This is a genomic window from Arcticibacter svalbardensis MN12-7, from assembly GCF_000403135.1.
GTDB classification, from domain to species: domain Bacteria; phylum Bacteroidota; class Bacteroidia; order Sphingobacteriales; family Sphingobacteriaceae; genus Arcticibacter; species Arcticibacter svalbardensis.
In genome coordinates this window covers 1-115343 of the sequence record NZ_AQPN01000079.1, presented here as the reverse complement: position 1 = coordinate 115343, position 115343 = coordinate 1, and the positions used below count along the sequence as shown (strand labels likewise).

Below are 115343 nucleotides of genomic sequence, written 5' to 3'. Positions count from 1 at the left end.
GCTTCGTATTCGGAATATTTATGTTTTTTTAGTACTTGGAGCTTCAATGGTAACCTTGCTCGATTATCTGATTGAGCCTGTTGCTATTCAATTTGATTATTGGAGCTGGGATCCTGCTGTGATTCCTTTGCAAAACTATGTAGTCTGGTTTATTTTCTCTGCTTTGTTATTGGCTTTGTTTTATAAAATGGACTTTAAAAAGCAGAATTCGGCTGCTGTTACGTATTTCGTTGTGCAGTTTGTTTTCTTCTTTGTGTTACGTGTTTGGGGCTGAGGAAAATGAACGGGATGGGTTAGTTTAGATCTCCAGTTTTCTATTAATTGGAGTATTATTCCCTTTGTACCAGGTAGGAAACCGCTTGGGGAAATATGGGTTGCTTGTTCGTTGGTTGTTCGCTCGTGCTGGCTTGGTGCTTCGATAAAACAGCGTTTTTGTCGAACGAGCAGCGAAGTAAGAAGGAGGGAGTAGCGGTTGAGCTATAGAGCTGACTTCTACGCGGGATGCAGATCATAATATTAATTTTATATTGAGGATGCCTTTCCAAGTATCCACTCGTATTGTATATCCATTTTTCGTGTTTTTTATTTCCCATTCTGGGATATATGAAATCACTACAGGCTCATTGTTAAAATAAATTATGCATACCAAATGGTATGGGTTAGGTTTGTAGGAACACATGCTGAATACGATAAAATTGATGCAACTAGAATTTAAGCTATGAATATTAAACCAATAAAAACAGAAAAGGATTATAGCAACGCAATAGCTCGTCTTGAAATAATTTTTGACTCTATCCATGGAATTCCGGAAGGTGATGAATTGGAAATTTTAGGTGTTTTAATAGAGGCTTATGAAAATCAGCACATTAAAATCGGTTATCCTGATCCGATTGAGGCAATAAAATATAGGATGGAGCAACTAGGCTATACTCAAAATGATTTGGCTAAAGTAATTGGTCTTCAGAGCAGGGTAAGTGAGATCTTAAATAGAAAAAGAAAGCTTACTATTGAGATGATTAGAAAACTTAATGTAAGCTTAAATATACCAACAGATATATTAATTCAGGCCTATTAAATTTTTTGTCCAAGAATTAAAAAGTCTGTTTCTGCTGTGGTGTCTACCATCACTAGTGTCGCTATGATACAATAGGATGGTCTCTTTGCCTTTGTCAGCAAAAAAATCTGAGATGATTTTATAGATCGTAGAAAAGACGATTTTATCACTTCCGTTTCTTACATCATCTTCATATTTCTGTTGTCGGAAGCCGAATGCATAACCTTATTGTAATAATAAAGGATAGTGATCAACATAATCGGAATACTCATCTATTTTAAAATAGACAGTGTAAACAACATTATTCGCGGTGATGAATTGATAAAATGTGTCGGTCTCATCCTCAATTTTAAGGAATGAGTAATAACCAGTATCATTCAAACTATTTTTCCTTTTTTTGAGTGATTTGACGGACTAAAGTGATATTATCAATTTTTTTAAAAATTTCCGTTTTTTTATCCGCCATTTCATTAAAGAAAGCAATAGCCTTAGTATTGGTTGGGAATATAACAATTTTTTTAATTGACATCATTTGAAGTTTTATTACATTACCACTGATCATAACGAATATAACCATCTGTATGCAAATGAAATAATTTATTGTTATTTACATCCGAAGTGCTGAACGATCAAATGAGTAATGAGGTCAAGCAAGCAAATGGTAATTAATATATGCTTGTCAGAAAGAGTTCTCATGGTAAATCAGGTGAAAATCTCGGGGTGATATTTATAAAGCAGTCTTCAATACGATTTTGCTATACACCTTTTTCCCGTTTAGATACACTTCGATATTGTCATCATGGTTATCTTTAACAATAGTTCATTGATAATAGCCGGACTGGCAACATTAAAAGTCCTTCTTACCCAGATGTCTTTAGATTTTCAAAGTGACTTCACTTGTTTGGCATCGTCGCCTATAGGAGCTGAACATGATTTCCAGTCTCCGGCAGTATAGCTGCTAGCCATCCAGTCTCCTTGGGGAAGCGTCTCCGTGTACTTTACAGTAAAAGAAGCCTCATCGGAAGAACCAAGTACGGTTTTGTAATTTACCTCTTCTTTGCCCATGAAGCGGTAGATTTTAGCAAGTCAAACGAATAAATACCTTTTACGATTTAATTATTAAATCTTCCAACAATTTACCATCAACAAGCTAGCTGCCAAATAGAAACAATTTCTTATTTTTGTGTTTAACATATGATGAGCTACAATCTTCAGGTAACAATAGACGGAAATTCGGGATTTTGCTTTGGCGTAGTATACGCTATAGACATGGCAGAAGAAATTTTGGCCGAAGACGGCTACTTATATTGCCTGGGTGATATTGTGCATAATGATGAAGAAGTGGAAAGGTTAAAAGCCAAAGGGCTTAAGATTATTGCGCATGAAGATCTGGAAAATCTGCAAGGCGAAAAGGTGCTGATCCGTGCTCATGGTGAGGCTCCAGATACTTATCGTACTGCACTTAAAAATAATATTACCTTAATTGATGCTTCTTGTCCGGTTGTTTTAAAACTTCAAAACCGGATTAAGACTACTCATGAAGAAAAGGAACCTATATTAATTTTTGGCAAACATGGGCATGCTGAAGTGATTGGTCTTCAGGGACAAACTAATAATGAAGCACTGGTATTTCAGGATATCTCTGAACTGGATCATGTTGATCTTCCTGCAAAATTTACGTTATACAGCCAGACTACAAAGAGCACTGAGAAATTTTATCAGATAAAAGAGGAACTTATAAACCGCGGATACGATGTGAAAGCAAATGATACGATTTGCAGGCAGGTATCAAACAGAAATGAGGATTTGGAAAGTTTTGTAACCAACTTTGATAAGATCATTTTTGTATCAGGGAAAAAATCATCGAATGGGAAGGTGTTGTATGAAGTGTGTTTGAAATATAATCCGAACACTTATTTTATATCACAGGCAGAGGATCTGGATATTAATACGTTTAGTCCGGGTGATAAAATTGGCATCTGTGGTGCAACCTCCACACCGATGTGGCTGATGGAAAAGGTTAAAAGTACATTGGAAAGTTTCTAATCAGGATCAGGTTATGAAACAGGCATCTAATTATGGCATACTGGTGGCATTCATAGTGATCGCTTCCTGGTGCGTTTCATTAGTGTTTTTATTGCGATGGGATTTTTCATGGAGTAATCCTTTGGTGTACCTGATGGTACTGGTACAAATGCATTTGTATACCGGCCTCTTTATTACTGCCCACGATGCGATGCATGGAACTGTGTCTTCCTCAGGTAAATTTAATAGCATCATTGGTCAGATTTGCACCGCTCTTTACGCTGCTTTTTCATTTAACAAATTGCTCAAAAAACATCATGAGCATCATCGTTATGTGCATTCCGATCAGGACCCTGATTATCATGACGGCACATACCTGAGCTGGTATTTTAGCTTTATGAAAGAGTATATGTCTGTTATGCAAATTGTATTTATGGCCATTGCTTTTAATGTGCTAAATATCTGGATACCAGAATCTAATTTATTATTATTTTGGGTAGCACCAGCATTGTTGAGCACCCTGCAACTCTTTACTTTCGGCACCTGGATCCCTCATCATGGTGATCATGACAATGTACACCATTCCTGCTCTTTAAAAAAGAATCACTTAGTTGGTTTTTTCTCCTGTTACTTTTTTGGATACCATTATGAACATCATGAATGGCCTGCAATACCGTGGTGGAAGCTCTGGCAGATGAAATAAAAATCAGGAGAATCGCTATATTTGCTTTACAAAATTCTATGAGTAAACAAGGTGTTTTATTGGTCAATCTGGGTACTCCGGATAGCCCTTCGGTAAAAGATGTACGGCGGTATCTGGATGAGTTTTTAATGGATGAGCGGGTGATCGACATTCCCCAATTAAATCGAACATTACTGGTAAAGGGAATTATCGTTCCTTTCAGGGGACCTAAATCGGCAAAAATTTACAAGAAGGTTTGGAGCGAAAAAGGTTCCCCTTTGCTGTATTACACGAAGCTCATGACCGACCTTTTACAGGCCCAATTGGGTGAGGAGTACCAGGTAGAAATGGGGATGCGGTATCAAAATCCATCTATCCAATCGGCGCTTGATAAGTTAAAAGCTGCCGATGTAAAGAGCATTCGGGTGATTCCTTTGTTTCCGCAATATGCTTCGGCCTCTACCGGATCTGTTCATCAAAAAGTGATGGAGATTGTGAGTAAATGGCAGGCAATTCCTGATATTTCATTCCTGAATTCTTTTCATGATGAACCGGGAATGATTGATGTTTTTGCAGCCAACGCTTTAAAGTATAAACCTGAAACTTTTGACCATATCCTGTTTAGCTTTCATGGTTTACCGCAACGCCAGCTGATTAAAACGGATAATTCAAAAAGCCATTGTCTGCAATCTGCAGATTGTTGTTCCGCTCTAACCGATGTCAATAAGTTTTGTTATTCAGCGCAATGCCATCATACAGCACGCCTTCTAGCGGCTAAGCTGAATATTCCAAAAGAAAAATATACGATTTCTTTCCAGTCCAGATTGGGGAAAAATCCTTGGGTGAAACCGTACACTACAGAGGTTATTGATGAGTTGGGAAAAGCTGGAACGAAAAGTTTGTTGGTTTTTAGTCCTGCTTTTGTAGCGGATTGTTTAGAAACGCTTTATGAAATTACAGAAGAGTACGGACTTGAATTTAAGGCTCTTGGAGGGGAACGATTACAGTTAGTGGAAAGTTTAAACGACAATCCGGCATGGATTAACGTTCTGGAGAAGTTGGTAAAACAGTAAACACGTGTTCATGCATATAGGATAGAATGGCGGCAGTTGCGCCTTTTCCTTGCATGACATAGTTTTTTGCAATGATTCCGCTCTGTGCACGGTAACTGTTATCCTGAAGATCGTCCATGACCGCAAGAAGTTCATTTTCTGTGCTGATGCTAAAACCTGCCTTCTTTTCAATCAGCGTTCGGGCTTCAAGGAACTTCTGATAGTTGGGACCGAATAGTACAGGGATGCCGAAAGCAGCAGCCTCAAGTGTATTGTGGATGCCCACACCAAATCCTCCACCAATGTAGGCGATCTGACCGTACTGGTAAAGGGAGGACAACATGCCTATATTGTCGATGATCAATACCTGATCTTTTTTAGTAAAAACAGGAGATTGAGGGTTGTTTTTTAAAGTGGAGTATCTCATAAAACTCTCTGCGGGAAGAAGGCTTTCCAATGCCTTAATTTTCTCTGGCTTAATTTCATGAGGAGCAATAATAAATTTCCAGTTCGGGTACTTTTTAATGACCACTGCAAGCAGGTTTTCATCAGGAGACCAGGTGCTTCCTGCAACAAAAACAGGATTTCCGGCACAGAAATCTTTTACTAGCTGAAATTGTGCAGGATTGGTTGCATTTTCTGCTACACGGTCAAAGCGGGTGTCGCCACCAATAGTAACCTGCGTAATGCCAATCGTTTTCAAGATCGTTACGCTTGCTTGATCTTGTACGAAAAACTGGGTTACACGATGTAAAATAGAGCGGTGCAGACCTCCATACCATTTATAAAAGACCAGTTCTTTTCGGAATAAGGCGGAAATAACGAGAATGGGTATTTCTGCCTTAAACAGTTCATTATAAAAGTGATACCAATATTCATACTTGGTAAATACAGCCAGTTTAGGATTGAAAATTTCTATGAAGCGCTGTGCGTTCCTTTTGGTATCCAGAGGAAGGTAGTATACATGGTCCGCTAATGCGTAATTCTTCCGCAATTCATATCCGGAAGGAGAAAAGAAGGTCACTACTATGGGATATTCAGGAAAATCTATTTTCGTTTTTTCAAGCACTGGTCTCCCTTGTTCGAACTCGCCGAGAGAGGCAAAATGAAACCAAATATGTTGTTTTCCAGTTTTGACTTCTTCTTTCATCTTTTGAAACAAGTTTTTTCTACCTTTAAGCCAAAGTTTGGCAGTGGGGTTGAAAGCTTGTACTACACCTAGTAGGAATTTGAAAAGTTGAATGCCAATATTGTACAGGAATAACATGTGATGTTCTGAGTGTTAATTTGCTGCGAAAATACTGTTTTTATTAAAGCATATCAGTAAAACGCTCGAATTGATATCCAAGATCGAAGTATTTAGTAGAATCAATAGTTAAAAAAATAAGCATTAAAAGAAGAATGGCAAGAAAACGTATTTTAATAACCGGAGCGGCTGGATTTTTAGGTTCGCATTTATGTGACAGATTTGTTCAGGAAGATTTTCACGTGATTGCAATGGATAACCTGATTACCGGTGACCTGCGAAATATTGAACATTTGTTTAAGCTGGAGAACTTTGAGTTCTATCATCATGATGTATCCAATTATGTGCATATACCGGGACAGCTGGATTATATCCTCCATTTTGCATCACCGGCAAGCCCGATAGACTATTTGAAAATTCCTATTCAAACCCTCAAAGTTGGATCTTTAGGAACACATAACTTGCTTGGATTGGCTAAAGCAAAAAATGCGAGGATGCTGATTGCTTCTACATCGGAAGTATATGGTGACCCGAATTGTAATCCACAGCCTGAAGAGTACTGGGGAAATGTGAATCCAGTTGGTCCACGTGGGGTTTATGATGAAGCAAAACGCTTTCAAGAGGCTATAACAATGGCTTACCATACCTTCCATGGTGTTGAAACCCGTATCGTACGAATTTTCAATACATATGGCCCTCGTATGCGTCTGAATGATGGTCGGGTATTACCTGCTTTCATCGGACAGGCTATCCGTGGAGAAGATCTTACTGTATTTGGTGACGGATCACAAACCCGTTCATTCTGTTATGTAGATGATCTGATTGAAGGGATTTTTCGCTTGTTGTTTTCCGATTACTCTTACCCGGTAAATATTGGTAATCCGGATGAAATTACAATTCTTGAATTTGGTGAGGAAATTATTAAGCTGACTGGTACTACCCAAAAGTTGGTTTTGAGACCATTACCAACAGATGATCCTAGACAACGTCGCCCGGATATTACCAAAGCAAGGAAATTGTTAAACTGGGAGCCTAAGGTATCTCGTGCTGAAGGTTTGAAAATTACCTACGAATATTTTAAATCCTTGCCAACGGATGTCATTGAGAAAATAGAACATAAAGATTTCACGACGTATAATAAATAAACATGAGTAAGATATTAGTAACCGGTGGGACTGGCTATATTGGTTCGCATACGGTTGTTGCACTTCAGCAGGCTGGTTATGAAGTGATTATTGTAGATAATCTGGATAATTCAAGTATTGGAATATTAGATCAGATAACAAGCGTTTCGGGTATCAAACCTGAATTTCATGAGCTTGATCTGGGTGAAGAGCAATTGGTAAAAGATTTTATCGCTGCGCATCCTGAAATTACCGGAGTGATTCATTTTGCGGCACATAAAGCCGTTGGCGAATCGGTAAGCTTACCCCTGAAATATTACAGGAACAACTTCTTTTCGCTTTTAAATCTGTTAACCGCATTTGCAGGTAGGGATATCAATTTTGTATTTTCATCTTCTTGTACGGTTTACGGTCAGCCAGATGTGTTGCCGGTAACTGAAGATGCGCCAATAAAAAAGGCAGAGTCGCCTTATGGTAATACAAAGCAAATTGCTGAAGAGATTCTGACGGATATAGCGAAAGTAAATAAGAACTATCATATCATATCACTACGTTATTTTAATCCGGTTGGTGCTCATGCATCTGCGTTAATTGGGGAACTTCCTATAGGAGTGCCTCAGAACCTGGTTCCTTTTATCACACAGAGTGCAATTGGAAAACGTGGTGCTATTACGGTTTATGGTGATGATTATAACACAGCGGATGGTAGTTGTGTACGCGATTATATCCATGTAGTTGATTTAGCTAAAGCTCATCTAGCTGCTTTGAAATATCAGGAAGATGGGAAGATGGCAAGTGACTACGAGGTTTTCAATGTAGGCACCGGTACTGGTAGCTCCGTATTACAGGTTATAGCTGCTTTTGAAAAGAGTACAGGTGTAAAGCTTGATTATAAAATTGGTGCACGCAGAGGTGGAGATATTGAGCAAGTGTGGGGTGATGTTACGAAGGTAAATTCGGAGCTTAACTGGAAAGCGGAGCTTGATTTGGATGAGATGATGCGATCTGCTTGGGCTTGGGAAAATTATATCAAAGAGAATCCAATTAAATAAGGATTAGAAGTACTTATTAGCTGAATAAGCATTATATATTAATAAAAGCCTGGTTCTAATGAACCGGGCTTTTTATTTATTCATATCTTAATGCCTCAACGGGGTCGAGTCTTGATGCTTTAGATGCCGGGTAAATACCCGATATAATTCCTACAAAAATACAGATGGCTACACCAGTAATCATCCATAACCAAGGGATAATAAAACTTGCACCAAGTGCAAGAGCAACTACATTGCCGATTAGGATGCCAAGGATAATTCCTGCGATACCACCAATCAGACAGATAACAATAGCTTCATATAAAAATTGCTGACGAATCAGGGTAGGGTTCGCACCTATAGCTTTACGGATACCTATTTCACGGGTACGCTCAGTAACGGATACGAGCATGATGTTCATTAATCCAATAGATGCACCTGCAAGTGTGACGAAAGCGATTACAATAGCTGCCATAGTAACCCATTTAATGTTTTGAAGCAAGGTTTGAACAATAGCATCACTTTTTGTGATCTCGAAATTGTCTTCTTTTCCGGCTTTCAGTCCTCTGATCGTTCTAAATAGTGAGGTAGCCTCACCAATGGTAGTTTCGCTGCTTCTGGAGTCGTTACTCATCACCACAATGGTAAAGCTAGGCTTGCTCATAGTAGAGATCTGACGAGCTTTGGCTAAAGGCACTACGCAGATCTTATCGCCACCGAAACCTGCGCCTGATCCTTTCTTTGCAAACACCCCGATGATCTTATACTTATTGTTCCCTAGTAGGATGAATTTATCAACAGGGTTCAGATTTGGGAAGAGACGTATGTTCAGTTCTTCACCAATAATAACCACATTGGTGCCATAATCGATCTCTGCTTTAGAGAAATTACGTCCTGCAGAAAGTGAATACCCACCCGTGGTAATGTATTCTCTGTCGCCACCAATGATATTGATATTTGGATTTGTCTTTTCACTGCCGTATTTGGCTGTTGCTCCTTGTGATGCAAAGGTGTTGACGGAAACAGCGGCCGGATAATCAAACCGTTGTTTAAATGCGATAGCTTCCCGATAAGTAATACTAGGGTGATTTTTGGGCTGTTCACCAGGACCACCAAAACGGATACCACCACCCCTGTTTCGGATAGTGAATGAGTTGGCTCCCATTCTGGAGAAGGTGCTATTTAATGAACTCTTGATGGCATCTATTGATGTTAAAATTCCCACAAGGGCCATTAACCCGATCGCAATAATTGCAGCGGTTAATAGGGTACGTAATTTATTGCCTTTTACAGATTGTAATGCAACTCTTACATTTTCTTTATAGTTTTTATTTACCGGCATGCTGCGCAATGGTTAACGAATTATTAGAGTGCGGCAGGCAACGAATTGTTACAGTCCATGCCTTTGATTTCTGCACGGGTTCGTGGTAAACTGTTCGGGTAATTCTTTTCTATAAATGCAATAAGGTTCTCCCGTACGTAGCAACGCAGATCAAATGCATCGCCAGAATTGCGGGAACTCATTAATGCGCGGATCTCTATGGTCGTTTCTTTGGTATCAGTAACTTGTAGTACATCTACTTTTTTGTCCCATAATGGAGATAAAAGAAGTAAACGTGAAAGTTCTTCCCGTACTTTTTCGACAGGAACAGAATAATCCATATAAAAGAAGGCCGTACCTAAAATGTCTGAAGAGCTTCTGGTCCAATTTTGAAAGGGTTTTGTATGAAATAACTGATGGGAAGAATTAATCTCCGCTGGTCCCAGATATGAAGTACTACGTAGGTTAGGGTGATTTCTTCCACACGTCCCCATTCGCCTTCAACTACCAGCACATCGTCAATACGGATAGGCTGTGTAAAAGCAATCTGGAACCCTGCCAGGAGATTCCCCAGGGACTGTTGCGCAGCAAAACCCAAAATGGTTGCACCAATAGCGACACCACCTAAAAGTCCTGTTCCTAGTTTGCGCATATTTTCAAAGCTTAAAAGTATGGCCGCAATGGTAAGCACAACTATAATGGCCACTAAAAGCTGTCTGACGAACTGCATTTGAGTCCTTATTCTTCTGGCTTTTAGGTTGTTTTCCTGGGAAATGTCGTATATATGGTAGATGACAGATTCGAAAACTTTTATGGTGCTGATGAGCATAGCTGCAAAAGCGACCATTAGGGAAACTTCGATAATTCGATCTGTGTTTGCCAAGGGGATTTTATCCATTTTCATAAATGGAATTGCCGCATTGATGATGATCAATGGGAAAAAGAATCCGGCAGGGCGGTAAAGCCTTTTTATGATTTCAGGGAATGTATGAACTTTTGTACGCCGATAGTACAGGCGGATGCTTTTTGTAAGGATGAACCGGATTAAAAGGCCTATAAAAATCGCTATGAGAACAAGTACAATGTTCCAGATAAAGTCGGGTGTGTTTTTAAAAAAGGAAGTCCAATTTTCCATGCAGTAGTATTAAAGTTGTGATTTTAAAAGCAGTATTGCTTCTTTAGCAACGACTTGTCCTGATATAATAGCAGGAGGAACACCTGGGCCGGGAACAGTAAGCTGACCGGTATAAAAGAGATTTTTAACTTTCTTCGATTTAAGCTTTGGCTTAAGAAAGGCTGTTTGTGCTAACGTATTAGCCAGTCCGTACGCGTTACCTTTAAACGAATGATAGTCTTTCTCAAAATCGCTGATGGCATAACTTCTTTTAACAACGATGGAATCGCGGATAGATTGCCCTGTGATTTCCTCAAACCTATCCATGATCAGGTCGAAGTATTGTTCCCTGATTGCTTCTGTATCGGTTAATCCTGGTGCCACAGGAATGAGGAAGAAAAGGTTTTCACCATTTTCGGGAATGATGGTATCGTCTGTTTTAGAGGCACAGCACACATAAAATAATGGTTTTTCAGGCCATTGTGGTGTTTTATATATTTCATCGGAATGTTTGCCAAAGTCCTCATCAAAGAAAAGATTGTGGTGTTGGATATTGGTTACCTTTTGTTTACGCCAATATAAAACAGCAGGGAGGAGGGCGAAAGGACACGTGAATTCCAGTATTCGGAAGTATAACTTTGATAGGGTTTATCCAGTAAATGCTGGTCGGTAAACTGATAATCGGCACTGGAAATGATGACATCGGCTTGCTGGAAACCTTTATCTGTTTCAAGACCCTGTGCTATTCCATCTTTAACCCTAATGTGCCTTACCTCTGCATTCAACACAATCTTAACGCCGTTACTTTCTGCAATGGAAACCATGGCTTTAACGATCTCATTCATGCCACCCATGGGATACCAGGTTCCGAGGGCGAGGTCCGCATAGTTCATCAGGCTATATAAAGCGGGCGTGGTTTTAGCTGTTCCTCCTAAAAAGAGAACCGGGAACTCAAGGATCTTGACTATTTTAGGATGTTTGAAAAAAGAACCTACATGTTTGCGTAAACTGGTATAGAGTTGTAAACGAAAGCTGGCACTAATGAGTTTCAGGTCAACATATTCGAGGATGGAATGAGAGGGACGAAATACAAAGTCGCCCATTCCTGTGGTGTATTTATATTCTGCCTGATGCAAAAAGGTATCAAGGTTTGCAGAGGCACCCGGTTCTAAGGTTTCAAAAAGTGCTTTCAACTGAGGCATGCCTGCAGGAACATCAGTTAATTCCTTATTGGCCCAATAAACACGGTAGGAGGGATCTAGTCTTTTAAGAGTATAAAAGTCTGCAGCAGTCTTTCCAAATAAAGCATAGAAGTTTTCAAAGACATCGGGCATCCAATACCAGCTTGGTCCCATATCAAAGTGAAAGCCATCTTTGGACCATGTGCGTGCTCTACCGCCAGCCTGGTCATTCTTTTCATAAATAGTTACGGTGTGTCCTTCTTTTGCAAGAATAGACGCAGCTGAAAGTCCTGAAAAACCAGAGCCGATAATGGCTATTGTAGAGGTGCCCATATGAAGGTAAATGTACTCGTAAAAACAATTAAAGCAAAATTCCGTATAATTGGTAAATGATGCGCCTAATTTATGATGGAATTATATAATTACACTTGCTTTGAGTGTAGTAAGATTATTACCAAAACGTACAGTACCTCTTTTAGCTTGGGAATCAGGGCGTTTCATAAGGAACTTCATAACCCTATTTATGCTATCTATGGTTTTGTAAGATATGCTGATGAAATCGTTGATACCTTTCATGACTTTGATAAAGTACAAATGATCCGGCAATTTGGTTTAGATACGTTTGAGGCCATTGAAAGGAAAGTGAGTATAAATCCGGTACTACATGCATTTCAGCAAGTGGTAAACCAATATCATATTGACCGGAATCTGATAGAGGCTTTTCTTAAATCAATGGAAATGGATCTGGAGAAGGTTACCTATACACCACGTTTATTTAATGAATATATATATGGTTCGGCAGAAGTGGTAGGATTGATGTGCTTGAAGGTGTTTTGTAATGGACAGACGGATTTGTATAATTCGTTATTGCCTAATGCGCAAAAGCTAGGAGCAGCATTTCAGAAGATCAATTTCTTGCGGGACATTCGATCTGATTTTGAAGATAAGGGAAGGGTTTATTTCCCGGGGATAGATTTTCTTTGTTTTACCGAAGAGGATAAAAAGGATATAGAAGCGGATATTAAAAGTGATTTTGATGCTGCTTTGATCGGGATAAGGGGACTTCCACGTAAGTCAAGGGCAGGTGTTTATGTTGCTTATATATATTATCTTGATCTTTTTTATAAGATTAAGGATAATCCGGCCAAGACATTATCCAGTAAAAGAATACGTGTATCAGATAAAAGAAAATTATGGTTAATGGCCAGGGCATTGTTTACAGAGAGGGTTATCGGAATATGATCAGGTTTTGTTTACTACTTTTATTGTTGCCTTTTTCAACAATGGCATTGGATATTAAAAAGATTAGATTGGAGTTTTATGAAGCAGTGGACAATAAAGGCGTCGCTGAGAACTTCTATGCCCGGATGAAAAAGGATCAGGGAATAAGTCCGGTTTGTCTGGCTTATTATGGTTCCGCACAGACACTGATGGCTAAACATGCCTGGAATCCATATCATAAACTGGCCTATTTGAAAAGTGGCATGATTGATTTGGGTAGAGCAGTAGCTTTGAGTCCGGACAATCTGGAGATCAGGTTTCTACGGTTTAGCATAGAACATTATATTCCTGCATTTTTGGGGATGAGTAAAAATCTGCCAGAAGACAAGGCTAAAATTGTGGAGCTGATTGGTAAACAAGGGTATGGGTCTGTCGATCAGCGGCTTTTGAAAGATATGGTTGACTTTTTTGGTTACTCCAAGAGGTTTACTCCTCAGGAACTGGGCATACTAAGAGGGGCAGTTCAACATGAATGATCATTATACCTACCTGCTGATCAATTTTCTAACCGTACTATTTCCGGTGCTTTTATCCTTTGACAAAAGAGTGCATTTTTATAAGAGCTGGAAGCATATATTTCCAGGGCTTTTGTTGACTGGACTCTCGTTTTTATTATGGGATTATATTTTTACACTTTACCATGTTTGGTCTTTTAATGATCAGTATGTGATAGGGTTATATTTTCTGAACCTGCCTTTAGAAGAGATTCTGTTCTTTGTGACTGTTCCATTTTCCTGTATATTTATTTACGCATGTTTAAATGAGTATCTCAAAAAGGATCTGTTGGGTCGGTTTAGTTCATGGATTACGTTAGTATTGGTTGTCATGTCTGCGGTACTGTTGAGTATGTATTATGACCGGGTGTATACACTGATTACTTTTGGATTGCTACTCCTCATTGGTTTATACGTATATATTCGGAAACCGGTTTTTCTTGGTCGCTTTTATTTAGCCTATCTAATTTCATTAGTGCCATTTTATATTGTGAATGGTTTATTGACTTCTATTCCTGTAGTGTTGTATAATGATGCCCAAAATGTAGGTTTTCGAGTAGGGACTATTCCTTTTGAAGATCACTTTTATTCATTAACTATGTTGTTAATGAACGTCTTGTTTTTTGAGTACTTTAAGAAAAGAGCTCAGGTATTGTAATGGAAGAGGAATTGCCTTTTTATACCCGGTCACAGCTTGCATTGCGAAATGGACAAGATAAACCACAGATTTGGGTAGCTTTAAATGGCGTGATTTACGATGTTACAGAAAGCAGGTTATGGAAAAATGGTACGCATTATGAACATTGGGCCGGACAAGATCTAACAGAGGAGCTTGCTGATGCTCCACATACAGAATTGGTTTTTTTAAGGTTTAAAAAGATTGGTCAAATAAGGTAGGGTTAGAAAATATTAAAAGTTTTAGATGCTTAAAAAAAGAGAGGCTTCATCAATAGTAATAAATCAATACATGGTTTTTACTATTGATAAAGCCTCAAATGTTTAAAAAACTTTTATTAGTTAACTATGCTTCCAATACAAAGCTACTTAGGGTTACGAATTCTTTAATGCGGCTTTTAATTTCTTCCTGAGTCAGGTTTTTAATTTTTTCCGTGCCAAATTTTTCTACACAAAAGGATGCTAATGCAGATCCAAAGATGATTGCGTTTTTCATATTATTGAAATTGACTGAACCAACTTTAGCCATGTAGCCGATAAATCCACCTGCAAAGGTATCACCAGCACCAGTAGGGTCAAATACTTCAGCTAAAGGAAGCGCAGGGGCAGAAAACACGCGATCCTCATCAAACAGAAGAGCACCGTGTTCTCCTTTTTTAATGATTAGGTATTTTGGTCCCATTGCAATGATTTTTTTAGCTGCTTTAACTAAAGAGTATTCACCAGACAATTGACGGGCTTCAGCATCATTAATGGTTAGCACGTCAATCATGGTTAGCGTTTCTTTTAAGTCGCCCATTGCAACGTCCATCCAAAAGTTCATCGTATCCAATACAATTAACTTGGGACGGCTTTTCATGCGTTTGATGGTAGTCTGTTGAATTTGTGGAGTTAAATTTCCCAAAAGAAGATATTCACAATCCTGATAAGACTCCGGAATAATAGGGTCAAAATCAGCAAGGACATTCAATTCAGTGGCAAGTGTATCGCGACTGTTCATGTCATTGTGGTATTTACCTGCCCAAAAGAATGATTTTTCTCCTTCTTTTATTTGTAAACCTTCCACATCTATGCCATGGTTTTTGAATTCTTTAATATCTTCCTCGTTAAAATCGTCTCCAACAACACCAACGATTTTTACATTATCACAAAAATAGGAGGCAGCTAAACTTGCGTAAGTTGCTGCTCCTCCGACGATTTTGTCTGTTTTTCCAAAAGGAGTTTCGATTGCATCGAAAGCCACAGTACCTATAATAACTAAGCTCATAAAATATTTAAAAAAAACTTTCAGCAAATATTGCATAAATAAATTAAAATCCCGAATATTGCAATCCCAAACACAGCAATACTGTTCTTGTTAAAAAGAGTAGCAAAGACGCTGAAAAAGGGTAATACTCCTAAGTAGCTCAGCTGGTTAGAGCATCTGACTGTTAATCAGAGGGTCCCTGGTTCGAGTCCAGGCTTGGGAGCCAAACGGGCAAGCACGGTAAAACGGTCGCTTGCCCTTTTTTATTACCGTGTATTACGCTGTTAAAAATTAAGATCTAAACATAGCTACATTGAATTATAAATTCAAAATTTGGCTACTGGTACTATTGATGCCATATTGGTGATATTTTAATGATACAAGATTGGCCAAAAGTCTTTTCAAAAGGTAAGCCCGGTTTTGGGTATTATGGTTTTGATCCTCAGGTTGTCAAAAATATGCATGCTGCTTTTTATGCCTGGGGACCAGTTTTTAAAGCAGGGATTCATATTCCTTCTTTTGAGAATGTAAATGTATATCCGCTGGTAACAAATATTTTAGGCCTAAAATATAAAGAGTCAATAGATGGTAAAAAACAAGTACTGCAAAGAATTCTAAGACAGTAAATAATATTGATACAAGGTGTCTCAAGTAGAGGTGCCCTGACAACAGGTATCTGTGTATATTTTCAAATAGAGATTTCGAGCTATAGCGTATCAATGCGCGTGATACAATGTATTAATTCATTTCTTTTTAGTGTAAATCAATACCCAAAAGAATTAGGTAAAGCCTTAATTTCCTTAGTCAGATCAATTAAAAAACCATTTGATACCGCATAAACAGGTTTTTTATTCTGATCCGCTAAAATAAAGTTAGGGTATCGGCCTAAACCAATAGCCTCAGGGTTTGCAGTTGAACTATTTGTTAGGTTTAACAACCTGTTTTTAATAGGTCCTGAAGAGGATCTTTTGTCCGAAAACTTAACAAATAGATACCCTTGTTGAATAAGCACTTTTTCTTCTTCAAAGGACATATTATCCCATTCTACTTTCTTCAATACTTTGATCTTGCCTGGTAGAGAGAGTAATAAACTTGCGTCAGCTTCTTCATAGCCAAAATTATTTCCCATATCACCCAATTCCTCTAAGCTACCGCGATAGCTCAAACTCCTGTAATCAGTGTCTACAATAATGGCACGGTTAATCCCCAGGCTGGCTCTGTATTTATAGCCACCCTTAGTGATCTCTGCATTTCGAACGACAAGATCAAACACAAACCTTGTATTTTCAGGAATGGCCGCATAGTCCTCGATATCTTCATCTTCGTAGGACTTTTGAGCAATAGAATGTAATGCGCTTAGGATAATATAAAAATTCAGTTTTCGGATATACTGTTTATCCGGATCATTTGGATAACCGCCAGATTCAATCAGTACAGTTGAAATACCTTTACCCTGAAAGGTGTCGCCAAACCCTCTTGGTTCATGCGCATCACTATACTTTGCTACCTGACCAGGTGCGTACTTCTGTAAGGTACGATTCATCATTACGATCAGCTTAGTCGCATTTGTTCGCACATCATTCAAGTCTCTCGAATAATTATATGCCGGTGCAAGAAAAGAAATCGTTGCCTGATGTTTCGTATTACCAGCTGAATAAAGACTACTCTGATCATGCAGATTAAAGCCAAATTGCGGTTTGATCTTATCAGCTATTTGCGCTAAGATCTTTGCTTCCGGTGTAGTTAACGCACGAGCATCACGATTAAGATCAATATCAAGCGCATTCCTTCTTTTCCATTTTTCTGCTCCATCAGGATTAACCATGGGTACGAAATGCAATTCCAGGTTATTCAGGATAAATTTCCTGAAGTCATCATTATCATCACTGACGGACAGGAAATTGAAGATATCAAATAAGGCCATTGTTGCTGTAGATTCATCGCCATGCATTTGGGACCATAACAGCACTTTAATTTTACCCTTGCCGATGCTTAAGTGATTGATACTTCTTCCCTGAAAGGAGTTGCCTAAGATCTCAGATGTGAAAAGTTTTGAATTGACATGTTTTTGAATAAGGGGTAGTAGATCGCTATGTTTAAACATCCTGTTTTTTAGCGCAGGTTCTTTATAACGCGAATAGTTTTGCCATATAGTGGTTGTTTCTATCTCTGGACGGGAAAACTTTTTCCTCATACTCCAGCTAAGAAGCAATATTGGAATGATTAAAGCAGGTATGATGAATAGCTTTTTGTTCATAAAATAAACCGTTGATATAAAATGCAATTTAGAAAAACAAGATTTAAATAACTGATTGCCGCTTTTACTTTTATAAACAAAACTTCAAGTTGAATAATACGTTTAGTATTCGAAAGATTAAAATAGAGTATTAATAATTTAAATATCATGTTTCACTCTTTTCATAGACTTGAGAGCGATATAATTAGCTTTGAAGCTAAATGTATTGACGTCAATTGCTCACTAATTTATAAATCATTAAATATAATATAAAAATGACAGAAACTAAAGCATACGCAGCACAAACTCCTACAACTCCTTTAGCCCCATGGACCTTTGAAAGAAGAGAAGTTGGTCCTCATGACGTGCAGTTTGATATCTTATTTTGTGGGGTTTGCCACTCTGATTTGTCTCAGATTAAAAACGAATGGTTCCCTGGAATATTCCCAATGGTTCCTGGTCATGAGATTGTTGGTCGGGTAGTAAAAGTAGGTGATCATGTCAAAAATTTTAAAGTAGGCGATTTAGCAGGTACAGGTTGCATGGTAGATTCCTGTCAGGTTTGCGAAAACTGCAAACAGGATCTTGAACAATATTGCCTGGAAGGTAATACGGGAACATATAATAGCTATGAGCGGGATGGTAAAACGCCTACTTATGGTGGTTATTCCAAAACAATTGTGGTTAGAGAAGAATTTGTTCTTCACATTTCCGACAAATTAGACCTGGCTGCAGTTGCCCCTTTACTATGTGCCGGTATTACTACTTATTCTCCATTAAGACATTGGAAAGTAGGGAAGGGTCATAAATTAGCTGTTTTAGGGTTAGGCGGATTAGGACACATGGCCGTTAAATTTGGTGTTGCTTTTGGTGCCGAAGTAACCGTTTTGAGTACTTCTCCTAAAAAAGAAGAAGATGCCAAAAAATTAGGAGCACATCATTTTGTTGTCACTTCTGATGAAGCGCAAGTAAAAGCTGCACTGGGATCATTTGATTTTATCTTAGATACGGTATCAGCTGACCATGATTTCAATATGTATCTATCTTTGTTGAAAACGAACGGTACCATGATTTGTGTAGGTGTCACTTTAAAGCCTAACGAATTTTCTGCATTTAGTTTACTGGGCGGACGAAAAAGTATAGCTGGTTCAGGCATCGGTGGAATTGCTGAAACTCAGGAAATGTTAGATTACTGTGCAGAGAATAATATCGTTTCAGACATAGAAATGATTGATATAAAAGATATTCAATCTGCGTATGATCGTATGGTGAAAGGTGATGTTCGCTATCGGTTTGTTATTGACTTGGCTACATTATAATATAACGTACTTTGGAAGAAAGGAGCCTGGATCAAATACAAAGCAGGGATAAAACTTTGTTTTTTTCAGGTACCAGTGGCATCGTGTTGCCCTTTCCAAGTAAGCAATTTTACCCTCTGGAATTTCAAGATAAAAGTCGGTTGACCTATTATGGCACTTTGTTTAATAGTGTTGAAATTAACAGCTCGTTTTATAAAGTGCCTATGGCCTCTACTGTCGCTAAGTGGGCATCTGAAGTTCCAGAGGATTTTCGTTTCACATTTAAACTGTGGAAAGAAATAACGCATATCAAAGGGCTTGATTTTAACCCTGAAGATGTTGATCGTTTCATAAAGACCATCTCGCAAGTAGGACATAAAAAGGGATGTTTGCTGGTGCAATTTCCACCAGGTATCAAGATACTAAGCCTAGAAAAAGTAGACCAATTATTGAGGTGTATACAGGATGCAGATCCTGATGATACATGGAAGGTGGTATTGGAATTCCGGAATAATTCCTGGTACCAAGAGAGTACTTTTGATCTATTAAATCAATACCATGCAGGTATGGTAATTCACGATAAAACAGGTTCAGCAACACCCTTTACTGATGTAATTGGAAGCGTTGTATATGTACGATTCCATGGGCCAAATGGTAATTACAGAGAAAGTTATGCCGAGTCTTTTTTATATGAGTATGCTCAATATATTCAGGAATGGAAAGATGCCGGAAAAGTAGTTTATGTCTATTTTAACAATACCATGGGTGATGCTGTCGATAACTTGAAGACGTTAAATAGTTTTCTTTATTCAGAATGATTACCCTAAAATAGCGCTTATTTCAATTATGAAAAGGTTAAAACAGATCATTAAAGATATTAAAGACGCACAGGAAAAGGGAACAGATAGGTCTGATTTACTTTGGCAGTTGATTTGTTATCCACCTAAAATGCCAGTTCGCCTGCTTCAGCAAAATCTGCTTGATGAGGCGACTAAGTTTAGCTTAAGCGTATACGACGCGGAATTTAGTGCTACAGAACTTCGCTTTAATGTATTTAAATGGGGATCTGGAAAACATAAAGTACTTTTAACCCATGGATGGGGATCAAAAGCAATTGATTTTGCCGAGCTGATTACTACATTTAGGACAATGCCCGATATCGAGATTGTCGCATTTGATGCGCCTGGTAATGGAAGTTCTGAAGGCGATCTTTCTAATTTAGGGCTATATGTGCAAGCTGTTAATGCAATATTAAGGAATGGTTTTGTACCTAAAATCGTAATTGGGCATTCCTTAGGTGCCATGGCAAATACGCTGGCAATACATGAAACCGGAATTCTTCCATCTCTTTTAATCAGTTTAACACCTCTTATCCGGCTAAAAGAAAACTTTCAGTTCAGTATGGATAGCGTGGGTGTAACTAAAGTAGCTCAGGATAACTTTTTTGAAAAATTTGAACAGCTCTTCAAAGGTCAGGCATCTGCCTATAATTTAGTTGATTTATATCACATGAATGCTGAAGTTAAACATTGGATCGCTTATGATTCGCAAGACCTCATTTCTCCTTATGCATATATTGCCGAATTCCTTGCGCGAAATCCTGCGGTTGTAGCTGTATGTTATGAAGGCGTTGGTCATGATAAAATATTCAAATCTCCACAGGTAATCAATGATGTGGTTTTGCAGATAAACGTGGATACTTAATAATTGAGTTATAAATGAACTATCCTGTGATAATAGATTAGGATGTTAGGACTGAAATTATGACTTTTTAAGCCATATGAGGCCATTATTAAATTTTAATCGGTTAGTTATGAATACTTAACGGCTTTTTGTGTAAATATCAACGCGTAGGGCTTTCAATATTAGATATTTATGCCGAATATTGCAATCTCAAATAATGAGGGTTGCCAATGTAAATTAGCAAACCAAACATAACCAGAAATACTCCTAAGTAGCTCAGCTGGTTAGAGCATCTGACTGTTAATCAGAGGGTCACTGGTTCGAGCCCAGTCTTGGGAGCTCAGATTTTCAAGTCCGAGAATCGCAAAAAACCCCATTTCTAGCAATAGAATGGGGTTTTTGTTTGCTATTAGGAATTCTCCTAACCACTCGAACAGTTTCTCAATTGCTATTATCCGTCAAGTTTCACATCAAAAAATGTTAAACTTCTCGAAAAATCGTTACAGAAAAATCTAGTCATGTAGGGCTTCCGGTGGGTTGAGTGGAAATGATGATGCTGGGCAAATGAGTACTTGGTATGTTTTTGCGTCCTTAGGTTTCTATCCTGTTAATCCTGTGTCTAACGAATACATGATCAGCAGTCTCTTATTAAAAAATGCTGTAATAACCCTAAAAAACGGTAAAAAGGTAGGAATTAAAACGAATGGTAATAGGAAAAAGGAAAATACATTTAATCCTTAAAAGTAAATGGAAAACCTCATCCTAAAGCTTATATTACTTATCAAGAATTAATGGATGCTGCAAAATTAGAATTTTAGTTTGGGAAAAGACCTAATCCAAAGTAGGGAAATACTCCTTAGTTTTATCTTTATCGTAAGCAACAGCATAAAATATAAACATTCGTATGAATTTTAGTGTTACTAAATCAATTTAACCTATATTTATCACATCATTAATATTGAGATATTTTAGTTATCTAAATCAAATTTTCAAGCAGTTAGGGTTATTGATTTAAAGCTTTTATCTTGTTAATTTTGATTAATACATTAATAAGTCTTTTCTGGGAAGGCTAACCCAAATATAAATTAATTATGACACTTATTAAAAAAGGGAAAATACTTCCTTTATTTCTGTTTCTAATTTTTGGATCAGCCAATGCACAAAACAAAAGTAATATTTACCATAAAGGTTGGATAGATTTTAACAAGAATGGTGTGATGGATATTTTTGAAAATCCTAAATCCAATATCAACGAGCGGATAAATAATTTGCTTTCGCTGATGAATGTGAATGAAAAAACCAATCAATTGGCTACACTTTATGGTTATCACAGGGTTTTAAAAGATTCTTTACCTGTAGCCAGTTGGAAAAATGAAATCTGGAAAGATGGTATTGCCAATATAGACGAGCAAAATAACGGAGTAATAAGAGGAGGGAGTTATTATCAAAATAATTTAACTTATCCCTTTAGTAACCATGCCGATGCCATAAATAAAACACAAAAATGGTTTATTGAAGAAACCCGAATGGGAATCCCAGTTGATTTTACCAACGAAGGCATACACGGCTTAAACCATACCAAAGCTACTCCTCTGCCCGCTCCAATCGGGATTGGCAGTACTTGGAATAGAGAATTGGTCTTAAAGGCCGGTGAAATTGTAGGTAAAGAAGCTAAAGCTCTGGGTTATACCAATATTTATGCACCAATTTTAGATGTAAGCAGAGATCCACGTTGGGGACGAGTTTTAGAAACTTACGGCGAAGATCCTTATTTAATTGCTGAAATGGGTAAGCAGATGGTAAATGGTATTCAAGGGCAAGGAGTAGCAGCAACCTTAAAACATTTTGCAGTATATAGCGTCCCTAAAGGCGGTAGAGATGGCAACGCCCGTACCGACCCACATGTTGCGCCCAGAGAAATGCATGAATTATTTTTATATCCCTTTAAAAAGGTGATTCAAGAAACACATCCTATGGGTGTTATGAGTAGTTATAACGATTATGACGGTGTACCAGTAACATCAAGCTATTATTTTTTAACTAGCCTTTTACGCCAACAATTTGGTTTTACAGGTTATATAGTATCTGATAGTGAGGCTGTAGAATATGTATATTCCAAACATCATGTTGCGGATACTTATAAAGAAGCTGTACGTCAGGTAGTTGAAGCGGGTTTAAATGTTCGTACCAATTTTACTCCAGCGGCAGATTTTATTTTGCCTTTAAGGGAATTAGTAAACGAAGGCAGTATTTCCATGAAGACTTTAGATAGCCGGGTTGCGGATGTATTGCGGGTAAAGTTTGAGTTGGGCTTGTTTGATGAACCTTATGTTAAAGATACCAAAGCGGCCGATAAAATAGTAGGTGCCGATAAGCATAAAGATTTTGTATTGGATATTCAAAAGCAATCGATGGTATTGTTGAAGAACGATAATAAAACATTGCCACTTGATAAATCGAAGCTAAAAAATGTTTTCATTACTGGCCCTTTAGCCAAAGAAGACGATTATATGGTAAGTAGGTACGGACCCACTAGTTTAGATTTAATTACCGTTTACGATGGGATTAAAAACTATTTAGGAAATTCTGTTAATTTGAGTTATGCAAAAGGTTGTGATGTAATTGATGCGAATTGGCCTGATAGTGAAATTATGAACTATCCTTTAACTGATAAGGAGAAATTGGATATTGCAGAAGCGGTAAAACAAGCAGAAAAAAGCGATGTGATTATTGCCGTTTTAGGGGAAGATGACGGAAGAACAGGAGAAAGTAAGTCAAGATCGGGATTGGATTTGCCAGGCAGACAACAACAATTATTGGAAGCACTATATGCCACCGGTAAACCTGTTGTATTAGTGTTGATTAACGGGCAGCCATTAACCATTAATTGGGCCAATAAATATGTCCCAGCTATTTTAGAAGCTTGGTTTCCTGGCGCATTTGGAGGGCAAGCAATTGCCGAAACTTTATTTGGCGATTATAATCCAGGAGGTAAATTGCCCGTCACTTTCCCAAAATCGATTGGGCAAATTGAACTTAATTTTCCATTCAAACCTGCTTCACAAGCAGATCAACCTAAAACTGGCTCAAATGGTTTCGGTAAAACTAGGGTAAATGGCTCACTTTACCCTTTTGGTTATGGCTTAAGCTATAGCACATTTGCTTACAGCAATTTGAAATTAAGTGCCGATAAAATCAAAACCCAAGGCGAATTAAAAATAACTTTGGATATCAAAAATACAGGCGAACGCAAAGGAGATGAAATCGTTCAACTTTATATCAAAGATAAAGTAAGCAGTGTAATTACTTACGATAGCCAATTGAGAGGTTTTGAAAGAGTAGGCTTAAATCCTGGAGAAAGCAAAACGGTATCATTTACCCTGAAGCCCGAAGATTTAGAGCTATTGGATAAAAATATGAATTGGACAGTAGAACCAGGAGAATTTGAGTTAAGAATTGGCACTTCTTCTGAAGATATCAAATTGTCAAAGAGTTTTTGGGTAGATTGAAAATACTAAAATTAATATTTTTAGCATTTTATTAGATTGACATTTGGTTCTAATCTCAGGAAATCTAGTTGGTATTATTGATAAATTGAATGCATTTCACGATGAAAATTTCATATTCTTTAATCATATTCTTGTTTACTTCTGTATTTGCCTTTAGTCAAGATAAGAGTAATCTGAAAAACTTGGTGTATTCGTCCAATCAGTTTGTTCAAGAAAACCCTGCAGAAAAAATCTATCTACATACAAACCAATCAGATTACAATCTAAATGATACCTTGTGGTTTAAGGCGTATATATTGAATGCCAATTATTTAACTCCTAGTATAAAAAGTGGGATATTATACGTAGAAATAGCTAACGATAGTAATTTTGTAATGAAAAGATGGATGCTGCCAGTAGCGAATGGGATTAGTTTTGGGCAGTTTTTTTTAGATGGGAATGAATATCCAACAGGAAGATATATTCTTAGGGCTTACACCAATTGGATGAGGAATTTTGGTGAAGCCACTTTATTTCAAAAGACTTTTAATATCAATAACCAAGACTGGCTTGTCGCTTATAATAGTAAGTTAGAAGATAGTACTGGTAATAAATATTCTGTTGATTTAAATATCAAAAAATTTGGAAGCGATGGAATAATCTTAAATGATTTAGAACTGAGTCTAAGAGATGATAAGAGAAGATTGCAAAAGAATAAATTGAGAACAGATGTTACTGGGAATGTAAATTTTACAGCTAACATTCCTGATAAGGTTAACAAACAGAAATTGGTTCTAAGTATTAAAAGTCTTAAAAAAGGCGATGAGAACAAAATTTCTAATTTTCCTTTGCTATTAAATAGCAACTTGGATATCGATTTACAATTTATGCCCGAAAGTGGGGAATTGGTAAACGGTATTAAATCTAAAATTGCGTTTAAAGCAATCAATTCTTTAGGACTGAGCACCTCGGTAGCAGGAGAATTATACGAAGAAGGAAATTCTAAAAAAATCTTAGATTTTTCCTCTAGTCATAATGGCATAGGATACTTTTATTTACAACCTAGTAGCGGTAAAAAATATTATGTCTTACTAAAACCCAGTAACGGTGCGCCATCCAAAGAGATATTTTCCTTGCCCGAAATTAAAGACGAAGGATGTGTTTTACAAGTGGACAATTCCTTAGATTCTGATAGCTTGTTGGTCAGAATTAGTAAAAGTAAAAATTCACCGGATTATTGTTTTTTGGCAAAAGCAAGGGATATTATTTGTTATGCCTCTATGCCTAGTATAGCTGGCAAGCAGTTGGACTTTAAAATAAGCAAAAGCTTATTTCCAACAGGCATTACTGCATTATTGCTTGTTAACCAACAAAAACAAATCGTAATCCAAAGATTGGTATATATTGATCATCAGGATAATTTGAAAATTGAAGTATCAAATGATAAAAATATTTATTATCAAAGAGATAGTGTAGGTTTAACTATAAAAGTTTCGGATAAGCACGGGAAACCTGTGTCTGGAAGTTTCTCTTTAGCAGTAACCGATGATTTTTTTGCAGGAAACGACAGCCTAAACTACCAGGCAATTACTACTTATATGAATTTATCCTCGCATTTAAAGGGCGAGATTGAAAATATTAATTATTATTCTGATGTGACTAATAATAAGATAAAGTGGCAAAATTTAGATAATTTGCTACTTAGCCAAGGCTGGGTAAATTATGCGATGGACAAAACTTTTGCAGTCAAAAGAAAACTAAATTTTGAAGCCGAAAAAGAATTTGAGATTAAAGGAAAAGTCAGTAATGCCTTTAATAAACCTATAGCAAATTCAGATATTGTTTTGCTCTCAAAAAAGCCATTTGAAATTTTAGAAACCACTTCCGACTCTTTAGGCAGGTTTGTTTACAAAAATATCTTCCCAAGAGATTCCGCTATATTTTTTATTCAGGCAAAAAACAAACATAATAAAAGCTTTAATGTGGGCATAGAAGTAGAGGAGTTTAATCCACCGGTATTCACAAAAGAATTTCCAGCAGAAATTCCGTGGAATGTATATATCAATAAGAATGAATTTTTAAATGGTAAAGATCAGTTAGCATTAAATAATAACAGAAATCTTCTATTGAAGGGTAATATGCTGAAAGAGGTATCAGTTACCGCAAAAAAAATGGTTAAAGACTCTAAAAACTTAAATGGTCCCGGCGAAGCAGATTTAGTTTTAGACGAAAAAGTTATTCAAAAGGAAGGAAAGGCTACATTGGGGGATTTAATCAGAAAAAAAATACCCGAAATTACTCTTAGATATAACAAAACTGGTCATGGTTCTTACAGTATAAATTCTCAAAAATTACATTTAATTATAGATGGAGTTGATGTTGAGTTTTTTAAACCTGAAGGGGTTGATTTATCCACTTATTTTAATGATTATTTTAATTACTACGACGCGGAAGATATAAAAGGAATTGAGTTGATGAAAAGCCCAGGCTATGTTGTGAAATATGTTATCGAGTACCGTAATCCCTTAGATTATCCAATTGAACATGCTTTTTTGGAAGTTACTACACGAGGTGGAGTAGGGCCTTTTTTAAAGAAAGCTGTTGGTACCTATCTATTTAAACCTATGGCTTTTTCTTTGCCAAAACAATTCTATTCGCCTAAATATCAATTAAGCACTAAAGTAAGTATAGCAGATTTGCGTTCTACAATATTTTGGGAACCTAATTTTATAACTGATAAAGATGGAATAGCTAAGCTAAGTTTTTTCACTTCGGACCATGTGGGTAATTATTCCATTCACATTGAAGGGGATGATTTGCAAGGCTATTTGGGATCCGGTAAATCTCATATATTAGTTAAAAAAGATTAACATCACCAGTGTACTATTCAAATAATAGAATTGGTTTATTGAGACATTAATTATAAACAAGATGGGAAAAAAATATTTGTTGGCATTAAGCCTTTTAGCGGGTGTTGCTTTTATTGTAAATGCAAAGCCGTTTACTGAAGATGTTGGTGGGTTAAACAGTAGTAAGGTAAAAAGGTTTAAATCTCAAAATATTTCAGATTCACTTATCGTTTCGAGCATTAAAGAACTTGCTAGTGTTGCCGCTAATTCTAATCAGAAGGTGAAAATGCTTCCTGGAGTTTATAAAATGGAAGATTATTTAACCCAAAAAGTAATAAATAATACAACAGCCGATGTGATAAACAGAGCAGCTATGATTACTTTCAGCGGAAACAATAATACTTATGATTTTACAGGGGTAACCATAGAGGTGAATACAAAATTGTTAAATGTTTTCGGGAAATATGTGATCGAATTTTATGTTACAGGAAATAAAAATTCACTAAATGGTTTAACTATTACAGATATTGGAGATAAGTTCCCTGCCAAAGGAGGAAATTCTTTTACAGTAGAAGGTACAGATGTGAAAATAGAAAATGTAACCTTAAATGTAAAAGGTTCTTATCCTTATGGTTATGGCGATTTACTTGGAAAAGGTGGAGGGAGCATAAGTAGCTTAAAAAAACACAGTGGAATGTTAATTAGCGGTACTAATGTTCTTATTGATAGGTGTACGGTAATATCTAAATCTTTTGGGCATTTATTTTTTGTACAAGGTGGTAGAAATGTGCTTTTTAAAGATTGTTATGCCGAAGCCTTTACAAGAACTACTGATGAAATGCTTGCCGAAAAATCGGGTCCTGCTTTTGACTTAAATTTTGAATCGGTATATAAAAACTACGAAGGAAAAAATGCAATTACACCCGGTTATACAAAATCATTAAGCGAATGTGGTTTCCGTACCTATGGCGGAGGTGGGGTTAATAAACGAAGTACTGGAGCAGTAAGTGCAATTAGTTGTAAGGCCAAGAATACACGTATTGGCTTTGCTTTTACAAAAGTTGAAGAAGAAATGGTAATTAAAGATTCTGAGGCAACTGGATGCGAATCTGGCTTTAATATTACTGGAGTAAATGTAGAGAATAGCAGGGGAGATGCAGTTAATGGGCCATTGCTTTACATTAATGATGGCGCAACATCTAAAGCAGAGCTTTATTTAATTCCCAACGTAGCCATTACAAAACTGCATGCAGTTGCTTGTATTGCTGGCGATAATCATGTAATAACCATTAGAAACTGGGAAAACAAACCACAAAAGCAAAGTTATCCAATTATTTTGGGTGCTACCAGATCATCTGGGTCTAATCCTTTTTCACCAATAGGAAGTGGAGCGTCAACTCATCTTGTTTTAAATAATTATACAGGATTACCGGTAGAAATTAGACCTAAGGTAAATTCAAGTAGCATTAAAACAAACGGAGCGATAATTGGGAACAGTGCTGGAAATACAATTATAAAGATCAAATAAATAGTTTGTTAAATAACACGATTTTGGCGAGCGACCAGTTAATTATGCTGATGTTTTTATAGATGAATCAGAAAGAAATAGGGCCGATCTGCAAATATAAATTTGCCACATTCCTTTAAATTTTATAGGTGATATAAATTGTACTGTTGCTATAAAAGAAATGCATTCCATCAACAAAAAGAAAACAAACTTATTCATTTTGCTAAATCAATTTATTTTTTCTACCTTCAACTTAAAATAACCAAATAATTACCAATAACCAATGATGAAATATAATTGGTTATAATTAATACATCATGAGCAACAAATTATTTAAACTCTTTTCTATCTGTTTTTTATTTTTAAGTACAAACTTGTTTTCTCAAACCATAGATACCAAAACTAATGGTGAAAAATTTGAGCCTCTTTGGAGCAAAGGTGTAGGGGCGGGTAGGGCAAACGAAGGTTTGAGAGCTGGATGGTTAGACCAACTACAAACGGTAAAAACCAATTGTGGTTTTGAGTATGTGCGTTTTCACGGCTTATTTCACGATGATATGTTTCCATATTTTGAGAAAAATGATGGTAAAGCTGTTTATAATTGGCAATATATTGATGAGCTTTTTGATAGGATGCTGGATATGGGTGTAAAACCTTTTGTGGAGTTGGCTTTCTTTCCAACAGGAATTGCCAGAACTGATAGTAAAACTCAGTTTTGGTGGAAAGCCAATATTTCTCCCGATACCAGTAAATTTAATAAATGGCACGATTTAGTAAAAGCATTTACACAACACATTACTGAGCGTTATGGAGAAAAAGAAATTTTAACATGGTATTTTGAAGTTTGGAACGAACCAAATTTAAGTATTGGTTTTTTTGATGGAGACAAAAGTGCTTATTTCAGATTATACAAGGAATCAGCTTTGGCTGTAAAATCGGTTAATAAAAACTATAAAATTGGAGGGCCAGCTACCAGTAACTTTATTGCTGATAACCGCTATGAAGGTGAGCGTTACGATAATAAAAAATCAATTTTTTGGAACAAGGATCTCATCAATACCAAAGAGTGGAAATCGCCATGGATGGAAGAATTTTTGGCTTATTGCACAAAAGAGAAATTACCTGTCGATTTCGTTTCTACCCACCCATACCCAACAGATTACGCATTTGATGTAGAAACAGGGAGAGGCAAAGGAGCTGCCCGTTATGTAAACTCTACTAACGACGATTTGAAGTGGTTAAAGAAAACGGTTGCCAATAGCAATTATCCTAATGCAGAAATCCATTTAACTGAATGGAGCACTAGCCCTAGCAGTCGCGATCATATTCATGATGTTTTACCTGCTGCTGCTTTTATTATCAAAGCAAATTTAGACTGCATTGGTTTAGCCAACTCTTTAATGTACTGGACATTTACTGATATTTTTGAAGAAAAAGGTGGAGGAGAAAATATTTTTCATGGCGGTTTTGGGATGATAAATTTTCAAGGCATTGTAAAACCTTCTTATCACGCTTACCGAATGTTACATCAATTAGGTGATGAAAAATTATCCTATACTAATAATTTATTTGTAAGCAGAAATAGCCAAACACAAAAGATTACCGCCTTAGCTTATAATTATCCAAAGGAATTTGAAAGTAAAGTGCCTGAAAGTAGTGATGCAGGCTTATACATGAAAGCATCGTCAAGAGAATTGAATTTTACTTTAAAAAATCTAGAACCCAATGCATTTTTTGAATTGGAGATACTGGATAATAACGATGGAAATGTAATGACTGCCTATAAAGAGATGGGCTCTCCACATTCGCCAACCAGAGCAGAAACACAATTTTTAAAGGACAAAGCCAATCAAACGTTAAAAATAACGGCTAGAGCAAATGCCGATGGAGTGTTGAATATTAAAAGGACATTAACACCTTGGGAATGCGTTTTAATTAGAGAGCTATAAATCAACACAATGAAAGTTATATCTATTTTAAGTCTGCTCACTGTTTTTTTGTTTCAAACTTCATTTTCTCAAAATAAAAATGATGATAAAGAGGTTTTAAGTCAATTTAAATACACGGAAAACATTGTTTACAAAACTGTAAATGGTAAGCAATTAAAACTGACCATCTTTTTTCCTAAGGAAAGGAAATTTAAGAAAACACCGATTATGCTTTATACCCATGGCGGTGGTTGGGCAGGTGGAAATATGTATGCGATACTTAAATCTAATTTCTTAGAAACGCTTAAAATTTTAACCGAAAAAGGCATTGCTTGTGCGACGGTTGAGTATCGTATGTTGCGACCGGGTGTTTCATCGGTTGCCGATTGTGTGATTGATTGCAAAGATGCGGCCAGATTTTTGGTTAAGAATGCCGACAAATATGGTTTCGACATTGAGAAAATGGGGCTTTGGGGCGGCTCTGCCGGTGGACATTTAAGCTTATTGACCGCTTTGGCAAATAATGAAGATTTTTTAGGTGATGAAAGTTTGAAAAGTGTTGTTCCGAAATTTCAATGTATTGCTTCGTATTATCCTTTAACCACATTTTTTGAACCAGAAAAATTATTGAAAGGGTCCAAATTTACAGAGCCTGAATTTTATGAAAGAATGCTAGGAGGGACTTTGGAAGAGAAAAAAGATTACGCTCATTTATTAAGTCCTGTAGAATATGTAACAAAAAAATCTCCACCAATTTTATTACTACATGGAGATAAGGATATAACATTACCGATTATGCAATCAGAATATTTTTTATCAGTTGCCAAAGAAAAAGGTGCAAATGTAGAATTGTTTACAGTTAAAGATGCTGGACATAGTTTTAGCGGAAAACAAATCTCCCCATCAATGTCAGAAATTAATCAAAAGGCCGCGGATTTTATTTTGAAGCATTTAAGTAAATAGGAATCTGCTTAGGTATATGAAATTGTATGAAAAAAATTAGCGTTTTAACAGCTTTCATATTAGCTTGCTTTAATCATGCTTGTGCCCAAAAAAAATATAGGTAAACCCAATATTGTACTGATATTGATTGATGATGAAGGTTATGGCGATGTAGGTACTTATGGAGCAACAGGTTTTAAAACTCCAAATTTGGTTGGGAAGGAGGACAAAGGGTGCCATTTATTATCCAATGGCCGGGTCAAACACCGGAGGGGACAGTTTGTGATAAACTGGCATGTGCCATAGATATATTACCTACGGTAGCAAAAATCATTAATGGGAAACTTTCTGATAATAAGATTGATGGGGTTGATATTACTGATCTTTGGAAAGGGGGATTTTAAGAAAGAGCCTCGAGAAACCATACTTTACTATTTCGGAGTAAACAATTTGAATGGGGTGCGTAAAGGAAATTGGAAATTGGTTTTGCCCCATAAATGGGGATCCTATAACACTCAACCTGGCAACGATGGGGATATGGGAAAGAAAATTTCAATGGCTGTAGAAAAAGCACAGTTATATGATATGTCACGTGACCCTGGGGAACGTTATAATGTGTCTGATACTTATCCTGATAAAGTGAAAGAGCTAATGTTGGTGGTAGACAAGGCCCGTGAAGAAATGGGAGACTTAAATGTAGGTTTTGCTAAGTGTAGCGGTAGCAGAGACAGCGGTAAAGTAAAAAAATAGATACTTAATTTACCGCTTTTTAATTAAATTTGGTAAAAAATGCTTACTGCTCTATCATAGATATAACCTAGTTTTTTGGTGTCCAATGTTTTCCTTATCGCCTACCGGATTGAATAATGTGAATTGCCCGGGTCATATTATAGACCATATTTATCAATGTGATTTTTGCAGTGGCATGGTCTATACCAATGGTCATCACCTTTAATTCATGACCCTGACGGTGCATCCAGGCAAACACATGTTCCAACTGGCCCTTACTTTTGACTTCTCTCTTTTCTGCAGCTTTTGCTCCTGGCTCAGTGGCGTATGGCGGTAAGCTCGTTCATGGATCTCGCTTTTAATTCCCAGTTCCTTCTGAATGGCTTCATGTTTATCGCTCCGGTAGGCAAGTCAGCATATAAAGGTTTTCCCCGATCTTCTTCAGTAAGCAGATTCTGCAGTACCTCACTATCATAGATACTTGCAGAACTGGTCTCAAATCCGGTGATCAGTTTAGAGCCAATATCGACGTTTACATGGTTCTTATGCAAGCGTTCGCTGTTTATTGATTTCTCTTCAAATTTAGACAGCGACGTGAACATATTAAAAATTAAACGGCCCTGGGTGGTAGTGGTATTGATTTGATCCTGAAGGCTAAGAAATTCAATACCTGATGTTTTGAAATCCGATACTAACGTAAGCGGATGTTTCAGGGATCTGGCCAATCGGTCAAGCTTCCATACGACAACTGCGTCCTCTTTTCGTAGATTAGATATCATTTCTAATAATTTTTTGGGGGGGGCTCAAGTGAAGCACTTAATTGTTCTTGATAAATCTTTTCGCAACCCGCTTTTTTTAAGAGCATCGAGCTGTAAGTCTAGATTCTAGTCATGGGTTGAAACTTGGGCATAACCAATCATCATAAGTTTAATAAAACGGTTTATTAGTATATTCATTAAATATACTAATGCTTTATACTTATAGGAAATGCAGATTGTATGAAATTTTGCCTTACTGATGCGTTTTACTTGAAATCAGAGATCTTGGTTATAGTTATATTTTAACGACCGTTTAAGTTACATCTAATAAAGGGATTGGGGAGAAATGCTTAGCGATACATTTCGTCTAAATACTATTGGAACCCCTATATTGGTTCATTTTTATTAATAAAATAATATGTGGAACAAGAATCAATTAAAGATTTGGTTAATTAGTTCTATGATCTTATTAATTAAATTGTCGAAAACAAAATTTGTAGTTTAACCAAAATTAAGTTTGAGTCATAAAATAGCTTAAAATATTTGCCAAAATGGTTTATTTACTATAAATTTATTTTGCTAATTAATACTAACCAAATAATAATATTTTAATTAAGCTTTTTGTTATGATGACAAATCGATTTAGTTTAAAAACATTTGAACCAATTTGAACCAATTATAAATAAAGTTTTATGAAAAAACAATTCATCTTTCATTGTCGTAGTTATGTCCTATTTTTCTTTCTAATGAATCTTTTTGTAGCGGTTTATGCTCAAAAAAATATAACTGGCAAAGTTGTGGATGCATCCACAAACGAGCCCATTATTGGTGCATCTGTAAAAATTAAAAACACACAACAAGGAGCTGTTACTAACGTTAATGGCGTTTTTACAATACCGAATGCTCCAAATAACTCGGTTATTGTAGTGAGTTATTTGGGGTATGTAACACAAGAGGTCTCATCAAACTCTCCACAGCCTTTTACTATAAAACTAGCAGCAGATGCACAAAACTTAAGCGAAGTAGTTGTGGTGGGTTATGGTGAAAGAAAGAAAGAATCTTTAACCGGAGCTATTGAGCAGATTAAGTCTGATGTTTTTGAAGATCGGGCTGTTACAAATGTGGCTTTGGCATTACAAGGTCAAACTCCCGGATTAGTAGTTAGCAGAAGCTCTGCAAGACCAGGTAATGAAGGTATTGCACTACAAATTAGAGGCGCAACTTCTGTTAATGGAGGAAGCCCATTAATTGTAATAGATGGTGCTCCTGCATTTGATACGAATGAGTTTTATCAGATGAACCCTGATGATATCGAATCTATCAGTGTGCTTAAAGATGGTGCCGCTTCTATTTATGGATCTAGGGCAGCGAATGGGGTAATTCTCGTTTCAACTAAAAAAGGAAAAGGAAAATTGAAAGTTGAATATAATACTAATTTTAGACGTAATTCACTTGGTCTTAAACCCCCAATTACTACCTATGAGCAATACGGACAAATGTGGTTAGATGCAGCTAAAGAGGATGGTAATGGTGATTATTGGAATCTGGGTGAAACCGCAATGAGGGCTATCGCTAATGGTCAATCTGGATATTATCAAACCGCTGTTCCTTCATGGGGGAAAAATGGATTGTTGTATATAGGTCCGGCAGATCGTTACGATGAGTTGTATGGAGCCAATACGGGAAACCAACACAGTTTAAGTTTCTCGGGAAGTTCTGCCACAGCAAGATATAGATTATCGATGGGTACGGCTGAATCGGAAGGAGCTCTAAAGACGGCTTATGATGGTATTAAGCAGTATACAGCGCGATTAAATACTGATTTTGATGTTACTGATAAGTTTACCATTGGAGCTAATATCTCCATACAAAAAAATATTTCTTCTAGTCCTTCATCACAATTAGGAGGAAGCCTTGCAGTACAAGATCCTCCTATATTTCCCTCAAAAAATTCACTTGGGCAATGGTATGCTAACTTTGGTACAGGTGGTGGTGGTACCAACTCAATTGCCGGAACAACTGCAGGTGGTAAAGATAATAAAGACGAAAATATTACTAAAATTACTTTAAATGCTAATTATGATTTAGGCTATGGGTTTAGCGTAAACGCCAATGCAACCTATAATTCCATAAATAGCAGGAGAGATTTAACTTTTTTAAATGTTAAAGTATACGATTGGGACGGTACACCTGCAAGCCAAGGTATAAATACTACTTCCAGTATTGAAGCAGAAGCAATTACCAAATCATATCAAACTTATGGTGCTTTTTAAACTATAAATATAGCTTAAGTAAGCATAATATACAGCTTATGGCAGGCTTAACTGCTGAAAAGAATAAATTCGCAGCTCTTTATGCAAAAAGAACTAATATAATAGATGAGGGAGTGTATGATATAAATGTTGCTACTGGAACTCAAACTAATGGTGGAGTGAATAGTAATCATTTAAGAGGTCAAGATCATGATGGACTTTATTCAGGTTTAGCTAGGGTCAATTATGATTATAATGAAAAATATTTATTAGAAGTGGTAGTGAGAAGGGATGGATCTTCTCGATTTGCTCCTGGATTTAAATTTAAAAACTATGGTAGCATATCAGCGGGATGGAATATTTATAAAGAAAGATTTCTTGAAAATTTTAAAGCCCTAAGCAATTTAAAACTAAGAGCAAGTATTGGAACAAGCGGAAATCAGGTGGGTATTGGCAATTACGATTACGTGTCTACCATAACTCAAGGAACAACCGTTTTTGGTGATTTACCAGCATTAAATGCAACATCTTATGTAGATGGAATAACAACCACTTCACGAACTTGGGAAAATGTTGAAATGAAGAATATAGGGGTTGACTTTGCCTTTTTTAATAACAGACTTTCCGGAACATTTGAAAAATACATAAAAAACAATAATGGTATGCTTATAGCAATAACCTATCCAGAAGTGTTAGGCGATACTCCACCAAAAACCAATAGTGGAGACTTAAGAACTCAAGGTTGGGAAGCAATGCTTAGTTGGAAAGATAAAATAGGCAATTTATCTTATAACATTGGTCTAAACATGAGCGATAATACTAACAAACTAGTTAAACTAGCAGGGCCAGCTTCTATTCAAGAAGGATTAATCAATACCGCTGAGGGTTACCCTTTAAACTCATATTTCGCATGGCAAACGGATGGCTTATTCCAAACTCAAGCAGAGGTTGATGCCTATTATGCAAAATACAATGGAGGAGACCTCCTTGCACAGAATGGTGCATCTGGTTTACGTATAGGAGATGTTAAAAAATTAGATTTCGATGGAAATGGTCAAATTAATGATGTTTCAAGTGCTGGTGGTGATGTTAAATTTGTAGGAGATGCACAATTGCATTATGTATTTGGTATTAATTTAGGTGTACAATACAAAGGCTTTGATTTTACTACCTTTTTTCAAGGCGCTTTACAACAAGTAGTATTTAGAGGCGGTTATTTAGATTATCCTTTTGCAAGGCGGTTTTCGAACTTACCTAATAGTTATATTGGTCAAACTTGGACTGCAGAGAGCACTGGAGCTATATATCCAAGATTAACCTCTAATGCAGGTCGCTCAGCTTGGAATTGGAGAAATAATGATATTATACAGCAAAACAATAGATATATCCGTCTTAAAACAATTGTAGTTGGATATACATTGCCGTCTTCTTTTACAAATAAACTAAACATCAATAAAGTTCGAGTTTATTTTTCAGGTAATGACTTATTTGAATTTAGTAGTGTTAAGGATGGATATGATCCTGAATCGGGAAGTGCTCCAACGGAAACTGCGGATATTAGCAGAGCCATCTATCCATTTCAAAGAACAATTGCCTTAGGATTGAATATAGCATTTTAAATATTATGAAAAAGCATTTAATAGTTAATAAAAACTATAAACACATGAAAAAATTAGTGATTTTATTTTGCACATTTTTATTTTCACTGGTAAGCTGTCAGAAAACATTTTTAGACTTAGATGACTTGGATAGTGTAACAGAAGTTGTCTATTTTGATACACCTCAAGATTTCATAGATGCTTCAAACTATTTTTACAGAGGTCTGCATTCCCATCAAACCGTAGACGGTTCAGGATTTGATATGATTTCAGATTTTGGAACTGAGTTAAGTGCATATGTACAAGATTATGGGCAAGGTACCAATACTATTTCTAATGCCGATATTTATTGGAGAAATGGATATAATTACCTTAGAAAAATTAATCTTTTACTAGACAAAGCAAAAGAATATCCTGGTGATCCAGCTGGAATAAAGGAATCGGTGGCTACAGCCAATTTCTTTAGAGCTTATGAATATTTTAAATTACTGCAACGTTTTGGTGGTGTACCTATTGTAACTGAAACAACATATGTCGATTCAGAAATTCTTCTTGCCCAAAGAAATAGTAGATACGAAGTTGTAGCTCAAATTCTTACAGATTTGGATTTAGCGATAGCCAGTTTACCTACAACCGCAACTGGAGCCAATACGGGTAAGATTAGCAAATATGCTGCAATAGCTTTTAAATCACGAGTATTATTATATGAAGGTACCTGGGAAAAATATGTGGGTACTACTACGGATTTTGAGGGGTCTGGAACCGGAAATAATTCAGCAGCTTATATTGCTGAAGCTGTTACAAGTGCTAAATTAGTAATAGATAATGGGGGTTATGAAATTTGGAACAAAAATGCGCAACTCAATAATTTAAGCTATCGTTGGCTATTTGTTTTGGAAGATGCTAAATCAAACCCAGGAGGATTTACCAAAGCTACAAACAAGGAATTTATTATTCAATCTGTGTTCGATTTTGCACTGAAACCAGCTGGTGGTAATTTTGTGCAAATAACATTTGGCAGAAATTCGCCTACTCAAAAAGCATTAGATATGTTTTCGACTTTAGACGGGTTACCAATAAATAAATCGAGTCAATTTCAAGGGTATGTTAAACAATCTGATCAATTTAAAAATAGAGATTATAGAATGGTCTCTGATTTTGGAGAACAAGTACTTGCAAATGGTTCTCAACCAATAACTGCACTTGGAGGAGCTTCATTAACTAATTTGTCGTCACAAAAATTTAAAACTTATAATAATTACAGAGCTACCGGAACTGAAGGTTTTAATTACCCAACCTTAAGATATGCAGAAGTATTGCTAACATTCGCAGAGGCTTTATATGAGAAGGATAATACAATCTCTGACGCAAACTTAAATATTTCAGTTAATCTTGTGAGAGCTAGAGCTGGTATAGCTCCACTAACAAATGCATTAGTAACGGCAAATGGCTTAAACATGTTAGACGAAATTAGAAGAGAACGCACCGTAGAATTGTACATGGAAAATAATAATCACTGGAATGACTTAAAACGATGGGGAACGGCAGAAAAAGAACTTGCTGATGACTTAATTGGATATGTAATTGGTGGCACAGAATATGAAACCAATCCTGCGCTTTTCAATACAACGTTTGCAAAATTTGGATTTAAAAATGATTACCCATCTGGAAAAGGTCCTGTAAAGGCAATGATTATTGATCCTAAAAGTGCTCGACAATTTAGTCGTAAAAATTATTTATGGCCAATACCATCAGGTCAACGTTTATTAAATCCTAATTTAAAGCAAAATCCTGGATGGAATTAAGTCAGTTTAAATTCATATCAACTCTATTATGACTACCTCTTCATAAAATGTTTTGCACATCATTATAATTGTGTAATGTTAATTTTGGCCACCAGTATGAATAAACTGGTGGTTTTTAATAAGATTTACTAAATCATTTTAGTCATCTTTAAGCCTATCCGCTATCGATAAAAATATTAAACCAACTCAAATGTTGTATTACAATTAAACCAATGATAAAAATTAAGACCATATTATTTTGCATATTAGGAGCTACTATTCTAAATAGTTGCAAAACTAGCCAACCTCTAAATAATAAAGAAGCTTTAGATTATTCTGTAGCCCAAGTTAGAAGAAGTGCAGAAAGCCTTACCCAAGCCGATAGTATTCCGCGTAATATTCCTGATGGACAAAAAACGTGGAAAAAAGTTGGGCCATTAGATTGGACAAGTGGTTTTTGGCCAGGTGTGTTGTGGTACGCTTACGAATATACTGGAGATAGCTTTTATAAACAACAAGCAGAGAAATTTACTGCTCCAATAGCTATCATAGCTAAAATAAAAGCGCAAGACCATGATATCGGTTTTCAAATTTATTGCAGCTTTGGAAATGGCTTAAGGCTAACTAGTTATCCGGAATATAAAAAGATACTCTTAGCTGCAGCCGATACTTTAGCAACACTTTATAACCCTAAAGTAGGGACCATATTATCGTGGCCATCTCAAGTTTCTAAATTTAAGCATAGCACCATTATGGACAATATGATGAATCTAGAATTATTATTTTGGGCAGCAAAGAATGGTGGAAGTCAAAAATTGTATGATATAGCTGTTTCTCATGCAACACAGTCTTTGAAACATTTGGTAAGGCCAGATGGAAGCACTTACCATGTTGCATCATTCGACCCTGAAACCGGTGCATATATCAAATCAATAACGCATCAAGGATATGCAGATGAATCTATGTGGGCTCGGGGGCAAACATGGGGAATTTATGGTTTCTCTATTGCTTATCGGGAAACTGGAAAAGAAGAATTTTTAAACACAGCGATTAAAATTTCCGATCGTTTTATTGAAAAATTACCTAAAGACGGAATTCCATATTGGGATTTTGACGATCCAGCCATACCAAATGCACCAAAAGATGCTTCTGCAGCGGCAATTGCTGCCTGTGGTTTATTAGAGCTTTCTGATTTGGTTAAAACTGAAGCATTAAATGAAAAATATAAAAATGCGGCAATCGCCTTAATTCGTAAATTATCAACAGATGAATACTTAGCCAAAGATAAAAATTTAGCCATTTTATTGCATTCTACTGGTCATAAACCCAAAGGAACAGAAATAGATGTGCCTATTATTTATGCTGATTATTATTATTTGGAAGCGTTATTAAAAATTAAAAAACTAGAAGAAAAATCTAAATAAATTAGTGAAACCTAATTTAATTGGATATAAAATATGGGCGTTTCTTAACTGCCGCAGGCAAGTTAGCGGTAAGCTTAAACTAAATTTAATTGCGAATGAACTTTATAATAAAAGAAACCACAGACGACAAAATTGAAATTTATAAATCGAACAAATGGTCTTCTGCTGAAAAGCCCGAACTGCTTTACAAAACTTTATTAAATTCACATTCCTTTGTTAGGGCTTGGCACAATTATAAACTTGTTGAATTAGGAAATGCAATTTCTGACGGACACTTGGTTGTTTATTATCCGCACCTAATTGTTCATCCCGACTTTCAAGGAAAAGGAATTGGCGAACTTATTTTAAAGAAGTTTCAAGATGGCAAAGCCGATGAATTTCAATTTTATGGAGCGGGTGTGCCGGGTAATAAGATTTACGATCTGTTTTTACTTTTTCAAAAAGATATTTTAGATAAACAACCTGATATAGTAGTGTTTTACATCGGGATAAATGATGTTTGGCATAAAGCCTAATTTGGTACAGATGAAGACCGATATATCAAATTTTATTCTTCCATGATAGAAACCTTAGAAAGCAAAGCAGTGAAGGTGATTTTATGCACATCATCCGTAATTGGCGAAAAGAAAAATTTTGTTAATCCACAAGATGGAGATTTGAATAAATACGCACAGATTGTTAGGTATTTGACTTCGAAATATAAATGTGACTTGATTGATTTACGTAAGGCGATGTGGATTATGAGGATAAGAATAATGTAAACGATTTTTAAAAAGGGATTTTAACCAGAGACCGTGTACGCATGAATACTACTGGAAATAAATTTATTGCCGATACGATGTATTCTGTACTTATTAATTAGATGATAGGCTTAAATTCAATTGATTTCCAAACTCTTAAAGGGCATTATTAAATGAAAAAGATATTTCTTGTTCTCACAATATTGATAGGTATAATTTCAGTTACCGTAAATGCGCAAATAAAGGAAGCCAGTCCTGCTAAATCTACCGAAAAACGGATGGAATGGTGGCAAGAAGCAAGGTTTGGGCTTTTTATACATTGGGGTGTTTATTCCCTTTACGGAGGAGAATATCAAGGGCATATAAAAAAAAGGGCGGAGCAGAATGGATTTTAAATCGGTTTAAAATTCCCGTAGCAGAGTATCGTGAGAAAGCTAAAGAGTTTAACCCTGTTAATTACGATCCGGATTATTGGGTAAAACTAGCCAAAGATGCTGGAATGAAATACATTGTAATTACAGCGAAACACCATGATGGTTTTGCCTTGTTTGATAGTAAGGTTACAGATTGGGATATTATGGATGCAACACCTTACGGCAAAGATTTATTGAAACCTTTGGCAGAAGCATGTAGAAAATATGGGATGAAATTAGGTTTTTATTATTCTCAGGATCAAGACTGGACACATCCAGGAGGTAGCGTAGCCAGAAGATTAACTAGAGAAGGGTGGGGAAATCCAGATTCTACAAAAATTGATGCATATACCAAAAGCCATAACGGACATTGGGATCCTATTCAAGATACACAAACATTTGACCAATACATAAATAAAATTGCTGTGCCACAAGTAAAAGAGATTTTGAGTAACTATGGTGATATAGCCGTTTTATGGTGGGATACCCCCGAAAACATGACGGATGAAAATGCACTTAAATTACAGGCATTATTAAAACTCCTGCCAAATATTATCACAAACGACAGGTTGAAACATCCAAATTTCCCCGGAGACACCAGAACACCAGAGCAACAAATTCCTTCTCAACATGAAATGGATGGCAAAAATTGGGAAACCTGTATGACGATGAATGGCACTTGGGGGTATAGCAAAGCCGATACAAATTGGAAATCAACAAAAATATTGTTAAGAAACTTAATTGACATTGCCTCTAAAGGCGGTAATTATCTATTAAATATAGGGCCAAAGCCAGATGGAACGTTCCCAGAAGTAAGTATAGAAAGATTAGAAGAGATTGGTAAATGGATGAAAATTAATAGCGAAGCTATTTATGGCACAAAAGCTAGTCCGGTAGCGATGTTGCCTTGGGGGAGATGTACTGCAAAGCTGGAAAATGGTAACACGGCGCTTTACTTTTCAGTTTTTGATTTTCCTAAAACTGGAAAAGTACTTGTGCCGAAATTGTATAATAGGGTATTGAATGCCAGGTTTTTAAATGGAGATAAAAAACTTAAAGTCATGATTACAAAAGAGGGTTTAATTATAGATTTGCCAGCTTCGTATCAGTTAAATGATATTGCAACCGTAGTTAAAATTATGGTAAAAGGCGATTTGATTAATAAGAACTAAAGCTTCGCACAAGATTTCATGAATAATCTCAAACTGAAAAATGAAGTTTCAAGAGTTTTTTAACTTTATTTTCTTGAATTAAATTAGCCATAAACTGATCCAAATCATCTAATGGAAGTTCTAATATTTCAACAATAAGTTTGACCATTTCCAACAGTAATCCCCATAAGCGCTGATCCAGAGTCGAATCTTTTATTTTCTCTTCTGCTTCCCTGAATACGGCACCTTTAGTTTCATATTCACCGAACCGTTTTCTTAGCGTTAGTAGGATATACTAGATCATGCTGATGGAGATATTGGCAAACTGAACACCAATATCTCCGGCCTGGCTTTTACCGATTTTCAGATACTGTTTGCTTTTTTTTTTAAAATTCTCAATAGACCATCGAACCTGGTAACGTTCCACTGTTTTCAGATAGCCCGCGTTCAGGTCCGTAGACAAAGCAGCTGCCAGTTACCGTTCCTTCCAAATTTAGAGAAGAGCGGTTTTACCGCATTTCCCTTATAAAATAAAGGTACTTCGATATACATAGCACTCAGCTTCCTGCACCTCTTCTGCTCTTTTTTTAACAGCACGATCAACTCTTTGACCATGTATTCTTTCCCTCTGAAGAGGTACCTGGCGTTGCCCATTTTCATCATTCCGATGAGTTTTACCTTGACTGGATGGGCACAGGCCAGCATTTTCTCACAGGTAAACCAGCTGTCCATAAGCAGATAATCAACTTCCAGGCTACCACAGGACTGTTTGATCATACGGATGGCAGTGGTAATCTTATCCTTATCTATCTCTGCGGTACGTTTGCCTGCAGGGCTGTCTGCATTCCTTTGTTTATGATACTGGCCCTGATATTCCATTCTTTTCAATCCATAGGGGCTTGCTTCTCTTTTACCCTTCTCCCGGTGAAGGGAGAAACTTACAGGAAGAAAGCTTTTGCCGTCAAAATAACCCAGTACCAGCATCCTGTACCCCAGCACATAACGCATGGATACATGGTCCCATAAACGGCTGATGTTTTCCATTATGGTACCCGATTTGGTCAACAAGCTGTCATCAATAACAGCATCCGATGTCCTGGAGCAGTAGCCGTTCCTTTGGCTTAACAGATTTTTACAAATCGACCAGCGAATCCAAACAGCAGCTTCTCCCATTTCATGCATCTTTTTCATCCGGTAAAAGCTATCCTTACGGGCGGTGAGCGGTGTACTGCTGCTTTGTAAAAGAGAATGCATATTTGTTTTTCCGGTAAAGGGTACAATTAAAAGCATACCCAGTAAATCGGTAATCTTAAACCCTTTTTTCTTAACCGGATCGAGTGATTTGTATATAGATTTAAATTCAAAGAACGATAACCAGTTTAGCAAACGCAATGTTTTATTTTCCTTAGAATCAAATTGGGTTTTTATTTCAGAAATTCTATTGGTATCTTTGGAGTGCAGCATGTTTTTTTGTTTTGTGACTTTAATATACTCATTTTGAGTGTGTTATTCAAAAACTGCTGTTTTTTATACACTAAATATCCATAAAAGTTTCCTGCGAAGCTTTAGACAAGTAGTAAAATAATTAAAAAGATTTAATATTTTAATAAAAGCAAAAAAAAATCTAAATGAAATATTTGAAAATTAGCACAACGATTGTTCTTGTGTGTCTTTTGAAATTTGCTTATTCTCAAACAGACCAGTTTGATTTGAGTAAAATTAAAATTGTATATGTGAATTTAGATTCAGGAGAAGCCAACCCAATAAAAACCCAAAAAACGAAGTATTTTGATGGAACCATAAAAAAAAATAGTCCCTTAATTATTTACCCAAATATTGAGTTTCAAACTTTAGAAGGAATAGGTGGGGCTTTTAATGAAAATGGAGGGGAAGCCATTTCTTACCTCAACGCAGAGCAAATCAACGGACTATTTAAAAACTTGTTTAGCGCTCAACATGCTGGTTTTAGCTTTTGTCGTACCGCCATTGGCGCAAGCGACTTTGGTTTGGATGCATATAGCTATTCAAATGAGAACGATGATTTTGGTATGTCGCATTTTTCAATCAATAGAGATAAGAAATACGTAATTCCTTATATCAAAAATGCACTTAAATTTAATCCCAATTTATTTGTTTTTGGATCACCTTGGAGCCCCCCTGCATGGATGAAGCAAAATAATTCTATGGTGGAAACAGAAGCCGGAGCTAAGGTAAATACCCTTAAAAAGATCCCTAAAATATATGATGCATATTCAAAATATCTGGCAAAATATGTTTTGGCATATAAAGAGAACGGCATAAATATCAAAAGAATAACCATACAAAACGAAGTGGATATGAGTACTAAATATCCTAGTTGTTTAATGCCTCCAGCAGAAATGGTAAATTTTGCTACAGCATACCTTATTCCTCAGTTCAAAAAAGATAACCTGAATACCGAACTATTTGGAGGTACTTTTCGCTCGGCAGCCCAATTAGATATGTATGATTTTTTATCAACTAAAGGTGCTGATCAATTGGGAGGTGTTGGTGTGCAATATTCTTCATCTCAATATATTCAAGAAACTCAGATTAAATATCCTAAAGTTAAAATTTTTCATACCGAAGGCAATTGCAACGGTGGCGCAAATTCTTCTACTGAAGCTAGAAAGCGCTTTGGTGAGGTAGCGTCATATATCAATTCTGGCTGTACGGCCTACACTTACTGGAATATGATTTTAAATGAAACCGGTGAAAGCGGGTGGGGTTGGAAACAAAATTCATTAATCAATATAGATAGAAAAACAAAATCTATTCAATACAATCCAGATTACAATGCCATTTATTTGATGAGTGCAATAATAAAACCAGGCGATGTAAGAATAGCTTCTATGCATAAGGGTGGGATGATTTCTGTAAAGGATAAAACTGGGACAATAAAAATCATTGTTCAAAATGATGAGGGAGTAGAAAAAGGGTATGAGATAAAAGATGGTGCGCAATCAACTAAAATAACAGTGCCAGCTAATAGCTTAATCGCCATCATTATTGGTAAATAGTAAATTTTAAATCATTGCTGTCTGATAAAAATTAAAATTAAGGGGGTTCCTAAGAACCTTCCATAATTTAGGTTTAAATTTAAGTATGAAAAAACGGGAACGCACACTCTTTGATTTTATGGATCATCAAGATAAATTAGGCAATTATAAAGACCCCTTAAAAACACATGATGAACATATAGATTGGGAGGGATTCCGTGAATTAATCAAGAATGGTTTTGCTACAATAGATTATAGTAAAGGCGGCCGCCCGCCTTATGATAAAGTGATGCTATTTAAGATCCTGGTGCTGCAGAGCCTATATGGTTTATTGATGCCCAAACTGAGTTTCAGATCATAGACCGCCTGACTTTCATGCGTTTCCTGGGTTTAGGGATGAATGACCAGATTCCTGATCAGAACACGATCCGTAATTTTAGGGAAGCATTGATCGTAAACGGGTTACTTGATACCCTGTTTACAGCCTTTAACAGCAGGCTGGAAAAAGCGGGCATGTACACCAAAAAAGGAAGTATGGTAGATGCTATTTTTGTCACTGCTCCCAGGCAACGTAACAGCAGGGAAGAAAACGAACAGTTGAAAGAAGGTGATCTTCCTGAAGACTGGAGCCTAAACAAGATGCGCCACAAGGATACCGATGCGGACTGGACCAAAAAGAACAATCAGCTCTATTTCGGCTATAAAAACCATGTAAAGGTCGATATCGGATCTAAACTGATCACCGGATTCCAGACCAGTTCTGTAAGTGTCCATGATAGTGAAATACTGCCGGATCTGCTAAATGAGGATGATTGTGGCAAACCTTTATATGCCGATAGTGCTTACCGGAGCGATAAACAGGAAGCTGCTCTAAAGGAACTGGGAATTAAAAGCGAGATCCATGAACGAGCATACCGCAATACACCATTGAGCCAGGAGCAAAAGCTACAGAATAGGGAGAAGTCAAAAGTAAGGGCCAGAGTGGAACATGTATTTGCCTGGATGCACAGACAAGGTCATGAATTAAAGGTGATGGCTATTGGTATAGACCGCGCAACAGCAAAGATTACATTGATGAATATGGTCTACAATATGACCCGTGCAATTCACATTATTCAATCCGGTATGAGAAGTGTGTCCATACTATAAAAAAGGGCACAAAAGCAAGGTGCTAAATGCCTTAATATTATGATTTACCCCAATTTTTATTTCATAACTTATCCTAAAAAATAATTTATGAAATAAATGACAGATAATTAAAAAAACAGGGGTTATTAGAACTTCCCTTAATGAAAATGAGTCTTTTTTAATAGGTTTGCATGCAGTTTTTGCTCTTTATTGAAAAAAGAACCCCTACCCATTATCGGACAACAAAAATTTTAAATGAAAATAGTGAGAAAAATATTAATACTGAATTTATTAAGTTTTGGAATTTTGAGTTGGGGTGTTGCACAACCGAAAGCTTTAAGTACCAAAAGTAAGTTAGCGTCGTGGGAGGATGCTCGTTTTGGGATGTTTATCCATTGGGGTATTTATTCAAAAGCTGGTGGTGAGTGGAAAGGAACTATTAACCATGCAGAATGGTTACAGTTAACTGCAAAAATACCTTTGGCAGGATATACGGCATATGCAAAAACATTTAATCCGGTAAAGTTTAATGCAGATGAATGGGTGAGAATTGCCAAAGATGCCGGAATGAAATACATGGTTATCACAGCTAAACACCATGATGGTTTTGCCATGTTCAATTCTCCATCCAATCCATACAATATTGTTCAAGGTTCTGCTTTTAAACGAGACCCATTAAAAGAGCTTTCTGTTGCTTGTGCCAAAGAAGACATTAAGCTTTGTGTGTATTACTCTTTGGGTAGAGATTGGCAAGACCCAGATGTACCCACAGGTAAAGGAGATAAAATAGGTTGGAGAAGTAATCTAATTGATTTTCCTAACGAGGCAGGGAAAGATTTATCTAAATATATTGAAAGAAAGGTAAAACCCCAAATTCGTGAACTACTAACTAATTACGGGCCTATTGGGATATTGTGGTTTGATACCTACGAGCATATTACCAAAGAGCAAGGTCAAGAATTGGTAGATTTAATTCATAGCATTCAACCCAACTGTATCATAAATAATAGAGTTGGACCAGATTTGGGTGATTATACTGTATCTGAGCAAAAAATATTAGACAGTGCCGATATTAAACCTTGGGAAACCTGTTATACTATGAATAACCATTGGGGTTATAACAAAGCAGATACGAACTACAAAAGTGCCGCATCTTTGGTTCAAAACTTAGTGGATATTGCAAGTAAAGGAGGGAATTTTCTTTTAAATGTTGGGCCAACAGGCGAGGGTGTTTTTCCAGACCAATCTATAAATCGCTTAAAAGCAATAGGTGAATGGATGAAAATGAATGGCGAAGCAATATATGGGACTACGGCAAGTCCTTTTGGTAAATTTGATTGGGGACGTTGCACAAAAAAGGTTGAAAATGGCAAAACAATCTATTATTTGTCTGTTTTCAAATGGCCTAAAGACAGGAAATTAATTATTCCTCAAATGCAAAATCAAAATGCAAAACTCTTGGGTAGTTCAGAAAAAATATCAATTGAAATTAATCAAAATGGGAGCACTATTTTCCTGCCTAAAAATCCAGTAAATGAATTAGTAAGTGTAATAAAAGTACAGCAAGAATAGATTATATATAAAAGGGAATAAAGATAATTAGTTGAATAAATTTATGAATAAAGCACTTAAAAAAGGGGTACTCGCACTGTTAATAGTGTCATGCTTCACAGGTTTCAAAAATTTCAAAAAAGAAAAAAAGCGTCCAAACTTTCTATTTGTATTGGTGGATGATGAATCTCCATTTGATTTAAAAGTTTATGATGGAAAGTCGATTTTAGAAAGCCCCACCATTAATCAGCTAGCTGCTGAAGGGATGGTTTTTGAAAGCGCCAGACACATGGGATCTATGGTAGGTGCAGTTTGTGCGCCATCTCGCCACATGATTATGAGCGGGCGTACACTTTGGCACATTCCCTCACAAGGCAAAGAATTTATCAACAAAAACCATCCAGATACGATGGCATATAATACGATGGGCGCTATTTTTAACAGAGCAGGTTATAAAACTATGCGTACTTGTAAAAAAGGAAATTCATACCCTAAAGCCAATGCTTTGTTCACCGTAAATAAAGAGGCAACAAAACGTGGTGGGACAGAAGAAAGCGGCAGTGCTTGGCATTCTAAACAGGTGTTGACCTATTTAGATGAGAGAGAAGCAACAAAGGAAGAAGCTCCTTTTATGATTTATTTTGGCTTTTCTCATCCACATGATGTAAGAGATGGTACACCAGAGTTATTGTCGAAATATGGCGCAACCAACCATACAGATCCCAATACTTTACCTGCCCTAAATCCTAAGCAACCGCCTTTACAAGCTAATTATTTGTCTAAACATCCTTTTTTTATCGGTCATCCAGAATTGAGAGATGAAGAAATGGTAAGTGGTGTTTGGAAAAACCGCGATTTACAAACCGTAAGAAATGAGCTAGGTAGAGAGTATGCATGTGTTGAAAACATAGATAATCAGCTGAAAAAAGTACTCCAAAAATTAAAAGATATGGGTGAGTTGGATAATACCTATGTAATTTATACCGCAGATCATGGAATAGCTATTGGTAGACATGGTTTAATGGGCAAACAAAACTTATATGAGCATACGTGGAGAGTTCCATTTTTTGTAAAAGGACCAGGTATTAAAGCGGGCACTAGGGTAGAAGGAAATATTTATTTATTAGATGTATTGCCGACATTATGCGATTTAGCAGGTATAAAAATCCCTGAAAAAGTAGAGGGTAAAAGTTTTAAGTCTGTTTTATTTGGAGAAAAAACATCAATTAGAGATGTTATGTATGGTGCTTATGCGGGCGGTACAAAACCGGGTATACGCACTGTGAAAAAGGGAGATTGGAAACTGATAAAATACGATGCAATGAACGGAGCGGTTAGGCAAACTCAGCTATTTAATTTAGCAGAAAACCCTAACGAATATTTACCAGAACACCATAAAAGTGGCGCTATGGAAACCAATTTGGCAAACAATCCTAAATACGCTAAAAAACTAGCTGAAATGGAAGGTTTACTTTTGCAACAGATGATTGCTAATTACGATCCATATCGTTTATGGAACCAGCCTAAAATTAAAAATTAAGCCTGATGAATTTTAAAAGCTTAAATAGACCATTTGCTTTGCTGGCTGTGATTTTTTTAACTGCAGTTTTTGCTTTTAAGCCAATTCCTGATTATCAATTAAAAAGGGTAGAGATTGAGCCAGAGGTTTATACTACTATGAAAGCAAAATGGAATAATGATTTTGTGCATGTAAGCTATCCTCACCAATGGTTAAATGCTGTTATTGCGGTAGACCCTGGCGAATCTATTCAAAAAGCAATTGATAAAGTTACTAGAAATGGTGGCGTTGTTTTACTAAAAAAGGGTACTTATTTAGTGAGTAAACCTATTGTATTAAAAAGTAAAGTAACCATTATTGGCGAAGGTACAGAGCATACCATCATTAAGCAAGATATTGGATTAACAGATGGAGGAGCTTTTCAGGCCGATCCTTTGCCACAAATTACTGATGTTGTGATTTCTAATCTTTCCATTATAGGAATTGGAGGAAATAGCAAGGCTCATGGTATTTTAATGGCAGGCAAAAACGGAGAAAGGCATAACCGCATCATGCTTCAGCATGTTGACGTAAAAAACTGGGCAGGCACAGGCGTACACATGAAACGTACTGATAATATTGTGATGGATGCTTGTAATTTCCAAAAAAATGGTTCAGGTAATTCCTTGTATCACAATGTTTATTTTTTGTATAACAAATACATTTTGCAATCAGATTGCGATATGTCGTATCCTGTTTTAGGGAAAGGAAATAAATATACTTCTTGTGAATTTGTTTTAGCCCAACGTTGTACCATTAAAGATTGTAGCAAAAACGGAATCCAATCCGATCATGAAGAAGCGGGTTATATCTTTTTCCATAAATACCATGTTTCTGGTTGCGGCCAAGTAGCACTTTGGTTTCCTTGCGAAAATTATTACGATAAGTATAATTATACAGAAGATCCAAAATATGCACCTCAAAAAGTGATCTTAAATAGATGTGAAATTATAAATAACAGGTGGGGAGCTTTGTGGCGTTCGGTGAATAATAGCTACGTTATCAATAGTGTTTTTAATAATAAAGAAATTGATATGGGTTTGCTAAAATGCGATGTTAAAATGGAAAACAGCACATTTAAAAAAGGTAATGAGAATTATACTGATGTGAAGCAATGGCCAGCGGATGTAAAACTTTTATGGTAAATAAAAAATTATTAACACGATGAAACGATCACAATTTACAATGATAACAGTCTTTGTTTTGATGCTGAATATAACCTTTGCTCAAAACAAACCCATCACTAAACAAATACCTAAAGAACAAAGAATGGAATGGTGGCAAGATGCCCGTTTCGGAATGTTTGTTCACTGGGGTATTTATTCTGTGCCTGCTGGTCAATACAAAGGGAAAGAAATTTCAAATAGTGCCGAGTGGATCATGAATAAAGGTCAGATTCCACTAGGAGAGTATGAAAAATTCTCCGACGAATTTAACCCTACTAATTTTGATGCTAAAAGTTTTGTGGCTTTGGCTAAAGAAGCTGGGATGAAATACATTGTAATAACCTCCAAACATCATGATGGTTTTTCTATGTTCAAATCAAAAAGTAATCCTTTTAATATTGTAAATGCCACTCCGTTTAAACGCGATGTTTTAAAGGAACTTTCCGAAGAATGCCAAAAACAAGGTCTTCGTTTTGGCTTTTATTATTCGCAAGCACAAGATTGGAGTCACCCAGGAGGCTTAGGTAACAACTGGGATAAAAAAATGCAACACGTAAGTAATGATGTGTATGTAAAAGAAAAAGCTTTACCAGAAGTTAATCAATTGTTAACAGAATACGGACCTATATCTATTTTTTGGTGGGATACACCTCGTCAAATGACCAAAGAAGTTGTCGACAGTTTACATCGTATCACTTCTATTTTACAACCAGGTATCATTACTAACGATAGATTAGGAGAAGGTTACCCCGGAGATTATAAAACTTTTGAGCGTGGTATTCCTAAGGTTAAACCTGATGATAAATATTGGGAAATTTGCCAGCCAATTAGTGCCAGTTGGGGGTTTAAAAAATCTGATACTGTATTCCAAACTCCATCAGCGTTGATACGTAACTTGGTTGATATTGCCGGAAAGGGTGGAAACTATCTATTGAATGTTAGCCCAAGGGCCGATGGAACTTTGTCTCCAGTAGCGATAAGCAGATTGAAAGAAGTAGGGAAATGGATGGATGTAAACCACGAAGCTATTTATGGCACACAAGCGGGGCCAAGGGTACAACCTAATTGGGGCAGAATTACTTTGAAAACCGAAAACGGTAAATCTATTGCCTATTTGCATGTTTTTGATTGGAAGAACAATACCGAAATTCTTGTGCAATTAAAAAACAGAGTGAAGTCGTGCTATTTGTTAACAGATCCAAAAAGAATATTTGAAACCAAAAGTGATGATAAAGGTATTACGGTAAAATTAACCGGAAAAGCACCTAACGAGTATGCTTCGGTTATTGTGCTAAACCTTAACGAATCCTCAAATGCCATACAATCTGATCAACTTATTCAAAATGCGGATGGTATTTTGGTTTTACCTGCCGAAAGAGCACAGTTTCAGAATTTGAATGAACAAGGCGCAGAATATCAAGAGAATAAAAAAGCCATAGGAAAATGGACAAGCGAATCTGCAGAAGTAAACTGGACAGTTACAGTTCATACTGGAGGAAACTTTAAAATCTCTGCAGAAACGGCTTCTCTAAAAGATGCAAAAGTTAGTATCAGCATTGGTGAAGAATCTCAAGTTTTAAGTATGTCACCAAGTGGTGACTACAATAAATTTATCGGCCAGGAATTCGGTTCAATAAAAATCTCAAAAGCTGGAGTTTATAAAGTTATACTTAAACCAGTTGCTGGTAATTGGAATCCTGTTAATTTAAAAGATTTGAAATTAGAACTGACCAAGAAATAAACTTAAAAAAGAAGTAAAATTCTATACCCCTACCTCCTAATTGCAATCAATGGAATTAAAGAGGTAGGGCTTATTTGTCAATGGATATCTTTATGTTTATATTTTTTGAATCCATTTCTAAAAGAGAGTATTTTAAACCAAGGTTAAACTAGAAATAATAATGGATTTTGAACGCAATTAGCAGATATTTTGCTCGATTTTATACTCATCTTGTTAATAACCTGAGTTCGATAATTAAAAATGCGTACAATTGATTAGTTTTTACAGTATGATATTTGATTGGTGGTTTTTGGGGAAGAACTGTATGCAGCCAAACCTGCCAAAATATTAACCACTAAATTAATGAATGAGCGATGTCTTGAATGTTCAATCTGACAGATGTTTTTGAGTTCGTCATTTACAGTTTATATAACAGACCTTTTATAAGCATAATCTTATCATTCATGCTTATAAGGCTGTTTTTTATTATTACGAATGCCAGTGACCAAATGTAGGCCATCTGTAAAAAGGATTTCAAACAGCTCTTTAGAAATGTAGACTTTGTCTCCAAACAACTTGTCAAATATTTTTTTCAAGAACTCTTCTCTTTTCAAAGGATCCTATCATTTATATCCCCTGGCTAATCAGGAAATGGATAATTTCGCCTCTGTCATTGATCACCAGGTGAAGCTTAAAGCCAAAGAACCAGCCCATTGTGGATTTTCCAACTTCGGTAGTATCCCTAAATACCTTGTTTGCCTTGTTACGTTTGTTCTGACAAACTCTTATTGGTGTGGAGTCCACAAAAAAAATGCCCGTACAAGAGCCTGAACAACAGGTTTTAAGGAATATGGTCAAAGGCATGATTACACTTTGGCTAAGTTCTACAAACCGATTGTAGGATACTATTTTTAGGGAAATCATCCAGTATATGTTTCTGTACATAAGAAATATAATAATGCTTAAACCATTTGAAACCGCGGATCTGGAACAAGAGCAAAATGCTAATCACCTCGCTAATAGACATTGTAGGTGGACGTCGAGAAGGTTTCCCAAGAATGAAGTTTTTAGTGGTTTTATCAAATTTCTTGCAAAATTCGTCAACTATGCAGAAAATACCGGTAACGTATATCGTATGTAATCAAGCTTTGTTGGATACATAAATATTTGAATGTCGGATACTTAAATACAAATATTTACTAGCATGATTACAATTTTATATAGAATTAATTATCGAACTCAGGCTAATATAAATTAATTAGAATAAAATTTCTAAATTGATTTAGCTTTCATACATTTGATTCAAATAACTTAAATAATGCCCACTAGCTTTTTTAATAAAGTTGAATTATAAACATCTAATCTTAATAAATATGTATGAGTCAAACTTTTGTTGTAGTTGATCGGACTTTTTTTTAATGCAAAGTATAAGAAACCAATCTTAATTACTCTCATTAATAACTTTGATACTTCTATGGGCTCTTCTTGAGAATGTTAGTTTATGTTTTATGCGTTATGCGTTTATGTAACTTGTCGTGGCTAATTTCTATGCTCCAGTAATTTATTCAAAACTTAATAAATGAAAATTAATTTAATAGCTGTTTTATTACTATTCACAGTATTTAAAGCGAATAGTCAAACCCGAAAAGATAATTTAATACTTTGGTATAATGCACCCGCTGCTGACTGGAATGGAGCCTTGCCTCTTGGTAATGGACGTTTAGGAGCTATGATATACGGAATTCCAAGTAAAGAAAACATCCAACTAAATGAGAATACCCTTTGGGCGGGCAGTCCTAATAGTAACGATAACCCAAAAGCTAAAGAGTCTTTAGCAGAAGTTAGAAAACTAATGTTTGAGGGTAAATTAACTGAAGCTCAAAGTTTAGCTAATTCAGATATTATTACACAAAAGTCAAATGGAATGAATTATGAGACCGTGGGTAATCTACGAATGAATTTTTCAAACCAAGATCAGTTCTCAAATTACTACCGAGAGTTAGATATTCAAAAAGCAATAGCTACTACAACATATACAGTAGATGGAGTAGATTTTAAACGTGAAATGTTTACCTCTTTTACCGATCAGGTAATGGTAATCAGATTAACTGCCAGTAAAACTGGGAAGATTAGCTTTACTGCAACTATGGATCGTCCTGCCCCATCAAAAGTTACCGTATCAACAGAAAATAAGAACATTTTAAAAATGGTAGGGCAAGGTTCTGACGTAGCGAATAAAAAAGTCAAAAATTCAGCTCCTATAAAAGGATTGGTAAAGTTTCAATCCAGAGTAAAAGTTATTCCAAACGGTGGAACTCTATTAGCTAGTGATACCTCGCTAACTGTTTCGGGTGCCAACAGTGTTATAGTGTACGTTTCAACAGCTACTAACTTTGTAAACTATAATGATATCAGTGCTGATGAAAATAAAAGAGCTACAGATTATATAACCAAAGCAGAAAAGAAAAGTTATGATCAATTACTAAGCGCTCATATTGCATATTATCAAAAATATTTTAACAGAGTTGCACTTAACTTGGGCACAACCGAGAGTGCGAAAAACACAACTGATGAACGCATAAGGCAATTCAGCAAAACAAATGATCCTGCTATGGCAGCATTATACTTCCAATTTGGACGTTACCTGTTAATCAGTTCTTCGCAACCAGGCGGGCAGGCAGCGAATTTACAAGGATTATGGTGTAATGATTTAACACCACCTTGGAAAAGTGCTTATACAGTAAACATTAATACCGAGATGAATTATTGGCCAGCCGAAGTAACCAACCTTACCGAAATGCATGAGCCATTGATAGAGATGGTAAAAGACTTGTCAGTTACTGGTAAAAAAACTGCACATGATATGTATGGAGCAGATGGTTGGGTTACCCATCATAACACAGATTTATGGCGTATTGCAGGCCCTGTTGATGGTGCTACTTGGGGTATGTGGACAACTGGTGGCGTCTGGTTAAGCCAACATTTGTGGGAAAAATATGATTTTAGCGGAGATTTAAATTATCTGCGTTCTGTATATCCAGCAATGAAAGGTGCTACCGAGTTTTGCTTAAGTTTTTTAACGCCAGAGCCTGAACATGGCTGGTTAGTAATGTCTCCGGCTATTTCTCCAGAACATGGCCCAAAAGATAATCCTAAAAATGTAAATTTAGCTTATGGTGTAACCATGGATAATCAGTTGGTGTTTGATATGCTTACCAAAACAGTTAAAGCTGCAAAATTATTAAATACCGATGCAGAGTTCATTAAAAAAATTGAAAATACGCTTACTAAACTGGTTCCTAATCAAATTGGACAGTATAATCAATTACAAGAATGGATTCACGATGTAGATGACCCAACAGAAGATCACCGCCATGTTTCACACCTTTATGGTCTGTATCCATCAAATCAAATTTCGCCATATAAAAATCCTGAATTATTTGAGGCAGCTAAAAATACGCTTACACAAAGAGGTGATGAATCTAGAGGTTGGTCCATGAACTGGAAAATAAATATGTGGGCAAGGTTGCTTGATGGTAACCATGCTTATAAATTGATGGGCGATCAAATTAAATTAGTAGGAGCGCCAAATTCACCTATAGGTATTGGAACTTTTCCTAATATGTTTGATGCATATCCTCCATTTCAAATTGATGGTAATTTTGGTTTTACTGCTGGTTTAGCAGAAATGCTGGTGCAGAGCCATGATGGAGCCATTCAATTAATCCCTGCTTTGCCAGATGTTTGGAAAGATGGAAGTGTAACAGGAATTAGAGCAAGAGGAGGCTTTGTTGTAGAATCTTTAGAATGGGAAAACGGAAAAGTAGCTAAAGCTGTGATTAAATCAACTCGGGGGGGGAATTTGCGTGTTCGTTCTTATTCAGAATTAAAGATTGAAGATAAAGGTGAGCTTAAAAAGGCAAAAGGAGAAAATCCAAATCCTTTTTACAAACCCCGAAATATTAAAGCGCCTTTAGTGTCTGAAAAAGCTTCGTTGAAAGGATTGGACCTGCTTCCAATTAATGAATATGATATATCTACTGTTGCAGGCCAAGAAATTAGGTTGGTTAGAAAGTATTGAGTTTTTTTAAAATTCTTTAGAAATTGAATGAGATAATTAAAGAACAATTTGAGAAAAATAGAATGTAAAATTTAGGGATTTCAACGATTTATTTTTACTTATCATGAAATTCAGCATATAGAGGTTAAGGCGGGTAGTGATTTTTGCAAATAAAATATAGTGAAATCAGTGAGGACAGTAATAATTAAAAAAAATATTATAATCATGAATAGGAAAATATTCAATATTGTACTGGTTATGTTGGGTTTAGCAACATTAAGCTTTTGTACCTATGCTCAAAAAAAATCGCCATTGCTGGTGAGCGATGGCACCATTTTTAAATCAAAAACATTTTTCCCAAAATTTAGCTGGTCAACCACACCAATGTACTATCATTTTGGTGATATTAATCGAGTTTTAAAACCAGAAGAAGTAAAATTTATTGCCGATAGAACAGACTTCATCTGTATCGAAAAATCACACGCATTTAATGAACTAGGCGATGCAGTTCTCGGCACAAAGCAGGAGGTAGGGGCATTCCATAAAATCAAGCCTGATGCTAAAGTGTTATTCTATTACAATTCTTACGTTGCTTGGCCCTTTACAAGGTTTAATAAAGAATTTACTCCAGAAGGTATCGAAAAAAATAAGGAATTAAAAAAATTCTTGGAGATTAACCCAAAAACTGGAGAACTTACGACAAAACTTAAGCCGAATTTTTCTTATTATTTTGATGCGTTAAATCCAGATTTTCGTAAATGGTGGGCAGAGTCTGCTGCAGAAGGTGTTAAGGTTTCTGGTGCCGATGGTATTTTTATTGATCGAATGAATGTTGATGAAAAATCAGGTTATCCACAAGATAAATTAGCTGAAGTTTCCAAAGCCAAGGGCGAAATGATGGCTGCACTTAAACAAAAAATAGGACCCGATAAAATATTGATAGGTAATAATGCTGCCAATAACAAAGATGTTTTTCCTTCTTGCGATGCTTTTATGTTTGAGCATTATAATGAAATAGTTACCAGCAAAGAAAATTTGCTTAAAGAATGGGGCGATATGCTTCGCATTGCTAAAGCTGGGAAAATGACAATTTATCGTTTTGGCGCAAAGGGAAAAGGTCCTACCGACATCACTGTTGGGGCAACAAAAACAGATGGAATGGTAAAAAGGTCAAAAGATCAGTTAGAATATTATTTATCCTGTTTCCTTATCGGAGCACAACCTTATTCATATCTTCAATGGAATTGGGGATGGAATTTAGAGGATGGAAATTTGATAAGATATCCAGAATTGCAAAAACCACTTGGCGCACCCAAAGCAGCTTTTAAACGTGTAACCCCAGATGGTTGGGAATTTACCCGAGAATTTGAACATGCACATGTTTGGGTTAATACAGAAACTAGAAAGGCAAAGATTACCTGGAATTAATAACGTATTAACCATTAATGGTATTAATTCAATCAGAAAAGGGTTTTATAAAGTAAGGGTACTTAAAAGTTAAGGATAGTAAAAGTTAAAAATTGAAACCAGACGGTTGAAAGCCTACCAATAACCGCTGAGTTTAGCTAAAATCTCGTGTAGTATTAAAATTATGACGAGACTGAAGACTAAAGAATGAAAATTTATTAAAAAATTTAAATGACCGGAACAAAAGTTATAATAACGCTAAGTATAGCGGGATTAAGCATATTAAGCTTGGGGGCTTGTGCCCAAAAAAGTTCTCCATCGCAAATAAGCGATGGTACCGATTTTAAACAAAATACATTTGCCCCAAAATTTAGTTGGGAAACTACGCCGATGTACTACCATTTCGGTGATATTGACCGAGTGCTTAAACCAGATGAAGTTGAGTTTATTGCGAAAAGAACCGATTTTATAACGATTGAAAAATCTCATGGATTTAACGCTTTAGGCGACGTCGTACTTGGTACAAAACAAGAGGTAGACGCATTTCACAAAGTCAAGCCTGGTATCAAGGTATTATACTATTACAATTCATTTGTTGCTTGGCCATTTACCCGGTTTAATAAAGATCTTACTCCAGCCGGTGTTGCTGCAAAGAAACCTACAACAGCATTTTTAGTCAAAAATCCTAAGACCGGGAAATTGATGGAAAAGACTAACGGTCCAGCATTTACCTACTACTTTGACTATTTAAATCCTGATTTTCGTAAATGGTGGGTAGAACAAGCCGCGGAAGGCGTTAAGCTTACAGGTGCCGACGGTATTTTTATCGATCGTATGAATCCAACTGGACAATCTGGTTACCCTGCAGAAAAAGAGCCTGAAATTGTACAGGCAAAAGCTGAAATGATGGCGGCACTTAAACAAAAAATAGGTTCTAGCAAGATACTTATTGGTAATAATGCAGCCGATAATGAGGCGGTTTTCCCTTTTTGTGATGCTTTTATGTTCGAACATGCTAATCCAGAAACTTTAAGGAAGGAAAATTTACTTAAAGAATGGGATGATATGTTGAAAATTTCAAAAGCAGGCAAAATGACGATTTATCGGTTTGGTGCAAAGGGTAAAGGTCCTACCGATATAACTATCGGTGCAACAAATACAGACGGTATGATTAAACGCTCTAAAGATCAGTTAGAATATTATTTATCCTGTTTCCTTATCGGAGCACAACCTTATTCTTATCTTCAATGGAACTGGGGATGGAATTTATCAGACGGTAACCTGATAGATTATCCAGAACTTTCAAAACCACTTGGAAGTCCTAAAGCAGCGTATAATAGAGTAAATCCAAATAGTTGGGAGTTTACCCGAGAATTTGAACATGCGAGTGTTTGGGTGAATACAGAAACTAGAAAGGCTAAAATTACTTGGCATTAGGGATGTAATAGCAGTTTTTTTTTATAAAATATTGCCATAGGTGAAGACATTTAAGTTAGGAATTGAGAAATATGCTTGCGCTATCTTTTAGATATTTGATAATGTGGAATAATCAGCTATATCTAAACATAGCATGTTTAGAGAATAGGAATAACAAATAAATAAAACCTTTATAACAATAATGAGAATATTTATTTTAATTACACTTTTTCTAGGTATCAACTCAGTTATGGCTAAAGAAATTTATGTTTCTTCAATCGGTAGCGATAAAAATGTAGGGACAAAAGTGCAGCCTTTTTTAAGCTTTGAAAGAGCACTATTAGAGACCAAGAAATTTGCTGGAAAAGAACCTGTTCATGTTTGGTTTTTAGAGGGAGATTATTATTTGAATAAAACAATCACGATAGGTATTGAATCCTCTGGTTCGTTAAAAAATCCAGTACTATTTTCTGCTTTGCCTGGTTCTAAAGTAAATATCAAAGGCTCAAAAGAACTGAAAAACTTAAAATGGAATGCCTATAAAAATGGTATTTATGTCGCATCGGTTCCTTCTGGCTTAACTTTCGACCAAGTATTTATCAATGGAGAAAGAAAAGTAAGAGCCCGTTTCCCAGATTATGATTATGAAAATCCACTACGTGGAGGTAATGGTTACCAGCAAGTAATAGGAGGTACAAATCATAGATATGATAAATGGTTGTCTTTTGATTCAAAAACCTTTACCAATAAAGACTGGAAAAACCCCGAAACAGGAATAGTACATGCTTTCCAGAGTCATAATTGGGGCAATATGCAGTACCGAGTAAAAGAGGTTAATCGCACAGAAAACAAGCTCTATTTAGGAGAAGGCGGTTGGCAATTACAAAGAGATCATGGTATTGGAGGCTCTGGTGAAAGTGCTTCTTGGTTTTTTGTAGATAATATATTTGAAGAGTTAGATACTCCAGGCGAATGGTTTTTGGATACAAAAGCAAAACTGCTGTATTATTATCCACAGAATATTCAAGAATTTAAAAATGCTAAGGTAGAAGTCCCCATTTTAAAAGACTTTATTCAATTGATTGGTACTAAAGAATCGCCAGTAAAAAACATCAGTTTTAAAGGACTCAATTTTACACAATCTCGCTATACCTATATGGATAAGTACGAGCCTGTTGCTCGTGGAGATTGGGCAATACACAGAGGCGGAGCCATATTTATGGAAGGTGCTGAAAATTGTGTGGTAGAAGATTGCAATTTTGAATATGTTGGCGGTAATGGTGTTTTTATGAGCAGCTATAACCGGAACAACCAAGTGAAATCTTGTCGTTTTGTACATACTGGCGAGAGTGCTGTTTGTTTTGTAGGCTCTCCATCTGCTGTACGCTTTTATCAAACTTGGGATGACAAAGAAATTTATGGAAAAAACTGGAATGAAATGCGTAAAAACATGGATTTAACATCAGGCCCAAAAACACCTGATTACCCAGAAAATTGCATAGTAGAAAATAGCGTGATGCATGATATTGGAGATGTAGGTAAGCAAGTCGCAGGCGTTTATATTTCTATGAGCCACAAAATAGTAGCATCACACAATACCATTTATAATTGTCCGAGAGCAGGTATATGTATTAATGATGGCACTTGGGGGGGGCATATTATAGAGTATAATGACATTTGGGAAACCGTAAGGGAAACCGGAGAACATGGGCCTTTTAATGCTTGGGGTAGAGAAAGGCAATGGAGTGGTTCAAGAGGAACCGATGCAGATTTTATGAAAGAGCTTACCAAGCTTGATGCAATAGACCCGGTTATTGTGAGGAATAATAAAATTGCAAATTATCGTAAATCTATTAGCGCCGGAAATTGGACGATAGATTTGGATGATGGTTCAAGTAATTATGAAATTTATCATAACCTTAATTTAGGATCAACTATCAAATTACGAGATGGGATGTTGAGAAAAGTGTTTAACAATATTACTGTAAGTGCTGTCCCGCTAGGTTGGCATGTTTGGCCAAAAGCATCTGAAGATGAGATTTATAAAAACATTTTTGTGATTTCTGGAGCTATTCCAGGTAATGCAGAACCTACCAATAGTTATATCAGACAAGTTGGATTGCCTACCGATACCAAATGGAGTACTCATTACGATGATAATTTATATTGGAATGTAAATGCGCCAAAGAATGAGTACATCGTGGATAAAGTAACTTTTAAACAATGGCAGGAAAAAGGTTTTGATGAGAAATCAAAAGTAGCAGACCCTTTATTTGTTGATCCAAAGAATGGAAATTATCAAGTTCAGGCAAATTCGCCAGCTTTAAAATTGGGCTTTAAAAATTTCCCAATGGATGAGTTTGGCCATGAGATGACCAGGATAAAACCTTTTGGAGGAGATTTTTCGGGAGAAACAAAAGTGGAGGTAATAGCAGATAAAAGAGGTGGAAAAGAAGCTGATATTTACTTCACGCTTGATGGTTCTGAACCAAGTATTCATTCTCAAAAATATAAAGGTGCTATAAATATTAAAAATTCAACCCTTTTAAAAGCACAAACATTTGATAAAAATGGAATTTCAATAGGTTTTGTAAACGAAGCCAATTTTACCAAAGTAAATGAAGTAGTTTATCCAAGTTGGCTAAGTACATTGTTAACTGGTAAATATGAAGGACAAGAAGGAAAGACAAATAAGAAAGCACTCGAAATGGAATTAGAAGGCGCATTATTAATCAATATTGCTGATGATCCTGATTTAATTGACGCTACAGGTGGATATAATTATGGTTGCTATATCAAATCCATCGATCCCGAAAAAGGAAAAATATGGATAACAGCTCAATTACCGGCAGACTGGGTAATACAACAAGTTAATGGCAATAAAATTCAAAACATAGCTGCTTTAAAAAAACAGTTTGAAATTAATAAAGGGAAAACAATAATCGTTACCGCAGCAAGAGATTATAATTTTAAAAAATTTGAAGTTAAAATTCCTTAAATAACTTATTGAATAATAACTAAAACTGATTTAAAAATAAAAAATGAGAAAGCATTTATCTAAGCTAAAGCTTAGCCGCTTAATAATAGTTCTTACGTTACTGCTGACTAATAACTCTTTTGCGCAAGATTTTTCAATGCCTAGCATCTTTGCAGATCAGATGGTTTTACAACGTCAGCAAAAAGTGCCAGTTTGGGGCACAGCACAGGCAAATGCAATTGTGAATGTGTTGTTTGCAGGGCAAAGTAAATCGGTAAAAGTAAATCTTGATGGAAATTGGAGAATAGATTTGGATGCTTTAAGGGCTTCGGCTGAACCCCAAATGATGACCATTACTTCTAAATGGGACAACAAAATGAAAGAGATTAAAATAAAGGATGTTTTAGTTGGGGAGGTTTGGCTTTGTAGCGGACAATCTAACATGTACCGTCCATTTAGAATGTTGATGGGAGAAGCAACAGATCCCGCTTATGAACCAGCGGTAGCCTATTTAAGGAATGAAGCAGCTACAGCAAACGATCCTTTATTTCGTCAGTTTAAAGTGGGTAACAGTTTTAGTGTGTTGGAAGAGCAAACGAATGGGAGAGGCGAATGGTCAAAAGCGATACCTGTTGAGGTTAACGAGTTTAGCGGCACTGCTTATTTCTTCGGGAAAGAATTGCGTCAAAAATTAAACGTTCCTGTAGCCATTATCAGTTGCAATTTAGGTGCAACCCGTATTGAACCTTGGATGCCTATCAATGCTTATGAGAAAAATAGTTCTTTGAAAGCATATTATGATGGAGAAATAGCCGCTTACAAAGAAAATCTTTCAAACTGGGATGAGCAAAAAGCTAATACAGCGTATAAACAATTGCTTGTTGAGTGGGAAGAAAAAGTAAAGTCGGCAGAAACAAAAGGCGAAAAAGCACCAGATAAACCTCGAAAAATAGAATCTCCAGCCCGAGATAAGCAAGTGCCAGGAACACTCTACAACGCCATGGTTCACCCACTTGTTCCTTTCGCTGTTAAAGGCGCAATATGGTATCAAGGAGAAAGTAATACAGATAATTCCGCTAATGATTATGGGCTACGACTTGCGGCTTTAGTTGAAGGCTGGAGAGCAGCTTGGGGACAAAAACAATTCTTTTTCTTTTGTAGTCAATTAGCAAATTATAGATCTCCAAATAAAGAGCCTGTTGGAGATGAAGATGGATGGGCTACAATTTCTTATCAGCAAAGTCAAATTCTAAAACTTAACAACACAGGATTAGCGGTATTAAATGATATTGGTGAAGCCTCAGATATTCATCCAAAAAATAAAATGGAAGTTGGAAAAAGACTTTCCTTATGGGCTCTACATCAGGCTTATGGTCAAAATATCGTTTATAGCGGACCATTATACAAAAATGCTGAAGTTAAGGGGAGTAAGATGGTAATCCACTTTGATAATGCTGGCTCGGGTTTAATGGTAGGGAAAAAGCAATTGCTGAACCCAACAGTTGAAGTAAACGAACCCTTAAAACGTTTTCAAATTTGTGGTGCAGATCAGCAATGGAAATGGGCAGAAGCTCGAATTATTGATAAAAATAAAGTGGAAGTATGGCATCCCCGAATTTCACAACCAATAGAGGTGAGGTATGCTTGGTCGTCTAACCCAGAAGGAGCAAATTTATATAATAAAGAAGGTTTGCCAGCATCGTTATTCAAAACAAACAACAATTGATTATGATAAAAAGTAAATATTTTTTAGTGGTAATTATCTTTGTAATAACCGATGCTTTAAACCTATTACAGGCTAAAACAGTACCAATTAAGCAGCCCAATGTTATTATAATTTTGGTTGATGATCAAGGATATGGAGATTTGGCATGTTTGGGTAATAAATACATTAAAACCCCAAATATGGATGCGCTATATAACGAAAGTGCAAGATTTACCAATTATCATGTTAGTCCAACTTGTGCGCCTACTAGATCGGCTTTAATGACTGGTCGTCATGCTGATAGAGCTGGAGTTTGGCACACTATAAATGGTCGGTCTATACTTTTAGAAAGAGAAACTACTATGGCGCAATCTTTTAAAGAAAACGGATATGCTACAGGGATTTTCGGTAAATGGCACCTTGGTGATTATTATCCATCACGTCCTCAAGATAAGGGGTTTGAAGAAGTTTTAATTAATGGAGGAGGAGGCGTTAATCAAACTCCAGATTATTTTGATAATGATTATTTTGACGATACCTATTCGCATAATGGAAAGTTAGAAAAATATAAAGGTTATTGCACCGATGTTTGGTTTGAAAATGCAATTAAATTTATTGAAGGCAATAAAAACAAACCTTATTTCTGTTATATCCCTACCAATGCAGCACACATACCGTATTACGTTGCTGACAAATATTCAAAACAATATGAAAACAACCCAAATATTCCTAATGCAGCTTTTTACAGTATGATTTCAAATGTTGATGAGAACATTGGGAAATTAATCACTTACTTAAAATCAACAAAGCAATTGGATAATACCATTTTAATTTTCAGTACTGATAATGGATCTTCTGCTGGTGCAGATCTTTTAGGCAATGGTGCTGATGGTTTTGTTTCAAAAGGGTTTAATGCAGGAATGAGGGGTTTAAAGGCAAGTATGTACGAAGGCGGTCACCGAGTGCCGTTGTTTATGCACTGGAAAGATGGTGGAATTTCTGTAGGTACAGATATTAATGAGCTTACAGCACATTACGATATTTTCCCAACTTTAGTTGAACTATGTAAGCTTAAATTAAACAAAAATTTGAATTTTGATGGTAAAAGTTTGGCGCCCCTTATAAAAGGAGATACTAAAGACTTTAAGGATAGAATAATAATTACCGATTCGCAAAGAGATGAAACCCCAATAGCATGGAAACGCACTTCTTTAATGCAAGAAAATTGGCGCTTAATCAACGGGACAGAACTTTATGATATTAAAATTGATCCAGAGCAGCGTAATAATATTGCCAGTAAGTATCCTGATAAAGTAAATGAATATAAAAAAGAGTATGCTGCTTGGTGGAAGAAACTTGAACCAAACTTTAAAATTTTTCCACTTATCTATATTGGACATCAAGGTGTAAATCCGGTAACATTATATTGCCACGATTGGCATACTGATAAAGATAGTCCTTGGAACCAAAATTTAATAAGAGATGGTTATAAAGACAACGGATATTGGTTATTAAAAGTAGATCAAAGTGGAACATATAAAATTAAGCTTCGTAGATGGCCAGAAGAAATTCATGTTGGAATAAATGAAGGCATACCTGCCAGACCAGCAATTGCAGGTACAACGGTAACAGCGAGTAATGAAGGAAAGGCGCTAAAAATTACCAAAGCCGCCATAAGCATACAAGGGATAGAGCTTTCTAAAAATGTAACTGGAAATCCAGAATTCCTTGAATTTGAGGTGAAACTTAAAAAAGGAGAAGCAAAACTTCAATCGTTTTTTACTTTAGGTAAAAATGAAACCATAGGTGCTTATTATGTAAGTATAGAAAAAATTTAAAAGCATAAGTTAAACATGATGAAAAGATTAAAATTAATAATAGCAATAATGCTAATGAGCATTACATATGCCAATGCTCAGAAAGCGGTTATGCAAAAAAAGCTGAACGATGAAGAGCGTATGAAATGGTGGCACGATGCAAAATTCGGTATGTTTATACATTGGGGCTTATACGCTATTCCTGCCGGAGAGTATAAAGGAGACACGGTTAAAGGAAATGCCGAATGGATAATGGATAAATTGGATATCCCAGTGAAGGAATACGAAAAATATGCGGCACAATTTAATCCAGTAAAATTTAATGCTGATGATTGGGTTTCAATTGCCAAAAATGCAGGTATGAAATACATTGTACTAACTTCAAAACATCACGAGGGTTTTGCAATGTGGGATTCTAAAATATCTAATTATGATATTATGGATTCCTCGCCATTTAAAAGAGATATTATTAAAGAGCTTGCAGAAGCTTGTAAAAAAGCAGATATAAAATTTTGTGTTTACTATTCTATTGTAGATTGGCATCATCCACAAGCACAAGCACCTCTTTTTCCTAATTACAATGCCGGGCAAAAAGATCAAACTATCGTTAATCCAGAGTTTCCAAAATACTTTGAGAATTATATGAAACCACAAGTTAAAGAGCTTTTAACCAATTATGGCGATATCGGTGTAGTATGGTTTGATGGAGATTGGATTGCTGATTATACCACTGAGATGGGAAAAGAGCTATATAATTACATCAGAGAAATACAGCCAAATACCATTGTAAATAACAGAGTGGATAAAGCCCGTACCGGTATGAGCATCAAATCTAAAAAAGGAGATTTCGCGGGAGATTTTTTTACACCCGAACAAGAAATTCCTGCTAAAGGAATTCCAGAAGCTTGGGAATCTTGTATGACAATTAATCGTACTTGGGGTTTTAAAAAATCAGATCATAACTGGAAAAGTAGTACAGTGTTGATTCAAAATTTGATAGATATAGTTTCTAAAGGTGGAAACTTTTTATTGAACGTTGGACCAACTTCTGAAGGTGTTATTCCTCAAGAAAGTGTAGATCGATTAAAAGAAATGGGCAATTGGACCAAAACTAATGCTGAAGCAGTTTATGGCGTAAATGCAAGCCCTTTTGAAAAATTAGAATGGGGACGTTGTACACAAAAAGTAGAAAATGGAAATACGGTGCTTTATTTTTCAGTATTTAATTGGCCTACAGATGGCAAATTGGTATTGCCGGCTTTCGATAATAACGTTGTAGATGCTGCTTTGTTACAAAATGGGAAAGAAGTAAAAGTAAGTACAAACAATAAAATTGTTAGTTTACAATTACCTGTAACAGCACCAGATGCTATTGCAACGGTTATAAAAGTGAAGTTAAAAGGAGCAATTAGCTTATAGCACTCAGAAAATAAATATGTTTAATCTCAAAAAGAATAGTTTTTTAGTATCTGTGGTTTGTATTTGTTTAATGGCTGGTTGTAAAGTTAAATCTTTGCTCAAGTACGAAAAATCAGATAATACGGTAACTATTCATGTAGATAGTTCAATCTTACAAGTTCAAATTATTGATCATTACATTATTCATATCAAGAAGGTGCTGGATAATTCTGTTGCATCTAAAATTCCTGATTATGTAACCGTTTTATCTCCTCAAAAAACACCTTGGCAAGTAGCTGAAAAAAATGGGCAGGTAATCATCAGTACCGATTCTGTAAAAGTGATTGTAAATGCCAACGGTAATATTCAATATCAAAACCAAAAGGATAATAAACTACTATCTGAAACTAAAGATTACACTTACATTAATCCAAAAAATCAGGGAAATAAGGTTTCGCAATCTTTTGCAGTTGGAGATGAAGCTATTTATGGTTTAGTTTAATTTCGCTTATTCAGAAACTTCAAAAACCTTAACGCTTAAAAATGATTCAGATCAATTCATCAACTTTTCTAAAAATCCTATGAAATTAATTATTGGGTTTGTTGGAAAAACAAAGCAAGAAGAAGTGATCTTTAATGGAGATGAAATTATTATAAAACTTTAATTAGCTCAAAAAAACACAATGAAAAAAATAGGAATTAAGATTTTATTATGCGGTTTAGCTTTGGCTTACGCTGGAATGTTGAATGCCCAAAATAAGGAGCAAATTACTATTGAGTCTTTATTAAAAGAGATGGTTAACCGCGATGCCATTGCTCGTTTTCCTAAATCCGATTTTAGGTTAAAACAACAAAGTAGTTACAACAGAGCCTCAAAAACGCCACAAGATACGGTAGGTTGGTTTGATAATAAGGATAATAATACCAAAGAAACTGACCACAATTTTATCCGAACCGAAGAAAATAATGGGCAAAAGGAATGGGTTTTAATGGAAGATGAAGGTGCTGGTGCAATTGTTCGAACGTGGATGCCATTTAGGACTGCGAATAAGCCAGAAACTGATATTCAAATTAAAATATACTTAGATGGAAGCAATAGACCAGTTTTAGAAGGCAATATGTTAGGTTTATTAAATGGTACAGGCTTATTTCCTTATCCTTTTGCACATAAATCTTTAAAGTCAGCAGTTTCTTTTTTCCCAATTCCTTATGCTAAATCCTGTAAGATTACTACAACAGGAATGCCATTTTTTTACCAGTTTACTTATCAAAAATATCCTATAGGAACAGCAGTAAAAACTTTTAGCATGGCTGATTTTAATAAGGTTAAACCATTGATTGAACAAGTTGGTAAAACATTGGTTAGCCCTCAAGAAGCAAAAGATGGTAAAGAGATTGCTATTGAAGCTAAATTAGATTCAAAAAAACAAAAATCGATAGAATTACCAAAAGGGAATGCGGCTGTTCGAAATTTTAGTATAAAACTTTCTGATTATAAAGATCCATCTATCACACGTTCGGTAATTGTTAAAATGGAATTTGACGGAGAACAAACGGTTTGGTGCCCAATAGGTGATTTTTTTGGAACGGGTATAGGTCTTAATCCTTTTAAAGGGTGGTATACTACAGTTGACGAAGACGGAATAATGTCTGCCAGATGGGTAATGCCTTATCAAAAAACAGGTAAAATCACCATTGAAAATTTAAGTGAAACAGCAGTAAACATCCAATTAAAAGCTAAAGTTGGAGCTTGGAAATGGGACGAACAAAGCATGTACTTTAATGCCGCATGGCGAGGTCAATATCCTGTTGCAACTCGTCCTTATTCGGATTGGAATTATATAACTTTAAAAGGTCGTGGTGTGTATGTTGGTGATGCTTTAACTGTTATGAATCCTGTTGCTAGATGGTGGGGTGAGGGAGACGAGAAAATATGGGTAGATAACGAAAATTTCCCTTCTATTTTTGGAACCGGAACTGAGGATTATTATGGTTATTCCTGGGGAGGACAAAGTAATGATTTTTACGAGCACCCTTTTCATGCTCAACCACGCAGTTTTGTGTACAATAAGTTAAACCGCAAAACCAGTAATGATAAAAACACTTTAGGTTACAGTACTGAAACACGTACACGCTCATTAGATACCATGCCTTTTGGAAGTGCCTTAAAATTGGATATGGAAATTTGGAGTTGGACTGATTGTAATATGGGTTATGGAGTAGGGGTTTATTGGTATGGAGATAAAAATATATTTTCTAACAGGAAGCCAGACCCAAAAGGCGCCTTAGTAATACCACCATTACCAGCGGGTTTCCCAAACCAACCAAAATAAAATAAATGAAAAATAGCATTAAATTTATCCTTGCGCTTTGCTTTATATTAACATCAATTATAAAACTAAACGCAGTAACCAGCGCTGAAAACCATAAAAGTTTAAATACGGATATTTGTGTTTACGGCGGTACCTCATCTGGAGTAATTGCTGCAATACAAGCTGCCCGCATGGGTAAAACCGTAGTTTTAATTGAGCCAGGAAAACATTTAGGAGGGATGACATCAGGAGGGTTAGGAAATACTGATGTAGGTAAGCAAGCCACAATTGGAGGCGTAGCTCGCGAGTTTTACCAAAAAGTTGCCCAGTGGTATAAAGATCCCAAAAACTGGAAATTCCAAACCAAAGAAGACTTTTTGGCTAGGGCAAAGTCCGGTCGTATTTCTGATGATGCTTTATTCGTTTTTGAACCCCATGTAGCAGAATTGAAATTAAATGAAATGTTGGCTTCAGAAAAAGTTAAAGTAATTTATAATGAAAGACTCAATTTAAAGACAGGCGTAAAAAAACAGGCAAATCGCATCGTTTCTATTTCTATGGAATCGGGTTTGGAAATTGCAGCTAAAGTTTTTATCGATTGTACTTACGAAGGCGATTTAATGGCAAAAGCGGAGGTTTCTTATACCATTGGGAGAGAGGCAAATTCGCAATACGGTGAAAAAATTAACGGTGTACAAACTAAAGAACCATCAAGAATGGGAGAAAGACCTTTAGATCCATACGTAGTTCAGGGCGATGCTACAAGCGGTATCATTAAAGGTTTAGTTGCTGATGTTATTGGTAAAGAGGGTGAAGGGGATCATCGAGTGCAAGCTTATAACTATCGTTTATGCTTAACCTCGCAAGAAGATAATAGAGTGCCTTTTGATAAACCCAAAGGTTATGATGAATCTGAGTACGAATTGCTTTTTCGTTGGTTTGAGGCTGGAAATACCAAAGGAATTCCATTAGGTTCTAATCCAATTCCAAATGATAAAACAGATACAAACAAAGCTGGTTGGGTTTCTACAGATTATATGGGCATGGCTGATGAATATCCAGATGCGGATTATGCCAAACGAGATAAAATAATCAAAGCACATATTCTTTACACTAAAGGCTTGTTATGGACGATGGCTTATCATCCCCGAGTACCAGAAGTTGTTCGTAAAAGAGCATCAAAACTAGGTTATGCTAAAGATGAGTTTTTAGATACCGATCACTTTCCTTTTCAGCTTTACGTACGCGAAGGGCGTAGAATGATAAGTGATTTTGTGATGACTGAAAATCAGTTAAAAGGTGGTGAAAAAGTAGATGATCGAGTAGCTTTAGGCTCTTATGGAATGGATTCTCATCCAACCCAAATTTGGGTAGATAAAGACGGTGCTTTACATGCAGATACTCCAAAATGGACAGGTGTTAGTCCTTATGGAATCAGCTATCAATCCATCACTCCCAAAGAAAAGGAATGTTCAAATTTATTAGTCCCTGTATGTCTCTCTGCTTCGCATAGTGCTTATGGCTCCATCCGTATGGAACCTGTTTATATGATGTTAGGACAAGCTGCAGCAACTGCCGCTGTTTTGGCTACTAATGGTGATGGTAAAGTACAAAATGTACCCTATGCAAAACTTAAAGAACAATTACTGAAAGATGGACAATTGCTAAATTAAAAACATGAAAAATTTAAATTCTATTTTCAATATTCACCAAATTAAACTGCTAATTTTATTTAGCTTAAGCATCCTGTTTTTTAGTTTTAACACCATAGCTCAACCTAAAACAATTAAAGCAGATGTGATTATTTATGGAGGTACTTCTACCGCTATTGCATCTGCAGTGCAACTTTCTAGAATGCATAAATCTGTGATTATTGTTTGTCCGGAAAAGCATATTGGTGGATTATCTGCCAGTGGTTTAGGTTTTACAGATATTGGTAACAAAGTAGTTATTGGCGGAATTTCTAAAGAGTTTTATCAGCGTGTTTATAATCATTACCAAAACGATGACGTTTGGAAATGGCAAGCTAAAAATGAATATGGTAACGAAGGACAAGGAACTACAGCAATTGATGATGTTGCTAAAACCATGTGGACTTTTGAGCCCCATGTGGCTGAACAGATTTTTGAAGATTTTATAAAGCAAAATAAAATCAAAATCTATCGTGATAAGTGGTTAGATAGAGAAAATGGAGTGGAACTGGTTAATGGAGCAATTAAATCTATCACCATGTTAACAGGTGAAAAATTTGAAGGTAAAATTTTTATTGACGCAGGATATGAGGGAGATTTAATGGCTGCTGCGGGTGTAAAATATCACGTAGGCAGAGAAGCCAACAGCGTTTATAACGAAACTTGGAACGGGGTGCAAAAAGGTGTTTTTCACCATAGTCATAATTTTGGCAATCTAAACATAAGCCCTTATGTAATTCCAGGAGATCCAACAAGTGGTGTGCTTCCGCGAATATCAACAGCAGCGCCTGGGGAACAAGGTTCTGGTGATCATCAAATACAAGCATATAATTATAGGCTTTGCACTACTAATGCTAAAGGAAACATTGTTCCATTTGAAAAACCGAAAGATTATGATCCTGCACAATATGAACTTTTGAGGAGAGTATTCACCTCGGGTCGAACTAACATGTTTGGCGGTGGAAATATCCCAAATAATAAAAGAGATGTAAATAATGTAGGACCGTTTAGTTCGGATAATATCGGGATGAATTATGACTATCCAGAAGCTTCTTATGCCAAAAGAAAAGAAATTTTAAAAGAGCACATCAGTTATCATAAAGGGCTACTTTACTTTTGGGGACATGATGAAAGTGTGCCGGAACGTTTACGTGACAATATAAACAAATGGGGTTTATCTAAAGATGAATTTGTGGATAATGGACACTGGCCTTACCAAATATATGTAAGAGAAGCCAGGCGGATGGTTGGAGATTTTGTGATGACCGAGAACGAAATTTTAGGGAAGCATAAAGTTAATGAACCAATCGGCATGGGCTCTTATACTATGGATTCTCATAATGTTCAGCGTTATATTACCCCTGAAGGATATGTGCAAAATGAAGGAGATTTAGGTGTAGATGCGAACCAACCATATCAAATTCATTTAGGAACCATTATACCGAAAAAAGAACAATGCAAAAATCTTATCGTGCCCTCAGCCGTTTCTAGCTCTCACATTGCATTTGGTTCTATCCGTATGGAACCAGTTTTTATGATATTGGGTCAGAGTGCAGGGACGATTGCTGGTTTAGCTTTGGATAAAAAAATGGATATACATGATTTACCTTTTGGGGAATTGAGTAAGCGATTAATTGCAGATAAACAGGTGTTAAGTTATATAAAGCCTTAAATCAATATTTATAGAATAATCAAGTGAAAAAAATAAAATTATTAATTCTTGTGTTTACAGTAACCGCTTTTCAATTGGCTTTTGCATACAATTTGGTTCACACAAATGTAGAGCACCATAAAACCGATGTAAGCGTTTCAACCCTTTCCGAATTAAGGGAAGCTGTACAAAGCGATAATCAGGTTATTGTGCTGAAAGCTGGCAAATACAACATTACTGAATTGCCAGAAAATGCAAGAAATTTCCCATGTTCAGGGTCAAATAATACCATTAACTTATCTGGTGCTTATATCAATTTTCCGGTCGGGAAATTTACCACGGCTCATTTTATATTAACAGGTTCAAATATTATCCTAAGGGGCGGAGAATTTGAAGATACCTATCAAAATGGGATGCAAAAAGTGACGGATTTTGGCAGCTATAATCAAAATAGAAGTACACTCGCCAAAGGAATAAAAGGAGATGCCAATATAAAGGTATTAGGTAATAACAATTTGGTGATAGGTGTAAAAATGACAACACGCGGTTCTTTCCCTTACGGTTATGGCAATATGTATGGAATTGGTGCTGATAACGCTACCGGGTTAGATAAACATTGTGCACTATTGATTACAGGTATTGGCAATACGGTAGATAGTTGCGAATTTCAACATAGAGCATTTGGACATGTAATTTATATGCAGAAAGAAGCGGATAAAACACTTATAAAAAACACCTATATAGAGGGTGATGTTAGGCCAAGTAACGATGTGTATAAAGAAACCAATGATGGAGATTTACCCAAAAAATTTGATTATAAAATGCCTTTAGGGCCTATGAAAGGCTTGCCAATTCCGCATGATGTGATGTTAAACCTTACAGAGGATGGCATTAGATCTTATAATATTCCTGGTTCCGTAACTGTTGAAAATTGTGTTGTAAGAAAATGCCGCGGAGGTATCAAATTGTATTTAGGTAAAGGAGAAGTAAAGGTTAGCAATTCTACCGTTCTTGATTGTATTGTAGAAGGCTTTACTTTGAATAATGGTGGTAAAATGATCAATTGCAGTGGAAATGCTGCTTACGGGCCTCTTATTTACATGCATTCAGATGCATCTGCTAACCAACAGATTGATTTAAAAGTTTTACCTGCTCCATACGCAGTAGGCAACCATGTATTTGCCGCCATTAAAGGAAGTGGACATCAAATTAAACTCACACAAGTTGGAAATTCAACGCCATTTGATGCAACACTTAGACCAATTGTGATTGGTTATACTGCTCGTTTTGAATTTCTTACCACAGATTTCCCAAAAATACCGAAAGGTTATGAAGAAAATTACGCTAAGTATTTTAAGGATGAGCGCTATAAAGCAACCAATATAACATTAATCAATGGTACACCATATCCAGTTATCCTTGGGCAATTATCCGAAAAGAATACAGTTAAAAGTCTTGGCAATGTAAATGATTTGGGGAAGGGCAATAGTATATCGAAACCATAAGAAGGTGTAAAACAGCAAAACCGAAAGGCCAAAGCTTTTTTGCGGTCGTTCATACGAATGTAAAAATAGCAAATCATTAATTCGATTGAATCGTTACCCTATTGCTGCACTCTTTATAAACGAGCAAAAGCTTGGTTGATATAACTTACTCAATTAAAAACTATTTTACAGTTTCAACATTTTCTAATTTTACGGTAATAGGGTTGGGCCATTTATATACCATCCAACAATCAAACGCGCCATAGCTCATTCTATGCTGCTTAAAACTGAAATTAATCTTACAACCATACTATCAAGTGGCTCAAGTTATCAGCACGAATCCATTTTATCAAATTATTGATTTTAAACTATTCCTCACTTCAATTGTACAATAGAGATCAAGTTTGAAAAACTTAACGGTTTTATTTGTTTTGGTAGTAACAGTGGCTGTAAGTAAATAAGCAATTGTCATCTTCTTAACGGTTGTCTAAATGGAATGTTCTATATTATTCTGAATTCTAATCTAAATTTACAAAACTAAACTTGCCTTTAAGTTCATTAATAGTATGAAAAAAACAATCAACATCTTCCTTTTTGTTACTCTGATAAGCATGACATATAGCTGTAGTCAGAAACGTTTGGCAACTACGCCACCCCACCAGGGAGGCAGCGAAATGCTTTATCAGTATAAATGGAATTTCATCGAGTTAAATAGCCAGCCTGTTTCTACAGGCAGGGATACTTCTTATCTTCTATTTTATCCGGGCCAAATTAATCGAGTATCTGGATCAACGGGTTGTAATCGTCTCACTGGAACATTTGAACTATCAGACTTGGATAAATTAAAATTCTCTCCGCTGATTACCACCAGAATGGCATGTCCCGGTTATGATGAGTCGACACTTCTTAAAGCGTTAGAACAGGTAAACAACTGGAGCATCATCAACAACCAACTATTGCTTAGTAACGGTAGGACTCTTGTGGCAAAACTTCAAGGTGTACCCGTTACTATACCTAAGTAAATCGTTGATAAAGGAGTAGTATGTACCTCAGCTGTTTATCAAAATTTGATAACAATATTAAACAAGGATTTAGCTAAATGTCAATCTTGTCTAATAATTGAAGTTGCATATTCATTCCAAGAACACATCAGAGAAAATAGTGTTTAATTACAATTAAGCACTTTATAAATAAATTGATGAATCATGGAAAAAAGTAATATGCCGGTTTGGTTTATCACTGGCTGCTCTACCGGTTTTGGTAGAGAATTAGCGAAGTTAATATTGAAAAAAGGTTGGAATGCAGTAGTCACCGCCCGGAATATAGATCAGGTTATGGATATTGTTGAAGGGTATGAAGATACATCATTAGTGATATCATTGGATGTAACAGATAAAACTCAGGTTTCAAATGCGGTAGCTCAAGCTCAGGAATTCTTTGGGAAGATCGATGTCCTGGTAAATAATGCCGGATATGGATACTTCAGCAGCATTGAAGAAGGCGAAGAAGAGAAAATCAGGGCACAGTTTGAGACCAACTTTTTTGGTCTCGTAAATGTTGTACAGGCTGTATTACCGGGAATGCGCGAAAAACGCAACGGACATATCATCAACTTTTCTTCTATTGGCGGACTAAGAGCTTTTACTGCAACAGGTTACTATCATGCTACTAAATTTGCTGTAGAGGGATTATCAGAATCTTTGTCTCAGGAAGTAGCTCCACTGGGGATTAAGGTTTTACTTGTAGAACCAGGGCCTTTCCGTACAGATTGGGCGGGCCGATCTACATCCCGTACACCAGTATCTATAAAAGACTATCAAGAAACCGTTGGTGTTCGCATGGATGCAAGTCAAATAGGAAGTGGAAAACAACAAGGGGATCCTGTTAGAGGCTGTGAAGCCATTATTGAAGCCGTTTATGCTGAGCACCATCAGTTGAGGCTTTTGCTTGGTGAACCTGCATTTAAAATGGCTATAGAAAAAACTGAGATGTTAAAAGAGAATTTTGAGTCTTGGAAAGAATTAAGCCTGAGTGCCGATTTTCCAGAATCTGAAAGGTAATTGATAAAGTAGACTTTAACAAAGAGCTCAATACAAAAATTGATCTACTTTGTGGCGTCAAATGATTGCTTAACCAGTATTAAATAGAAAACTAACTATTTTTTAAAAGGCTTGAGTTGCTAAGAACCTTATAATAAATATAGATTTCTTCATTAGCTACTCAAGCCTTTTTTTACGATAATCTCTTGGTGTTATTCCAGTCTTTTTCCTTGAATAATTTAGAAAATTAAAAATAACTATCAAATCTTGATATAGGAGGCTGTTGAGGCCTCCTTTATTTTTGTTAAAAATTTAATTTATGTGTCCCTAAATATTGGCTCATTGAAACCCTGTTATTCTTCAGCGATTTAAAAGCAATATATACTTCCAGTTCCTGGTTGTTAAAGGTGTCAGGTATGTCAATTTTTAGCATTCCCTCCATGCGTGTTCCCATGCCAATTCCCTGTAAAGTGTCATTCGTTACCCGGTTGTATACCAGGTAAAAAAGTACATCTCCCCAATAAGCATCGCATAACTCATTTTCCGGATTCCAGGTGATCTCCATCCTATTGGATCCCGGCAACCGAACTGCTGCATCCTCTACCCCTGGAAGGTCGCCATAACTGATCATTACGGATGCATAATCCATATACAGGTTTGGATATTCTCCCCTTAAGACATGATTATAGGTATAAGAATGCGAAGCCATCAGTGCCGTCATTCTGGGGTTGTATTCCTTAAAACCTATTGTAATTACTTCTTTCAGCGGTGCAAGCCATTCCTGGAGGTATTTGAATGTCAACCTTGTTGCTGCTTGTTTTGCTGTAGGTGTTTTTTTACTTCGTTTAGGAACTGCCCTGATGTAGTCAACCCCTTTCCATGTGCAACCTACAGTAGGACCTACTTTGCCATGGAAACTTCCATTAATGCCATTTTCGTAATGAGCCATTTTTTTATTAATTTAAATTGTTAAATGATATTGGCAAGGTAAATAGTAGTATTCACAAGTCATGTAATAAATCGTATTTAATGCTGAATTTAGTTGGTTCTAAACCGCAACTTATTTGCTTGGCGAGCGGAGAAAGTGCGGAGGAGGTGCGGAGAAGCTGGGTATATTGTGCGGTTTATTTAAAAGGAAGATAATAATGATCTATCAGTATATCTTTCACCTTAACCTTAAATAAGACAGGTTTATTTTGTTAATTTGAGCATGGAATTTTCGATTCAGGATCTGTTACCCAATATCACTTTTAAAACATCCAGAAGTGGGGGTAAAGGCGGGCAAAATGTGAACAAAGTAGCCAGCAAAGCTGAATTGAATTTCAATTTTGAAGCTTCTCTGGTGTTTGATTCTGTTCAAAAGGAACGATTGAAACAAAAGCTAGCCAATCGCATGACTGCGGAAGGGCTTATTCAGGTGATCAGTGAAGAGGAGCGCAGTCAATATTTAAATAAAGAACGGACGCTTGAAAAGCTCTATCTACATTTGAAAAATGCGCTGCATGTTCATAAAACAAGAAAAGCGACTAAACCCAAGAAATCTTCTATTGAAAAGCGACTTAGAAATAAGCAGCTCCATGCTGTGAAAAAAATCAATAGGAAAAATAGTGGTCCTGATTCCTAATATTAATAGAGTTCATCGTTTACATTTAAAATCTACCTGAACTAACCATGTTTTAGCAAAATAATGATGAAGCGGCAGTATTGAAGAATCCGAATGCAGAGCTTTGGTCTCCCGAAAGTCCTTTCTTGTATCATTGGAAAATAGCGGTGATGCGCAAAGGAAAAAGCCCTGGATGAAGTAACTAGTTATTTTGCGATGCGGAAATCTTCTCTTGGACCGGATAAAAACGGAATCCAAAGGATTATTGAATAACAAGTTTGTGTTCCAATATGGTCCCTGGATCAGGGATGGTGGCCTAATGGTTTATACTGCTCCAACGGGGTCATATTGTGGATCTGCATAATTATCCCGAGCCGGCTATACCTCGTCCTGAGATCTTTGGTGCAAAACATGCCTTGGTTTTAGGTGAATTTGGTGGACTGGGATTACTGGTAGATAACCATGTTTGGCAACAAAAGGACAACTGGGGTTATCAGAGCTTTAAGAAAGCAGATGATAAAAAATTGGGATGGGCTGAAGGTATCGGCTTCAATACGATGCGGGTATATCTGCATAGTATTGCCTGGAAACGTTAAATGCTGAACCGGATGTTAATAAGTAGTTTATGAAAAGGTTAAGCTTTTTATTTCTGGCTTTTTTTACTGCGGAATCAGTGGTTGCTCTACCAGTAAGGTAGCGGGTTCTGATCCCATAGTACAAACTACATTTACCAATCCACTGCTTCCTTCTGGTGCCGATCCATGGACTGTTTATAAAGATGGATATTGTTTTCTGGAAATAAGGATAAGCTGTTTGTGGTATATTCTGCTAGTGGTAGCTGGACTGATTCGTATGCTTTGGGACTTTTAACGTTTACGGGAGAGAGTTTGCTGGATTCGGTATCCTGGAAAAAGAGTGAAAATTCGGTGTTTAAGCAATCGCCAGAAACTGGTGTCTACGCAACGGGGCATAATTCGTTCTTTAAATCTCCGGATGAAAAAGAAGATTAGATCTTATATCATGCTAATGATGCTCCTGGTCAGGGATGCGGACAGTTTAGATCACCAAGGTCTCAGCAGTTTGTTTGGGATGCAAATGGAACCCCTGTTTTTGGAGTTCCATTACGTATTGGTACGGCTTTGAAAAAGCCTTCTTAGAAGAGTAGCGCTAATTAAAAAAAATGCTTATTGTTCAATAATTGGAGGCATGCTCACGCTGTAACTGATCGTTTTATTTGCCATTCCTTTGATGTTTCCAATTGCTTGAACGTTTTGGAAGGTATTGGTGATTACGCTTAACCAGTCATATCCTTCTTTACAGTTGTTCCGAAGGAGATAGATGTCTTTACTACCGGGAAGCGATTGTAAACGAATGCAGTGGGAGCTTGAGTATATGGTGTTGGTTTCGACCGTGATGTTGGTCACTACTCTTGGAGCACCATAGGTTCCAACTACGATGCCGGATGAGTTTCCTGTAGATAAACGGGTATCAACTGTATTATTAATGATCTTGATGTTTTTTAAATTATATGATCCATTACCCATTTGGATTCCTCCAATATTAGGTCCTTTTGTTTTCACTGTATTGTTATTCACAAGAATGTCTGAGCCGTCTTCTTTCAATCCGGGTGCAAGAGCAATACTACCAGCAGGGATTGTATTATAGCTTAAAGTGTTGTTTTGTCCGAAGATCTCTAAACCACTGCGTTGGTTTCCATTACCGCCAGTAAATATGTTCTTAGATATCAATGTGCGTTTGTAGTAACCTGATATGCCATTTCCACCCAGGTTATTCGGGTCATTTAATTTGTTGTCACATATTTTTGCATCATATACATAAGCTGCAGCGCATTCAATTGCAAATTGTTTGCCATAACGGTTATTGAAAATACTAGTTACTATTTGGGTGTTGTAGTTATCCTGACTTTGGAGTTGAATGGCAGGAGAGTTAGGGTTTTGAGATCCCCAATTTTCAAAGAGACAGTTGATTACACTCACATCACGTGTACCTCTCATTTCGAGGCTGGTACGTCCTGCTTCGGAGAAACGGCAGTGTTGGAATGTAACTGTTTTTACCTGGTAGTTATTGATGCCTTTAATTTGCACTGCTCCGCGATCGCGTCCTCCTGCAAAGTTGACGTTTTTAAAGTATAAGCTACTTACATTGTCCGTAATATACAGTGCTACCAGATCAGTTCCTGTATTACCAGCTTGATTGGCATTGATCTTAATATTTTTAAAGCTAATGTTGGTCATCCTGGTAGGGATCCGGAATACATTACGACCGGCTTTGGTTCCCGATGTAAGTATAATTTCTGTATTATCGCCGGCACCTTCAATAACAGTATTGGAAGGTATGATGATTTCATCAGAAATTAAATATTTGCCGGCAGGTAGATATAGGGTCTTTTTTAGAGAAGCCTGGGTGTTGATTAGATTTTGTAATGACAAGCGTTGATCTGGGTTGTCTGCTGATATAATTGTGCTGGTTGCGTTAACTGCAGAAACAGATTTGTCTTGAACAACAGCACTGCTAGTGGCTATTTCATTCGATGCCTCTTCGTTGCAACAGAAGTTAATTGTTGTAAGAAGGAAGATGAGAATCATAAAAAAATTTTTCATATCATGCTGATTTCCGTTATGTTACGGAATTTGCATGGTTTGGTTACGATAATCTGGAAATAGTTCTTCCACTTTCTTTAGTGCTAATCCTACTACATGATGCATGTCGTAATATTTGTAATCAGCCAGTCTTCCTCCGAATATTACATCTTCTTCCAAACGCGCCATATCTTTATACTTTTTAAAGAGCAGGTCGTTTTTAGTGTCGTTTACAGGATAATAGGGCTCATCTTTCTTAGTCCATTCGAGCGGGTATTCTTTAGTGATTACCGTATTCTTCTGCTCTCCGAATTCAAAGTGTTTATGTTCTATTATTCGTGTATAAGGGATTTCAGAATCGATGTAGTTCACAACTGCATTTCCCTGGTAATTGGGAGTTTCTAAAACAGTGTGTTCAAATTTCAAACTACGGTATTCCAGGACGCCATGTTTATAATCGTAGTATTCGTCAATCATCCCTGTATAGATAACCTGGTCGGCCAATTCATTCCATTCGTTTCGGTTATCGAAGTAATTGACCCCTGTTTTTACTTCTATATCTTCTAACAGCACTTCAATCAATTTAGTGTATCCGCCAATAGGAATTCCCTGATATTGATCGTTGAAGTAGTTATTGTCGAATGTAAACCGGATAGGTAAACGTTTGATAATAAAAGAGGGTAGTTCTGTTGCTTTTCTTCCCCATTGTTTTTCCGTATATTCTTTAATGAGCGTATTGTAAATATCAGTTCCTACTAAGGAGAGTGCTTGTTCTTCGAGATTTTGTGGATTTACAATACCTGCATCAGCTACCTGCTGGTCGATTATCGCTTTAGCTTCTGCCGGTGTTTTTACTTTCCACAGTTGATAGAAAGTATTCATATTGAAGGGAAGATTGTATAGGTTCCCTCTGTAATTTGCAACCGGACTGTTTGTATAGCGATTAAACTCAACCAGGGAATTGACATAATCCCATATTTTTTTGTTGCTGGTATGAAAGATATGTGCTCCGTATTTGTGAACGTTAATGCCTTCTATGTTTTCGCAGTAAATGTTTCCTCCAATATGTGATCTTTTATCAATAATTAAACATTTTTTGTCTCTTTTTTTTGCTTCGTGAGCAAAGATTGCACCATATAGTCCGGATCCTACAATCAGATAGTCATATTTTTTCATTCGCATGCTGTTGATTTAACTGTAAAGGATTCTATGGCCTGAATGTTCAGTCTTTTAAAAGTAAAATTGTTAGAGCCGGGTGTGCAATTATTGAGTTTTAATTGCCTTGGCTTGCTTTTCAAAAGTGGGTGGAAGAGTGAAACTTTTCTTTATTTTTTTATTGATCAGAATAATGGCAAAGTAGGGTCCGTAATATAAATATCTCTTCCATAGGCGGTTGGGTTCACGAAGGAGCCTAATGAACCACTCCAGTCTCATGTTTATCCAAAACTGTGATGGACGTTTCTTTGTTCCGGCATAAAAATCGAATACAGCTCCAATGGAGCAGATTGTTTTTGCGCAAACCTGGTTATAGTGTACATGGGCCCACTTTTCCTGTTTTGGTGCAGTCATCCCAATAAATAGAATATCCGGATTGCAATTGTTAATGGCTTCAATCATTCTCAGATTATCCTTCTCATCAAACTCAGCCTTAAAAGGAGGGGAGTATGTATTTACTTTGACAGCACTAAATTCATTAGACACATGGGCCTTTATTTTTTCAAGAGTAGGTTCGGAAGATCCAAGATAAAAACAACTGCCACCTTCTTTATTCAATTTTTCAAGAAGAAACTGATGTAACTCAGCTCCGGCAATCTTTTTTATCTTATTACCTGTGAGCAGTTTTGATGCCATAGTTATTCCTACTCCGTCGGGAAGTAGCACATCAGAGGCAATGAGGGCCTCCTTGAACTTGGCATCCTTCATGGACATGATATAGGAGTATTGATTGATCGTATTGATCATTGCCTTGTTCTTAAGTTCTATGTTATCAAGTGATGAGTTGAATACCGGGAAATCTAAAACAGTAATTTCCCTGGCATGATCTCTTTTCATGGTTTCAATAGTCTTTTGTTTCGGCGCAATGACGGATTGGTAAATATTTAAGAGCTGGTCTAGGTTTTTTTCTGGCGTATAGTTCGTGATGTATGTCTTTCGTGAGTAAATGCACTGTACTGTTTTGCTTAATGGATCAAGATTTTGCCAATCGTGCAAGCAAGACTGCAGTGATTCGCGATCACCAGCCTTAAATAGTAAACCGTTGTAGCCAGGACTAATAAGATGTTGAATAGATCCTAAGCGGCTGGCGATGACAGGAGTCCCTGTGGAAAATGCTTCAAGAATGGTCATAGGCATCCCCTCGAACCATATTGATGGAAAGATGAGTGCATTTGCTTGCCTCATTAAATCCATAGTTTCGATGTTTGACTTTTTGCCCAAGTAGGTAATATTGCTATGTTTAGCTGCGGCCTGTTCTACTTCGTTTCTTAGTGGGCCATCGCCAACAATAGTTAATTGGAAATTGGTGTCAGCAAATGCGCTAATTAAGAGCTCTATACCTTTTTCCGGACTCAGTCGGCCTACATATAAAAAACTGGTAGAACGATTCTTAATGTTATAACCGCTGTCTTTTACGAAATTGGATTTTACTACCAACTGTTTTTGCTTCAGGTGAAGATCTGATTGTAGAAACAATTCCCTGGCGAAATTACTGAGGGTGATATAGCGGTCAACTTTTTGCCATGTTTTAAGCTTTTTATGTAAATAAGTGATAGATGCCAGCCAAAAAGTCTGGAACAAGGAATCTCTGTATACCTTTTTAAATACAGCTTTCCAGGGAAATCCTCCAGAAAGGCTATCGGTAAATAATTCGTTTTGGTGAAAAAGTGTCGCCGATGGGCAGAGTAACCGGTAATTATGAAGGGTAACCACTACAGGAATCCCCATTTTTTTGGCTGCCCTAATCAATAAGGGAGATGCGGCAAAGTGCCAGTTATGGATATGTACAACATCCGGCCTCAATTCTTTAATCGCCTTTCTGAATTTTATTAACGAGAAAATGTTGTAGGGTCCAAGAATAAACTTGAAAAATACGGCAAGCATATTTCCACTGTTATCAAAACACAGTTTTTTAACTTGGGTAGCAGAAGAGAGAAGGTCGAATTCGTTATTAAAAACCTGATCTTCGCCTCCACTTTGCCCATAAAATGTATGTATGAGTAGAATTTTCACAGCTGAGTGTTTTATCGTTAATTATTATGAATCTATCGGTTTGCTGATTAAGCTTTTATCTATAGGGACAGCTTGCTCGATATAGCGCGATAGCGTGTCGAGTAGTCTTCCAGACTGCCTTTGGAAGAAATGTATATAATTTGCCTGATCGTACTTTTTAACCAGGTCAATGGTAACTGTACCTTCAAAGGGAATAAATGAAAATGCATTTAGCATTACTGAGGAACTGCTAAACGCTTTGGTGTCTTTGATATGAATTTTTCTTTTTTTGAAATGAATGTAAGCGAGCTCGCGGGATTGCAAGGTTTCATTTTTAATGTAGTATTGTTTTACTGCTCCGTTCTCCCAAATAAACAATTGCTTTTTAAAATTTTCAATATTACTGCAGGTGTATCTTGCTTTGTTGGGCTGGATATCTGCTATACATTCCTGATGATATTGGGATAGATTAAATTCTTTAAATATTTGATGGATCCCATGCCATTCATCAAAAATATAACACGCCGGGGATTCGAATATCTCCTTTGCATTGATGGTTTTTGATGATCGGTAAAGCTGATTGATCCATGGTTCATTTTTATATAATGTAAAGTGGCCACGATTAAAAATCTTGTGGTTAGTGGCTAAAATTTCAGGAGTTATGAAACGGGATAAATCCCCAAATAGGACATCGATGTCGCAGTATCCCCAAAATTGATATCCAGCTAAATGTGATGCAAACACTTCTCCAAATGCTGGTCTGAAATCGCATAATTTATAAGAATAATCCAATGCAGGTTTGATGGATAAAGAAGTTTCTATAGTTACCTTTATTTGATCAAACGAATAACTGAATACTTTGAGATTGGAAGGAAGACCTTTTGCAGGAATGTGTTGATCGGTAAAAAGGAGGAAGGTATAATCTTTATTCCTTTCTAACGAACGTGTCCACAAGTAAAAATAATCAGGTAGTTTTCCAAACCACAGAGCGATGACTGCAATTTTCTTCATGCGAAAATTAATAATGTATGCTATAAGAAGCTGATTCTATATTGAATTAATGATAGTGCTTTGTATTTAAGGCGTGTGATTACACTGTATCTTTTTACAAATTGCTTGACTATTAAGCTATTCAAACTAACAAAAGGATTTAATTTAAAGCTTTGTCTATTCGAGTCGTCCATTATGGTGGCAAATCGTGATTGCTGAACAGAACTGGTATGAGTAGCAGCAGCACTAAAGCCAATATTCTGTATTTTTGACTGGGATGGGAAAGCGGTGAACGTGTCGGTTTTAAATTGATGATAACACCACCTGATTGCCCAGGAGTTGACTTTGCCTTTCATTTGTTTATCTAACATATCGGCCATATCACTTCCCATCTGATTGAATTTCTTTCGTGCAATGGGGTTATGTGCAAAATCATCGTAATCACTTACTTGCCAATCTACAGATTCCCACCTGTTTCGCCATGTCCCCCATCCCCATGATGATCCTCTTTTGGTGAAGTAATTGTCATAAATATAGACCTGGGGGAATAGGATAGGGAATGAATATGCTGATACTGAAAAGACTTTTTTATTTTCTTTATAGAACTCCAGACTTTGATTCATATAGTTTAGAAAATTAGTGCTGGTAAGCAGGTCATCTTCTAAAACGATTACACTTTCATGTATTTTAAGAACTTCGGTAACCCCATCTATTATTGATTTGGCAAGTCCTTTATTTACAGCTGAAGTTTGAATATTAACCTCTTTAAATCCATCAATTGTTTGCAGGTAATCTCTAACGAGATCCACTTGTTTACTGTCTGCTATTTTAGCAGCACCATCAGAAAAAATATATAAATCTGTAGATGCTGCAAGGTAATTTTGCTTTAAATGCTCTATTGTGAGCTTTAAACCATCCAATCTGTTGTAACAAAATATGATTACAGGGCTGTTCATGGCATTTATTTTTTGAAAACATCCCATAGAAATGGGAAGAGTGTCTTAAGCCAGAGTTTCGAAAAGGCTGCAGGGTAGGACAAGGGGAAATGTGCACGTATGAAGTAAAGATATTCGTCGTAAGCTAATCCTTTAGGGCTTTTAAGAAAATTAATCCTTTCTTTTAAGTTGTCCTTTGTGCTTTTCCAGCTCTTGCCATGATCGTGTATGCAGGTACCAAGAAAGCCGGGTGCTACAAGAATTTTTATTCCTGCTTTTCTTGCTTTAAGGGTATAGTCATAATCAGCTATGCCATGTGTGAATTTTGATGAAAGTATGCCTAGCTTTTCTACGGCTTTGGCAGTGACTAACATAATATTGGCATTACCAAAATCACATGCTAAATAGTCGGTTTCGCTAAATATATAATCACCTTTAAGTGCATAACTGGAACTTAGCTTTTTCCCTCCATACGTAATTTCTCCTTCTGTGTTACAGGTGCTTCCAATACATATTAAGGCATCCTGATGGGTGTGTTTTGTGCTGCTATTAAACTGTAAAAGGCTGGAGATAGCATCTTCTTTCAGAAAGGTATCGTCATTTAATAAGAGGTACCCATCATAATTTCCCTTTAATGCTTCCTGCCATGAATTCCTCATTCCTCCTGCCCAGAAAAGTGAGCCTGTTCCTTTTAAAAGATGTGTCTCCGGGTAATGAAATTTGACAGCTTCAAATGTGCCATCTGTTGAGTTATCATCAGTAAGATAAGTCTCAAAAGTTACATCTTCAGGTAGAACTTGTTTACTTAAACTGCGTAAGCAGGATAGGGTCTTGTTTTTCCTGTTGAATGTGGTCAGCATTACAGCGATCTTCATGTCTTGTTTTTTAATTCTGTAGGCAAAGAAATTTATGCGGGAGTATTTGCATTTTCTATTGAATAGATTTGTGCTATTAATTAGTTGCTCCTGCGTATTTCAGTATTCTCTTGGTAATAGCCTTATAATAACTAATTGAATAATAGCCTATTTTTCTGTAAACCTTTAGATTAGGAATCCCTATTGTATTTCTTACCAGGAATAAAAAGCTTCTATCTGGCATAAATCGTCCGTAGTCTTCTGATCGAATTACCAGGTACTCGAATAAGCGGGCAATACCGAATGTTTTTTCTGCTGGTAAATGCCAGATGCTCAGCCTTAAATCTGTGGGCTTAACATTTCGATAGAACACTGGATTGGTCCAGATCCTTTTAATAAAAGTATTTTGTTGGCTTGCCGACAATCCATTTTTATAATACAGATAGCTTAATGTATGTGCTTCTTCGTTTAGTTTGCTTAAGCCTTTTTCATTCCTTACTAATAGATCTAACCACAATTGTTCGAAATCTGAAAAGATCTTTTTAATGTTGGATACATTACATAAAAGAAACTCACCTAAATGATAGGAAGGAATATCATTTACCTCTCTGCCAAGAAGTTCTGCGAATAAATCTTTCATATCCAACCTGCTGAGACCATTAAGTTTATAATCAACAGGGCTGTCTATTTCGAAGGAAATAAATCCTTTTTTTGACGCTTCATTAAACAGGCTGCCTGCGGACTTAATAAAAATGCAATCCGAATCTAAAATGAGATACATATCATTTAACTGACTGCTATTTTTAGATATATATTCTAAAATGGAAAATTCGAAGAACTGATTTTGAAATGATTTAAAGTATCCTTTTGGTGTTTTATATTTAAAGTCGACAGGTATAATTTCTACATTCAGATCATGAAGCAGGTCCCTTATATTTTTGCCATCTACTGTGGGCAGTGTTTTTACGTTTGTAAATAATAAATGCTTTTCGTTTTTATTAAAGCGTGTGCTGGTAATATAGAATACAGCCAGACATCTCCAATAAATGTTTTGGTGACTCTGGCTTGAAGATTTTTTTCCTGATTGGGGAAAATCGCTTTCTTCACCTTTTTCATCAGCGCACAACCAGGTGCATATATAGTTCATGATTTAGCTTTTAAAGGTTTTATTACTCTCCAGATAATATAAACAGAGACCTACATGTCCCCAGAAAATAAGTGGTGCAACATAACTTAATGAAAAAACAAGTCCGCTCAGACAAAAAGGAATAAGTACCACAGCCCTGTTTGATAAATGCCGGCTAAATGATTTAAAAAATATATAAATGAGGAACGAGAACTTGAACAGTAAGCCAAAGATGCCATGGTAGAATAAGATTTCTACAAAGCCTTCATGGAAATGATGACCAGTATTGGCATCCCACCAATCTACTAAGGGATTCTCTAAACTGTAACCTTCAAACGTCCAGCCAAAGAGCGGTTTTTGTTTGATGAAATTGTAGTACATTTCAGTTTGTTCAATTCTAAATCCTCCTGTGCCACTATCGGTAGATGGGTTAAGAATTTCACTAAAACGTTCACCAAAGAAGCTTAGCAGTCCAGGAAACGTAGCAGATACGAAGTAAATGGCAATTATAAGAGCCAGTATAGATGTCAATGTAAAACTTGCCACTCCAGTGAGTGCTTTTTTGTTTGTACGAAGAACAAGGATGAAATATACAAATGTGGCAAATATGACACTGCTCCATACAGACCTGTGTTGGTGGACAAGAATGATGGTAAAGCATAATGCAAAAAGAAGAAAGGATTGAATGGTTTGCTTATTGATAAATTTGTTGAGATACCATAAGAACGGGATAATCAGCATGAATATCGAATGCGCATGAAGGATGCGTGTGTCTCCTGAAAATGGACCTGTATTAGGCTCTATATGTTCCAGACTAAAGGAGAAATTATGTCCAAATAAAGCCATGAAAACGAGGTAGGACAACAGGTAAAAGCCTGCAAGAAAGCCTAGGAGATCAGCGTTCATCTTTCTCATTTCTGATTTTATAAAAATGGTAAAGATGATAGGAAAAATCACCGTATATATTTCAAAGTTTCTAAAGAAAACTTGAAACTCAATTAATGACTGTAAAAGGAGCTTGACCATTAATGCGGTAAAGATGCCTACATAGATCTTTTCACTTAATTTGAGATCATTCACTTTGATTAAGACATAGCCATAAATTGCGATGCTTAATGCCTTAATAGCAACCTCATTGATATAAGCATTCTGGCTGAAGAACCATATAAATGATTTTTCAACTAATAAGAAGCAGAAAAAGATAACCAGGAATTCCTGTAAATATATCTTATAGTTAAAGAGTCTGATTGTCGTAATCATTTTATTTACCAGTAAGCTCCACCTTCTACACTTTGACTTTTCTCAGGGGTTTCAACTTGTTGTGGCCTGATCCAGTGTTCATTCATCATCCCCGCTATGCGGCTATGTGCTTTTTGAGTCTCCCATCTTTTACCTTTTATGCCAAATAGATTTTGTGTGGCCCCACCAAGATGCACTGCCTTTTTACCTAATCTTTTTACATGAGCAGCAAGAGGAAAACCATAAGCACCACAACCTATAATAGCCACATCGAAATCAATTGTATCTATTTGATCTTTCATATAGTTAAGGGCTTCAAACCAATTCGCAAAACGAGTTTGTGTGTTGGCAACAGATTGTATGGCTTGTAATGTGATCAATTCAAAATCAGGAAGTACTTTGGCTCCATTAAATAATAAATCCTTCTTTTTATACTGCTCCGTTATGCTTTTTGCAAAGGGGTGAATAACCAAAACTTTCTTGTCTTTAAGGGCCAATGACCATGGGTGTTCATGGTAATAGGGCTCCAGGTCCGCTAAGGGAACTCGGGTAGCACCTGCTAGCTCAGGTTTAAACAATTTTTCTTGCCAGAGCCATGAACCCAGAACGTCAACCAGCTTCATGTCATTAAGCATTAGTAAAGCAAATTTCTCCAGCATAGGGGGTTCAATAGGGAAAAAACCTGCTGTTTCAGCCATTAATGCCATGGTGTTTTTTTCCCACCAGAATGCTTCAGAATTTCCTTTTATAAAATCAATGTGTTGATTTTTTTTGCCATTATTCATGCTGGTGTAATTGGCAATTAAGGATAATTCAACGGCCCCGAAGCGTGCAATCATAATTGGATCAGGACTATTTAGCTTATCAATAATCAACGCATTAGCATCATCATTTTGTAGCATATTAACCTGAGATCCATATAGCGTTGCTCTGGATTGAAATAACTTCATGTAAATCTTTCTGGCTATTTTTAAGCCTGTAATGATGTTATTATTCATATTTAATTACAATAAAAATGCGCTCTCGTTAAAATGAAGTTCATTGCTACTATTCATTAGATTAGGAACTTTAGGCGGTCCTTTAAATTAAAGCATATCGTGCCTTGATCTTTGAAATGGGTGTTATTTCTGAAACACATTAAACTTCAGATACGCTAACTGATTTTTTAGGAAGTATTTTGCCAAGTAGTAAATGAAGAAAATTTGATACTCCTAAGCGTTCTTCAGTAGTGAACCCTATAAACCATATCGCTAAAAGAAATAATACTGAACTTAAAGAAACAACAAGTAAGAGACGTAATATACTTGGATCAGGGATGATGAATAGAGGGATTGCTGATAATAGTAATACCAACAAATAAGATCCAACACACCGTAACACTACGCTTTTTAAAAAGTAAGAAATGGACAAATCGCAATTTACTTTGGCAAAATGAAGGGTCACACAAGAAGATATAGTGGCGTGAATAATGAAGATTACATATAGTGTATAAGGTGGATATCCCATTTTGAAAAAGATAATGGAAACCACTAATGGAAAACAATAAAGGATAGACGAATAGATTTGAAACTTCTTTATTTTACCCGTTGCCGATATGGATGTTGCCAATGTAATAAACAGTTGATCAATTAGATTTTTAATTAAAAGTAACCTACAAAATATAACCGTGTATGCAGGGACGTCTTTTAACCATAAGTGAAAAATATAAGGTGTTTCAAGCATGACAGGAATGAAAAAGAACATCAGGAGAAAGAATGATATTTTACTTCCCATCATGGATGCTCTAAGCATTAATGATCGATCTCCAGCTCCTTCACTTTTGCCAATAACAGGATTTAATGCTTTTAGCATGGTTCCTGCAAAGGCGCTTAACTGTCCGCTTACTTGATTCGTAATACCCTGTGTGGTATTGATTGCTGTTCCAAAGAAGCTATTTAACACAATGCCCTGGCCATAAAAGGCTAATATACTGGTTGATGATCCTAAAAATGCCCAGGCAGCAAATTTAGTCAGGTCTTTAAAAATAGACTTATCAAAGTAGACTTTGAAATTTATTTCGCACTCTGCATATTTCCTCTTGCAATAGATTCTCCGAACAATCAACAGGATAACAGTCAGTATCGCTGTTAAAAGACCATAGACAATTAGCTTATCATAAGAAGTTTTTACAACATAAAATGCTGTGCCTAATTTTAGAACGGATTCTAATATACCAATGATGGAATAAAGCCACATGTTTTCATGTGCATTGATTACAGCATCGTAAGGAACCGAAACGATTGTAAATAATGTACTTACAATCATGAATTGGTAAATAACTTTAGCGCTGTATAACCGGTCTAAAGGGATCTTAAAAACCCCCTTAAATAGAAAGTAGCCAACTACTTCCAGTATAATTAAAACCAATACGGCAATACATATATGCAATATGACGCTTACATTAAAAATGCTTTGCTGTTTTAATTTGTCGCCTACTCCTTCAGCAAATGACATGAATCTTTGCGTAGTAGCAGCCATTGCCGTATTTAGAAAAGTCAGCATGGCAATTGCTCCACCTATCAAAGAAAAGATACCAAAATCAGCTACACCTAAGGACCCTAAAATTAATCGGGTGGTGTATAGGGACATGAATACTGTAATGCCCATTTTGGCATATAAGATGCCTGTATTTTTAACTACCCTGTTGGCCGCACCCATACTAAAATTTAATTAATATCATCTTTTGGAACTTAAATGTTACCAGTTAATCACCGGATAATAATCAGCGATATTTGATAAGAAACATTTTGTAGAAGAGGATATTAGTGAAAGTTCTGTGCTTTCATCCTGATCAAATGGAATTCTAAACTATTGCTCTTTTTGGGTTACGTTACTAGGTATTACTTAATAAGAGCCGGTTAGAAACTTCCCTGAAAATAGAATGAATATTTGTTTTTTTATGTTCACTCATTGCTGCATAATATTCGTAACCGTAACGAGAGTCACCTCGTTTTTGTATAGCGTTAAACACAACCTGTAATTTTGGTAATTTATGCTCTTTATAGATTTTTTTAATAAAATTAAGATGCTTTTTATACGAATAATTTTGCCTGATCACATACAGTGCTGCATCGGCTAAACGGGATAAAATCATCGCATCCGTAACAAGAAATATTGGAGGTGTATCTATTAAAATGTCATCATAGTCGGAACGCAACCATTCTACCAGTTCATCGATTTCAATTTGCTCCAGTAATTCTGAAGGATTATCAGGAAGTGTGCCTGTACCTATAAAAAACAGATTAGGATGCATGGATGAAGGTGTAATGATTTGATTTATTGAGGCATGGCCTTTTAAAAAATCACTTAATCCTAATCCTTCCTGCAGGTTGAAGTTTTTAGCGATCTTAGGTTTTCGCAAGTCTAACTCCAGGATTAATGTTTTTCTGCCGGATGCAGCAAGTGCTACACCAAGGTTGCTTGTTACAAAGCTTTTGCCTTCACCAGATATGCTGGATGTAACTAGCGTTACTCGTCCGCTCTTTTTCTTTTCATGTAAATATAACAGGTTAGTTCGGAGTGACCTGAATTGTTCACCGATGGCAAAGCGACTCTTGTTATGAACGACAATTGGTGATTTTGAATATTCATATATCAGTTCAGCTGTAACAGGGACTCCTGTATGTTCGATCTGTTCGGTAGAGGATATTTTATTGTTAAAGAGTTCTTTTCCAAACAGCAGAAGAGATGGAATAAGTATGCCTATTACTAATGCAAGGGAATAGGTAAGGGGCTTTTTATAAGTATCCAGATAAGCACTATCTACCGTCTGACTAAAAGCAAGTGTGGAAGCGTGACTTAAAGCAGCCTCTTCCCTTTTTTGTAATAAGTAGAGATACAGATTTTCCTTTATACTTTGCTGACGTTGAATGCTAACGAGCTGGCGTTCATCACTAGGTAAACTTCGTATAGAACCTTCAAAACCAGAGTTGAATGATTCCAACTGTCTGCGGGTAGAAAGTAAGGAAGATTTGATGTTGCGAATGTTTTGTTTAATAGCATCTTTTGTGCTTGAAATTTGTTGTTTCAAGGGATCAAATGCAGGGTTTTTCTCAGGAAGAGTACCCATCAGCTTTTGATACTGAAGCTGCAGATCAATGAGTCGGCTCACATAGGCAGTTAGTCCTGGATCTGAAATTCCTATTGTAGAGGGAGTAGCACCGTTAACATTGTCTGGTGAACTTACATATCGTTCTAATTCCCTGATTACATTAAGTTGTACATCTACTTCATTGAGGTGATCATCGTTATTCTTTACATTTTCAAGGTACAACTTTGACTCAGATGATATATCAGTTAGCCCACGACTGCTTCTAAAGCCTTCAACCTCTTTCTCTACTGAATTTAATTCGCCGGTAAGTGAGGACAAGCGGTCATCTATAAACTTCAGAGCCGTTCCTGCAACCCGGTCTTTCTCTTTTGCTGAGGCATAATTATATTGAACAATTAACTGATTGAGGATATCTTTTCCTCTTTTAAGTACACTTTCCTGAAGGGTTAATTCAACTATAGATGCATTTTTATTGATCTCCGCTGCTTTAATCCGGCTTAGTAATTTATCCGTTGCCAACTCTGGATCAGTCACGTTTATTTGAATAGATTTACCTATATATTTATTAAAATCCGCTGTTTTTGATAATCTCCAGGAACCGAAGTTGTTTCGGAAGGAATCGTTGAAGGATAGTCGTTTAACAGTCCCATCATCTTCCTTTAATGAAAAGAAGTCTGAATTTTCAATGACAATGTTGAGATTCTTAGATTCGAAATCAGTGTTGTTGCGTTTTAAATAAAACTTAACAGGCGATATGCCATATAAATCCTCATCTACAATTCTCTTTTTTTCAGTATAATTAACCCATAGATCCAGGTTTTTTACTACCTGACTGATAATGGAACGAGATTTAATAATTTCTATTTCATTTTCAACACTTTTGCCACTTTGGTAGGGGTTAATTATTTCGTTTAATGTGGAGCCGGAGTTCGGTGAATCTTTTTCGACCTTAATTAACAACTTGGCTTTTACTAAATACTCAGGTTTTGCATAATGCAGATAAACATATGCCACTGCTAGCGTGCTGATAATACACACTAAAAATAATGGCCAGTAATATAAATATCTGAGTATCGTTTCTCCAAAGTTTTTAGAACTGCTTTCTTCTTCCTTTTCAACAAAGTGAGATAACGGAACATTTTCAATATTATTCATAAGACGAATATTATAAGTAATAGATATTAACGCGTTAGGAGTATAGCCACAATAGAAAGGGCTGATATTAAAATGCCTATATTCCTATAACTATTGTCGACACTTGCAAATTTGTTTCTGCCTGGCTGGACATATAAAATGTCATTAGTTTTTAAGTAATAATAGGGGGAATTAAATAGTTTTTTTGATGTAAGATCTATACGTATATATTCCCTGTTACCACCACTTTCACGTATCAGTACTACATTATTACGCAAGGCTGTAATATTCAAGTCTCCTGCCATAGTCAAAGCTTCAGCAATACTGATCCGTTGATTTTGTACAGGATACACTCCTGGTCTTAGCACATCTCCCATAACGGATACTTTGAAATTGATCAGGCGTATATTTACTACCGGTTGCTTTAAGTACTCATTAAGTCTACTTTGTATGGTCTCTCTTATGGACGACAATGTTAAACCTGAGACCTTCAGGTTTCCTATTAATGGAAGCTGTATGGCACCCTTTTCATCAACAAGGTAACCAACTATCGGGTTGTTAGGACTAATTTGAGAAGTTCCGGTGATGGTGTTCAGGTTGTAGTTGAACACAGATGAGGCTTCCGAATTGAGACTGCTCACACTTATCCCGATGATATCCTCAGGTTGTACAGTAAGTTCTTGGTAATTCCCAATTGTTTCTTTAACTGGAGATGTATTATTAAGATCCTGAAAATAGGGTACACCTTTATAACTGCAGCCTGAGATTAAGAATAATAAGCAAGATAATAAGATAGGAATTTTATACATAATAAGAAGTAATTTTAAATAACCTACAGCTTCGCCCCTCCACTTACACAGTGGCTATTATAGGGAATGGTTTAGACTCAAAACTTATAACATTAGTAATCTCAAAATTAGCTTAAAAAAAAGCTTATTCTATATAACTTAATAGGGTTGTGAGGGTTATGTAAATTTGCGAAAATAATTTGCCCTGATTTTCATATTATTTTACACAAAAAAATATTATATGTAAAATATTAGGCAAGTAATACTTATAAAACTAGCTTGTTGGGCTTTATATTAAAAAGTTGATTTAGGAGCGTATATTTTAAGTGCTTTTTTACACAATGCTTAATTCAGTTATTTATTTACTCCATATAATTAAGTACTTAGATAGATGTTTAAAGGTATATTTCCTTTCTTTTTGATATAGGAGGAAAATAGTTGTAAAGACCTTTTCTCTCTGCTTCTCAGTATTTTACATTTTTGTATTCATGTACCATAAGTGTTGCTTTTTTATGCTCAACTCCGTTTAACTTTATTTCGAAATCAAAGAGCTATACAATAACATTTATACTTATCAATTTATGAAAGCAGTAATATTAGCAGGCGGTTATGGTTCAAGAATAAGCGAAGAAAGTGGTACCAGGCCTAAACCAATGGTCGAAATTGGTGGCAAACCCATTTTATGGCATATTATGAAACTTTATTCTTCTCATGGAATAAATGACTTCATTATATGTTGTGGTTATAAAGGAGATGTAATTAAAGAATATTTTGCTAATTACTTCTTACATAATTCTGACGTTACGTTTGATATGAGCAATAATAGTATGGTGGTTCATAAAAGCCATACCGAACCATGGAAGGTGACCTTAGTGAATACTGGTCAAAATACAATGACAGGTGGTCGTTTAAAACGTGTAAGGGAATACGTAGGGGAGGAAACATTTTGTATGACCTATGGTGATGGGTTGAGTGATGTTGATATTGATGCTGTGATCGCTTATCACCGGTTACAGGGAACAATGGCTACACTTACTGCCGTACAACAACCTGGTAGGTTTGGTGCCTTTAATCTTGCAGCAGAAGATACTAAAGTAACTCACTTTCAGGAAAAACCTAATGGTGATGATATGCCCTGGATCAATGGAGGGTTTTTTGTATTAGAATCTGCTGTATTTGATTTTATACAGGATGATGATTCTATTTGGGAACGTGAATCTATGGAGAATCTGACCAAACAAGGAGAGCTGTCTGCATATCGTCATAATGGCTTCTGGCAACCGATGGACACACTTCGTGATCGAATGGTTTTAGAAGAAATGTGGCAAGCTGGAAATGCACCATGGTATCATAAAATAATGTCTAAGGCACCAGTAAGATATTAAATTTTCAATTCATCTTTTTATATAAAAAACAATATATGAAAATCTTAATCACGGGAAACATGGGTTATGTAGGCCCCGGTGTAGTGACTCAGTTACGTAAAAATTCCCGCAAGCCACCTTAATAGGATATGACATGGCTTATTTTGCATCTTCTTTAACAAATGTCTTAATCTTACCCGAATATTATCTTGATGTACAACTGTTTGGTGATGTCAGGAAAATAACTCAGGACGTACTTGAAGGTGTAGATGCTGTTATTCACTTAGCCGCAATTTCAAATGATCCAATGGGATCAAGATATGAAAAAATGACCTTTGATGTGAACTATAAATCCTCTGTAAAGCTTGCTGAAATGGCAAAAGCCGCTGGAGCAAGCTCATTTGTATTTGCATCAAGCTGTAGTGTATATGGCGCTGCCGGAGATGCTCCTAAAACAGAAACTTCTGAACTAAATCCGCTTACTGCTTATGCGAAATCAAAAGTTTCTACAGAGTTTGATTTAGAACAACTGGCAGATGAAAACTTTACTATTACCTGTCTGCGTTTTGCTACTGCTTGTGGAATGAGTAGTAGATTAAGACTGGATCTGGTGCTTAATGACTTTGTTGCCGGAGCGGTTACATCCGGACAAATTAATATATTAAGTGATGGAAGTCCTTGGCGTCCACTTATACATGTAAAGGATATGGCCCGTGCAATGGAGTGGGCAGTGACCAGAAATGCAGATAATGGAGGGGAATTTCTTGCCGTTAATGCAGGTTGCAAGGAATGGAATTATCAGGTTAAGGAGATTGCTGAAGCTGTAATTGCTGTTATTCCGGGCACAAGTGTCGTGCTAAATAAAGATGCAGCTCCTGACAAACGCTCTTATCGTGTTAATTTTGATCTTTTTAAACAGTTAGCTCCTGATCATCAACCGATATATACCTTACAACAAACCATTCGCGAATTATATGAAGGCCTGATTGCCATGAACTTTGCTGATGCTGGATTCCGTGATTCGCTTTTAATGCGGTTAATGGTTCTGACCAAACTTCAGGAGAGTGGATTGCTAAACGATGACTTGGAGTGGAACCATAACGTAAAATCAATACCAAGTCCGGAAACTATTACACAAACCCTTTAAGCATATAAAATGATATTTTCAGAAACCAAATTGAAAGGTGCATATATTATTGATGTGAAGAGATTGGAAGATGAGAGAGGCTTTTTTGGCCGCTCTTACTGTAAGGAAGAATTTAAATCTTATGGTCTAAATACCTCAATTGAGCAGTCTAATGTCAGTTATAATAAGATAAAAGGAACACTAAGGGGAATGCATATGCAGGTAGCTCCCTATGAAGAAACCAAACTGGTTCGTTGTACAAGAGGTGCAATTTGTGATGTGATCATAGATATGCGTGAAAATTCAGCTACCTATAAAGAATGGATAGGTGTAGAACTAACCGCCGATAGTTACAGGATGCTCTATGTTCCAGAGGGATTTGCTCATGGATTTATCACCTTACAGGACCATACAGATGTCACGTATCAGGTTACTCAAGGTTATATTCCAGGTGCTGAACGTGGCTTCCGTTATGATGATCCTGCTATCCAGATTGTATGGCCGATTCAACCTGTTCTTGTATCAGAAAAAGATTTAGCTCATCCTCTTCTTGAAGGTGTTTATCCTTCTTAGCTGATCTGAATTTAAGATACATCTAAATCCTGAGCTAATGGAGCCAAAAGAGCTCAAGAGGTATTAAAGTCAAAGCTTCAGGAAATTAATAATCATTATTTTACGAAATTAAATCTCATGATCATTGTAGACACTGCGCTTGCTAAACGTCAAGCAGAAAATAAACCAATTAGAGTAGGCATGGTAGGAGCCGGATTTATGGGCCGGGGTATTGCACTTCAAATATGTAATTATGTGCCTGGAATGGAATTAGTGGCCATTGCTAACCGTACAATTGATAAGGCTAGACATGCCTACACTGAAGCGGGTGTATCAGAAGTACACGAAATAACTTCCCTTACCGAACTGGAAGATAATATTCGTGATGGTAAATATAGTATTACAGGTGACGCCATGCTGCTGTGTCAGGCTGAAGGTATAGATGCTATCATTGAAGTCACCGGAGCAGTTGAGTTTGGAGCTCAAATAGCACTGCGCACCATTAAGAATAAAAAACACATTATTTTGATGGATGCAGAGGTCGACGGTACGGTTGGACCTATCCTAAAAGTGTATGCCGATCAGGCTGGTGTTATTTTTACTAATGTTGATGGTGATCAACCTGGTGTAGAGATGAATTTATTCCGCTTCGTTAAGTCATTAGGCGTCAAACCTGTACTTTGTGGTAATATAAAAGGACTTCATGATCCCTACAGGAATCCAACTACCCAAGAGGCATTTGCTAAAAAATGGGGACAAAAGCCTGCAATGGTAGCCTCCTTTGCAGATGGAAGTAAAATCTCCTTTGAGCAGGCTATTGTAGCCAATGGCACGGGTATGCGAGTGGCCAAACGAGGCATGCATGGACCATCAGTTCCATCGGGCACTCCGCTGAAGGATATCTTAAATTCATACCCCTTAGAGGACTTGATAAACGGTCCCGGCATAGTTGATTATGTTGTAGGTGCTGATCCCGGTCCGGGCGTATTTGTCCTGGGTACACATGATCATCCCATTCAGCAACATTACCTGAATCTGTATAAGCTAGGTGAAGGTCCTTTATATTTATTTTACACTCCTTATCATTTATGTCATTTTGAGGTGCCATTAACTGTCGCCAGGGCAGTATTGTTCCATGATGCCGCATTAGCCCCTCTTGGAGCCCCATGTGTTGAAGTTGTAGCCATTGCAAAAGTCGATCTGAAAAGCGGAGATGTCATTGACGGGATAGGTCATTATATGACATATGGTGTTTGCGAAAATGCCAACATAACAGAATTGGAAAATCTTTTACCTATTGGTGTAGCCGAGGGTTGTGTTTTGAAAAATGATATACCAAAAGATCAAGCGCTTACTTACGATGATGTAATCTTGCCAGAAGGAAGGCTTATTGATCAGCTACGTAAAGAGCAAAATGAATACTTCCATGTAGCTGCTAATCCCAGCACATTGTTATCATAAAAATGAATTAGCTAACCTCATTAACCCTATATTATTATGACTAAAAATTTTGTTTTACGAAATATCCGGATTATTCTCCTATCTGGTATCACTTTAGTACTTATAGGGGTTGCGTGTTTAGCTTACGTAAGAGATTTTGATTATTAACGATTTCTAACAGAATCTAAATTACGTATCATGATTCTCCTTTAATAACTTAATAATAACATTGGGTGTTTGTTTAATCTATCAAATACCGGTGTTATTATTAATATTGCAACCTAGATAAAAAGCTGGGATTCCATCTGAAAGAAATAGAGGAAATTAATTTTATAAATCCTATAGCGCTCATTCAGTCAAGCTGAATATTGAAAATCAACCAATTACCTTCCTTGCTTAACAAGAAATAATAGTTGTATAACCACCTCAACTTATTCATATATCTAAAATAACATTGATATATTTGAATCAGAAGTTGTCTTCTTCGCCTACTGTCTAAGATTTTAATGAAAACACGCTATTCTTACATACTGCATTATCTGCTTATTATAACAGACCTTTTGGTTATAAATTGTGCTTTCTTTTTTGCATGGTATCTTGTTTTTGGAATTAATCCTGCCTCATTTCAAGGGTCTCACAAAAATATTATACTCATCAATAATATAGTATGGCTTTTTTTATCCAGTTTTTTCGGTATGTATCGGAAAGACAGGTTACTTAATTTAAGAACCATATTTAAATCATGCTTTAAAGCCTACTTAGCACACTTTGTATTAATGGGTTTTTATTTGTTCTTTTCAGGAATAAGACGATTTGTGCCTTCTGATTTTATTATTGCATACTATAGCTGCTTGGGTATTATGTTTTTTATAAGCAGACTGGCCGCAGCATTTGTTGAATTAGGGATGTTCAGATATTTAAATGTCAGGCGTCCGGTATTAATAATTCCCAAAAATAATATGGGTCTTCGATTGGCATCAAGTCTTGAAATGGACCAAAACTATCATTTCCGTGGATTTAAATTTGATAGCGATAGCGATTTGATTGATAAGAAAAACAATAAGTTGTCATCCATAGTTTCAGAGGTGTTTTTAGATTGCGCATCAAATGGGATAAACGACATATACATCATTTTGAATCATCAGCATTTGAAGTATGCCCATGCGCTGGATGAAGAGGCAGAAAAAGCTTGTGTTCGATTAAATATAGTACCTGACTTAATGGGTAGTTTGTCGATGTCTTATACCACTGAGCACATGGGGCAGTTTACGGTAATTAGCTTGCGTCATGAACCTTTGGAAATCATAAGAAACAGGTTCAGAAAGCGCCTTTTTGATATATTCTTCAGCAGCTTTGTTATCGTTTTTCTGCTTAGCTGGCTGGTGCCTATTCTGGCTATTCTTATTAAATGGCAAAGTAAGGGCCCTGTTTTTTTTAAACAACCCCGAAGTGGAAGGAACAACGAAACCTTTGGTTGTTACAAGTTTAGAAGCATGCGGATGAACAACGATAGTAACAATAAGCAGGCTACCAAGGATGATGATCGGATTACCCCAATCGGAAGATTCATGCGACGTACCAGTATTGATGAACTTCCCCAATTTTTTAACGTGCTGATAGGTAACATGAGTGTTATCGGTCCACGTCCTCATATGTTAAAACACACCGAACAATATAGTGCTATAATTGATCAGTATATGGTTCGCCAGTTTCTTAAACCAGGAATCAGCGGACTTGCCCAAGTGAATGGATACCGCGGAGAAACAGAGGACCCCGAACTGATGCGAAAAAGGGTTGAATATGATTTAATGTATATGGAAAGCTGGCGCCTTTCATTGGATGTGAAAATTGTTTTGTTAACCGTGATCAATACTTTTAAAAAGGAAGATCGCGCTTATTAATACTGCCATTTTTTCATAAAAAAATGACAATTTGATTTGCTTAAACTGTAAAAATATCCGATCTCTTTAATCCAATATAATTAGTTAGTTGAAATTTAAAAAATGGCATTTACTTTGATTTACTGGTATTAATTTTAGAACAATTAATATAAAGTAATTTATAAAGGAGGATTGAAAATGTCACTAATTAAATTAACTAACGGAAACAGAGGCAACGTATTAGCACCTGTATTTAATGATTTGTTTGAAACTGTATTTAACGATTCTGTTTTATCCGACAGAATGGTTTCAAGGGTTCCTGCAGTAAACATTAGTGAGCAACAGGATAAATATTTAATTGAACTTGCTGCTCCGGGTTTAAAAAAGGAAGATTTTAGTGTTCAACTCGATAAGAAAATACTCACCATTACTGTAGAGCAAAAGTCAGAACAAAAAGAACAAGATAAGTTCTACAATAAACGCGAGTTTAGCTACCAATCTTTTGTTCGTTCATTCTCATTACCTGAAAGTGCTGATGACGCAGGAATTGAAGCAAAGTATCTAGATGGCGTACTTTCTATATATGTAGCTAAAAAGGACGAAATACAAAACAGTATTAAAAAAATTGAAATAAACTAGATTATTGTCTTGCACTAAGCTGTTTAATATAAAATATGGAAACCTTTCTCAAAAACATTTGAGGAAGGTTTTTTTTGAAAGGCCATTTCCCCCAACCATGCTTATTTTATCCATTCAGATATAAATGGACTATAGCAATCACTCAATTGGAAGTTCTATAGTACTTAAACGGACCTTTTTATTGTGGATCCAGGCTACCATTGATCAGGTAAATAAAAAAGGGGGAGGCACTGTGCTGATAACCCAAGGGTGTATGGAAAACGGGACGTATTAAGGGGGCAGAACTGCATTTCAGTTCCGAAGTAGAGGATTACCGTCCCGCAGTTTTTACCCGTAATGAAGGGATCGAAGTGATGTCATTGGGAGCCTGTATTTATGCTAATGGTTGCTGGGGAGTGCGGTGCATATGGGCGATCTGGCTAGTCGCTTTCCACCAAGAGCTGTTGATGCGTTGACCCGGCATTCCGGAATATATTTATGAAGGACATCATTGTCGAACGGGCATCTCAGTTTATTAAAAGTAATAAAATCCCTGAATCTCCTCTAGTTAATTGGACGCTTGATAATGCAGAGATATCTGCTGATAAGCTGATACCCATTAATGATGCAAAAAATACCCTGATTGAAAATGTAAGTGTTAAAAGTAAGGATTCCGAAATGCAAATTGATGCTTCAAAAGGTATTGTGCGTGAAAAAGTAATGTTTGAAGTAGAAGCTAAAAAATAAAATTTATTTCAACTTGAATAATAATAACCGTATATTAAAAAAGCCAGACTCAATAGCTATTGGTTCTGGCTTTTTTAATATACGGTTATGGAGTTGGACTTGTTGTTGAACCTGTAGGGCTTGTTGTTGGAGTCGTAGGATTTGATGGACTACCAGGACTTGTAGAATTTGGCAAAGGTGTCGCAGTAGGACTTGGAGAACTTGTTGGTGTTTGTGGAGTAGGAGTTGGGCTAGTCGTATTTGTTCCTGGATCTGTAGGATTAGTAGGACTTGGTACTGGTCTTCTCATTGGATCAGTAGTTGTAGGAGTCCTATTAGGAATTGGTGTACTGCTAGGAACTGGTTTCCGTGTATTTGTAGAATCCATAGGTAAAGGAGCAGTGGATGGATTTGTTAAACTTGAATCGGTTTTTTTAACCGTATCCTGTACTAAAATATGACCCAATGTACTTCCTTTTGCTGTTGACGCACTTAGGGAAATCAATCCTCCAAATGCTAATGTTGTCGCCAAAATTAATCGCTTTTTCATAATATTTTAATTTATAAGTAGATACACATTATTAACTAAAATTATGCCAATATGAAAATATGCTTAAAGGGCAATTTAAGTGTACTAATTACTATTCAAATCGGATAAAAGCTTATTGATCAGTATCATTTTTTTTTACCTTCTGCTTTGCTACCTTTGCAAATAATAATGTTTCATCATACCGGACAACGCAGAACCCATAAAAATAATATCCGATTAGCTCTATTGTTGTGTATGAGTGCAGGAGTAGTAAATGTCACTGGTTTTATCGCTTTTGGCATTTTAACCACGAATGTAACCGGCCATGTGGCTGTTTTTGCAGATCAGCTTTCCAATGGTAATTTTTCTTCTGCACGTATGATTGGCCTATGGATGCTCACATTTCTTGCAGGCGCCTTCTTTTCCAGTCTTTGGTTAAGGCTCACCACCAATAACAAACGTTTTGCTTTTACGGTTCCTATAATCGTCGAAATAATTATTCTTCTCCTGGTTGGGTATTTTGGTTACGACTTCGATTATTCTATTGTCAGCACCGAGATTTTTGGTGGTAGCCTACTGTTTGCTATGGGTCTGCAAAATGCCTTAGTATCCGAAATTTCCGGCTCAGTAGTTCGAACCACACATTTGACGGGTATGTTTACTGATCTGGGGATCGCCCTGGCAAAGTCTATCTATGGCGATGTTAAAACTAAGGCAGCTCTTCGTCCCAAGATCATGCTTTATTTAGTGATTATCTTTTTCTTCTTTTTTGGAGGCATTGCAGGAGGTCTACTCTTTAAACGGTATTACTACCATACCTTTTACCTGCCTGCATTTATCTTGATGGCTGTCATGATTTATGATATGTTTCGTTTCAAAACCGTTCTCTTTTTTCGTAGAGTGAAGAGTAAAAGAGGCTTACACTCTTTTTACCGCCGGTAATCTTTAATTACTCTTCTAAATGAATTTTCTAACCTTTTCAAGATAGTTCAGAATTAACCATATTAATTTTCCTCTTTTCTATTCAAACTTTTCTTATAGCAACTTGGTTGTCACTTTGAATTATTGTGGACCTGTCCTGCAGGCAATTTCTAATTAATTAAACTAAACTACATGGTTGATTCCAAAGGCCGAAGAAGAGTAATTATAAGTAACGTTTCTCCGGTAGTAGAAGGGGGACAATATCCTGCTAAGTCTGCAGTGGACGAGTACATCACTATTTCTGCTGATATCTTCAGCGACGGACATGATGAGATTGCTGCTAGCGTGCTGGTCAGACATATAGATGATCCCGATTGGGTAGAATATCCGATGAGTCACATCATCAATGATCGTTGGGCATATCAGCTAAAAACCGACAAACAAGGCTTTTACACGTTCAAAGTACAGGGATGGGTGGATCACTTTATTACCTGGCAAAAGGGACTTAAGAAAAAACAAGCGGCAGGGCAGGACTTAAGCGTCGACCTGCAGATTGGTGCGGACTTAATTGAACAAGCTCAGCTGAAGGTCTCTAAAATAGAAAAGGCACAAATAGACTTTTGGATTAGTGCTTTAAAAGATCCAATCAGTCAGGAGGATGGAGTTGTTCTGGCCATGAATACTGAACTCACTGAAGTGGTACGAAGTTACAAGGACGAGAATCTAATCAGCCTGTCCCCGCAGCACGAAATAGAAACCGAGCGTAAAAAAGCAGCTTTTAGTTCCTGGTATGAGCTTTTTCCCCGGTCAGCATCAGCAGCCCAAGGCGAACATGGAACCTTTCAGGATGTACAAAAACTCTTGCCACGGGTAGCCAAAATGGGCTTTGATGTTTTGTATTTCCCTCCCATTCATCCTATTGGGGAGAAAAACCGGAAAGGAAAGAATAACTCACTTGTGGCTACAGCAGAAGATCCAGGATCACCATGGGCCATAGGAAACCGAACCGGTGGGCATAAGGACATCCATCCTGAACTGGGATCTCTAGAAGATTTCAAGACGTTAGTAGAAGAGGCTAAGAAAACAGGGATTGAAATCGCAATGGATATCGCTTACCAATGTGCACCCGATCATCCTTATGTAAAAGATCATCCCCAATGGTTTAAGTGGCGCCCTGATGGATCTGTACAATATGCAGAAAATCCCCCTAAAAAGTACGAAGATATTCTCCCAATCAACTTTGAAACAGAAGATTGGAAAGACCTATGGCAGGAACTTCAGGATGTAATCTTGTACTGGATAGATCAAGGGGTACGTATTTTCAGAATTGATAATCCACATACCAAAGCTTTTCTCTTTTGGGAATGGATGATTGCCGGAATAAGGAAGAAATATCCTGATGTCATCTTCCTGGCAGAGGCATTTACCCGACCAAGGTTAATGGAACGACTTGGAAAAGCTGGCTTTACGCAGTCATACACCTATTTCACCTGGCGTAATACCAAGCACGATATTGAAGAATATATGAATGAACTGGTTAATTCCCAGATGCGGTTCTTTTTTAGACCCAATTTCTGGCCCAATACACCAGATATACTTCCTCCCGAATTAGCATCAGGAGGGGAAAACGCACATATCATGCGGATTATCCTTGCGTCTACACTTTCCTCCAACTACGGAATCTATGGGCCGGTTTATGAATTTGGCATCAACACAACCCACCCTGGAAAGGAAGAGTATACCAACAATGAGAAGTATGAACTCAAACATTGGGATTGGGATCGTTATACACGAATCAAAGAAATAATCACCCGCATAAATAAAATAAGGCATCAGAATACAGCCCTTCAAACGACATGGAACATTGCCTTTGCAGAAACCACCAATGACCAGATCATCAGTTACGCAAAGAAAGATCCGGAATCGGGTAATATCATCCTTGTCGTAGTTAATCTGGATGTATTTAATCTTCAAGGCGCACACATTAAGTTGCCGGCAGATCATTTGGGAATCAAACCTGGAAACCAGTATCGATTAAAAGACTTGCTAAGTGGTAGTACTTACACCTGGCAGGATGAATGGAATTACGTTCAACTGAATCCTTATGAAATGCCTGCTCATATTTTTAAACTAGAACCATACAATTAATCCGGGAATCTATGCCTGATAAAAAGATACAATTAGACGAAAAGCTGCATTGGTATAAAGATGCAGTGATCTATGAGCTCCATATCAAAGCCTTTAATGATGGAAATTCAGATGGTATAGGCGACTTTCAAGGATTGATGCAGAAATTGGATTATCTGCAGGACCTTGGTATTACTGCCATCTGGCTGTTGCCTTTTTACCCGTCGCCACTACGAGATGATGGATACGACATTGCCGACTACTACAACATTAACCCTTCGTATGGCACGATAAGGGAATTTCGCTTGTTTCTAAAAGAGGCCCATAAGCGAAATCTGAGAGTAATTACCGAATTAGTCATCAACCATACTTCCGATCAGCATCCCTGGTTTCAAAAGGCAAGGAATGCACCTAAAGGATCTGCCTTGCGCGATTATTATGTGTGGACAGATGATCCCAAGCAATACAAAGACGCGAGGATTATCTTTCAGGACTTCGAAGCTTCCAACTGGACATGGGACGCTGTAGCGAAACAATACTATTGGCACCGTTTCTTCTTTCACCAACCGGATCTGAATTTTGATAACCCTGCCGTACAGGATGAAGTATTCAAGATGATTAACTATTGGTGTAAAATGGGCGTAGATGGTTTTAGGCTCGACGCTGTGCCCTACCTCTTCGAACGCGATGGTACGAACTGCGAAAACTTGCCCGAAACCCATGTGTTTCTTAAAAAACTCAGGAAGTATGTAGATGAAAACTTTCCCGGAACGCTGCTCTTAGCGGAAGCAAACATGTGGCCTGAAGATTCTGCCTCTTATTTCGGCAATGGCGATGAGTGCCAGATGAACTACCATTTCCCGGTTATGCCACGGATGTTCATGGCGGTTCAGATGGAAGACCGTTACCCGATCACCGATATTTTCGATCAGACACCTGCCATTCCTGATACCTGCCAATGGGCTATTTTCCTGAGGAATCATGATGAGCTGACGCTGGAAATGGTTACCGATGAAGAAAGGGATTACATGTACAAAGTATACGTAAAAGACCCTAAAGCAAGAATTAATTTAGGTATCAGGCATCGTCTTGCTCCTCTCCTGGAGAACAATCGAAGTAAAATCGAACTCCTCAACTCCTTACTTTTTACCCTTCCGGGAACCCCTGTTATTTATTACGGGGATGAAATTGGTATGGGTGATAACTTCTATTTAGGCGATAGAGACGGCGTGAGGACCCCTATGCAATGGGATGCCGATCGGAACGGTGGTTTCTCAAATGCAAACCCCCAGCAGTTATACCTTCCAATGATCCTTGATCCACAATATCACTTCGGGACAGTAAACGTGGAACTGCAATCTAATAATACCTCTTCCTTGTTATGGTGGATGAAGCGGATTATCAGTATGCGCAAGAAATATAAGTCACTAAGCCGGGGTGACATGAAGTTTATCAACTCTGAAAATGCAAAAGTCTTGGCTTATACCCGCTGTTACGAAGACGAAACCATTCTGATTGTCTCCAATCTATCCCGTTTTTCACAGTCAGCCGAGTTAGATCTGGATTCTTATTCCGGATATGCCCCGGTAGAGATCTTTAGTCGTAACCGGTTCCCGCTTGTAAAAACCGATCAGCCCTATGTGTTTATGCTGAATGGATATTCCTGCCTGTGTTTCATCATGCAAAAGGAAAGTGTTGATGCACTCGAACCTGGAGCAATAAAAACGGTGCAGGTAGATAAATGGAAGGACCTGACCGAAAGGGCAAATCTGGATAAACTGGAGCGGGATATTATCCCTGATTACCTGATGCGCATGCGTTGGTTTGGAGGCAAAGGACGTGGTATAGAGCGGATTGAAATAACAGATTCTGCTGTTGTACCTTTAGCTGAAGACAGTGCCATTTTTCTACTCATTCAGGTTTCTTACCAGGATGGACTTCCGGATACCTACCAATTGCCAATTGCCTTTGGAAAAGATCAGTTTTCATTTAAAATTCAGGAAAGCTGTCCCCAATCTATCATAGCAAAAATTAAAGTAGGGGAGCTGGAGGGTGTTATTTATGATGCCATATATGGTTTTAATCTTCAGGATGTATTGATCCGACGGATGGCTTATAACCAGGATGTGCCTTTAAAGAATGGAGTGCTTGATTTTAAAGCTACAAGGGCACTTAAGAAACACCTGAGTACGCACGAAAAAATAAAACCAAGGGTATTATCTGCCGAGCAAAGTAATACCTCCATCATCTACGATAATTGTTTCTTCCTCAAAATCTATCGGAAAGTCGATCTGGCCATAAATGCAGATATGGAAATCATTCATTTCCTGACGAATGAGGCTAAGTTCAAGCATATTCCCGCTTTCGTTGGCTCTTTGGAATGGAAGTTTCCAAAAGGAAATATGGTTCTCTGCATGATGCAGGAAATGGTTTCCAGTAATAGTGATGGCTGGACGTATATGCTCGACCGTCTTAACGATTACAATGAAAAAATACTGGCTAATCCTAAAGCAGATGCCGTAATTAAAGAGTTGAAGGGGAACCTGTTGGAGCCTGTACCCTATGATGAGGTACCAGATGATTTAAAAAGTCTACTGGAAGGTCCGGTTTCCGATAATGTTCGCTTATTAGGCTTGCGCACTGCCGAGATGCATCTTGCTTTAGCATCCGGACAAAAACTCGATTCTTTTAAATCTGAAGATTTCTCGCTTCATTACCAGCGCTCTGTTTTTTCTTCCCTGCAATCCCTGGTCAGAGTCGCTTTCCAGAGTTTAAACAAAAATATGAAGAAGCTGCCTGAAAGTTTGAAAGAGGAAGCACTCGAACTTCTTGGTATGAAAGAGGAAATACTTACCGTACTAAAACGTGTGTACACTCAAAAGATTGAGGTAACTAAGATTCGGATTCATGGTGATTATCATTTAGGACAGGTTTTGTTTACGGGTAAAGATTTTATAATTCTTGACTTTGAGGGAGAGCCGGCAAAAAGTTACAGTGAAAGAAGGCTGAAGTATTCTCCCATTAGGGATGTTACAGGGATGCTTCGCTCGTTTCAGTACGCTGCATATGGCAGTTTATATATCGATAAAAAAATCAGACCTGAAGATATTAACAAATTATTACCCCATGTGGAACAGTGGTATCATTATATGAGTGGCTTTTTTATGCAATCCTATTTGCAAAAGGTACAGGGAGCAAATTTCATACCTCAGGACAAAGAAAGTCTTGGAATTCTTTTGCAAACTTTTCTGCTGCAAAAAGCAATATATGAGCTAAATTACGAGCTGAATAATCGCCCTGATTGGGTTATCGTCCCCATGCGTGGTATTAAGTCAATAATGAAAAATTTTAATGTTCCGCTTATCCAAAAGGTTTAACTAACTAACCATGCCAGACATTCTTCAATCCATTCCATTCTCATTGTTTACCGATTTTGATGTAGCTCTTTTTAAAGCAGGTAAACATTATAATCTTTATAATAAACTTGGATCTCACCTAGTGAACCACGAAGGTGAAAAAGGTACTTACTTTGCAGTTTGGGCCCCCGCTGCCAGTTACGTAACCGTAGTAGGCAATTTCAACTCATGGGATAAAAACAGTCACCCTATGCATGTGCGCTGGGATGGTTCAGGAATCTGGGAGCTCTTTATTCCCGGTGTTTTACATGCGGAATATTATAAATATTACATTGAAAATCCCAATGGTTTTAAAGTAGAAAAGGGTGATCCTTATGCCTTACATTGGGAAACTCCACCGCATACTAGTTCTATTACCTGGGATCAGGCTTATACATGGAATGATGCTAAATGGGTTACGGAGCGCCAAAAAGAAAATGCACTCAGTAAACCCATCTCTGTTTATGAGGTTCACCTGGGATCCTGGAGAAGGTCAACTGAAGATGGATCTTTTTTAACCTACCGTGAAATTGCAGCTCAACTTCCTGATTATTGTGTCTATATGGGATTTACCCACGTGGAATTTATGCCCATCATGGAGCATCCTTTTTACGGGTCATGGGGTTATCAGGTGACTGGTTATTTTGCGCCATCCAGTCGTTTTGGTGCACCGGAGGACTTCAAATTTTTAGTCGACCAGCTGCATCTTGCAGGAATAGGCGTTATACTGGATTGGGTACCTTCTCATTTCCCTGTTGATGAGCATGGATTAGGTTACTTTGACGGATCTCATCTTTATGAATACGCAGACCCCCGTAAAGGATTTCACCCGGATTGGAAAAGCTTTATCTTTAATCTGGATCGGAATGAAGTAAGGGAGTTTCTGATTTCGAATGCCTTTTTCTGGCTGGAGCAATTTCATATTGATGGATTGCGCGTTGATGCAGTCGCTTCTATGTTATATCTGGATTATTCCAGAGAGGAGGGGGAGTGGATTCCCAACCAATATGGTGGCAGAGAAAATCTGGAAGCAATCAGTTTCCTAAGAGAGCTTAATACTGCTGTACATGAGTCTTTCCCTGATGTAATTACCGTTGCGGAAGAGTCAACTTCATGGCCGGGAGTTACGCACCCTGTACACGAAGGTGGTTTAGGTTTTGATATGAAGTGGATGATGGGATGGATGCATGATACCCTTCACTATTTCGAAAATGATCCCGTTTACAGAAAGTACCATCAAGGCCAAATCACCTTCAGTTTGCTTTATGCATTTACTGAAAAATTTACGCTTCCTTTATCTCACGACGAAGTGGTGTATGGTAAACAATCCCTGTTAAATAAGATGCCCGGGGATGAATGGCAGAAATTTGCCAATCTCAGGCTGTTATTTGCGTATATGTATGGACATCCAGGCGCTAAACTGATCTTTATGGGTGGTGAATTTGCACAAAGTCATGAGTGGCAGCATGACTTTAGTCTGGACTGGCACGAAAATCATCATCCCTTAAATAATGGCGTACAAAGTCTGGTTAAAGACCTGAATATGCTATACCATGAGCCGGCGCTGTATACCTATAATTTCACCTATGAGGGCTTTGAGTGGATTGCAAATAATGACGATCAAAACTGTGTAATTTGTTGGCGCAGGAAAGGGATTAATATAGAGGAGGACCTGATTTTTGTAGCCAATTTTACACCGGTAGTTCGTTCTAATTACCGCATTGGCGTTTCTTTGAGAGGCTTTTACAAAGAAATTTTGAATTCAGATTCCTTAAAATACGGAGGAAGTGATGTGTTAAACTCAGGTGAGCTGGATGCATTTCCTATCCCTGCACATGACCAGACACATTCCCTCTCATTAACATTACCGCCCTTAGGTGTTATCGTTTTGAAATTTTCACATGCAGAGGAATAAGTCATGAGCAAGCGCAGTTATTTCTATAGAAATAGCCTTTCCATCGTATTCTTATTCTTATTTATTATCACCCTTGCCGCTCAGGCATTAACCGGATGGAAAGAACACAATAAGGATTTATCAGAGGCACAGGTACCCATTTTAAGCTTGTTTGCTTATTTGGGAACCGGCCATTTTATATCGGCCACCTTTGAGAACTTTCAAAGTGAGTTTTTACAAATGTCCCTTTATGTTGTGTTAACTATTCACCTCAGACAACAAGGATCTGCCGAATCGAAAAAACTGGAAGGAAAGGAAGAAGTAGACCGTGATCCAAAACCCGGTAAAGACTCACCTTGGGCCGTAAGAAAAGGCGGTTGGATACTGAATATTTACAGTTACTCCCTTTCTTTAGCCTTCTTTATTTTATTTTTCATTAGTTGGGGTCTTCATTTATACGGAAGCTGGATCGATAACAATGTACAGCAGGAAATCCATCACCAATTGCGGGAAAGCTTGGCTCAGTTTCTAGCTGAATCCACTTTTTGGTTTGAAACCTTTCAAAATTGGCAGAGTGAATTTCTTTCAGTAGCCTCTATTGTAATCCTGACCATCTACCTGAGACAAAAAGGATCTCCCGAATCAAAACCAGTAGATGCCTCTGATATAGAAACAGGAAAATAAGATCAACAAAATGATTTTTAAGGTGTTAATAATCTACATCTTAAAGAAAAACATTATGTTAGAAAACGTAAATCCTGAACACAAAGAGGGGCCCGTTGCCCGTAAAATTGAAGAACAAACAGCCAAACTCCCATCTGATCTGTTTTTGTGGGCTGCACTAACATCCATTGGTGTTTCGCTTACATTGAAAATTATGCATAAACGGCATAATGCTTTATTCGTTGGTCAATGGGCTGCTCCATTCCTTCTATTAGGAATTTACAACAAGCTTGTAAAATTAGAAGGTCACGATTAAACTTAAAATAGGATCAGTAAACAAAAATCTGTTCAACCAAATTCTTGTTTACTGGCCTTAATTAGTAAACTCTTTATTTTAAAATAACTTCCAGGTATTATTATTTTTTCCAGTGCTGTAAATACTGCTGGCATTCCTACATCCTTCCTACTCCGTTTAAAAGAAAACTATGTACACATTAGGCATTAATGCTGCGTTCCACGATTCCGCTGCATGTATCATTAAAGACGGTATATTATTAGCTGCTGCTGAAGACGAACGTTTCACCCATTTTAAACATGGCAAAAGGCCGGTTCCTTTCTCTACCTGGGAATTGCCCTTTCATGCTATTGATTACTGTCTGCAGATCGCCCAGATCAATTTAAGCGATGTAGACCATGTGGCGTACTCCTTTGATCCTTATTTACTTATTCCGGATCAGTTTAAATCTGCTCATTCTATAGAGATTCCATTTATTCCCGGTGGTACATCAAGTACTGAATGGTTGAATCCATGGGACCCTTTGTTTCTTTCCTCTATCTTAAATGGCCCTTCTCAGCTTGTAGATGGGTACCCGCATCATCTTCAAAAGCGCTTTAAAGGTGCAACAGTTTCTAGTTTTGAATGGCATTTCGTAGAGCATCATATTGCACATGCCGCAAGTGCTTTCCTTCCTTCTCCGTATTCTCAAGCCGCAATTCTTACTTTGGACGGACGTGGCGAACGTGCTACAACCACCTATAGCATTGGAAAAGGCAATGAGATGACCCGAATAGGAGAAGTACAAATGCCGCATTCGCTTGGTTTGCTCTATGAGCGTTTAACGACCTACCTCGGATTTTTACACTCTTCGGATGAATACAAAGTGATGGCCCTGGCCTCATATGGGAAACCGGTGTTTGTAAAAGACTTCCGGGAAATGATCACTATTGGCGAAAAGGGGCAATATACCATTACCGATGAGCGGTTTGAAGAGCGCTTTGGTCCCACACGCCTAAGGCATGAAGAATTTACCGCACACCATTTCAATATTGCACATTCCCTGCAATTTGTACTGGAAGAAACCGTGTTAGCATTAACAAACTGGCTCTATCAGGAAACGAAAGAAGACAATCTGTGTATGGCAGGTGGCGTGGCCTTAAATTGTGTATTAAATGCCCGGATCAGGGATCGGGGTCCGTTTAAGAATATCTGGATTCAACCCGCTGCAGGCGATTCAGGCACTGCTCTTGGTGCTGCAGAATGGATTGACGCGCAAGAAAGAAAAAGTACCACGAAAGACTTTACCATGGATCATGTGTATTGGGGTCCTGAATATACCGATGATGAAATTGAGAAATTTCTTAAGTGGGCTAAAGTTCCTTATCGTAAATTGGATAATGTAGCCGAAGAAGGTGCTGAAATACTGGCTCAGGATAAAATTATAGGCTGGTATCAGGGCAGGATGGAATTCGGCCCAAGGGCATTGGGAAGTCGCTCTATACTAGCTTCTCCCATCAGTCCGAAAATGCAATCCCGTTTAAATGAAGTGAAGGACAGGGAAGACTTCCGTCCCGTTGCCCCCGTAGTGCTGGAAGAAGATGCCCATGAATGGTTTGAAGGAGCAGAATACTCGCCCTTTATGTTATTTATTTACGATGTTAAACCTGATAAAGCAGATCAGATTCCAGCAGTGCGGCACACCGATGGAACAGCGCGGATTCAAACTGTAAACAGTACGCAACATCCGCAGTATTACAACCTGATAAAAGCATTTAAAGCGAAAACAGGTGTGCCTGTATTGGTGAATACTTCTTTCAATACCCTCGGAAAACCTATTGTTTCTTCGCCAAGGGATGCTGTAGAATGTTTTTGGTCTTCGCCTTTTGATGCGCTGATTATAGGTTCTTTTTTAATTGAAAAATAATGAATAGGAATATATCTGTCGTAGTGCCCACGTATAAGAGGAGCGAATTACTGATCAGGTGTTTAAATGCGCTTTTAACTCAATCTATTGGAAAGAGTACCTATGAAATTATTGTTGTAAGTGATGGGCCGGACCCTGATACTGCTGATGCAATTGAAGTGTGGACGGGTTTTATTCATCCCAATGTGTCTTATTATCCGCTACCCCAGAAAAAAGGGCCGGCTGCTGCCCGCAATTATGGATGGATGAAAGCAAGTGGGGAGTTAATAGCATTCACCGATGATGACTGCATTCCGGATCAGGATTGGCTGGCTTCACTCCTGGCCGCCTATCATGATGAGGAAGAACTCGTGATAAGTGGCCAGGTAATTGTTCCTTTACCTGAAAACCCTACCGACTTTGAGCGTAATACCGCTCATCTGGAAACCGCAGAGTTTATTACGGCAAACTGTGCCTGTACGAAGAAGGCACTTTGGGAAACCGGAGGATTTGATGAGCGTTTTGAGCAGGCATGGCGGGAAGATAGTGACCTGCACTTCAAAATTATACAGCATAAAATCCCCTTAAAAAAGGTAAGTAATGCTGTTGTTGTCCATCCCGTTCGTACAGCACCCTGGGGGATCAGTATCAAAGAACAGCGAAAGGGTATGTACAATGCCTTGCTTTATAAAAAGTATCCGGAATTATATGAATCTAAAATTCAGTCAAAAGCACCCTGGGATTATTACGCCATGATCGTATCTGTTTTTATAGGCGTTGGCGCAGTGTTGATGAAATCAGGACTTGTAGCTTTAATCAGCTTTTCTATTTGGTTTGTTTTAGTACTTCTGTTTGTACTTCGGCGATTAGCTTCTACCTCACGGTCACCGGAGCATGTTGCTGAAATGATTGTAACATCTATAATTATCCCTTTTTTATCAGTTTACTGGCAACTATAT

The 115343-nt window shown here is 36.9% G+C and carries 96 protein-coding genes, 2 tRNA genes and 3 pseudogenes (1 of these 101 running past the window's edge); 72 read left to right on the top strand and 29 right to left on the bottom strand.

Annotated elements, in window-relative coordinates; translation table 11 throughout:
* The 3 genes and pseudogenes from ADIARSV_RS10460 to ADIARSV_RS10455 form a co-directional block, all read left to right on the top strand.
* Positions 1-274: the final stretch of a carotenoid biosynthesis protein gene (locus ADIARSV_RS10460; protein WP_040299728.1), read on the top strand. Its footprint begins 359 nt before the window's first position; the window shows 274 of its 633 coding nt (coding positions 360-633); its start codon lies off the left edge, out of view; its stop codon occupies positions 272-274.
* Positions 275-619: 345 nt separating this feature from the next.
* A pseudogene (locus ADIARSV_RS22850) lies at positions 620-715 on the top strand (type II toxin-antitoxin system HigB family toxin); the annotation flags it as partial.
* A gap of 3 nt (positions 716-718) precedes the next feature.
* On the top strand, positions 719-1075 hold the full coding sequence (locus ADIARSV_RS10455) for a helix-turn-helix domain-containing protein (protein ID WP_016195477.1): 357 nt from the start codon (positions 719-721) through the stop codon (positions 1073-1075).
* On the opposite strand, the gene ADIARSV_RS23195 is transcribed toward ADIARSV_RS10455, so the two are convergent.
* From ADIARSV_RS23195 to ADIARSV_RS22150, 3 genes are all read right to left on the bottom strand, one after another.
* Positions 1058-1216: a DUF6169 family protein gene (locus ADIARSV_RS23195; protein ID WP_394331150.1), complete on the bottom strand. Its 159-nt coding sequence runs from the start codon at positions 1214-1216 to the stop codon at positions 1058-1060. The two genes, ADIARSV_RS10455 and ADIARSV_RS23195, sit on opposite strands and share 18 nt — an antisense overlap.
* 220 nt (positions 1217-1436) lie before the next feature.
* Positions 1437-1616: a hypothetical protein gene (locus ADIARSV_RS10450; protein WP_016195476.1), complete on the bottom strand. Its 180-nt coding sequence runs from the start codon at positions 1614-1616 to the stop codon at positions 1437-1439.
* Between the two features lie 320 nt (positions 1617-1936).
* A complete protein-coding gene (locus tag ADIARSV_RS22150; protein WP_016195475.1) occupies positions 1937-2119 on the bottom strand; it encodes a hypothetical protein in 183 nt (60 codons plus the stop codon).
* 132 nt (positions 2120-2251) lie between these two features.
* Here ADIARSV_RS22150 and ADIARSV_RS10440 point away from each other — a divergent pair, with 132 nt between their 5' ends.
* Genes ADIARSV_RS10440 through hemH form a run of 3 tightly spaced genes read left to right on the top strand, consistent with a single transcriptional unit; the run spans position 2252 to position 4834 of the window.
* On the top strand, positions 2252-3100 hold the full coding sequence (locus tag ADIARSV_RS10440; RefSeq protein ID WP_016195474.1) for a 4-hydroxy-3-methylbut-2-enyl diphosphate reductase: 849 nt from the start codon (positions 2252-2254) through the stop codon (positions 3098-3100).
* Positions 3101-3113: 13 nt separating this feature from the next.
* Complete coding sequence (locus ADIARSV_RS10435) at positions 3114-3782, top strand: fatty acid desaturase (protein ID WP_016195473.1); 669 nt, start codon at positions 3114-3116, stop codon at positions 3780-3782.
* A gap of 38 nt (positions 3783-3820) precedes the next feature.
* A complete protein-coding gene (gene hemH, locus ADIARSV_RS10430) occupies positions 3821-4834 on the top strand; it encodes a ferrochelatase (RefSeq protein ID WP_016195472.1) in 1014 nt (337 codons plus the stop codon).
* On the opposite strand, the gene ADIARSV_RS10425 is transcribed toward hemH, so the two are convergent.
* Positions 4803-6080, bottom strand: coding sequence for a 3-deoxy-D-manno-octulosonic acid transferase (locus ADIARSV_RS10425; protein WP_016195471.1), 1278 nt, complete (start codon positions 6078-6080; stop codon positions 4803-4805). The two genes, hemH and ADIARSV_RS10425, sit on opposite strands and share 32 nt — an antisense overlap.
* 134 nt (positions 6081-6214) lie before the next feature.
* Here ADIARSV_RS10425 and ADIARSV_RS10420 point away from each other — a divergent pair, with 134 nt between their 5' ends.
* Positions 6215-7204, top strand: a complete 990-nt coding sequence (locus ADIARSV_RS10420; RefSeq protein ID WP_016195470.1) for a UDP-glucuronic acid decarboxylase family protein — start codon at positions 6215-6217, stop codon at positions 7202-7204.
* 2 nt (positions 7205-7206) lie between these two features.
* Positions 7207-8235, top strand: coding sequence for a UDP-glucose 4-epimerase GalE (gene galE / locus ADIARSV_RS10415; RefSeq protein ID WP_016195469.1), 1029 nt, complete (start codon positions 7207-7209; stop codon positions 8233-8235).
* 76 nt (positions 8236-8311) lie between these two features.
* Here the strand turns inward: galE and ADIARSV_RS10410 are convergent, their stop codons facing one another.
* The 5 genes from ADIARSV_RS10410 to ADIARSV_RS22520 all read right to left on the bottom strand — a co-directional run bounded on the left by ADIARSV_RS10410 (position 8312) and on the right by ADIARSV_RS22520 (position 12163).
* On the bottom strand, positions 8312-9556 hold the full coding sequence (locus ADIARSV_RS10410; RefSeq protein WP_016195468.1) for an ABC transporter permease: 1245 nt from the start codon (positions 9554-9556) through the stop codon (positions 8312-8314).
* 23 nt (positions 9557-9579) lie between these two features.
* Positions 9580-9876: a hypothetical protein gene (locus tag ADIARSV_RS23040; RefSeq protein WP_016195467.1), complete on the bottom strand. Its 297-nt coding sequence runs from the start codon at positions 9874-9876 to the stop codon at positions 9580-9582.
* 17 nt (positions 9877-9893) lie between these two features.
* Positions 9894-10670, bottom strand: a complete 777-nt coding sequence (locus ADIARSV_RS23035) for a mechanosensitive ion channel family protein (RefSeq protein WP_016195466.1) — start codon at positions 10668-10670, stop codon at positions 9894-9896.
* 9 nt (positions 10671-10679) lie between these two features.
* Positions 10680-11105: a phytoene desaturase family protein gene (locus ADIARSV_RS22525; RefSeq protein ID WP_016195465.1), complete on the bottom strand. Its 426-nt coding sequence runs from the start codon at positions 11103-11105 to the stop codon at positions 10680-10682.
* A 101-nt stretch (positions 11106-11206) separates the two neighbouring features.
* Entirely contained in the window at positions 11207-12163 is a 957-nt protein-coding gene (locus ADIARSV_RS22520) for a phytoene desaturase family protein (protein ID WP_016195464.1), read from the bottom strand.
* 72 nt (positions 12164-12235) lie between these two features.
* On the opposite strand from ADIARSV_RS22520, the gene ADIARSV_RS10395 reads away from it, so the two are divergent.
* From ADIARSV_RS10395 to ADIARSV_RS10380, 4 genes are read left to right on the top strand one after another with little or no spacing between them, the layout of a single operon-like run.
* A complete protein-coding gene (locus ADIARSV_RS10395; protein WP_040299727.1) occupies positions 12236-13072 on the top strand; it encodes a phytoene/squalene synthase family protein in 837 nt (278 codons plus the stop codon).
* A complete protein-coding gene (locus ADIARSV_RS10390; protein WP_152439835.1) occupies positions 13024-13587 on the top strand; it encodes a hypothetical protein in 564 nt (187 codons plus the stop codon). Before ADIARSV_RS10395 ends, ADIARSV_RS10390 begins: the two co-directional genes overlap by 49 nt.
* The gene (locus tag ADIARSV_RS10385; RefSeq protein WP_016195461.1) at positions 13580-14263 is read left to right on the top strand and encodes a lycopene cyclase domain-containing protein; all 684 of its coding nucleotides are present in this window, start codon (positions 13580-13582) and stop codon (positions 14261-14263) included. The genes ADIARSV_RS10390 and ADIARSV_RS10385 overlap by 8 nt, the downstream gene beginning before the upstream one ends.
* Complete coding sequence (locus ADIARSV_RS10380) at positions 14263-14502, top strand: cytochrome b5 domain-containing protein (RefSeq protein WP_016195460.1); 240 nt, start codon at positions 14263-14265, stop codon at positions 14500-14502. The genes ADIARSV_RS10385 and ADIARSV_RS10380 overlap by 1 nt, the downstream gene beginning before the upstream one ends.
* A 124-nt stretch (positions 14503-14626) precedes the next feature.
* Here ADIARSV_RS10380 and ADIARSV_RS10375 read toward each other — a convergent pair whose 3' ends face one another.
* Positions 14627-15547, bottom strand: coding sequence for a PfkB family carbohydrate kinase (locus ADIARSV_RS10375; protein ID WP_040299761.1), 921 nt, complete (start codon positions 15545-15547; stop codon positions 14627-14629).
* A 128-nt stretch (positions 15548-15675) separates the two neighbouring features.
* Here ADIARSV_RS10375 and ADIARSV_RS10370 point away from each other — a divergent pair.
* Positions 15676-15752, top strand: a tRNA-Asn gene (locus ADIARSV_RS10370).
* A 148-nt stretch (positions 15753-15900) separates the two neighbouring features.
* A complete protein-coding gene (locus ADIARSV_RS10365) occupies positions 15901-16152 on the top strand; it encodes a hypothetical protein (RefSeq protein WP_016195458.1) in 252 nt (83 codons plus the stop codon).
* Positions 16153-16289: 137 nt separating this feature from the next.
* Here the strand turns inward: ADIARSV_RS10365 and ADIARSV_RS10360 are convergent, their stop codons facing one another.
* Complete coding sequence (locus ADIARSV_RS10360; protein WP_016195457.1) at positions 16290-17783, bottom strand: M14 family zinc carboxypeptidase; 1494 nt, start codon at positions 17781-17783, stop codon at positions 16290-16292.
* Between the two features lie 254 nt (positions 17784-18037).
* Here ADIARSV_RS10360 and ADIARSV_RS10355 point away from each other — a divergent pair, with 254 nt between their 5' ends.
* The 12 genes from ADIARSV_RS10355 (at position 18038) to ADIARSV_RS10305 (ending at position 32207) form a co-directional block, all read left to right on the top strand.
* On the top strand, positions 18038-19081 hold the full coding sequence (locus tag ADIARSV_RS10355; RefSeq protein WP_016195456.1) for an NAD(P)-dependent alcohol dehydrogenase: 1044 nt from the start codon (positions 18038-18040) through the stop codon (positions 19079-19081).
* Between the two features lie 11 nt (positions 19082-19092).
* A complete protein-coding gene (locus ADIARSV_RS10350) occupies positions 19093-19878 on the top strand; it encodes a DUF72 domain-containing protein (RefSeq protein ID WP_016195455.1) in 786 nt (261 codons plus the stop codon).
* Between the two features lie 28 nt (positions 19879-19906).
* A complete protein-coding gene (locus ADIARSV_RS10345) occupies positions 19907-20764 on the top strand; it encodes an alpha/beta fold hydrolase (RefSeq protein WP_016195454.1) in 858 nt (285 codons plus the stop codon).
* Between the two features lie 244 nt (positions 20765-21008).
* A tRNA-Asn gene (locus tag ADIARSV_RS10340) sits at positions 21009-21082 on the top strand.
* A 225-nt stretch (positions 21083-21307) separates the two neighbouring features.
* Entirely contained in the window at positions 21308-21484 is a 177-nt protein-coding gene (locus ADIARSV_RS10335; protein ID WP_152439834.1) for a glycoside hydrolase domain-containing protein, read from the top strand.
* 350 nt (positions 21485-21834) lie between these two features.
* Positions 21835-24252, top strand: coding sequence for a glycoside hydrolase family 3 N-terminal domain-containing protein (locus ADIARSV_RS10330; RefSeq protein ID WP_016195452.1), 2418 nt, complete (start codon positions 21835-21837; stop codon positions 24250-24252).
* Between the two features lie 101 nt (positions 24253-24353).
* Positions 24354-27101, top strand: a complete 2748-nt coding sequence (locus ADIARSV_RS10325) for a TonB-dependent receptor plug domain-containing protein (protein WP_040299723.1) — start codon at positions 24354-24356, stop codon at positions 27099-27101.
* 61 nt (positions 27102-27162) lie between these two features.
* Positions 27163-28608 carry a hypothetical protein gene (locus tag ADIARSV_RS10320; protein ID WP_016195450.1) on the top strand — a complete coding sequence of 482 codons (1446 nt, stop codon included), beginning with the start codon at positions 27163-27165 and terminating at the stop codon, positions 28606-28608.
* Positions 28609-28904: 296 nt separating this feature from the next.
* Positions 28905-30536 (top strand): GH39 family glycosyl hydrolase, encoded by a 1632-nt coding sequence (locus tag ADIARSV_RS10315; protein ID WP_016195449.1) that lies wholly within the window; start codon positions 28905-28907, stop codon positions 30534-30536.
* A 9-nt stretch (positions 30537-30545) separates the two neighbouring features.
* A complete protein-coding gene (locus ADIARSV_RS10310) occupies positions 30546-31478 on the top strand; it encodes a prolyl oligopeptidase family serine peptidase (RefSeq protein WP_016195448.1) in 933 nt (310 codons plus the stop codon).
* Positions 31479-31553: 75 nt separating this feature from the next.
* Complete coding sequence (locus ADIARSV_RS20580) at positions 31554-31763, top strand: hypothetical protein (protein ID WP_052016996.1); 210 nt, start codon at positions 31554-31556, stop codon at positions 31761-31763.
* A 57-nt stretch (positions 31764-31820) separates the two neighbouring features.
* Positions 31821-32207 carry an arylsulfatase gene (locus ADIARSV_RS10305; RefSeq protein WP_016195446.1) on the top strand — a complete coding sequence of 129 codons (387 nt, stop codon included), beginning with the start codon at positions 31821-31823 and terminating at the stop codon, positions 32205-32207.
* A gap of 296 nt (positions 32208-32503) precedes the next feature.
* Here the strand turns inward: ADIARSV_RS10305 and ADIARSV_RS20575 are convergent, their stop codons facing one another.
* Entirely contained in the window at positions 32504-32965 is a 462-nt protein-coding gene (locus ADIARSV_RS20575; protein WP_016195444.1) for a recombinase family protein, read from the bottom strand.
* A 671-nt stretch (positions 32966-33636) separates the two neighbouring features.
* Between ADIARSV_RS20575 and ADIARSV_RS22845 the strand changes: the two genes are divergently transcribed.
* The 6 genes and pseudogenes from ADIARSV_RS22845 (at position 33637) to ADIARSV_RS10270 (ending at position 42327) form a co-directional block, all read left to right on the top strand.
* A complete protein-coding gene (locus ADIARSV_RS22845; RefSeq protein ID WP_083936559.1) occupies positions 33637-35217 on the top strand; it encodes a SusC/RagA family TonB-linked outer membrane protein in 1581 nt (526 codons plus the stop codon).
* A gap of 38 nt (positions 35218-35255) precedes the next feature.
* Positions 35256-36815 (top strand): SusC/RagA family TonB-linked outer membrane protein, encoded by a 1560-nt coding sequence (locus tag ADIARSV_RS22840; RefSeq protein WP_016195442.1) that lies wholly within the window; start codon positions 35256-35258, stop codon positions 36813-36815.
* Positions 36816-36820: 5 nt separating this feature from the next.
* Positions 36821-38599, top strand: a complete 1779-nt coding sequence (locus ADIARSV_RS10290; protein ID WP_016195441.1) for a RagB/SusD family nutrient uptake outer membrane protein — start codon at positions 36821-36823, stop codon at positions 38597-38599.
* Positions 38600-38811: 212 nt separating this feature from the next.
* Entirely contained in the window at positions 38812-40002 is a 1191-nt protein-coding gene (locus tag ADIARSV_RS10285; protein WP_016195440.1) for a glycoside hydrolase family 88 protein, read from the top strand.
* Positions 40003-40097: 95 nt separating this feature from the next.
* Entirely contained in the window at positions 40098-40517 is a 420-nt protein-coding gene (locus ADIARSV_RS22145) for a GNAT family N-acetyltransferase (RefSeq protein ID WP_016195439.1), read from the top strand.
* Positions 40518-40915: 398 nt separating this feature from the next.
* Positions 40916-42327: pseudogene (locus tag ADIARSV_RS10270) on the top strand (alpha-L-fucosidase).
* Between the two features lie 274 nt (positions 42328-42601).
* On the opposite strand, the gene ADIARSV_RS22510 reads toward ADIARSV_RS10270, so the two are convergent.
* Both ADIARSV_RS22510 and ADIARSV_RS10265 read right to left on the bottom strand, forming a co-directional pair.
* Positions 42602-42769: a hypothetical protein gene (locus ADIARSV_RS22510; protein ID WP_235048398.1), complete on the bottom strand. Its 168-nt coding sequence runs from the start codon at positions 42767-42769 to the stop codon at positions 42602-42604.
* Complete coding sequence (locus ADIARSV_RS10265) at positions 42754-43770, bottom strand: transposase (RefSeq protein ID WP_016195434.1); 1017 nt, start codon at positions 43768-43770, stop codon at positions 42754-42756. The genes ADIARSV_RS22510 and ADIARSV_RS10265 overlap by 16 nt, the downstream gene beginning before the upstream one ends.
* Positions 43771-43934: 164 nt before the next feature.
* On the opposite strand from ADIARSV_RS10265, the gene ADIARSV_RS10260 reads away from it, so the two are divergent.
* The 7 genes from ADIARSV_RS10260 to ADIARSV_RS10230 all read left to right on the top strand — a co-directional run bounded on the left by ADIARSV_RS10260 (position 43935) and on the right by ADIARSV_RS10230 (position 52467).
* Positions 43935-45344 carry a glycoside hydrolase family 30 protein gene (locus ADIARSV_RS10260; protein WP_040299722.1) on the top strand — a complete coding sequence of 470 codons (1410 nt, stop codon included), beginning with the start codon at positions 43935-43937 and terminating at the stop codon, positions 45342-45344.
* Between the two features lie 85 nt (positions 45345-45429).
* A complete protein-coding gene (locus tag ADIARSV_RS10255) occupies positions 45430-45684 on the top strand; it encodes a transposase (RefSeq protein WP_016195432.1) in 255 nt (84 codons plus the stop codon).
* 14 nt (positions 45685-45698) lie between these two features.
* The gene (locus ADIARSV_RS10250) at positions 45699-46472 is read left to right on the top strand and encodes an IS5 family transposase (RefSeq protein WP_016195431.1); all 774 of its coding nucleotides are present in this window, start codon (positions 45699-45701) and stop codon (positions 46470-46472) included.
* Between the two features lie 243 nt (positions 46473-46715).
* The gene (locus tag ADIARSV_RS10245) at positions 46716-48023 is read left to right on the top strand and encodes an alpha-L-fucosidase (RefSeq protein ID WP_016195430.1); all 1308 of its coding nucleotides are present in this window, start codon (positions 46716-46718) and stop codon (positions 48021-48023) included.
* A 43-nt stretch (positions 48024-48066) separates the two neighbouring features.
* Positions 48067-49542 carry a sulfatase-like hydrolase/transferase gene (locus ADIARSV_RS10240; RefSeq protein ID WP_016195429.1) on the top strand — a complete coding sequence of 492 codons (1476 nt, stop codon included), beginning with the start codon at positions 48067-48069 and terminating at the stop codon, positions 49540-49542.
* 5 nt (positions 49543-49547) lie between these two features.
* Positions 49548-50705: a glycosyl hydrolase family 28-related protein gene (locus ADIARSV_RS10235; protein ID WP_016195428.1), complete on the top strand. Its 1158-nt coding sequence runs from the start codon at positions 49548-49550 to the stop codon at positions 50703-50705.
* A 19-nt stretch (positions 50706-50724) separates the two neighbouring features.
* Positions 50725-52467: an alpha-L-fucosidase gene (locus tag ADIARSV_RS10230; protein ID WP_040299721.1), complete on the top strand. Its 1743-nt coding sequence runs from the start codon at positions 50725-50727 to the stop codon at positions 52465-52467.
* Between the two features lie 205 nt (positions 52468-52672).
* Here ADIARSV_RS10230 and ADIARSV_RS23325 read toward each other — a convergent pair.
* Positions 52673-53591, bottom strand: a pseudogene (locus tag ADIARSV_RS23325) (IS982 family transposase).
* A 434-nt stretch (positions 53592-54025) separates the two neighbouring features.
* Between ADIARSV_RS23325 and ADIARSV_RS10215 the strand changes: the two are divergent.
* The 14 genes from ADIARSV_RS10215 (at position 54026) to ADIARSV_RS10150 (ending at position 76424) form a co-directional block, all read left to right on the top strand.
* Complete coding sequence (locus ADIARSV_RS10215; protein WP_016195425.1) at positions 54026-56527, top strand: glycoside hydrolase family 95 protein; 2502 nt, start codon at positions 54026-54028, stop codon at positions 56525-56527.
* A gap of 204 nt (positions 56528-56731) precedes the next feature.
* Complete coding sequence (locus tag ADIARSV_RS10210) at positions 56732-57934, top strand: putative glycoside hydrolase (RefSeq protein ID WP_040299718.1); 1203 nt, start codon at positions 56732-56734, stop codon at positions 57932-57934.
* Between the two features lie 210 nt (positions 57935-58144).
* Positions 58145-59350, top strand: a complete 1206-nt coding sequence (locus ADIARSV_RS10205) for a putative glycoside hydrolase (protein WP_016195422.1) — start codon at positions 58145-58147, stop codon at positions 59348-59350.
* A 181-nt stretch (positions 59351-59531) separates the two neighbouring features.
* Complete coding sequence (locus tag ADIARSV_RS10200) at positions 59532-62327, top strand: chitobiase/beta-hexosaminidase C-terminal domain-containing protein (RefSeq protein WP_083936557.1); 2796 nt, start codon at positions 59532-59534, stop codon at positions 62325-62327.
* 43 nt (positions 62328-62370) lie between these two features.
* Positions 62371-64032, top strand: a complete 1662-nt coding sequence (locus ADIARSV_RS10195; protein ID WP_040299717.1) for a sialate O-acetylesterase — start codon at positions 62371-62373, stop codon at positions 64030-64032.
* A 2-nt stretch (positions 64033-64034) separates the two neighbouring features.
* Positions 64035-65849 (top strand): arylsulfatase, encoded by a 1815-nt coding sequence (locus ADIARSV_RS10190; RefSeq protein WP_016195419.1) that lies wholly within the window; start codon positions 64035-64037, stop codon positions 65847-65849.
* Positions 65850-65864: 15 nt separating this feature from the next.
* Positions 65865-67247, top strand: coding sequence for an alpha-L-fucosidase (locus tag ADIARSV_RS10185; protein ID WP_152439831.1), 1383 nt, complete (start codon positions 65865-65867; stop codon positions 67245-67247).
* Positions 67248-67341: 94 nt separating this feature from the next.
* A complete protein-coding gene (locus ADIARSV_RS10180; RefSeq protein ID WP_160166653.1) occupies positions 67342-67728 on the top strand; it encodes an alpha-glucosidase domain-containing protein in 387 nt (128 codons plus the stop codon).
* Between the two features lie 181 nt (positions 67729-67909).
* Positions 67910-69559 (top strand): glycoside hydrolase family 172 protein, encoded by a 1650-nt coding sequence (locus ADIARSV_RS10175; RefSeq protein WP_016195416.1) that lies wholly within the window; start codon positions 67910-67912, stop codon positions 69557-69559.
* A gap of 5 nt (positions 69560-69564) precedes the next feature.
* Positions 69565-71211 (top strand): FAD-dependent oxidoreductase, encoded by a 1647-nt coding sequence (locus ADIARSV_RS10170; protein ID WP_016195415.1) that lies wholly within the window; start codon positions 69565-69567, stop codon positions 71209-71211.
* Positions 71212-71215: 4 nt separating this feature from the next.
* Positions 71216-72901 (top strand): FAD-dependent oxidoreductase, encoded by a 1686-nt coding sequence (locus tag ADIARSV_RS10165; protein ID WP_016195414.1) that lies wholly within the window; start codon positions 71216-71218, stop codon positions 72899-72901.
* A 23-nt stretch (positions 72902-72924) separates the two neighbouring features.
* Positions 72925-74385: a hypothetical protein gene (locus ADIARSV_RS10160; protein WP_052016994.1), complete on the top strand. Its 1461-nt coding sequence runs from the start codon at positions 72925-72927 to the stop codon at positions 74383-74385.
* A gap of 545 nt (positions 74386-74930) precedes the next feature.
* Positions 74931-75386 carry an META domain-containing protein gene (locus ADIARSV_RS20550; protein ID WP_052016993.1) on the top strand — a complete coding sequence of 152 codons (456 nt, stop codon included), beginning with the start codon at positions 74931-74933 and terminating at the stop codon, positions 75384-75386.
* A gap of 183 nt (positions 75387-75569) precedes the next feature.
* Positions 75570-76424 (top strand): oxidoreductase, encoded by an 855-nt coding sequence (locus tag ADIARSV_RS10150; protein ID WP_016195410.1) that lies wholly within the window; start codon positions 75570-75572, stop codon positions 76422-76424.
* Positions 76425-76707: 283 nt separating this feature from the next.
* Here ADIARSV_RS10150 and ADIARSV_RS10145 read toward each other — a convergent pair whose 3' ends face one another.
* On the bottom strand, positions 76708-77352 hold the full coding sequence (locus ADIARSV_RS10145; protein ID WP_016195409.1) for a DUF6266 family protein: 645 nt from the start codon (positions 77350-77352) through the stop codon (positions 76708-76710).
* Positions 77353-77613: 261 nt separating this feature from the next.
* Here ADIARSV_RS10145 and arfB point away from each other — a divergent pair, with 261 nt between their 5' ends.
* The 4 genes from arfB (at position 77614) to ADIARSV_RS22490 (ending at position 79016) form a co-directional block, all read left to right on the top strand.
* Positions 77614-78027: an alternative ribosome rescue aminoacyl-tRNA hydrolase ArfB gene (arfB, locus tag ADIARSV_RS10140; protein WP_016195408.1), complete on the top strand. Its 414-nt coding sequence runs from the start codon at positions 77614-77616 to the stop codon at positions 78025-78027.
* Between the two features lie 80 nt (positions 78028-78107).
* On the top strand, positions 78108-78203 hold the full coding sequence (locus ADIARSV_RS22500; RefSeq protein WP_235048397.1) for a hypothetical protein: 96 nt from the start codon (positions 78108-78110) through the stop codon (positions 78201-78203).
* Between the two features lie 153 nt (positions 78204-78356).
* Positions 78357-78602: a hypothetical protein gene (locus tag ADIARSV_RS22495; protein ID WP_016195407.1), complete on the top strand. Its 246-nt coding sequence runs from the start codon at positions 78357-78359 to the stop codon at positions 78600-78602.
* Positions 78603-78791: 189 nt separating this feature from the next.
* The gene (locus tag ADIARSV_RS22490) at positions 78792-79016 is read left to right on the top strand and encodes a family 43 glycosylhydrolase (protein ID WP_016195406.1); all 225 of its coding nucleotides are present in this window, start codon (positions 78792-78794) and stop codon (positions 79014-79016) included.
* Positions 79017-79190: 174 nt separating this feature from the next.
* On the opposite strand, the gene ADIARSV_RS10125 is transcribed toward ADIARSV_RS22490, so the two are convergent.
* From ADIARSV_RS10125 to ADIARSV_RS10065, 12 genes are all read right to left on the bottom strand, one after another.
* Positions 79191-80627: a glycosyl hydrolase family 28-related protein gene (locus tag ADIARSV_RS10125; protein ID WP_016195405.1), complete on the bottom strand. Its 1437-nt coding sequence runs from the start codon at positions 80625-80627 to the stop codon at positions 79191-79193.
* Between the two features lie 21 nt (positions 80628-80648).
* Complete coding sequence (gene glf, locus ADIARSV_RS10120; RefSeq protein ID WP_016195404.1) at positions 80649-81782, bottom strand: UDP-galactopyranose mutase; 1134 nt, start codon at positions 81780-81782, stop codon at positions 80649-80651.
* An 87-nt stretch (positions 81783-81869) separates the two neighbouring features.
* Positions 81870-83834 carry a WecB/TagA/CpsF family glycosyltransferase gene (locus ADIARSV_RS21095; RefSeq protein WP_016195403.1) on the bottom strand — a complete coding sequence of 655 codons (1965 nt, stop codon included), beginning with the start codon at positions 83832-83834 and terminating at the stop codon, positions 81870-81872.
* 24 nt (positions 83835-83858) lie between these two features.
* Positions 83859-84824, bottom strand: coding sequence for a DUF6625 family protein (locus ADIARSV_RS10105; RefSeq protein WP_016195402.1), 966 nt, complete (start codon positions 84822-84824; stop codon positions 83859-83861).
* A 20-nt stretch (positions 84825-84844) separates the two neighbouring features.
* Positions 84845-85759: a glycosyltransferase family protein gene (locus tag ADIARSV_RS10100; protein ID WP_040299749.1), complete on the bottom strand. Its 915-nt coding sequence runs from the start codon at positions 85757-85759 to the stop codon at positions 84845-84847.
* A 5-nt stretch (positions 85760-85764) separates the two neighbouring features.
* On the bottom strand, positions 85765-86613 hold the full coding sequence (locus ADIARSV_RS10095; RefSeq protein ID WP_016195400.1) for a glycosyltransferase family 2 protein: 849 nt from the start codon (positions 86611-86613) through the stop codon (positions 85765-85767).
* Positions 86614-86689: 76 nt separating this feature from the next.
* Positions 86690-87739: a hypothetical protein gene (locus tag ADIARSV_RS10090; protein ID WP_016195399.1), complete on the bottom strand. Its 1050-nt coding sequence runs from the start codon at positions 87737-87739 to the stop codon at positions 86690-86692.
* A gap of 3 nt (positions 87740-87742) precedes the next feature.
* Positions 87743-88978 (bottom strand): O-antigen ligase family protein, encoded by a 1236-nt coding sequence (locus ADIARSV_RS10085; protein WP_016195398.1) that lies wholly within the window; start codon positions 88976-88978, stop codon positions 87743-87745.
* A 5-nt stretch (positions 88979-88983) separates the two neighbouring features.
* Positions 88984-89955, bottom strand: a complete 972-nt coding sequence (locus ADIARSV_RS10080; RefSeq protein ID WP_016195397.1) for a hypothetical protein — start codon at positions 89953-89955, stop codon at positions 88984-88986.
* 139 nt (positions 89956-90094) lie between these two features.
* Positions 90095-91654, bottom strand: coding sequence for an MATE family efflux transporter (locus ADIARSV_RS10075; RefSeq protein ID WP_016195396.1), 1560 nt, complete (start codon positions 91652-91654; stop codon positions 90095-90097).
* A gap of 175 nt (positions 91655-91829) precedes the next feature.
* Positions 91830-94202 (bottom strand): GumC family protein, encoded by a 2373-nt coding sequence (locus tag ADIARSV_RS10070; protein WP_016195395.1) that lies wholly within the window; start codon positions 94200-94202, stop codon positions 91830-91832.
* Between the two features lie 26 nt (positions 94203-94228).
* The gene (locus tag ADIARSV_RS10065; RefSeq protein WP_016195394.1) at positions 94229-94990 is read right to left on the bottom strand and encodes a polysaccharide biosynthesis/export family protein; all 762 of its coding nucleotides are present in this window, start codon (positions 94988-94990) and stop codon (positions 94229-94231) included.
* 560 nt (positions 94991-95550) lie between these two features.
* On the opposite strand from ADIARSV_RS10065, the gene rfbF reads away from it, so the two are divergent.
* The 7 genes from rfbF to ADIARSV_RS10030 all read left to right on the top strand — a co-directional run bounded on the left by rfbF (position 95551) and on the right by ADIARSV_RS10030 (position 102696).
* Positions 95551-96354: a glucose-1-phosphate cytidylyltransferase gene (rfbF, locus tag ADIARSV_RS10060; protein WP_016195393.1), complete on the top strand. Its 804-nt coding sequence runs from the start codon at positions 95551-95553 to the stop codon at positions 96352-96354.
* 133 nt (positions 96355-96487) lie between these two features.
* A complete protein-coding gene (locus ADIARSV_RS10055) occupies positions 96488-97480 on the top strand; it encodes an NAD-dependent epimerase/dehydratase family protein (RefSeq protein WP_016195392.1) in 993 nt (330 codons plus the stop codon).
* 9 nt (positions 97481-97489) lie between these two features.
* Entirely contained in the window at positions 97490-98032 is a 543-nt protein-coding gene (gene rfbC / locus ADIARSV_RS10050; protein ID WP_016195391.1) for a dTDP-4-dehydrorhamnose 3,5-epimerase, read from the top strand.
* 117 nt (positions 98033-98149) lie between these two features.
* Positions 98150-99472: an NAD(P)H-dependent oxidoreductase gene (locus ADIARSV_RS10045; RefSeq protein ID WP_016195390.1), complete on the top strand. Its 1323-nt coding sequence runs from the start codon at positions 98150-98152 to the stop codon at positions 99470-99472.
* Positions 99473-99957: 485 nt separating this feature from the next.
* A complete protein-coding gene (locus tag ADIARSV_RS10040; RefSeq protein ID WP_016195389.1) occupies positions 99958-101352 on the top strand; it encodes an exopolysaccharide biosynthesis polyprenyl glycosylphosphotransferase in 1395 nt (464 codons plus the stop codon).
* A gap of 177 nt (positions 101353-101529) precedes the next feature.
* Positions 101530-101970: an Hsp20/alpha crystallin family protein gene (locus ADIARSV_RS10035; RefSeq protein ID WP_016195388.1), complete on the top strand. Its 441-nt coding sequence runs from the start codon at positions 101530-101532 to the stop codon at positions 101968-101970.
* A gap of 477 nt (positions 101971-102447) precedes the next feature.
* A complete protein-coding gene (locus ADIARSV_RS10030; protein ID WP_016195386.1) occupies positions 102448-102696 on the top strand; it encodes a hypothetical protein in 249 nt (82 codons plus the stop codon).
* Positions 102697-102781: 85 nt separating this feature from the next.
* Here ADIARSV_RS10030 and ADIARSV_RS21505 read toward each other — a convergent pair whose 3' ends face one another.
* The gene (locus ADIARSV_RS21505; RefSeq protein WP_152439830.1) at positions 102782-103225 is read right to left on the bottom strand and encodes a hypothetical protein; all 444 of its coding nucleotides are present in this window, start codon (positions 103223-103225) and stop codon (positions 102782-102784) included.
* Positions 103226-103393: 168 nt separating this feature from the next.
* Here ADIARSV_RS21505 and ADIARSV_RS10020 point away from each other — a divergent pair, with 168 nt between their 5' ends.
* From ADIARSV_RS10020 to ADIARSV_RS09985, 8 genes are all read left to right on the top strand, one after another.
* Entirely contained in the window at positions 103394-104146 is a 753-nt protein-coding gene (locus tag ADIARSV_RS10020; RefSeq protein WP_016195384.1) for a YoaK family protein, read from the top strand.
* Between the two features lie 171 nt (positions 104147-104317).
* On the top strand, positions 104318-106273 hold the full coding sequence (locus ADIARSV_RS10015; RefSeq protein WP_016195383.1) for an alpha-1,4-glucan--maltose-1-phosphate maltosyltransferase: 1956 nt from the start codon (positions 104318-104320) through the stop codon (positions 106271-106273).
* Positions 106274-106284: 11 nt separating this feature from the next.
* Positions 106285-109629: a maltose alpha-D-glucosyltransferase gene (gene treS, locus ADIARSV_RS10010; protein WP_016195382.1), complete on the top strand. Its 3345-nt coding sequence runs from the start codon at positions 106285-106287 to the stop codon at positions 109627-109629.
* A 10-nt stretch (positions 109630-109639) separates the two neighbouring features.
* Positions 109640-111562: a 1,4-alpha-glucan branching protein GlgB gene (gene glgB, locus ADIARSV_RS10005; protein WP_016195381.1), complete on the top strand. Its 1923-nt coding sequence runs from the start codon at positions 109640-109642 to the stop codon at positions 111560-111562.
* Positions 111563-111565: 3 nt separating this feature from the next.
* Positions 111566-112225, top strand: coding sequence for a DUF6766 family protein (locus ADIARSV_RS10000; RefSeq protein ID WP_016195380.1), 660 nt, complete (start codon positions 111566-111568; stop codon positions 112223-112225).
* 55 nt (positions 112226-112280) lie between these two features.
* Entirely contained in the window at positions 112281-112520 is a 240-nt protein-coding gene (locus ADIARSV_RS09995; protein ID WP_016195379.1) for a hypothetical protein, read from the top strand.
* Between the two features lie 169 nt (positions 112521-112689).
* Positions 112690-114405, top strand: a complete 1716-nt coding sequence (locus ADIARSV_RS09990) for a carbamoyltransferase family protein (protein ID WP_016195378.1) — start codon at positions 112690-112692, stop codon at positions 114403-114405.
* Positions 114405-115343 (top strand): glycosyltransferase family 2 protein (locus ADIARSV_RS09985; RefSeq protein ID WP_040299712.1); only part of this gene is annotated, 939 nt, incomplete at its 3' end. The genes ADIARSV_RS09990 and ADIARSV_RS09985, both read left to right, overlap by 1 nt.

What these genes read in the sequence shown, in the direction of transcription:
- ADIARSV_RS10255 (WP_016195432.1), top strand. Translation starts at nt 45,430, where the DNA reads ATGAAAAAACGGGAACGCACACTCTTTGATTTTATGGATCATCAAGAT.
- ADIARSV_RS10260 (WP_040299722.1), top strand. Translation starts at nt 43,935, where the DNA reads ATGAAATATTTGAAAATTAGCACAACGATTGTTCTTGTGTGTCTTTTG.
- ADIARSV_RS22840 (WP_016195442.1), top strand. Translation starts at nt 35,256, where the DNA reads ATGGCAGGCTTAACTGCTGAAAAGAATAAATTCGCAGCTCTTTATGCA.
- ADIARSV_RS10345 (WP_016195454.1), top strand. Translation starts at nt 19,907, where the DNA reads ATGAAAAGGTTAAAACAGATCATTAAAGATATTAAAGACGCACAGGAA.
- ADIARSV_RS10095 (WP_016195400.1), bottom strand. Translation starts at nt 86,613, where the DNA reads ATGAAGATCGCTGTAATGCTGACCACATTCAACAGGAAAAACAAGACC.
- ADIARSV_RS10230 (WP_040299721.1), top strand. Translation starts at nt 50,725, where the DNA reads ATGAAACGATCACAATTTACAATGATAACAGTCTTTGTTTTGATGCTG.
- ADIARSV_RS10265 (WP_016195434.1), bottom strand. Translation starts at nt 43,770, where the DNA reads ATGCTGCACTCCAAAGATACCAATAGAATTTCTGAAATAAAAACCCAA.
- ADIARSV_RS10165 (WP_016195414.1), top strand. Translation starts at nt 71,216, where the DNA reads ATGAAAAATTTAAATTCTATTTTCAATATTCACCAAATTAAACTGCTA.
- ADIARSV_RS10325 (WP_040299723.1), top strand. Translation starts at nt 24,354, where the DNA reads ATGAAAATTTCATATTCTTTAATCATATTCTTGTTTACTTCTGTATTT.
- arfB (WP_016195408.1), top strand. Translation starts at nt 77,614, where the DNA reads ATGGAATTTTCGATTCAGGATCTGTTACCCAATATCACTTTTAAAACA.
- galE (WP_016195469.1), top strand. Translation starts at nt 7,207, where the DNA reads ATGAGTAAGATATTAGTAACCGGTGGGACTGGCTATATTGGTTCGCAT.
- ADIARSV_RS10250 (WP_016195431.1), top strand. Translation starts at nt 45,699, where the DNA reads ATGCGTTTCCTGGGTTTAGGGATGAATGACCAGATTCCTGATCAGAAC.
- ADIARSV_RS09995 (WP_016195379.1), top strand. Translation starts at nt 112,281, where the DNA reads ATGTTAGAAAACGTAAATCCTGAACACAAAGAGGGGCCCGTTGCCCGT.
- rfbF (WP_016195393.1), top strand. Translation starts at nt 95,551, where the DNA reads ATGAAAGCAGTAATATTAGCAGGCGGTTATGGTTCAAGAATAAGCGAA.
- ADIARSV_RS10030 (WP_016195386.1), top strand. Translation starts at nt 102,448, where the DNA reads ATGAAGGACATCATTGTCGAACGGGCATCTCAGTTTATTAAAAGTAAT.
- ADIARSV_RS22150 (WP_016195475.1), bottom strand. Translation starts at nt 2,119, where the DNA reads ATGGGCAAAGAAGAGGTAAATTACAAAACCGTACTTGGTTCTTCCGAT.
- ADIARSV_RS10380 (WP_016195460.1), top strand. Translation starts at nt 14,263, where the DNA reads ATGGAAGAGGAATTGCCTTTTTATACCCGGTCACAGCTTGCATTGCGA.
- ADIARSV_RS10145 (WP_016195409.1), bottom strand. Translation starts at nt 77,352, where the DNA reads ATGGCTCATTACGAAAATGGCATTAATGGAAGTTTCCATGGCAAAGTA.
- ADIARSV_RS10355 (WP_016195456.1), top strand. Translation starts at nt 18,038, where the DNA reads ATGACAGAAACTAAAGCATACGCAGCACAAACTCCTACAACTCCTTTA.
- ADIARSV_RS10175 (WP_016195416.1), top strand. Translation starts at nt 67,910, where the DNA reads ATGAAAAAAATAGGAATTAAGATTTTATTATGCGGTTTAGCTTTGGCT.
- ADIARSV_RS21505 (WP_152439830.1), bottom strand. Translation starts at nt 103,225, where the DNA reads ATGAAAAAGCGATTAATTTTGGCGACAACATTAGCATTTGGAGGATTG.
- ADIARSV_RS10205 (WP_016195422.1), top strand. Translation starts at nt 58,145, where the DNA reads ATGACCGGAACAAAAGTTATAATAACGCTAAGTATAGCGGGATTAAGC.
- ADIARSV_RS23040 (WP_016195467.1), bottom strand. Translation starts at nt 9,876, where the DNA reads ATGGATTATTCTGTTCCTGTCGAAAAAGTACGGGAAGAACTTTCACGT.
- ADIARSV_RS10000 (WP_016195380.1), top strand. Translation starts at nt 111,566, where the DNA reads ATGAGCAAGCGCAGTTATTTCTATAGAAATAGCCTTTCCATCGTATTC.
- glgB (WP_016195381.1), top strand. Translation starts at nt 109,640, where the DNA reads ATGCCAGACATTCTTCAATCCATTCCATTCTCATTGTTTACCGATTTT.
- hemH (WP_016195472.1), top strand. Translation starts at nt 3,821, where the DNA reads ATGAGTAAACAAGGTGTTTTATTGGTCAATCTGGGTACTCCGGATAGC.
- ADIARSV_RS10385 (WP_016195461.1), top strand. Translation starts at nt 13,580, where the DNA reads ATGAATGATCATTATACCTACCTGCTGATCAATTTTCTAACCGTACTA.
- ADIARSV_RS10450 (WP_016195476.1), bottom strand. Translation starts at nt 1,616, where the DNA reads ATGATCAGTGGTAATGTAATAAAACTTCAAATGATGTCAATTAAAAAA.
- ADIARSV_RS10410 (WP_016195468.1), bottom strand. Translation starts at nt 9,556, where the DNA reads ATGCCGGTAAATAAAAACTATAAAGAAAATGTAAGAGTTGCATTACAA.
- ADIARSV_RS10455 (WP_016195477.1), top strand. Translation starts at nt 719, where the DNA reads ATGAATATTAAACCAATAAAAACAGAAAAGGATTATAGCAACGCAATA.
- ADIARSV_RS10190 (WP_016195419.1), top strand. Translation starts at nt 64,035, where the DNA reads ATGATAAAAAGTAAATATTTTTTAGTGGTAATTATCTTTGTAATAACC.
- ADIARSV_RS10020 (WP_016195384.1), top strand. Translation starts at nt 103,394, where the DNA reads ATGTTTCATCATACCGGACAACGCAGAACCCATAAAAATAATATCCGA.
- ADIARSV_RS10315 (WP_016195449.1), top strand. Translation starts at nt 28,905, where the DNA reads ATGAGCAACAAATTATTTAAACTCTTTTCTATCTGTTTTTTATTTTTA.
- ADIARSV_RS23035 (WP_016195466.1), bottom strand. Translation starts at nt 10,670, where the DNA reads ATGGAAAATTGGACTTCCTTTTTTAAAAACACACCCGACTTTATCTGG.
- ADIARSV_RS10070 (WP_016195395.1), bottom strand. Translation starts at nt 94,202, where the DNA reads ATGAATAATATTGAAAATGTTCCGTTATCTCACTTTGTTGAAAAGGAA.
- ADIARSV_RS10040 (WP_016195389.1), top strand. Translation starts at nt 99,958, where the DNA reads ATGAAAACACGCTATTCTTACATACTGCATTATCTGCTTATTATAACA.
- ADIARSV_RS10065 (WP_016195394.1), bottom strand. Translation starts at nt 94,990, where the DNA reads ATGTATAAAATTCCTATCTTATTATCTTGCTTATTATTCTTAATCTCA.
- ADIARSV_RS10170 (WP_016195415.1), top strand. Translation starts at nt 69,565, where the DNA reads ATGAAAAATAGCATTAAATTTATCCTTGCGCTTTGCTTTATATTAACA.
- ADIARSV_RS10305 (WP_016195446.1), top strand. Translation starts at nt 31,821, where the DNA reads ATGGGGTTGATATTACTGATCTTTGGAAAGGGGGATTTTAAGAAAGAG.
- ADIARSV_RS10335 (WP_152439834.1), top strand. Translation starts at nt 21,308, where the DNA reads ATGAGTACTTGGTATGTTTTTGCGTCCTTAGGTTTCTATCCTGTTAAT.
- ADIARSV_RS20550 (WP_052016993.1), top strand. Translation starts at nt 74,931, where the DNA reads ATGAAAAAAACAATCAACATCTTCCTTTTTGTTACTCTGATAAGCATG.
- ADIARSV_RS22145 (WP_016195439.1), top strand. Translation starts at nt 40,098, where the DNA reads ATGAACTTTATAATAAAAGAAACCACAGACGACAAAATTGAAATTTAT.
- ADIARSV_RS10055 (WP_016195392.1), top strand. Translation starts at nt 96,488, where the DNA reads ATGGCTTATTTTGCATCTTCTTTAACAAATGTCTTAATCTTACCCGAA.
- ADIARSV_RS10075 (WP_016195396.1), bottom strand. Translation starts at nt 91,654, where the DNA reads ATGGGTGCGGCCAACAGGGTAGTTAAAAATACAGGCATCTTATATGCC.
- ADIARSV_RS22520 (WP_016195464.1), bottom strand. Translation starts at nt 12,163, where the DNA reads ATGGGCACCTCTACAATAGCCATTATCGGCTCTGGTTTTTCAGGACTT.
- rfbC (WP_016195391.1), top strand. Translation starts at nt 97,490, where the DNA reads ATGATATTTTCAGAAACCAAATTGAAAGGTGCATATATTATTGATGTG.
- ADIARSV_RS10215 (WP_016195425.1), top strand. Translation starts at nt 54,026, where the DNA reads ATGAAAATTAATTTAATAGCTGTTTTATTACTATTCACAGTATTTAAA.
- ADIARSV_RS10105 (WP_016195402.1), bottom strand. Translation starts at nt 84,824, where the DNA reads ATGAAGAAAATTGCAGTCATCGCTCTGTGGTTTGGAAAACTACCTGAT.
- ADIARSV_RS10090 (WP_016195399.1), bottom strand. Translation starts at nt 87,739, where the DNA reads ATGAACTATATATGCACCTGGTTGTGCGCTGATGAAAAAGGTGAAGAA.
- ADIARSV_RS10395 (WP_040299727.1), top strand. Translation starts at nt 12,236, where the DNA reads ATGATGGAATTATATAATTACACTTGCTTTGAGTGTAGTAAGATTATT.
- ADIARSV_RS10285 (WP_016195440.1), top strand. Translation starts at nt 38,812, where the DNA reads ATGATAAAAATTAAGACCATATTATTTTGCATATTAGGAGCTACTATT.
- ADIARSV_RS10100 (WP_040299749.1), bottom strand. Translation starts at nt 85,759, where the DNA reads ATGAACAGCCCTGTAATCATATTTTGTTACAACAGATTGGATGGTTTA.
- ADIARSV_RS10080 (WP_016195397.1), bottom strand. Translation starts at nt 89,955, where the DNA reads ATGAATAATAACATCATTACAGGCTTAAAAATAGCCAGAAAGATTTAC.
- ADIARSV_RS10290 (WP_016195441.1), top strand. Translation starts at nt 36,821, where the DNA reads ATGAAAAAGCATTTAATAGTTAATAAAAACTATAAACACATGAAAAAA.
- ADIARSV_RS09990 (WP_016195378.1), top strand. Translation starts at nt 112,690, where the DNA reads ATGTACACATTAGGCATTAATGCTGCGTTCCACGATTCCGCTGCATGT.
- ADIARSV_RS20575 (WP_016195444.1), bottom strand. Translation starts at nt 32,965, where the DNA reads ATGATATCTAATCTACGAAAAGAGGACGCAGTTGTCGTATGGAAGCTT.
- ADIARSV_RS10085 (WP_016195398.1), bottom strand. Translation starts at nt 88,978, where the DNA reads ATGATTACGACAATCAGACTCTTTAACTATAAGATATATTTACAGGAA.
- ADIARSV_RS10045 (WP_016195390.1), top strand. Translation starts at nt 98,150, where the DNA reads ATGATCATTGTAGACACTGCGCTTGCTAAACGTCAAGCAGAAAATAAA.
- ADIARSV_RS10425 (WP_016195471.1), bottom strand. Translation starts at nt 6,080, where the DNA reads ATGTTATTCCTGTACAATATTGGCATTCAACTTTTCAAATTCCTACTA.
- ADIARSV_RS22845 (WP_083936559.1), top strand. Translation starts at nt 33,637, where the DNA reads ATGAAAAAACAATTCATCTTTCATTGTCGTAGTTATGTCCTATTTTTC.
- ADIARSV_RS10240 (WP_016195429.1), top strand. Translation starts at nt 48,067, where the DNA reads ATGAATAAAGCACTTAAAAAAGGGGTACTCGCACTGTTAATAGTGTCA.
- ADIARSV_RS10235 (WP_016195428.1), top strand. Translation starts at nt 49,548, where the DNA reads ATGAATTTTAAAAGCTTAAATAGACCATTTGCTTTGCTGGCTGTGATT.
- ADIARSV_RS20580 (WP_052016996.1), top strand. Translation starts at nt 31,554, where the DNA reads ATGCTTGTGCCCAAAAAAAATATAGGTAAACCCAATATTGTACTGATA.
- ADIARSV_RS10435 (WP_016195473.1), top strand. Translation starts at nt 3,114, where the DNA reads ATGAAACAGGCATCTAATTATGGCATACTGGTGGCATTCATAGTGATC.
- ADIARSV_RS10035 (WP_016195388.1), top strand. Translation starts at nt 101,530, where the DNA reads ATGTCACTAATTAAATTAACTAACGGAAACAGAGGCAACGTATTAGCA.
- ADIARSV_RS10150 (WP_016195410.1), top strand. Translation starts at nt 75,570, where the DNA reads ATGGAAAAAAGTAATATGCCGGTTTGGTTTATCACTGGCTGCTCTACC.
- ADIARSV_RS10420 (WP_016195470.1), top strand. Translation starts at nt 6,215, where the DNA reads ATGGCAAGAAAACGTATTTTAATAACCGGAGCGGCTGGATTTTTAGGT.
- ADIARSV_RS10210 (WP_040299718.1), top strand. Translation starts at nt 56,732, where the DNA reads ATGAATAGGAAAATATTCAATATTGTACTGGTTATGTTGGGTTTAGCA.
- ADIARSV_RS10200 (WP_083936557.1), top strand. Translation starts at nt 59,532, where the DNA reads ATGAGAATATTTATTTTAATTACACTTTTTCTAGGTATCAACTCAGTT.
- ADIARSV_RS10195 (WP_040299717.1), top strand. Translation starts at nt 62,371, where the DNA reads ATGAGAAAGCATTTATCTAAGCTAAAGCTTAGCCGCTTAATAATAGTT.
- ADIARSV_RS10330 (WP_016195452.1), top strand. Translation starts at nt 21,835, where the DNA reads ATGACACTTATTAAAAAAGGGAAAATACTTCCTTTATTTCTGTTTCTA.
- ADIARSV_RS10125 (WP_016195405.1), bottom strand. Translation starts at nt 80,627, where the DNA reads ATGAAAAATTTTTTTATGATTCTCATCTTCCTTCTTACAACAATTAAC.
- ADIARSV_RS10440 (WP_016195474.1), top strand. Translation starts at nt 2,252, where the DNA reads ATGAGCTACAATCTTCAGGTAACAATAGACGGAAATTCGGGATTTTGC.
- ADIARSV_RS10390 (WP_152439835.1), top strand. Translation starts at nt 13,024, where the DNA reads ATGGTTAATGGCCAGGGCATTGTTTACAGAGAGGGTTATCGGAATATG.
- ADIARSV_RS10015 (WP_016195383.1), top strand. Translation starts at nt 104,318, where the DNA reads ATGGTTGATTCCAAAGGCCGAAGAAGAGTAATTATAAGTAACGTTTCT.
- treS (WP_016195382.1), top strand. Translation starts at nt 106,285, where the DNA reads ATGCCTGATAAAAAGATACAATTAGACGAAAAGCTGCATTGGTATAAA.
- ADIARSV_RS10320 (WP_016195450.1), top strand. Translation starts at nt 27,163, where the DNA reads ATGGGAAAAAAATATTTGTTGGCATTAAGCCTTTTAGCGGGTGTTGCT.
- ADIARSV_RS10365 (WP_016195458.1), top strand. Translation starts at nt 15,901, where the DNA reads ATGATACAAGATTGGCCAAAAGTCTTTTCAAAAGGTAAGCCCGGTTTT.
- ADIARSV_RS10310 (WP_016195448.1), top strand. Translation starts at nt 30,546, where the DNA reads ATGAAAGTTATATCTATTTTAAGTCTGCTCACTGTTTTTTTGTTTCAA.
- ADIARSV_RS10360 (WP_016195457.1), bottom strand. Translation starts at nt 17,783, where the DNA reads ATGAACAAAAAGCTATTCATCATACCTGCTTTAATCATTCCAATATTG.
- ADIARSV_RS10375 (WP_040299761.1), bottom strand. Translation starts at nt 15,547, where the DNA reads ATGAGCTTAGTTATTATAGGTACTGTGGCTTTCGATGCAATCGAAACT.
- ADIARSV_RS10185 (WP_152439831.1), top strand. Translation starts at nt 65,865, where the DNA reads ATGATGAAAAGATTAAAATTAATAATAGCAATAATGCTAATGAGCATT.
- glf (WP_016195404.1), bottom strand. Translation starts at nt 81,782, where the DNA reads ATGAAAAAATATGACTATCTGATTGTAGGATCCGGACTATATGGTGCA.